This is a genomic window from Marinomonas maritima (genome assembly GCF_024435075.2).
GTDB classification, from domain to species: domain Bacteria; phylum Pseudomonadota; class Gammaproteobacteria; order Pseudomonadales; family Marinomonadaceae; genus Marinomonas; species Marinomonas maritima.
In genome coordinates, this window is record NZ_JAMZEG020000002.1 from 928,187 (window position 1) to 1,043,529 (window position 115,343).

Genomic DNA, 115,343 nt, shown 5'->3' on the forward strand with positions numbered 1-115,343 from the left:
GAGCATGATCATTTAATAGCAACGTTTGGTTCTCAAGAGCCCAATTCACCCACGCTTTAGGGGATTCACACGGAAGAAATTCAACAAGCTCTGGATACGCTGATAACATTACTCTACCTTTTTATGTTAAAAAACGTGATTATACCCTCTATTGCTCTCTTAGGCAGCAACGTCTTGATTTGGATATCAAATTCGTAATGAATGATTTTTATGACCCCAAAAAACTAAAAATTGGTCAAAATGTAGGGATCGAGCTCGATCCTTACATTTTAAACTACCCAATGGATAACCATAAAACCACTTGGGTTGCAGACCAAGGTGGAAGACCTTTTGTGCTGCGTTTTTTCCAATCCAGCAAAGGTAAAGTTGAAGACTTCTTACAAAATGCCAGAAAATATGCGGGGGTAAAACACTCTGCAATCACACCAAACTACCCGCCCTTTTACTCAAAACTGTGGGTGTTTTCATGCTCTGCTGTGTGTGGTGGAGAAAATCTCTACAGCTTTTTAGGCAAATACCCAGATGGCGCTCCGTTAAATGTAGTGATTGGTCTATTCGATAATATTGCCAAAGCACTAGACCAAGTGCATAAAAATGATCTGCTCCATGGGCATTTAGACTTAAATTCAATTCATGTTGTTAATGGGCTTGGCCTTATGACAGGGTTCGGCGCTCACAATTGGATGAGTCAAATTGATGACAGCGTTATGGATGCCCGCTTTTTCCCACCAGAATATTTAAAAAAAGATCAAAAGCGCACTCCAGCATCAGATCGTTTTGCCTTTATGAAACTCCTCATGGCCGCCTTACTTGGAGAATCGATTCTCGATAAAGACTTTACTACGAGCCTACCAGACACGCACCCAAGTTTAAGTGACGCCACATGGGGCCGTTTACTGAAATGGAGTAGAGAAAATGAACGCCATAGGCCAAAATCCTTGGTTGAAGTCATTCGAATCATTCGCGCAAACCTTTATAAACCTGAAGTAAGTAACAGTTCGGTGGCTAAGCGAGCGGTTAAACGCTATGTACGCAACACCAAACCAAAAATCATCATTATCTGCGCTTTTGTTGCCATAAGTACTTTGGGGGCCATCATTTTATGGCCTACCCCCCCCTCTGAAAAAATTACTCCCACCCCAAAAAATGTACCTAAGGTGAAAGCAATAACGCCGTTTGAGGCCTTACCGCAAACATTAGAAGAGCCACTTATTTCTGGCGGAACAGCACCCAAGATAGAAAAAATCCCTCCTGCCACCTTTATTATGGGAGATCAAAACAGAATGGGAGATGATAATGAAAAACCACCCCATGAAGTCGATATCCCCAATGGCTTTTATATTAGTAAATACGAAGTTACTTTTGACCAATATGATAAATTTGCCAATGCAACTGGTCGAGAGCTACCTCCAGACAATGGCTGGGGCCGTGGGCAACGCCCTGCAATCAACATCAGCTGGTATGACGCAAAAGCCTATACTACGTGGATATCTAGCCAAACAAATCAAGAGTATCGCCTCCCAACAGAAATCGAATGGGAGTATTCAGCAAGAGCAGACTCAAGCACCTCATTTTGGTATGGAAACACGGTAAAGCCCGGCTACAGCGTCTGTGATAGCTGCGGAAGCCAATGGGACGGTGTCTCTTCCGCCCCAGTTGGCAGTCAAGCCAGTAACCCACTTGGTTTGTTTGACATGCATGGCAATGTAGCGGAATGGGTAGAAGATTGTTACCACGACAACTATGACGGCGCGCCGACTAAAAATGAAGTTTGGCTGGCCAATCAATGCGAAAACCGAGTACTGAGAGGTGGATCTTGGTTCGATATTCCAAGAGTTGGCCGAAGTTCAACAAGATACCGCGCAGAACCTGTATTAAAAGCCAGCAATTGGGGCTTTAGAGTGGTGAGGATTATTCAGCAATCTAATGGTTTATCTAAATCAGAATAATTCCGCTAAATGTCACCTATTCGAAATTGTTATGGCGCATCATCACTTTTGGGTGCGTTTTTTCTATAATATGTACAAATCAAAGATTAAATACGGTGACCTGATGTCAGGTTCCTTTTTTAGTACATAATATTATTATCATAAATTATTATTTAGAGGTGACAATGAGCCTATATTCAGAGTACTTACAAGAAATCGAGAATCGAAAAGGTCAAGGGTTACATCCTAAGCCAATTGATGGTGATGCATTATTATCAGAAATCATTGCACAAATTAAAGAGACTGGTCACGAACACCGCACAGATTCTCTTAATTTTTTCATCTATAACACATTACCAGGCACAACAAGCGCGGCCGTAGTGAAAGCTAAATTTCTGAAAGAAATTATTCTAGGTGAATCTGTCGTTGCTGAAATCACGCCGACATTTGCTTTTGAATTGTTATCTCACATGAAAGGCGGCCCTTCTGTTGAAGTGCTTCTTGATTTGGCATTGTCTGACAACGCTTCTGTTGCTAAACCAGCTGCTGAGGTTCTAAAGACTCAAGTATTCTTATACGAAGCGGACACAGATCGCCTTAAAGCTTCCTACAAAGCAGGCAATCCTATAGCAAAAGAAATTCTTGTAAGCTACTCACAGGCTGAGTTTTTCACAAAGCTTCCTGAAATCGATGAAACCATTGATGTAGTGACATTCATTGCTGGTGAAGGTGATATTTCAACTGATTTATTATCGCCAGGCCACCAATCTCACTCTCGTGCAGATCGTGAATTACATGGCCAATGTATGAGCACGCCTGAAGCTCAAGCAGAAATAAAAGCGCTACAAGTAAAGCACCCTGAAATGCAGGTAATGCTTATTGCTGAAAAAGGCACTATGGGTGTTGGTTCATCTCGTATGTCTGGTGTTAACAACGTTGCACTCTTAGCAGGTAAAAAAGCAAGTCCGTATGTACCTTTTATTAACATTGCACCTATTGTTGCTGGTACCAATGGTATCGCGCCAATCTTCCTAACAACCGTTGATGTAACCGGTGGTATTGGTCTTGATCTTAAAAACTGGGTTAAGAAAGTAGACGCAAACGGTAACACGGTTGTTGACGCAAATGGTGATGCGGTATTAGAAGAGAAATACTCAGTAGCTACTGGCACTGTGTTAACTATCGATACAAAAGCGAAGAAATTATACAACGGCAATAAAGAGCTTGCTGATATATCATCCGCCTTTACACCACAAAAAGTGGAATTCATGAGAGCTGGCGGCTCATACGCTGTAACATTCGGTAAGAAACTACAAACATTTGCAGCAGAAACCTTAGGTGTGGAACCTGCAAGCGTATATGCAGCCTCAAAAGAAATTTCACATGAAGGTCAGGGCTTAACGGCTGTTGAAAAAATATTTAACCGTAATGCCGTTGGCGTATTATCTGACGCACCATTACACGCAGGGTCAAACGTTCGTGTAAAAATAAATATTGTCGGCTCACAAGACACCACTGGCCCTATGACATGTCAGGAATTAGAAGCGATGGCAGCTTCTACTATTTCGCCAATTGTTGATGGTGCATTCCAATCAGGTTGTCACACAGCCTCTGTTTGGGATAGTAAAGCAAAAGCAAATACTCCCAAGTTAATGAGTTTTATGAACACATTTGGATTAATCACCGCGCGTGATCCTAAAGGTGTTTATCCTGCAATGACAGATGTTATTCACAAAGTATTGAATGACATTACCGTTGATGACCGCGCTATCATCATCGGTGGTGACTCTCATACTCGTATGTCTAAAGGCGTCGCTTTCGGCGCTGACTCAGGTACGGTAGCAATTGCACTGGCAACGGGTGAATCTGCAATGCCAATCCCTGAGTCTGTAAAAGTAACCTTTAAAGGTTACATGAAAAAACACATGGATTTCCGTGATGTGGTACACGCTACGCAAGCTCAAATGCTTAAGCAATTTGGCGGTGAAAACGTTTTCCAAGGCCGAGTTATTGAGGTACACATTGGTACGTTACTGGCCGACCAAGCGTTTACGTTTACAGACTGGACGGCCGAAATGAAGGCAAAAGCGTCTATTTGTATCTCTCAAGACGATACCTTGGTTGCATCACTTGAATTGGCGAAAAAACGTATCCAAATCATGATTGATAAAGGTATGGAAAACAGTGCAAAAACGCTTACCGGTTTAATCGCTTTGGCTGATAAACGTATTGACGAGGTTAAATCAGGAACTACACCTGCCCTAACGCCCGATGCAAATGCTAAATACTTCGCAGAAGTGGTAGTGGATTTGGATCAGATTGATGAGCCAATGATTGCGGATCCAGATGTAAATAACGATGACGTGTCTAAGCGTTATACTCATGACGTTATTCGTCCTATTTCATACTACAAAGATAAGCCTGTTGATTTAGGCTTTGTTGGTTCTTGTATGGTTCATAAGGGTGATATGCAAATCATTGCTCAAATGTTTCGTAATATGGAAGCACAAGGCAAAGAGATCAAGTTCAACGCTCCTCTAGTCATCGCTCCACCAACGTACAACATTGTTGATGAGTTGAAAGAGGAAGGCGATTGGGCACTTCTAGAGAAGTATGCTGGATTTCAGTTTAACGATAAGAATCCCAAAGCAGCTGCGCGCACGAAGTATGAAAACATCATGTACTTAGAACGCCCTGGATGTAACTTATGCATGGGTAACCAAGAAAAAGCGGAACCTGGAGATACAGTTATAGCAACATCAACACGCTTATTCCAAGGTCGTGTGGTGGCGGATACTACAGAGAAGAAAGGTGAATCACTACTAGGCTCAACGCCAGTGGTTGTTCTTTCAACCATTTTAGGTCGCTTCCCTACTATTGAAGAGTATATGGCTGCAGTAAAGGGAATTAAGCTAACGGATTTTGCGCCACCACTTGACGCAATGACGACAGCCCCCGTTGAGTTCATTCCTGTTAGTAACATCTAACATGAATTAACAGCGCATTAAACTGCGTAAAAAAGCCTACCGATAATTTTTATTTGTAGGCTTTTTTATTGCCTTTTTTTACCCTCAAATATATTTAACCATTAACTTTGGTATTTTTTCGCGCAAATTTTAGGTACAAAAAAGCCCCGCTGTGCGAGGCTTCTCCTAGAATTGTGAATAAATTAAATAACTTCTCGCTCAACAAGCTCGTCAAATTCAGCTTGTAGCTGACGCTCTATAGGGCTCTCTACATCCTGAGCATTAATATGGTGCTGTCGACCAGCATGTTTTGCTTTGTGTTTGATTAGCTGCTTCTCTAACTTGCCAACTAAAAGATCAAGAGCCGGCTTAATCTGTTTATCCGTTTTAACCGTTGCAAAAAGATCATGACCAGGAATATGAACACTGGCTTCGACAATTAATTCATGAATCTCATGTTTCTCTGTATTTAAAATCACATTAATACTGGTTATCTGGCTGTTAATACGAGATAAGTGATCCATTTTTTCTTTAACAAGTTCTTGAACTTCTTCACCAGATTGGACATGGTGACCGCTAATATTCAATGTATACATAGAGAATTTCCTTCTGTTTGTGTCAGGTTTTTTATTAACTTCAGTTTTGTACCTCCTCTGTTGCCCTTATATATAATCTATGGACGGTTCGATGTAATTTCAATGCTGGCAATGTAAATACTTTAACAATATAGTGAATGAACATTGCACTTTCCAATGGATACAAACAATAGCCCTTAAACACTTTACTAATCAATACCATACCCATTTAAATCTAGCAAACTTTTGAGTATATTGCACAAGAAAATCATATGTTTTTTTGTAGCAATGAGTGCTATCTAGCTCAATGAAAATACGTTACCGACCTTCTAGCACCTTTCCCTGAAAGGCCCCTTCTAACATAATGCCTAAATCTGTATATACCCGTTAGATGGGTTATTCGTACAACAACGCCACGGATAAGTGGTAGCAAGTGTGTTTTGCCCCCCGCACGTAACTGACACTCCTGACAGCATAAAGCCGGAAATAGCCGATCCCATAACAAAGCTGAGTAATATTCCAATTAGGTGAAGAAGTACTCCTGAGTCTGGGTTTAACATTGCACTTCCTATGAGTGTAGCAGTCTCTGACAAATGCGACACCGCTTGGTGCTGAAACCCCAACAATACGACCGAGTTGATACTTCCAGCCACCAGAGCCAGCATAAATGCACGGTATTCAACCCACTTTGGCAATCGAGATAACACAGCCTCTCCTTTACATCATGACATTGATTAGTTATTAGATTGGTTCAGCCTACGTCGAGTAATCTTGAAAGCAAAAAAAAGCGCCTGTCACTATGACAGGCGCTTTTCAAAAAATACGCTAGTAGCTCTAGTCATTCAGTAATATGCGCAACATACGACGAAGTGGCTCAGCCGCTCCCCATAACAATTGATCACCAACCGAGAATGCACTGATGTATTCAGGCCCCATATTCAACTTACGAATACGACCTACTGGAATATTCAGTGTCCCCGTTGCCGCTGTTGGTGTTAAACGTTCCATTGTCGCTTGCTTATCGTTAGGTACAACGCTAACCCAATCATTATGCTGAGCAAGCATGCCTTCGATGTCAGCAACAGGAATGTCTTTGTTTAGCTTGATGGTATAAGCCTGACTATGACAACGCATTGCACCGATACGAACACATAAACCGTCAACTGGAATTGGTTTGCCATCGATGCCTAAGATCTTGTTACACTCAGCTTGCGCTTTCCACTCTTCGCGGCTTTGACCGTTATCAAGCTGGCTGTCGATGTAAGGGATCAAAGAACCCGCTAATGGCACACCAAATTGATCGGTAGGCAATGTACCGGAGCGCATTTTTTCTGCTACTTTACGATCGATTTCCAAAATAGCGCTTGCAGGGTCAGCAAGCTCTGTCGCAACAGCACCTTGCAACATACCCATTTGATTGATCAATTCGCGCATATGGCGTGCACCGCCACCAGAAGCAGCTTGGTAAGTCATAGAGGTCATCCATTCAATATGGCCTTTCTCAAACAACCCACCTAATGCCAATAGCATCAAGCTAACCGTACAGTTACCTCCAACAAAGGTTTTGACACCATCGCTCAAACCTTGCTTGATAACATTTAAGTTAACAGGATCAAGCACAATAATGGCGTCTTTATCCATACGCAATGAAGACGCGGCATCAATCCAGTAACCTTTCCAACCCGCCTTACGCAACTGTGGGTAAATAGCCTTGGTGTAATCCCCGCCTTGACAGGTAATAATAATATCCATCTTTCTCAATGCATCAATGTCGCTTGCATCTTGAAGTAATGGAATATCTTTACCAATTTCTGGACCTTTCTGCCCCGTTTGAGATGTAGTAAAGAAAACTGGATCAATATGATCAAAGTCATTTTCTTCCTTCATACGTTGCATCAACACGGAACCGACCATTCCGCGCCATCCGACTAAACCTACAGTGTGTTTTGACATGGTTAACGTTACCTTTTTTTGTGGGGCCACTCATACCAAGAGCAGTATCCCTAGTGAATACCAAACGATCTTATGACGTTTAGCTTTTAATGCTGTGTTTTCAATGCTTTCAGTACGGCATCGCCCATGGCTTGCGTACTAATCGTTTCGCACCCTTTGGATGCAATATCCGCTGTTCTTAGACCAAGATCCAGAACATTACTCACGGCCGCTTCAATAGCGTCTGCCGCACTTTCTGAGTCTAAAGAATAACGTAACATCATAGCAACTGACAAAATTGTCGCTAGTGGGTTAGCGATTCCTTTACCTGCAATATCTGGCGCAGAACCGTGACACGGCTCATACATTCCGCGACCTTCTGCATTTAAAGAAGCAGAAGGTAACATACCAATGGAGCCTGTCAACATGGCAGCTGCGTCTGAAAGGATATCACCAAACATATTGCCAGTAACCATTACATCAAACTGTTTTGGGGCACGAACAAGCTGCATTGCAGCATTATCAACTAGCATGTGAGTTAATTCGACATCAGGATACTCTTTCGCTACTTCTTCCATCACTTCTTTCCAAAGGACGGTCACTTCCAGCACATTGGACTTATCAATAGAACAAACTCGCTTATCACGTAAACGCGCCGCTTCAAAAGCAGAGCGCCCTATACGTCGAATCTCAGATTCACTGTAAACGTAAGTGTTGTAGCCTTCACGCTCGCCGTTTTCTAACGTTCGAATACCACGAGGCTGACCAAAATAAATACCGCCAGTTAACTCACGTACAATTAGAATATCAAGACCCGCAACGATTTCAGGCTTCAAGCTGGATGCATCGGCCAATTGCGGATAAAGAATCGCCGGACGAAGGTTAGAAAACAACTCAAGATTCGAGCGCAAGCCAAGCAAGCCCTTTTCTGGGCGAACCGACATGTCCAATTTATCCCATTTAGGACCGCCCACCGCACCGAGTAAGATAGCATCAGCAGCTTTGGCTTTAGCCAAAGTAGCTTCTGGTAATGGAGAACCTGTTTCGTCATAAGCAGACCCACCAACCAGCGCACTTTCGTGAACGATGTTCAAAGAGAACTGTGCGTTCACTGCATCCAAGACACGAACCGCTTGTGCCACAATTTCTGGGCCAATGCCGTCACCCGGTAATATCAATACATTTTTAGTCATGTTAAATCCTTAAAAAACTGTTGTTATGTTATTGCCTAAAAGACATTACTGTTCACGTGACAAGAAAAGCCATGGAGCATCATTCATACGTTTTTCTTCGTAACGACGAATAGAAGGCTCTTGCTCAAGTGTCAAAGCAATGTCATCCAAACCATTTAACAAACAATGCTTACGAAAGTTGTCGACAATGAATTCGAATGTTGCACCAGAAGGCGATGTTACCGTTTGATTCTCGAGGTCAATGATAATCTGAGCCCCTTTTCTCAGCGCAACTTCAGCAAATAATTGATCCACTTCTTCTGCTTCCAGAACAATTGGCAACAAGCCATTTTTAAAACAATTATTGTAAAAAATATCCGCAAAGCTTGGCGCAATAATAGAACGAAAGCCATAATCATCTAACGCCCAAGGCGCATGTTCACGACTAGAACCACAACCAAAATTCTGACGAGCCAGCAATACGCTAGCGCCTTTATAACGATCTTGATTTAAAACAAACGTTTCACGGATCGGACGGCCATCGCACTCTTGGTCTGGCTGACCTTCGTCTTCGTAACGAAGCTCATCAAATAAATTTTTACCAAAGCCAGTTCGTTTGATAGATTTCAAAAACTGTTTTGGAATGATCATATCAGTATCAACGTTTGCCAAATCCAAAGGAGCGGCTAACCCTGTGTGCTTAGTAAAGGGACGCATTAAAACTCTCCTTTTATTTAGTGTTTAACAAATTCGTTAACATCAACAAAATGACCCGCAATTGCTGCTGCTGCGGCCATCGCAGGGCTAACCAAATGCGTACGACCACCAAAACCTTGGCGACCTTCAAAATTGCGGTTAGACGTAGAAGCGCAATGCTCACCATTGCCCAATTTATCCGCATTCATCGCCAAACACATGGAACAACCAGGCTCACGCCACTCCAACCCAGCCGCTTCAAAGATTGCATCTAGGCCTTCTTTTTCCGCTTGTGCTTTTACCAAGCCAGAACCCGGAACCACAATCGCTTGTTTCAGCGTAGAAGCGACTTTACGACCTTTAACCACTTGGGCCGCAATGCGCAAATCTTCAATACGTGAGTTGGTACAAGATCCAATAAAAACACGATCTAGCACTATATCGGCTAACATGGTTTTGCCTTCTAAGCCCATGTATTTCCAAGCACGTGCATAGCCTTCTTTTTTCACTGGGTCTTTTTGATCTTCAGCGCGCGGAATTGGCTCATCGATAGCAATCACCATTTCGGGGGACGTTCCCCACGTGACTTGTGGTTTGATATCTTCTGATTTCAGCACAACCACTTCGTCAAATTGCGCGTCTTTATCAGAAACAAGGTCTTTCCATGCTTCAACAGCCATATCCCAATGTTCGCCTTTAGGCGCATAGGGACGACCTTCAACATAATTAATGGTTGTTTCATCTACAGCAATCAAACCCACGCGAGCGCCCGCTTCAATTGCCATATTACAAACTGTCATACGGCCTTCCATGGACAAAGACTGAATGCCCGTGCCGCCAAACTCAATCGCGTAACCTGTTCCGCCCGCAGTACCAATGGCACCGATAATCGCCAAGACAACGTCTTTCGCGGATACCCAAGCTGACAATTCACCATCAACCCGAACCAGCATATTGCGACTTTTCTTTTGCACAAGACATTGAGTGGCTAATACATGCTCCACTTCTGATGTGCCAATACCGTGCGCTAACGCGCCGAAAGCTCCGTGTGTGGACGTGTGAGAGTCACCACAAACTACCGTCATACCTGGAAGCGTCGCGCCTTGCTCTGGCCCAACAACGTGTACGATTCCTTGGCGTATATCCTTCATGTTGAATTCGGTAATACCAAATTCATTGCAGTTATCATCTAACGTTGTGACTTGAATTTTTGACACAGGATCTTTAATACCATCAACACCAGAAATACGCTCTTTCTTCGTTGTCGGCACATTATGGTCTGGTGTTGCTAAGCTTGAAGAGACTCGCCAAGGCTTACGTCCAGCCAATCTAAGTCCTTCAAAAGCTTGCGGTGACGTTACTTCGTGAAGCAACTGCAAATCGATATAAATCAATGCACTGCCGTCATTCCGTTGTTGAACAAGGTGACTGTCCCACAACTTGTCATAAAGGGTTTTACCTGACATAAATTCTCTCCTAAAAATCTTATTGCGCTATCCTAAAACTTTGGCTTAAATAACTCAAATTCATATTTTTCATATTTTGGATAATTTTTTGGAATGATAGACATTGCTGAACTACTTACCTTCATTAAAGTCGCTGAAACCAGTTCATTTTCAGAAGCGGCCTCTCGACTTTTTTTAACGCAACCAGCGATAAGTAAACGCATTGCCGCACTTGAAAGTAACCTAGGAGTACGACTTTTTGATCGTATTGGACGACAAGTACAATTAACCGAAGCTGGAATACGTTTATTACCCAAGGCAAGAAAAATGGCGGAAGATTTACAAGATATAAAGCGCAGCATGACACTACAAATGCAAGATGTGAGCGGCGAACTACGCCTTTCGACCAGCCATCATGTTGGTTTGCGACGTTTGCCAAAATCCCTCAAACGCTTTCAAGAGAACTTTCCAAGCGCACACTTAGAGATTGAATTTACCCAATCAGAAGAGGCTTACCAAGATGTTTTAAAAGGACGAGCTGAACTGGGTATTATCACGCTTTCTAATAAAGAAAACCCGTTGATTGAGTCTTTGCCAATTTGGTCTGATCCGCTGACTTGCGTCGTCAGCAAAGATCATCCTCTGGCCTTATCTAACAAGCTAAGCTTAATAGAATTAGCACAGTACGCTTGCGTTCTACCCAATAAAAATACGTTTACTAGGCAAATCGCAGAACAAGTTTTTGGCAAACAAGGGCTAAAACCTAAAGTTCGGATGAATACCAATAATTTAGAGACACTTGCTATGCTCGTCAGTATTGGCTGGGGGTGGTCACTCCTTCCCTCAACTTTGGTCGATGAAAAACTGGTGGTATTGAACATTGCAGACTTGAACGTAGAGAGAAAGCTTGGTGTCATTCATCATAAACAAAGAACGCTAAGTCGAGCTGCCATCGCTTTTATTGAACTATTAAAAAGCGATAGCACCAATTTATAAGCTGTCTTTTTAACGACGCTGACTAACAATAAGAATGAGAAGCGCCAAAACGCTGGTCATAGACGCTGCCGTAAATGCCCACGCCCCACCAGCCCATTCCCATAAATAACCAGTGATAACCATGCCAACCCCACCGCCTAAACCGATGGCAAAAGCACTGTACATGGCTTGCCCTTGACTGGCATAACGCTCAGGGAAAAGACGTCTAATTTGCTCAATGGACACCATATGAAAAAGTGCAAACGTTATGCTGTGAAGCAGCTGCGTGAAAATGAGCACCCACACGATAGACGCAAACCACCCCACCAAGAACCAACGAACGACACCACAGACAAAACACAGCGTAATAATATGAACAACATGAAATTGTTTAATCGTATTACCAAAAAACAGGAACAGTACAATTTCAATGATTACACCCAGCGCCATTAAAAGACCAATATGCTCACCACTGTAACCAAGATTAGATAAATGAACGGCAAAAAATACATTGAAAGGCGCATGAGACATAAAAGCCAAAAAAGCCAATGCAAAAAACAGCATAGACTCCGGCGTTTTCACTAAGGAAAGAAAAGACGTTGATTCTTTATGAGTGTTAATTTCATACGCTTGCTCCTTTAAGAAATACGATGTGACCACCGCCAATGCCAAGCAAACGCACATAGTTGGAATAACAACACCAATGCCAAATTGGCCTATCAGAAAGCCACCACCCGCCACGGCGACAACATAACCTATAGAACCCCCTACTCTTAATCGAGTATAAGGTACATCCAAATGGCGAATACTTCTCACTGCCAACGAGTCCGTCATAGGAATTAATGCAGAATAAAACAATGCCATTGTGCAGGTTAAGAACCACAGCGTTTCAAACTGATTACTCCAATTAAAAGGAATGACGGCAATAAAACAACCTAAAATCCCCAACTGAAGAATACGTTTAGGCAAGCCTATTTTGGCCGTTAGCCAGCCCCAAAAATGCGGAATTAAAATACCAGACAAAGTAAACGTCGACATCAAGCGGCCAATCTCGGATGCGGTTAAACCAATCGACTTATAGTACAGCGAAATATAAGGCATCATCACGCCGATAAACGCACAGAAAAAAAAGTAGAAGAAGAATAAAGGCCAAGCCACAGGGCGAGCTTTTTCTGAAAACATTATGGCTCCAAGACAGTTTTAAATTTGCGACTAAATTAAGTCAACAAAGATCATGCATTCACTATAATGATTGAGTATGCTGGAAACAGTAAAAAAAAGCACGACAGATAACGAAGCATGTTCCTATAAACCACCTCCTCTCTGTCTACAATCCATCCTAATAAAGCGTTTATTTTAAGTGGGAGAAAACCATGGTTAACAATCAAGAATGGTGGCGTGGCGCAGTCATTTATCAAGTGTATCCCCGCAGTTTTTTCGACTCTAATAACGATGGTATTGGAGACCTTCCGGGTGTCACTGAGAAAATGAATTACATCGCATCACTGGGTGTCGACGCTATTTGGTTATCCCCTTTTTTTACCTCTCCGATGAAAGACTTCGGCTATGATGTGTCAGATTATTGTGATGTAGACCCTATTTTTGGCAGCCTTGTCGACTTCGACCAACTGATTGAAGCGGCTCATCGTCATGGTCTTAAAGTGATGATAGACCAAGTACTGAACCACAGTTCAGATCAGCACCCTTGGTTTGCGGAATCACGTAAGAGCCACGACAATGCCAAAGCAGATTGGTATGTATGGTCAGACGCCAATCCCGACGGCACCGTTCCTAATAATTGGCTTTCCGTTTTTGGTGGTCCAGCGTGGCACTGGGACAGTCGACGAAGACAATATTATCTTCACAACTTCTTAGACAGCCAGCCAGATTTGAACTTCCATAACCAGGACGTTGTTAGCGCGTTACTTGACACGGTTGAGTTTTGGTTAAAGAGAGGCGTTGATGGTTTCCGCTTAGATACAGCAAACTACTATTATCATGACCTAGAACTGAGAGATAACCCACCAAAAGAACACGTCGTTGAAGGCAGCATTGGTGTGCGATTAGACAACCCTTACGCCTATCAATTGCATATTTACGACAAATCCAGACCTGAAAACATTGCCTTTTTAAAGAAACTTAGACATTTACTGGATCAATACCCAGACACCACAACCGTAGGTGAAGTCGGTTGTGATTTCGCACTCGACACCATGGCGGCTTACACCCAAGGTAGCGACAAGCTACATATGTGTTACTCATTTGATTTATTAACACATGATTCGTCTATGGACCATATTCGTAAAACGATGGAAACCATTGAAGCCAGCTTGGGTGATGGTTGGCCATGCTGGTCGACAGGAAACCACGATGTAGAGCGTGTCGCAACTCGTTGGGGAAAAAATCATAATTCAGTCGCTAAAAGTAAAATTTACATGGCTATGTTATTAACATTACGTGGCAGTGTTTGTTTGTATCAAGGTGAAGAGCTCGGACTGCCTGAAGCAGAATTGTCCTTTGATCAGCTGGTAGATCCTTTTGGCATTGCTTTTTGGCCGGAATTCAAAGGCAGAGATGGCTGCCGAACACCTATTCCTTGGAAAAACGAATTGTTAGGCGGTTTTACTCAGTCCCATCAACCTTGGCTGCCCATTGCAAAAGAACAACAACCGCTTGCAATCAGTGTACAGGAAGGAAATCGGCATTCTGTTTTGCACGCTTATCGTGATTTTTTGCATGTAAGGCGTAATCACCCAGAACTGCGTTATGGTGAGATTGAATTTTTGTACCACAATGATACAACGCTGACCTTTCTTAGAAGCTATCAAAACAAGCGTCTCTATGTGGCAATTAACACATCACATCAAGATAGAATTTTGCCTGTCGAACTGACTCTCTCGGCCTTAACACTGCCAGAAGCCATTCAAAGTGGTTATGTTGACGGTCGTACCGTAGTGCTACCTCCATTTAGTATTTTACTCGCTGCTGTTTTGGGCTAATAAAATTACCCCCGAAGTTGGTTGTCCAACTATTGGGGGTAATTTCAGTAGCGGATTTTACTAGTCACTGTCTCGCGCCAAGTAAGAAAACCAAACAAAAATCAGAAGAGTCTATAACGCCAGTTGTTCTTGATTTGGCCAAGCGTTAATAATGGCTTTCACCAACGTCGCCAATGGAATGGCAAAAAAGATCCCCCAAAAGCCCCATATACCACCAAAGAACAAGACAGCAATAATGATAGCCAATGGATGTAAATTGACCGCCTCAGAAAACAGCAAAGGCACCAACACATTGCCATCTAATGCCTGGACGATTAAATAAGCGACCACAACATATATGAACTCGCTCTGAGTGCCGTATTGATAAAAAGCCACCAAGACAACGGGAATCGTCACTGCGGCCGCACCAATGTAAGGAATCAAAACGGAAAGCCCTACTAACAGCGCCAACAATTCCGCGTACTTCAAACCAAACACTAGAAAAACAATATAAGTCACCACACCGACGACAAGCATTTCAATGAATTTGCCACGAATATAATTCGCAATTTGATCGTTCATTTCATGCGCTATGTTTCGCATCATTTTACGTTCTTTTGGTAACCAAGAGGTTAAATAGCCCAGAATTCTTTCCTGATCTTTCAATAAGAAAAACATCACTAAAGGCACTAAGACCAAGTAAATCACGAGAGAAAATAAAGAAGGAATACTCGACAAAGAAAATGATACGAGCCATTGCCCAAGATTCGTAGACTCATTTGCTAATGAATTCGTTAGTTCATCAATAGCAGTCTGACTCACAAACTCACTGTGCCCTTCTGCAAACTTTTGCACCTCCGTTCGAATCACAGTAAACATTCTTGGAACATCTTGGACTAGCCGAACGGCCTGACGCCAAATAATAGGCACCATCACTCCAATGAATACTCCGCACGCGGTTAGAAAAGTAAAAAAAACAACGAATACAGATACAACATGACCGAGCCCAAGCCGTTGCAACCGATCAACCAGCCCTTGCAGAAGAAAAGCCAATACAATCGCAATCAAGATAGGGGCTAAGATCCCTCCCCAGAATACTAAAATACAGAGTGTTGCAATTAAAAAGAGCAGAAATACAACCAACTCTTCATTTGAAAAATAGCGTTTAATCAGCGTATCAACAATTTTAAACATATCGAATCCGTTTCAGCTTTTTTTAATCACGAAAGTATAAACATCACTGTCTTCACACGTTGACAGTAAAGAAAGCCCAACCAAGGCAACGTATTGAGGGATATCCTTTAACGAGCCAACATCACACGTTTTAACACACAAACACTCGCCTTCCGTCATTTTGCTTAATGCCATCTTGGTCTTTAACAATGGCATTGGGCAACGATCTTCTCTTGCATCCAAGATTACGTCATACTGATCACCTAGATTGATCGTCATTTTATAATTTACCTAATGAATGTTTGCCATATTATGAGACTATTTTCAAACGTTACAACAGGCTTAAGCATCTTAGCCTTTGTTTTTACAACTACTTTCCCTATTTTGGGTCACAGTAGCATTCCGGATTTAGAAGCCAATAAAGACGAAAGAGCGCTGTCGAACCCATCGTACATACTTGGACAATATTGGTTTAGAAAACTAAATGGAAGCCGAGCGTTAATCGACTTTCCCCCCGCGTACGATTATCTGAAAGATGCCTTGTCGCAGATTCTTCCGCAAACAGATCTTTATAATACAACAGTAGAAATGACGTTTTTAAACAGCACGCAAAGTAATGCGTTTGTTATTCCAGGGAACCACCTCTTTATTTACTCTGATATCATGGAAATGATTAACAGCGAAGACATGCTACTAGGGCTACTTGCCCATGAGGTTGCACACTTAGATCTTCGCCATTATGAGCGTCAAACAAAACATTCGGGTGAAGAACTACAAAAGACACTAGTGATGCTTGGAGCAGGAATAGCAGCGGCATTGGCTGGCGCAGGCTCGGATGCCACAACCGCGCTTTGGTTGGGAGGCATCGCGAATCAAGCTGAAAATACCCTAACCTACAGCCGTAACCAAGAATTAGAAGCCGATCGACGTGGCCGTGAATATCTTAGTAATGCAGGAATTGCTCCAGAAGGCATGACAAAGCTGTTTCAGGCTTTTTTCAAACAAGCCCTAGGAAGACCAAAACTGGAATTTTTATCCACTCACCCATTACCAAACTCGCGGCTGTCGGATTCATTCTCTACAGACACCAAAGACACCATACTGAGCAATACAACGGTCAGTGACTTTGAGTACTTTAGGGCCACCCTATTAGCCTATCGAGCGGGACTGGATGATAGGCCGTACACCTATCTAGACCAAAAAATTCAAGACAACGACGTAAAAAACTTTGCCAAAGGACTTTTTTCTTACCTTATTCAGTCTCCCGAGCGCGCTATTGTCTTTTTAAGTAAGCTAGAAAAGCACAATCAATTTACGGACTACTTGCAAGCATTGAGCTATACAGCCTCAGGTCAAGCTGATGAAGGGTTACGTGTTATTAAAAAACGACTTGATCTTGCACCAAAAAACATCCTTTTCTCAATGCTCTATGCCCAGCTCACCCAATCAAAACCCATTAGCGTTTCATCGAATTACCTTTATGAACAGCGGTTAATTTGGCGGGCTAATATTCAATACTTCCAATCTAAAGACAACATCCCTATGGCATTAAACTATCGAGCATTACTTGATTTTAGCCAAGGAAAAGACAAAACCGCACAGTATCTAATTAAGCGCGCAGAAAGTGATGCACTAGAGAATGAAAAAAGTACTATTAAAAACACAGCCTCTTTCTTTAAAATAATTAAAGAAGCGGAAAAACAAGAAGATTTAGACGAAGAAAAAAACAATTAAAAGAGAACATTTAAAAACAAAAAAAAAGCCAAACTTAACGTTTGGCTTTTTTATCTACAGTAAACCAGCATTATTCAGCTGATTGTGCGTGCAACGTATCAAATTGACTTTGAAGCTCTGCATGCTTTGCATTGTATAGAGATACTTTCTGGTCTGCTGTGTAAGCGCCGTTCAAGTTAACACTAGAATCTACTTCTGCACCCATATTTTCAAGAGTAGCAGTCAGTGCTTCTACACTGCCTCTAGCACTTTGAATGCGATCATCAGCGCCATCACCAGTACCAGCAAATACACTGGTTGTCATAACAGAAGCAGCCAGTAGAACCAAAACAGTTTTATTTAGAGTTTTCATCATTCAATCCTTAATTTTAAATAGTTATAAGCTAATTAGTTAAATATATTATTCAGCTGATTGAGCGTGCAAAGCGTTAAATTGATTTTGTAATTCAGCATGTTTAGCAGAATAAATCGCTTCTTTTTGGTCAAAAGTATAAGCACCATTTAAGTTAACGCTGGTATCTACTGAAGCACCCATATTCTCAAGTGTTATACCTAACGCTTCTACGCCGCCTTTTGCGCTCTGAACACGTTCAGTTCCAGTTTCAGCAAAAGCAGCCGTCGTCATTACTGATGCAGTTAATAGAGTAAGAGCAGTTTTAGTGAGATTTTTCATACGTATCCCCTTTAGAGATTTAAGTTTTGATAAGTTGCGATGCTTAAAATTTAATAAGTCTGTTTCGCTTTGGTGAATACATAATAGCCTTATACTGAGAATAAAAAAGAGCCTATCCCTTGCTTTCACCTTCTTTCCAAATACGACTAAATAAACGTAAATTTGAATAGATATCACCTAAAACAGGTAGAAAACTTAATAAATAAGGAAGAAATAGACAAAAACAGCGAGGCTAATGAAAAACACGTAATGAAATCGGTGGGGGGGCACGCAAAAATTTGCTAATCTACTCATTCTGTTTAGATATGAAGAATTATGACGCCCCTTGCTTTAATTGATAACTTAGAACATTTACCAAATCCGTTTACTCAATTCGACGGGATTGCCACTCACCTTGCAAAAAACACGCTTCAGCTAAAAAAGCCCGAGTATCAACGCGACCTTCAGCTCGCGTTGTGTTTCATCTACAGTTACAACGGCTCGCAGGCAACTTTTAACTCATATCGACGAGAAGTAGAACGGTTATTACTTTGGTCATGGAACATAGCGAATTGCCCTTCAACTCAGTTACGACGTGATCAAATCGAAGAATTTATACACTTCTGTGTCGCGCCACCAGAAAACTGGATTGGAACAAAAAATGTGGCTCGCTTTAAGTTACACATGGGGGAAAGAGTGGCGAATAAGGAGTGGCGACCTTTTGTTGCGCATGTCAGTAAATTAGAGTTTAAAAATGGCAGTACCCCTCAAACCAAACAACACTCTCTATCACAAGCCGCGATTCGCGCCACTTTTTCAATACTGTCATCTTATTATGGATTTCTTCTGCAAGAAGACGCCGTGCAACAAAATCCTGTGGCGCTTATTCGACAAAAAAGTAAATTTGTAAAAAAAGAAATCACACGAAAACAAGTCAGACGGATCTCTAACTTGCAATGGGATTATGTCATTGAAACCGCTGAAATACTGGCAGAAGAAGACCCCGTTCATCACGAGCGCACCTTGTTTATCATGAACGCTCTACTGGGTATGTATTTACGGATTTCAGAATTGGTTGCAGATGAACGATCTGCTCCCGTCATGGGCGACTTCATTAAAGACGCGGATGGTCATTGGTGGTTTAAGGTTCTTTCAAAAGGCAATAAGGAGCGATTAATCGCTGTATCCGACGACATGCTAAATGCTTTGATTCGATATCGTCGGTTCCGCGATCTTCCAATGCTGCCCACCATTGCAGAAAACACCCCTCTTGTACCAAAAAACAGAGGACAAGGCGCTATGACCAGTTCAAGACAAATAAGAAACATTGTTCAACTCTGCTTTGATAACGCCCATCAACGCATGTGTGAAGATGGTATGAGCGCCGATGCAGACGATTTACGTGTTGCGACGGTTCACTGGTTACGTCACACAGGAATATCGGAAGACGTAAAAACCCGTCCCAAAGAACATGTTCGAGAAGATGCGGGGCATTCCAGTATGGCAACAACGGATAAGTATATAGACACGGAATATCGAGAACGCCACGCTAGCGGACGAAAAAAGACACTGCGTCCACAATAATTAACGACTCGTGAAGGTAATGAGATAGACAAGGTTATTTTGACCAGCGTTCTAGACTCTTTTCATCATCAACCTTGGCGTTTACCCAATGGCTCTCTGAACCTTGAGTTTCCTTTTTCCAAAATGCTGCACGGCTTTTTAAATAATCCATAATAAAGTCGCAAGCTTGAAATGCTTCAGCTCGATGTGCAGCACTTACTCCTACAAAAACAATCTGATCGTCAACCGCCAAACACCCTACACGGTGAACGACGCAAACATCTAATAACGACCAGCGCGCATTAGCCTCATCCACAATGACTTGTAAATTACGCTCCGTCATACCAGGGTAATGTTCAAGTTCAAAGCGGCAATTTTCTTTTGGCAAGTTCGAAAAATGTCGTACTAACCCAACAAACATTGCAACGGCACCCGTTTGATTTGCTTTGAGCAAACCTCTATATAAGTCATCAACCTGAAAGTCTTCGTGCTGCACCTTTATCATTCAGCCTCCCGTTACCGGTGGAAAGAAAGCCACTTCCGTCACCGTATTTGTCACCATATCGGCGTCACGCGCAAATTCAAAATCAACAGATGACTGTATGCCAATGTCGAGTAGCGCTTTTCCGTTTTCTAATTCTCCCGCTAACTGCTGCTTTAACTCACCAATACTTAAGGGCAAGTTAAGTTCCACCTGATAGGACGCTACGCCAATAACTTCTTTCAGTGACGCAAAAAAAACCACGTTAACTTTAGGCATTCTCTTTACTCCAATCACCACTTTTGCCACCCTTCTTTTCAAGCAATGACACATGCTGAATCACAATGCCTTTGTCAACCGCTTTACACATATCATAAAGTGTTAGTGCCGCAATACTCGCGCCCGTTAATGCCTCCATCTCTACACCAGTTTTACCGGCCAAAGAACAAGTACATAACACTTCGATTTCACAGTCGCTAATGGTGTTAATGTCGACACTAACCTTGGTTAACATCAGCGGGTGACATAAAGGGATCAAGTCAGACGTTTTTTTTGCCGCTTGAATGCCTGCAATACGAGCCGTAGCAAGAACGTCTCCTTTAGGTAACCCACCTTCCACTATCTTAACCAAAGTCGATGCTTGCATTAACAGCACAGCTCGTGCAGTGGCTGTTCGTTTAGTCATTTCTTTATCAGAGACATCCACCATATGCGCATGACCCTGATGGTCTAGATGGGTAAGTTTATCATTCATATAATTTCCAATTATTGTACATATATTACAAATGTCGCCTATATTTTAAGAAAGCCCACACGATTGCAAGCGAAGTCGTTTTAATAACAATAAAAATTAAGTCTCTTAATGTGGTAATTGTAATTGCATCATCAATAAGGACAATCAGGAATGGTGTTTCGATGTGTTTTTCTTTTTTTTCTGATCACCTCACTACCATGGTCACAATATGCTTTTTCTGTAAAACCGACAAAAGTCACACTTGGTGAGCTTCCAACCTTAAAAGAAACATCGCTCAGCTCACCACAGGACATACTATTAAGCGATCGATTCGAAGAAAATATATATGGCGAATCCCAAAGCTTTTCAGATTACGCTTATTGGCATAAATTAGTCTTTCCAAAAACGACTAAACAACAAAAAAATGAAAACTTCGTTCTTGGGTTAAATTATTATGTTATTGAGAACCTTGATTTCTATCTCTTTCATGGAAATCAGCTACAGAAGCATTGGACTAGAGGTGCCTTACAAGATTGGCAGGGCGATACCGAACACTATAGTGGAATCTGGATTCCTATCACCTTATCCAGCGAGAAAAGTACAACGTTGTTAATCCGTAAACAAGGCAATAGCCCCCTTCTCACGCCATTCAAACTATTTAGTACACAAGAAGCGACAACGCAAAAAGAAAACAAACTGCTTTTTTGGGTTTTTATCATTAGCAGTTTGCTCATCTTACTCGCTCATAACATATTTGTTTTTATCTTACTAAGACAACCCGGATTTGTTTACTACCTTGGGCTAAATGTCATCATCCTTATTGCCCTGTCTGTTATAACGGGCTTTAGCCGTTGGATTTTTTCTGAAGAGACAAGCCAGTGGTTGATCCAAAATTTATTTACGGTGTTTGGCATAGGCACGTGGATACTCTATCGATTCAGTGTACAGTTTCTTAAAGAGGTACAAATCCCCTCAGCACATTCGTTTATTCGCAAATACGGTGATGCTGTCTTTATTATTTTCTTATTATTAATTCATGCTGTCTCTGTAAAAACCTCGGCGTCTCTTTTCGCAGCGATAGAAGCTTTTCTTTTAATAACCTGTACCTACTGGGGAGTAAAAGCTTATATAAAAGGCTTCATAGCCGTTCGATTTTATTTATTTTCTTGGCTGATTTTAATGAGTGGTAGCATCCTCAATACCATGATTTTCTGGAAAATTTTGCCACTTAATATGCTCACAGAAGCTATTTTCCCAATATCCTGCTTACTGCAACTGCTCGGCTTTTCTTTTGCCTTTGCGGATAAAGCCAATCATATCGAGCAAAAACGACAGCTTCAAGCAATCACAGACGTTTCAACAGGCCTACCAAATCGCACCTATTATTTTGACACTTTGCCATTGCAGCTCAATGAAATGAATAAAAATCAGCCCCAACTTGCCTTAATCATGATAGAGATAACCAGTCACCTAAAGCTAAGCCAAGCATTTGGCCCTGCCAAAGCAGACTCGGCTTTATGTGAAGTCATTCTACGTACTCATCAAAAAATCATCGAAATGGATGGCATATTATCGCTACCATTACCAAATAAAAGCACTAAAAAACTAATACGTTTAACCTATAAAAATATTGTTTTGTTAAGCACAACGCCTGAGGAGATCAAAGAACAAGTCCAACAAATTCAGCAAATCCTAGACCATCCAACCATCGTCGATAAGGTGCTTTTTCAACATCAATACAAGATCGGCAGCGCCCTTTATCCATCTCAAGGGTCTAACTTAGACAAACTTTACCAAAACGCTCTCATCGCCAGTAACTCGGTGACTTATTCATCTGGAAACTGGGCACCATTTACTCACAAACTTAAAAGTAATCACGCCCATCAACTTCGCTTGATCACTTTACTTACCGATGATATTAGAAAAGAGAAGCTCTATTTTGATATTCAGCCACAAGTTAACCTAGCGGATAACCGTATTGTCGGCGGTGAAGTACTGATTCGTTGGAACAATGAACATTTAGGACAAGTATCTCCTGCTGAATTTATCCCTCTAGCAGAGCATACTGGTTTGATTTATAAGCTTACCGATATGCTACTTGAAAAAGTGTTTCAATGGGCATCATCAAACCCAATCGCACTTTTAGCACAACGCCTATCGATTAATATTTCAGCCCTTGACCTTCTTCAAGAAAATTTTGCAGAACGAGTAAACACCTTGCTTCTACAGTACCGATTATCGGCTGAAAAATTCACCATAGAAATTACTGAAACCAGCATTTTTCAAAACAGTGAGATTGTGAGTCACAACGTTAAAAAGCTTCATGACGCTGGATTTGAACTGTCTATCGATGACTTTGGTGTGGGTTATAGTTCAATGCAAAATCTTGTTGCACTAGAAATTAACGAACTAAAAATAGATCAATTTTTTGTAATGAATTTAATGACCGACACCCAAAGCCAAACGTTATGCCGAAGTATGATCAATTTGAGCAAAGATCTAAACATCATTAGTGTCGCAGAAGGCATTGAATCAGAAGGCATTTTGAACATGCTACGCCAGTGGCATTGCCAAGTTGGTCAGGGTTTTCACCTTTATCGCCCAATGTCGACGCTTCAATACCTCACTCTTTTAGAAGAAAAGGATCAACCTTTGTCACCATCAATAAATCGTGCATAATGCAGTAAGTCATTCATTCATCTTGTAAAACATGGTTAAGATCTATCATCACATGAGCCTAATAGACGATTATCAGTTGCTGGAAATTCCAACCAATGCCAGCGAGCAGGAAGCAAAAACCGCATTTAGGCGTTTAGCAAGACGTTATCATCCAGATAAAAACCCCGATACAGACACCACAGAACTCTTCCAGAGTCTTCAGGCTGCTTACGAAAACGTTATCAATGCGATACGCCAAGGTGCGCAAGTAAACGATTGGAAACCCTTTAGTTTCACAAAAGAAAATACACAAAGTACTAAAGCAAACAATCGCTATACACATTCCTCAACGGCCACAGATAAAGAACAAGAAGCCTTTGTAAAGGAACGACAGCGCGCATACGAAGAAATGAAACGTAATAATGCCCATCAGGAAAAAACACGTAACGATGCCATCAAAGCAGCTCGAAATACTCTTAACGAAAAACGTGTCAAAGCCCTTTATGAAGAAGCGTATAAAGCCTCAAAAAACTTTACGTCTCAAGGCTATCACTACACCGACACCCCAAATGAAGGCCAGCCTGATATTCCACCTTATCAGTCCTTTGTTGACGATGATGAAGAATACACACAAAGACACTACGAGAAGCCCTACGAACAAGAGCCGATTAGCCAACCAATCCGTCTTGATGCTGCGAAAGCGGCCTTTCGTGCAGCCACTTATATCGCTTTCTTTGCGGCCGGTATTTACAGCACGCTTTATTGGCAATCATTCCAACAAGAGCCTGTCGTGAACACGCAGAAAAGTGACTATATCAGCGGTTTATACCCACAGTTTCGAAGTGGCCTTAGCTACACATTAGCCAAGACAACGCTCTACGCAGAACCCGACTTATCAAGTGCCATTTTACAAAGCATCCCAATTAAATCCGACCTACAAAGTATTAAAGTGCAAGGTGATTGGCTAACGGTTCGATATCAAGGAAAAAACGGTTGGGTGCAAGCAAAGAACGTTGGCTATGGCGGTGCGCAAGAAGCCGTACAAACAGGCTGTTTTGGTCAACCAGGAGCAGCACCTCGGCACGGTGAACTGATTGGTCAAGCCGACGGAAATAGTCGACTTAGAATTCTAAACCAACTGGCAGAACACAGCATGATCACCTTTGAATCCTATGATGGACAAGCACCCTTCTCTATATATTTATATGCAAAGCAAGCCTACGCCGCTAACTTCATCCCCAGAGGGCGCTATCGGTTGGTGTTAGAGACTGGATCCCTGTATCATCACGCCTGTAATAAATTCCTCTTTAATGACACAACAAAAGTCATCTTAGACAACGTCGATTTTGCCAGCACCGAACAATCACTCGCGCTGAAGCCATAATCACACTATTTATGATACTAAAAGACAATCAACCCTGAGTATTCCACGAGCCATGCTAAGTAACATCCGAATTGTATTAATCAACACTTTCCACCCCGGTAACGTCGGCGCAATTGCCCGAGCAATGAAGAACATGGGATTAACAAATCTCTATCTGGTTGACCCAAATGACTACCCTTCAGAGGAGGCTACCAGTCGAGCCGCTGGCGCGATAGATCTTCTCGAAAACGCCACGATAGTACCAACACTAGAACAAGCCATTGCTGATTGCAGCCTTGTTATCGGCACCAGCGCTCGTCACCGTACTTTCCAGTTGCCTATTATGAACGCCCGTGAATGTGCGCAAAGTGTTATTCCCGAAGCCGCTGACCACAATGTAGCAATTGTTTTTGGACGTGAAACAACAGGGCTTTTGAACGAAGAAATTGCTCAATGCCATCGCCAAGTCTACATTGATGCCAATGACGAATACCCTGTGTTAAATATTTCGCAAGCAGTACAAATTGTGGCGTATGAGATTTGGATGGCAAACCAAAACAAAGAATTTAATCAAAAAGACACACCAGAATACCCACGCAAGAAAGACATGGACCTTTTCTACGAACATTTAGAAGAAACCCTATACGGTATTAACTTCATTGTTCGCAGCCATCCGGGCAAAGTATTAGATAAGCTGCACCGTTTCTTCAACCGCTCTCGTCCTGAAAAACAAGAGCTTGGAATACTTCGTGGCGTTCTCGCTGCAGTACAGCGAGAAGCAGGACTAACAGAAGCCAACAATCATCCAGAGAAAAAAGCTAAAGATGCGCTAAAAGACAGTCTTAAGAAAGAGTAAGTAATTATTCCCTAGAGCTAACATTAAAAACGCAGCCGATTGGCTGCGTTTTTTATACGTTAAGAGAACACTCAATAGAAAAGCTTTATTTTTCTGCTCTTCCAGCAAACTTGCGTTCTTCAACATTCACTTTAATACGATCGCCAGTAGAAATATGCTCAGGTACCTGAATAACCGCACCAGTAGACAATGTCGCAGGCTTATTACGAGAGGTTGCAGAAGCACCTTTAATCGAAGGGTCTGTTTCAACGACTTCAAGCTCAACGTTCGTTGGCAATTCAACCGCAACGGGAGCATCATTGACCAAAACAACTTGAATACCCGTAATCTCTTCGTTGATGAATAAAATTTCATCTTCAATAGCCGATTTATTCAAGGTATAAGGCGTGTAGTCTTCGCTGTCCATGAACACGTATTCATCACCATCTGAATAGGAAAACATAGCAGGACGACGAATAAGGTCTGCTAGATTTATCATGTCTGAATCTTTAAACGATTCGTCTAATTTTCGCCCTGACACTACATCGTACATACGCATACGATAAATGCTACCACCAGCACGACCCTGTGGGACAGAGCGATCTATGCCTCTCACAATGTATGTTTTGCCGTCGTAATCGACTGCCATGTTTCTTTTAATTTCACTAGCCTTAGGCATTTTTTCTCGTCCTAAAAATAACGTGTTATAAAATCGGAACTTTTAAATTCGTCCGTGATCCTAATCGACTTCATAAAAAACCGCCAGAACAAAACACGTTACAAGGAGTCAAAAAACATAATTATTTGTGTTTTATACACAAAATCACTCCTACTAATACGCTGTGTATTTTTTGGCACTGCCTTTTACTTTTTCAACTGGATAGCGTTGTGCATTTTTGGCCATTTTTTGCTGCGCTGCACCAAACAAATCTACGTTCAATTTATCCGCCAATCGAACGGTAAATAGCAACACATCCGCCAATTCGTCTTTAACGGCCAACATCTGCTCATCGTTTAGTTGATAAGAAGCTTCTTCTGACAACCAGCGAAAACAATCCAATAACTCCGCGGTTTCACCGGCCAAAGCCATCGTCAAATTTTTAGGAGAATGGAACTGCTCCCATTCTCGTTCCTCAGCAAACTGACGCATGGCCAGTGTGAGCGTTTCTAAAGAATCATTGTTTGACGATGCCATTGATCAGTCATCTACTTTCATGTGTGGGCTCATAATGACTTGATAAATCGGATATAAAATATCCGCACCAAGAATTTTAGCGCGCTCTGGAGACCAACCCACAACCTCATCTGGTAGGTTTTGATTGTCTTTGAACGGCATTTCTAACGTAAAAGACAGGCAATTGTAAGTTTCGCCGACCCACTTAGTAGCCACCGTCAGATTCGCCTCGCCAAACTGATCTGGCGTGTAACCGATTTTTGTTTGAAAATCAGGACTGACCGCAACAAACATATCTTTGAACAAGGTTTCCATAGTTTCCATACGAGCGTCAAAAGACGGTACGCCTTGGCATCCATCCACGAAATTGACAGGCAACGCTTCATCACCATGAATATCTAGAAACATATCCACGCCTGTTTCGGCCATTTTCTTTTGTACCGCCAACACTTCTGGGCTAAATTCCTGCGTAGGATTTTTCCACTCACGATTCAAGTTCACGCCTTTAGAGTTCACTCGTAAATTACCATGTACCGCACCGTCTGGGTTCATGTTCGGCACAATATAAAAGCGACACTGCTTCAAAAGTGAACGGGCAACTGGGTGAGATTCATCAAACAGACGCTCTAACAAGCCTTCCACAAACCATTCCGCCATGGTTTCACCTGGGTGTTGACGAGCGATGATCCAAATATTTTTCGCTAGACCTTGAGTTTGACTGACTTCCAGTAAAGTAATATCACGACCTTCGGCGGTTTCACCTAAATGGTCCGTAATACAATCGTCGTGGCTTGCTGCCCAAGAAATCATATCTAAATGTCGTTCGTAGCTGTAAGGGGCAAAATACGCGTAGTACACACTGTCCTGCTCTGGTTGGTGAGAAATCACCAACTTACCATCAACGTATTCCGTTGGTACGCGAAACCAATATTCACGATCGTAAGACGCTACAGCTTGATAATCCACCCAACCATCTGGGTAAGCGGCATCACTGGCGTTTTCAAATTGGATGACGCATTGCTCACCCATTCCGCCTTGTAATCGAAAATAAAACCACTGAAGGAATTTAGAGTTTGTATCATTAGGGATCTTTACTCTAATATTGTCTGGCTCAGAGGCTTCAATTACGGAGATATTACCGCCATCAAACGCACTACTGATCTTGATTCGGCTGGTCATTTTATTCTTCCTTAACAATCAAACATTGGTTCTAAATTATGGCAAGTTTACCTATTTTCATGACGGCTGTCGCCAATTCTTCCGACGAGCCAGCTTTCCCTCTACTTTTTACTTGGTCTACTCACGAAGCTCAAGTCAAAGAAGTACTGGTTATTCCTGATGATGAGTGGCTAGAAAACCACCGCATTGAGCCCAATCCTCATGATCTAGACGTACAACAGCTCCATGAATTTGGCTTTGAAGCCAGCGATATATTGGCGGAATGGATCAACGAATTTGATACCGATATTATTTATGGATTAGAGCCTGAACTCCTCAACCAATTAGTCGAAGCCACCTACGACATAAAAGGATTGGAGCCTAGTTTTGAAGTCCAAAGTATTCACTCTTGGTTCGAAGAGCGCGACGTAAATCTTGATGATGCCGTTGCAGAACAAGGTCAAACTACTCCATTGCACCTACTTCCGCCCGATGAGTTGATTATTCAACTACTGCAAATTGCAGCAGAACACGGTTTGATTGACCCTAGCGAAATTCCGATGATTGAACAATAACAACCCATCATAGACCGCCTATCAAACTGTGAAATACTGAACATCCTCGATAAAAATTGGCTTTTCATAACTCGCCTAAGTAGAGTCGTAACACAATCTACGATTCTACTTAGGCGACAACATGAAAGATTTACTTCCAGACCTATGCGATTTGTACCCAGAACAGCTTCAAATCGCTGAACCTATTTTCACCTCGTACGGAAAACGCAGTCACTTTTATGGAGAAGTCGTCACCGTTTCCTGCTTTGAAGACAACAGCCGAGTGCGCGAACTCGTTAACGAAAACGGCAAAGGAAAAGTCATGGTCGTTGATGGCGGTGGAAGTAAAAGACGCGCATTACTTGGCGACATGCTGGCAGAAAAAGCCGCGAATAATGGCTGGGAAGGCTTTGTTATTTACGGCGCAATACGAGATGTTGCTGCACAAGCCACTTTAAATGTTGGCATTCACGCATTGTGCGCGCACCCAATGCCAACAGAAAAGCGTGGCCTTGGTGATTTAGGTAAAACCTTACATATTGCGGGCATCGTCATTACTCAAGGTGATTTTATTTATTGCGACTTAAATGGCATCGCTGTGTCTAAGCAACGGCTTACCCTCCCTTAAAAAAGGGCTCACTCAAGTTAAACTATAAGGTCACTAACGTATGAGTAAATAAGCTACGTATACCGTTTACTAACATCTGCACTGACATCATCAATAACAACATTCCCATCAAACGCTCTAACGCCGCCAAGCCTTTCTCTTTCAACACGCGATTCAACAAAGGCGCCATCGCCAAAATAACAACTGAAATACCCCATGCGGCACCAATCGAAATTAGCAAGTCTTGTTGATCATGTGGGTAGCTCTTAACCATCACCAATAAGGTCGCCAATGTTGATGGTCCTGCCAACATAGGAATTGAGATTGGCACAATAAAGGGTTCCATTACAGGGCCTGCTTCCTTGGTGTAAGGTGAAGGGAAAATCATCTTCAAGGCAATAACAAACAACACCACGCCACCAGCAATGGAAATAGACTCTGTTTCTAAATGCAACAGCGCTAAAAATTCCGCCCCAAAAAACAGAAAACACACTAGGATAATTAACCCAATTAAACCGTCACGCACCACAATTTGATACTGACGCTTCTGTGGAACCCCCTTCATCACAGACAATAAAATGGGAATATTACCGAATGGGTCAATAACGAACAAAAATAGCAAGGTGGCAGATAGAATGGAAAACTCGGTGCTCATCAGATACTCAGATTAAAATTTAAGGGAAAATGATGGGATCTAGTTTAATGCATAACGATTAATGTCGATAGCCAAGACATTTTCTTCTAAAGGTCTTTTTTACCTAACCTTTCATTATCATCGCCATCGGTAGAAACAAACTGAGTCATTGCCCTACCGCGACATAAAAATCTATTCGAAAAAGCCTTTTTTTAGTACTCTTTGCACCTTCCCATTCTTTTGTTGTTAATACATCTCCTATGCTGAAATTCACCCGTGTTGTTTTATCTATTCTTTTAGTGAGCTCATTTCAGTTAGTGTTTGCAGCACCAGACTTTTCGATGATTAAAGCACAAGCTAAATTATCGGACGATACTTATCTTACTGCAGATACCATGGCGGCACTTCTACAAGAGCAAGGACAAACCTTGGTTCATCAAGCGACCTTTATTAACTCTCAAGTGAGTTATTTATTGAGCGAAAAGAATGATGTTCAGACCATTGCCATTCGCGGCACGGCGAATCTAGAAAACGTCATGCTGAATCTAAATGTTTCTTTGCTGCCAGACGCCAAACTGGACATTATGTTACACCAAGGTTTTGCCTCTGCCGCGAGAGCGGTTTACAAGGATGTGAAGCCTTATCTTGCAACAGGAAAGCCGATTCAAATCACCGGACACAGTTTAGGAGGGGCGATTGCTGTCATTCTAGCCATGTATCTAAAAGTAGACGATTACCCATTAACCAGCGTGGTGACGTTTGGACAACCCAAGGTGACTAACGTATCAGGCGCAGAAAGGTTCGCGGGCTTGCCTCTGACTAGAGTCGTCACACTACAAGACATCGTGCCTTTGGTTCCACCGTTGAGCCCATTACAGATTCAAGAGCTGGACATCTATTGGCACATGGGGGAAGAAGTGATTCTGATGGGTAACCATCAATTTTCGATTACAAGCGGGCTCAAAAGCATGCTAAGAGCCACCAAATTTACTTCGGCCATTCCAAACGAAAAAAACCTGACAGCGCATAAAATGACAACCTACCTTGAGTTGGCCAATACACTGGATAAAAAGGCAACCGAAGTACCTTATAAAATGCAAATTAGCTTGTTCGGTTTTTCGTTGGAATAACGTGTTAACTCAACGACAACCGTAGACCAATCGGTAAACTCTCGCCTACCAATGCATTTAGCTCGTCATTGTTTATTTCGATTTGACTCTCAAGACGCTCAACCCATTGTTCGGGGCATTTGTCTTTTTTGAGTTTATTAGCCACTTTTTTACGCAAAGCGCTGAGCTTATCGGATTCACCTACACTGACTTGGCTCATTAAAACGGCCGCCAGCCCTGCTTGCTTGCGCTTTTTCCAATCTTCTTTTAAAACAACCTCTAAAATCGGAAACAGTTTGTCTTCTGCAATTCGTTGCTCTTGTTTAGCAGACAATAGATGGCGAGAGGCAATTCGCCCTATCGTCCACCAAGCAGTGTCCGGCTCAGAGCTTTTTTGCAAACGCTTCAGCAGCCAACCAATCGTGGTTGCTTTGTCTTCACTCGGCAACCCCTCCAGCGCACCAACAAGGCGAATCAGATCGTCACTGGACTTGGTCGTCAGCGCCTTCATTTTATCACGGGAGCGTTGTCCGGTTGGCGAGTAATATTGACTGAATTGCTTAAACAATACGTGCTGCTGATCAATCGACATACCGCCTGCAATACGGCGATACAAGGTCCAATATTGCCCCCAAACTGGTGCACTATCAAACTGGGTGCCTGCTTTGGTAGCGTTAATCACTTGCTGTACACGCAACAAATCGTCCGCTGCGCCATAGCCTGGGCGTAAACAATAGCCAATCAACTGCAACCATTGACGTTCATGCTGAGCACTTTTTAGGCGGCCAGACTTTAAGCTCAACAATTTATCAACCAAGCGACGAGATGTCGCCAGGTTCCAGTCATCGCGTTTGCCTAATAATTGATCAAGGTCTTGTTTGAGCGCCTTCACCAAGTCAGGATTCTGTTTTTGTCCCGCAGCAGAAAAACAGTGCGTCAGATGCTCTTCTGCTTGACCCATATTGGAATGTAACAATGTATCAGTGTCGGAGTCGTTATTTGGCTCTTGCTTAGATGTGGAAAAATCCAAGCGCCACTGATCGCGCGTGTCATTGCTATTCAAAAGAACTTGAAGCACACCCACTTCGGTCATTTGCACCGACATTGAAACAGACAACTCTGTATTCTCTTCTGTACTGTCTAATTCTGTTGCTAAATTAGAGATGTAATGTAGGCCATTTTCTTTTCGCACTTCCCCCACGACACATTCAAGATGATCATCGGAACGATACAAAGGAAATTGAACTTGTTGACCCAATGTGACAAAAAAATCTTGCTCTAAAAGCAGCGTTTCACCTTTTAACGTGTCTTTGGGTAAAATACTAACAAATTGATCATCCCCAAGTTTCAAATACAAGCTGTGTGCCACGCCACTTTCAACTCGTGTACTTTCTCCCGCCAAGGCGTTTAAATACATCGCCGCACCTTTTGCAACCGCCTCGTTTGGTTCGTCGGCAGAGCAGGCTAATATCGGAGTATTTGACCAAGCATTTAATTGCGCTAGCAAACGGGCTTTTAACACTGGGCTATTAAACAACCCACCGTTAAACAACACGGCATCTGGCATAGTCGAGCCAGTGGCGATTTCAATGACGGCTTTGTGTTGTTGCAAAAATGCCGCTAAATGACGCGTGAACGCAGGATCAGATTCGTACGGCAAACCTAACGTATGCATGGCGTAAGCGTTTTTTTGTACCGGATCATTCGCTTCCACAAGAGGAAAGAAACCCGTACTCATTTGCGCTAATAATGCGTTTCTTGAAACATCAAATTTCTGTGAGCCGCCAATCAGACGACTGCCTCCGCCCAATACCGTAATACTCAAGGATTCTGGCGCGTTAACGCCCAATAGATTTTCTTTAGCTTGGCGCGTTTGCTGAACCAGCGCGGCGAGACGAGACACGGATAACGCTGAAATTTGTTTGGGGTCAAGCTGAAACGCTAAGGCTTGATCAAGATTATCGCCACCAAGCAACAAGTGTTCACCGACTGCGACGCGCTTTAATGAAATCGCCGCACCTTGTTTATTGGTTTTCGCGGAAGATCGTATGGCAACCAAACTAAAATCACTTGTGCCCCCACCAATATCAACCACTAACAGCATTTTCTTATCAGCCAAAGACGCCAGTTTTTCATCATCACTGATGTAGTGATAGCAAGCTGCTTGCGGTTCTTCTAATAGATAAAGATCTTCTAAACCAGCCAATTTAGCGGCTTCTAACGTCAACGCACGTGCTTCTTCGTCAAACGATGCTGGCAAGGTTAACGCGACGGTTTGTAACTCTAAAAGCGCGTCAGGAAACCGATGATTCCAGCTTTGTTTGATGTGTAAAAGAAGTAACTTACTGGCTTGTAATGGACTGAGTTTTTTTACTGAATCACTGCCCCAGGGAAGAATTGCTGAGCGCCGATCGACTTGTCGATGACTCAACCAGCTTTTTGCACTCTGTACTAATTGCCCTGCTCGACGTTGGCCTAAGGCTAATGCCCCCATGCCAACGACACACTCTTTCTCATGATGACGCCAAGGTAAAACAGGAACCATTTTTCCTATCTCATCGTTGGCCAGCAGGTAAATTGCACTCGGCAAGTAATCAAACTCCTGCACAGAGCCATCGCTCATTACTTGAGGAATGGGCAATAGTGTCGGTGCAGCTCGATCAGAATCCAGACTCGTCGATGAAAGGTAAGAAACGACACAGTTAGTCGTCCCTAGATCAATTCCCACTCGATAAGAAGAGCCAAAAGCTGGTTGCGCCATAATTTAGGTCTCTCTAACTTGAAACTCAATAGTCCAGTTTAAATCAGACTGTGTGTCGTGCGCTTGTAATAACAATAAGCCCAACTCAGTAACTCGAGCAGTTAGATAAACCCGCACCATCTCACCCGCCTGATAATGTCCAGCGTCCAAACGAACCGACAAAGGACTCAATTCATTTAACTGCCCCAATGAGAAAGCAGACACGACTTTACCAACAGCATCCACTTCATTGTGCTTGGATTGGAAAAAACGAAATATAACGTTTTCACCGACCACAAGAGAGAATTCATTGGGTAGCATCTGCTCCTCTGAACCCTCTTCTAAACCAAATGGTGCGACGCAAATAGCATCAACCGGCGGTGCCATGCCAGGAATTGCTGGCATTGGGCTGGCAACACCAATGTAGTAATTTGACGCTAATCCGCTTTTGACCTTAACACCGCCTTCCGCTTGAACTTGGGCGTAATAGGTTGCGCCTTTGGCTACTGCATAATCTAAGTGTGAAGGCGTCAACATCGTTAACGTTATGCCACCCAATAGACTCTGTAAACGAGCCTCTAGCGTAGTGCGTATCACCGTCGCGTTGAACACTCCACCGTTTAATAATATTTTACTCGGCGTCACATCGTGCAGAGATAAAAATTCACTGATGTGCCGAGTGATGGCTGGATCGCCTTCATAATCTAAATTGATGGTGCTAAAACCACTACGAGCAACTTTATGAGCCTGCTCACCTAACTGAACTTGAGGAAAGAAACCATCAATCAACAGTTGCTGAACATCGGCTTGAGTTAACATGGCTTTGACACTGTTATTAAACAAGCTACGACCGCGACTCGGTACGACGACACTGGTTTCAGCAACATCTGGATTAGATAACAAACGCTCTTTGGCTTCACGACAGACTTGGGTTAAGCCGGTGATCTGCCAAGGCTCAAGGTGAGTGCCACTTTGCGCAAGTTGAGCCGCCAAATGATAGGTTAAGGCCATGTCCATATTGTCGCCACCTAATAGTATGTGACGACCAACCGCTACGCGCTCTAGACCTAATGCGCCATTTTTCTCAACGGCTTGGATCAAAGACAAATCTGTGGTTCCACCCCCCACATCGACCACTAAAATATGTTCGTTAACGGTTAAATTATCCGTCCAATTTTTTTGATCACTCAGCCACGCATAAAACGCGGCCAGCGGTTCTTCTATCAAGCGCGCTCGTAAGCCGACTCGTTCTGCTGATTGCTCGGTAATCGCACGAGCCGCAGGGTCAAATGACGCCGGCACGGTAATGACTACGTTTTGCTCTGTGATAGGCGCATCTGGAAAAGAAACTTTCCAAGCATTTACAAGATGCGTTAACAAAACTTCAGTCACCGCAGCAGGAGAGATTTTTTCAACTTCTTCAAGCGCATCAACAGGAAGCACATTTTCATCCGCGCCAACACGAGAATGACACAACCAACTTTTTGCACTTTGTACTAAACGACCAGACGACTTAGCACCCAACTCACGTGCTAATTGGCCTACAATCGAATGAGCTTTCCCCCACGGCAACAGTAAGTCACTTTCTAAGAATTCAGTGCTATGAGGAAAGTAAACAAAAGAAGGTAATAAAGGCCGAGAATCGACTTGGCCAGGCGCGATAAATTGCGGGATAGGCAGTTGTTGAATACGTCCTACTTGGGATTGACTCGATTGGGAATAATAGACAGCAGAATGCGTGGTACCTAAATCGATACCAATAAAATAGTCGCTCATGGGTTATACCTCGACTTCGGCTGGCGCCAAAATAGTTAGGCTTTCGGTATTCGTCACTTTCGGTAAACGCGTGTCTGTGACTTTCCAACCAGGATGAATCAAAGTACCGGTATAAGGACCAGCGCCCTCCACTCGGCCTTCCAATTTGATCTGCTTAGCATCGTAATCGGCTGGTATCTCAATTCGACTATTTTCCACCGCGGAATTCACCACTTCGATGGTAAAGTGCTGCGTCAATACTTTAGAGCAACCCGCATGAATTTGGCGTGCTGCTGCGCCAACATCGACATCCGTATAATCATCAATGCTCTCTTGAAGAAAATCGATGAAACGCGCTTCTTGCTGTAAAAGCAGCAGCAATTGGTGTGCACCGTCTTCGTTAACCGTGTCCAAAGCGGGTGCCATCACTTCAATTTCACGAATCACTTCAACTGTTTCAGTAATGACCGTCGGCTCAGTTTCAAAAGCGAAGAGCTCGCCTTTATTCACTTGCTGACAGCGAGCGGCATAATCGCCGCTCCCCATGTATTTGAAAAACTGACCGAAAGCACCAAAGAAACGTGGCACAAAAGAAACTACTTTTATTTTTTGCGTCATAAATTACCCGTTTTTCATTTCTTCAAGCTCAAGCCAACGCTCCATCGTTGTTTCAAGCTCATGTTCTTTGTGTGACACTTTCGCCAAGATTTTTTGCACTTGTTCTGCATCACCTGCATAGAAATCCGCTGCGCTTGTTGTAACATGAAGAGACGCTATGTCTCGTTCCAACGTAGCAATGGCTTCTGGCATATTTTCAAATTCACGCTGCAGTTTGTAGCTTAGCTTTGCTTTCGGCTTAACCGCTGACGCAGCTTCTTTCTTTGCCTCTAGTTTGGCTTTTTCTTTTTTGGTTGGCTCATCATTCGTCTGAGACGTCGATTCCGTTGGGAACTTACCACCTTGACGAATCCAGTCTTGATAACCGCCGACGTATTCTTTGACTTTGCCTTCGCCTTCAAACGCGATCACGCTTGTAACAACGTTATCAAGGAAAGCACGATCATGACTTACCAATAACAAGGTGCCATCGTAGTTCATTAACAGCTCTTCGAGCAGTTCCAATGTTTCTACATCTAGGTCGTTGGTCGGCTCATCCATTATCAAAAGATTGGCTGGACGAGTAAATAATTTCGCCAACAACACGCGATTTCGTTCACCACCAGACAAAGCTTTTACTGGCGTACGCGCTCGTTCTGGAGGGAAAAGGAAGTCACCAAGATAACCAATAACGTGTTTGTTTTGACCATTAATCTCAATAACGTCTTTGCCTTCACCAACGTTTTCCGCCACGGTTTGCTCTGGGTCTAACTGTTCGCGCAATTGGTCAAAGTAAGCGATGTTTAGTTTGGTACCTTGGTGAACCTTGCCAGAAGAAGGCTCTAAGTTTCCTAAGAGAATCTTCAGAAAAGTACTCTTACCACAACCATTTGGTCCAATCAGACCTATGCGATCACCACGAGAAACAACCAGATCCATAGGCTGTAAAATGACTTTGTCATCAAAGGAGTGGCTCACTTGAGTAAATTCGGCGACTAGCTTGCCGGATTTATCTTTGGTCTCAATCGCCATTTTCGCATTACCTTGACGACCTATACGCTCAGAACGTTCATCTCGCAACGCCTCCAAAGCACGAACTCGACCCTCGTTACGAGTACGACGAGCTTTGATACCTTGACGAATCCACACTTCCTCTTCTGCTAAGCGCTTGTCAAACAATGCATTTGCACGCTCTTCTTCTTCCAACATTTTTTCTTTGAAAGCCAAAAACGCATGAATGCTGCCGCTAAATGAAATTAAGTTACCGCGATCTAACTCAATAATACGATTGGCCAGTTTTTCAAGAAAGCGACGATCATGGGTAATAAAGAGAATCAAGCCACGAAATTGTTGAAGCTGTTGCTCCATCCACTCAATCGTTGGTACGTCCAAATGGTTTGTTGGTTCGTCTAGCAGTAGTACATCAGGATTAGAAATTAACGCTTGCGCCAAAATAACACGACGACGCCAACCACCTGACAACTCCGACATCAACTTATCAGCAGGAAGAGCCAAACGTTGAATCATGTGATTCACTCGTTGCTCAAGATCCCAGCCTTGAATTTTGTCTAGCTCGGTTTGAATGTCACCTAATTCATTTGAGTGGTCATTCTCGAAATCTTCTAATAATTTAAAATAACGCGCCATCAAAGTATGAGCTTGGCCTGCGCCTTCACTTACGACTTCACGAACCGTTTTTTCATTGGCCGCTGGCAGCTCTTGTGGAAGCTGCGCAACTTTCATTCCCCCTTCAATGCGAACCATGCCTTCGTCGGCAACTTGTTCACCAGAGATGACTTTCAATAAAGTGGATTTACCTGCGCCATTACGGCCGATAATAGCAACACGCTCGCCAGCGTCCGCTGAAAAACTAATTTTTGACAGCAGTGGATTATGCCCAAAAGCAACACTAATCTGTTCTAACGACAATAGACTCATATCTACCCATATAATGTAAAAATTTTGTGGCAATATAGTATCATCCTTCTAAGTGAAGGTTCAGTAAATACAGGTCGTCAAATGCTAAAAAAGAAAGAGGGTTTTGTTGTTAGAAAATAAAATTAGCAATTTTTGTCATAAAATGACGTATTAAAGTTGTTATGATCTTTACAAAGATTAAATAAAACATATTCCTTCATCATTTTTTACGAATATACTGTCTTTAATACAACAAAAACATTCTATTTCATGGAGCCATAAATGGAGTTAAAAAGTAAAGTAGGACCGATAGCAGCCGTTGTTATCGCCGCAGCAACCGTCGGTTGGATGTATTTTGGTGGCAATGGCATTACGGTTAGTCCAACTGAATCGACGCCCAAAGAAAATACCATTTCATCACAAACGGCTGAGGCTAAACTTGCTTATTCAGTTCAGGCCAAAACACTAATTGCGAAATCCATTGAAATGCACTTACCTTTAAGCGGGAAAACACTAGCGGATGAGACCTTGCTGTTAACAAACAGCTTTCAAGGCCGAATCATCAAGTTACCAGTCGAAAAAGGTGATTTTGTAAAAAAGGGCAGTCCTATTGTCCAGATAGATACTCGTACTCTAAAGGTTCAAATTGAACAAGCTCGCCTTTTAGTAAAGCAAAGAACACTTGAGTTAGATGGCATGAAAAAACTTGCGGCCAATAATCTTTCATCCAAGGTTAATGTTGCACAAGCTGAAACCGACCTTGCCTCAGCCAAATCGGTTGAACGTGCTTTGTCGGTGGATTTAGAAAATGCGAACCTGACCGCTCCTTTTTCCGGTGTACTAAATACGCTGGATGTTCAAGAAGGACAAGTGCTATCGGTCGGCGCATCAGTTGGTACATTAGTGTCTTTGAACCCTATCAGAGTCAGCGTCAATATTCCGCAAAATAAGATTCAACAAGTTAAACTAGGTACACAAGGAAATATTCGCCTTGAGTCTGGTTATGAAGCGGAAGGTTTTGTTTCTTACATCAGTACCACGGCCAATGAATCTAGCCGAACGATTAGTGTCGAAATGCAAGTAGATAACCCAGAGAACGTTATTCCAGCGGGACTAACTGCTGCGGTTGATTTCATTTTAGACGAGCAAAAAGCACACGCCTTCTCCCCTGCCTTATTAACACTCGACAACACAGGCAGAACCGCCATTAAGACAATCGACATTGATAATAAAGTTGTTATCTCACCTGTCGAGATAGTCAAATCTGAACGAAATCAAGTTTGGGTTAGCGGCCTACCCGATAACGTCAATATTATTACTGTCGGACAAGGGTTTGTGTCTGCTGGCGATAAAGTCGATGCACACTATCAAAACTAAGGGAGGCTCAACATGCAAACATTGATTGAGGCGGCCTTAGCTCGCTCACGCACCGTAATGATGTTTTTTGTCCTGATACTCATCATGGGCACGGTTTCTTATATTGAAATAGCCAAAGAAAGTGATCCAGACATCACCATCCCAATGGCGTATGTTTCTGTTTCCTTAGAAGGTATTTCGCCAGAAGATGCAGACAGTTTATTAGTACACCCTTTAGAAAAAGAGCTCAAAGGCTTAGAAGGATTAAAAGAGCTTAAATCGACCGCCTCTGAAGGCCACGCGTCTATTATTCTTGAATTCGAGTCTGGCGTAGACATCGATCAAGCGATTAGCGATGCAAAAGACAAAGTTGATCGAGCTAAAAGTGAACTACCGGATGATGCAGATGAACCAACTGTCTCCGAAATAAACCTCTCAACCTTCCCTGTATTGCGCGTTAATTTATCCGGCAACGTCAGTTTTGCTACCCTTAGCCGTACGGCGAAAAACCTACGAGACTCAATTGAAGCCGTGGACGGTGTATTAGAAGCCAGCATAAGCGGTGACAGAGATCAGCAAGCACAAATAATTATTCGTCCTGAACAACTAGAATCCTACAATCTTTCTCTTGCCGATGTAGCGAACTTTGTTTCAGGTAACAATCGCTTGGTTGCCGCCGGCAACTTAGATACTGGCGCAGGGCGATTTTCTCTTAAGGTTCCAGGTTTACTAAAAACCAAAGAAGACATTCTTAATCTACCAATAAAAGCCGATGGCGACCAAGTGGTGCTTTTAGGTGACATTGCCACTGGCGAACTAACCTTTGAAGACCCAAGCAGCTATGCTCGTGTAGAAGGTAAGCGCAGCATTACTTTAGCGGTTTCAAAACGCGTTGGCGTTAACATCATTGAGACCATTGAAGCCGTTAAAGCCGTAGTAAAAAACGAAAGCGAACAATGGCCTGATGGCGTTGAATACAACCTAACCGGTGATAAATCAACAGACATCGAGACATCACTCAACGATTTATTCAACAACGTCTTAGCTGCCACTCTACTAGTCATGATTGTCATCGTTTGGGCACTTGGTATTCGTAGCGCTTTATTAGTCGGTTTAGCCATTCCTGGTGCGTTTTTATCTGGCATCTTGATTTTGGATTTACAAGGCTACACCATCAACATGGTTGTGCTATTTGCCTTAATACTCAGTGTCGGCATGCTGGTTGACGGTGCCATTGTTGTAACAGAATACGCTGACCGAAAGCTGGCAGAAGGCGCCTCAAAACGTCAGGCTTATAGCGAAGCCGCCAAACGTATGGCGTGGCCAATTACAGCGTCCACTGCAACCACTCTCGCTGTTTTCATGCCACTATTATTTTGGCCTGACATCGTTGGCGAATTTATGCGTTACATGCCAATTACTATTATAGCGACGCTGTCATCATCTCTTGTTATGGCGCTCATTGTATTGCCTACCATTGGATCTATCATTGGTAAAAAAGGTGCTTACAGTGAAAAGACCATGCACACGTTACGTATTACTGAAACAGGTGACCTGAGCCAGCTTACAGGCCCAACCGGCTTATACGGCCGAGTACTTACCCGTCTAGTAGAGCGCCCTATTTGGGTTCTCTTGTTCACTATCACCCTGCTTATTAGCGTTTTTGCCAGTTATGGGCAATTCGGAAAGGGCGTGGAATTTTTCCCAAATATTGAGCCAGAATCTGCGAATTTAGACATTCGCGCCCGTGGCGACCTTTCTCTTGACGAAAAAGATGCGCTGGTAAAGCAAGTTGAGCGACAGGTAATTGGGACGCCAGAACTTAAAAGTGTCGTGACAACGTCGTATGCTACGCCAGGCAACAGCGCGGCTCCTGACAGCATTGGCTCAATCAGTATGGAGTTTATTGATTGGTACAAACGAGATTCTGCCAGCGTTATTTTGGATCGTATTCGAGAGAGAACCAAACAAATTCCAGGTATCGAAGTCAGTGCCGAAAAAGAGCAAGGCGGTCCACAATCTGGTGCAGATATTCAACTACAACTTAGCTCAAATTATTCAGTCGCCCTAAATCTTGCAGCCGACGCAATCACTAAAAAATTGCTCGAGAGAGAAGAGATTATCACCGTAAGCGATGATAGGTCTCTACCGGGAATCGAATGGCGTATTGATATAAATCGCGCTGAAGCTAGTCGATACGGCGTTGATGTGAACAGCTTAGGGAATGTGATTAAGCTAGTTACCACAGGCATTACATTAAGTGATTTCTTACCGGATGGCGCCGACGACAAAATTGATATTGTGCTGCGCTATCCTGTAAATCAACGTAGTTTAGATCAGTTAGACCAGTTACAAATCCCGACGAATCAAGGAAGCATACCTGCGAGCAACTTTATTCAGCGCTATGCAGCACCAAAACAAGGAATAATAAACAGAACAGACGGAAAGAAAACCATTAAAATTGATGCCGATGTCAAAGATGGCCTAGTGGTTGATGAAGTTATCAAGGCCATTAAAATCAAGCTTGATGCCGCCAATATCGATAAAACTGTCAGCTATGAATTTCGTGGCAATACAGAAGATCAGCAAAAATCCATGATGTTTTTAATGAAAGCTTTTGGTGTTGCTTTCTTTATTATGGCTATAATTCTGGTCACTCAGTTCAATAACTTCTTCCAATGCTTGTTAATCCTAAGCGCCGTTATTTTTTCGACGATGGGCGTACTTATCGGACTCATGATGAAAGGCCAACCCTTCGGTATTGTTATGAGCGGCGTTGGTGTTATTGCGTTGGCGGGGATCGTGGTAAATAACAATATCGTTTTAATTGACACCTTCAACGGATTACGCAAACAAGGAATGATGGTTCGTGAAGCCGCTATCCGTACTGGCGTACAGCGTTTAAGGCCAGTAATGCTGACTACAATTACCACTATTCTTGGTTTAATTCCTATGGTGTTCCAATTAAACATTGATTTAATTCATCAATCATTAAGTGTGGGTGCGCCCTCTGCGCAATGGTGGACACAACTATCAACCGCGATTGCTGGTGGACTGACTTTTGCGACGCCGCTAACACTCATACTGACACCTTGTTTGCTCGTATTAGGTTATCGCAAAAAAGAAAGAAAGCAGTTGGAAGCCTTACAAGAAGCGACCATTGAACAAGAGAAAATTGAGCCAGAAGAAAACAGCACAGACAAAGGCAACTAAAAAGATAGGGTAATTCGTATAAAAAATGGCTTTAGAGATTATTCTAAAGCCATTTTTTGCCTATATTATTAAACTATGTGCATTTAAGACAATTGCGCTAGGGCAAAGTCTATGTCTGCAATAATATCGTCAATATCTTCTAACCCAACCGATACACGAATCAAACCTTCGGTAATCCCCGCTTTGGCTTTTTCTTCGTCCGTTAATCGACCATGAGTCGTTGTTGCAGGATGAGTAACCAAAGTTTTCGTATCGCCTAAATTACCGGTAATCGACATCAATTTTGTGCCGTTAATGACGCGCCATGCGGCTTCACGACCACCTTCGACTTCAAACGATAACAAGCCACCAAAATCTTTTTGCTGCTGCTTAGCCAATTCATGATATTTATGACTTGGTAATCCACCATAATTCACTTTAAGCACTTTAGAATGCGCCTCTAAATACTCAGCCAATTTTAAGGCATTTAATGAGTGCGCCGTCATACGCAAAGACAATGTCTCTAAACCATTCAATAACACCCAGGCATTAAATGGACTCATACAGGGGCCCGCACTACGCATAAACGCAGTAAAAACATCGACAATCTCTTGGCTAGCAATCAAGGCACCGCCCAAACAGCGCCCTTGCCCATCAATAAACTTGGTCGCAGACTGCATAACGATGTCCGCACCTTGCGTCAACGGATTTTGCAATGCTGGAGTCGCCAACACGGTGTCCACGCAAAGCAACGCACCTTTGGCATGAGCTAACGCCGACACACGTGCGACGTCAACGACCTCATAAAGAGGGTTGGAGGGCGTTTCAAAATAACAAAACCGTGTCTTCTCGTTAATCGCTGCTTCCCATGCGGCGTAGTCTGTTGCATCAACGTATATGACTTCAACACCGAACTTTGTTGTATAGGTATTAAAAAACTTAACGGTTGAACCAAAAATGTTACGCGAGCAAACCACGCGATCACCGGCGCTTAATAAACTATAAGCTAGCGTCATTAACGCGGCCATACCTGAACTTGTCGCGATGGAAGCTTCGCCTTTTTCGAGCGCCGCTAAACGTTTTTCGAACAGCGCAACCGTAGGGTTTGTAAAACGAGAATAAATATTTCCGTCTTCCTCTCCTGAAAACTTTCCTGCCGCCTCTTCTGCACTACTATAAGCAAAGCTCGAGGTCATAAAAATGGCTTCGCTGTTTTCTTGCTCTTGTGTTTGGCGAATGCCCACATGAATCGCATTCGTTGTGTCTTTATAGTCAGACATTTTTTTACTCCAAAGCCATTCTTAAAATTTTCCCCAAATGCAACTAAGCCAGGCGTGACCTGGCTTAGTTAAATCCGTCACGAGATACTGCAAATATTACATAGGATGCATCATATCGCTACTCTGCATATCTTCGATAGCAGACTTATTCAAATCATTGCGCGCCCCTTCAATACTGGCCAAATACGCACTATCAATATTGCCAGTTATATAAGTTGCATCAAATACAGATGTATCGAACTCTCGAACGTCAGAGTGTTTTTCATCAATACATGCTTCGATCAAATCACCTAAGTCTTGAAAGATCAACTTATCTGCGCCAATTAACGTGCAAATCTCATCAACATTACGGTTATGGGCAATCAGTTCATGCGCTGCTGGCATGTCAATGCCATATACATTTGGATAACGAACTTCCGGTGCCGCTGAAGCGATATATACTTTTTTCGCACCCGCTTCTCTTGCCATTTCGATGATCTCTTTACTCGTTGTACCGCGAACAATGGAATCATCAACCAACAAGACTGTTTTGTCTTTAAACTCATAAGGCACTGGATTTAATTTTTGACGAACCGATTTTTTGCGAATTTCTTGGCCCGGCATAATAAAGGTACGACCAATGTAGCGGTTTTTTACCAAGCCTTCACGGAACGGAATATTCAATGCTTGTGCGATTTGCAGAGCAGCCGTACGGCTGGTATCAGGAATGGGGATAACTACATCGATATCAATGCCTTTCCACTCACGCTGGATTTTCGCGGCAAGGCGATCGCCCATATTAATTCGCGCTTTATAAACCGAAATATTATCAATAACAGTGTCCGGTCGAGCAAAGTAAACGTATTCAAACAAACAAGGACGAGCAACTTTTTTAGGCGTACATTGACGCACATGAACCTTATGATTTACATCAAAAAAGATTGCTTCTCCTGGTTGAATATCACGTTCGACTTTAAAGCCTGCCGCGTCAAGCGCAACACTTTCAGAAGCCACCATGTATTCAAGACCAGACTCGGTTTGCTTAGAACCGTAAATCAATGGCCGAATACCATCAGGATCACGGAACGCCAAAATACCATAACCAGTAATCAGAGTAACAACCGCATAACCACCTTCAATACGTTTATAAACACGCTCAAGCGCATTAAAAATATCTTCTGGCGTAGGAATTAATTTTCCTTCTTGATGGAGCTCATGGGCCAATACGTTTACGAGCACTTCAGAGTCAGAAGTAGTATTGATGTGACGCAAGTCAGACTCAAACACCTCACGCTTCAGTTTAGTCGTATTTGTTAAGTTGCCATTGTGTGCAAGGGAAATACCGTAAGGAGAGTTAACATAGAAAGGTTGAGCTTCTGCTGAACTGGATGTTCCAGCCGTTGGATAGCGAACATGACCTATCCCTATATTTCCTTGGAGTTTTTTCATATGGCGAGTGCGAAACACTTCACTCACCGGACCATTGTCTTTGCGCAAGCATAATCGTCCGTTATGGCTGGTTACCATACCTGCAGCATCTTGCCCACGATGCTGAAGAACGGTTAACGCATCAAAAATTGCTTGGTTAACCACAGACGTGCCTACGACACCAACGATACCACACATGCTCTAGATCCTCGTGTTGGGGGATTGCGACAAATGCCGCAAGGTTCTTTCTTTATTTGGCTGCGATGTTCAGCAGCTAATTGCCAAGGGCGCGGTCAATGAGAGTTGAATCCATAAGATCCGAACTCTTGCCTAACATATCACGCGTCCAGTCATTCAACTGCCCCAATTGAGGGATCAATTGTGATGTTTTCCAAAACTCTGTTTTCTCTATAGCAGGACTTAGACTCAACAAAGAGACAAAAGCCACAACAATCAAGCTGCCTCGCGCGAAACCAAAGAGCATGCCTAATACTCTATCGGTGCTCGACAAGCCTGTTACTTGAATCAGGGAGCCTAGTAAAAAGCTGACTAACGCCCCTACTACCAAGGTTGCTATAAACAGAGAAACAAAAGAAACAATATAACGAATCTGATCATTTTGAACTTGATCAAGTAACAGAGTTTGCATTTGGTCAGAGAATTTTATCGATACGATAAAGGCAATAACCCAAGTAAGAAGCGATAGTACTTCTTTTACAAACCCTCTTTTCAAACTTAGCAGTGTGGAAAGAATCACTACGGCAATAATCAACCAGTCAATCGTCGACATTGAATTTACTTGCTCCATGAACACCTCTAAAAATCGCTGCGCAGTTTAACAGATGACTGACATTTTCCAAATACTGAGGACAAAAACCTCGTACTAATTCACTGAATACTTAACAACAATGCCAGTTAAGCTAAATTTTTTCTTAATTTCTTCACGCATTTTTTCAGAGGTTTCCCTTTTGAATTCAGGACCAACGTATACCTTATAGAGCGAATTTGTCGTTAAACTATAAGCATCGTAATCTGAGTCTTTAAGCTTTTCGACCAGACGAATTGCGTTGTCTTTGCTTTTAAACGTTGCAATTTGAAGCACCCAACGTTCTGCAACCTTTTCAGGTGATACTTTCTTAGCTGACGCAGTTACTACAGGATTATTATCAGCTTGAGGTGTCTTAGATTCAGCGTTACGGATGCTTTCAATATCTTTTGCTGACTGTGGAACAGGAATAAGGCGAATTTCGCCTACTGCTTTATTGTCTGCGCTATTCGATTCAATCGGTAAACTGTCTGCAGGCTTGACTGGGGCAATGTCTAAAATAGGGAAAGCCGGCGGTGACGTTACCTGAACTTGAACATCCAGCTCAGCTGGACGCTCACCATCTAAAACTAATGGCAGTATTACCGCAGCGGACAGCACCATGATACCGGCACCAATAAGTCTGTATGTTATGGTTCTATCTATCATAAATCACTCTTCAATTGACTAAGCGCCAAATAATTCGAGACGGTGACAAAAGAGCCAAAAACAATAACTGAACGTTGCTCCTCTTTCGCCTTAGTCAAAGCGGCATCAAACGCGTCATGCACAGAACCAAAAGCCTTCACTGTAGGAAGCAGACTGGGTGAGCATTGCATAATATGCTCAACCAATTCATCGGCTCTTGCCCCTCTTGCCCCTGCTAAGTCAGCGCAGAACCAATCAGAAAAGCTCTCCGCAAGATGGGTCATCACACCGTCTATGTCTTTGTCTTTTAACATGCCGCACACTGCAACAGGTTGACGTGGGAAATGGCTCACGCGGTGAGCAAGCTCCACCGCGGCTTCTGGGTTATGCGCCACATCAATGTATATATCAGGAGAAGAAGCAACTTGCTGAAAGCGCCCCGTTAATTGCGCAGTGCGGAACAATGTGACCAAATCCTCTTGAGCAGGGGCAAGCCCCATAAAAACCAACACCGCAATTACGGTTGCAGCATTCTGTAGCGGCAAGGATGGTATCGGCAAATTATTGAATTGAACGCCATTGCCAGTCCATGCCCACTCACTTTGATTTGAAGTAAAACTAAAATCAATCCCCTTTTGACGCAAGTGTGCACCCACGTCCAATGCCGTCGTCGCGATGGAGCCTGGTGGATTAACCACACCACTGATCAACAACTTATCCTTTCTCGCTATGCCTGCTTTTTCGCGAGCAATAACATCAATGTTATCCCCTAGCCAATCGATATGATCCAAGGAAATTGATGTCACCACTGCCACATCAGTGTCAATCATATTGACTGAATCTAAACGCCCACCCAATCCAACCTCTAGCACCCAGTAGTCCAGCTTGGATTGATCAAAAATCCATAGAGCCGCGAGAGTACTGAACTCAAAATACGTTAATGAGATGTTTTCTCGTGCCGCTTCAATCGCTTCAAATGCACGACAAATAAGATCATCATCACAAGAGCGATTGTTTAAAGCGATGCGCTCATTAAAATCAAGAAAATGCGGGGATGTATAAGTACCGACAGAATAGTTTTGTGTACAGAGGTATTGAGTCAACATAGCGCAGGTGGAACCTTTGCCATTGGTGCCTGCCACTGTTATGACGTTAATTTTTGGCCTAGATAAATTTAATCTAGTTAATACCTTACTCCCTCTTTCTAGACCCAGTTCTATTTCAGAAGGATGTTGGCTTTCAATATATGAAAGCCAACTCGATAATGACGTGTGCGTCATTTAATTAAGCAACCTTATGAGTGAGCAAAGATAGAATGTTGTACAAACGATCACGAATTTCATCACGTTTGATGATCATATCTAACGCGCCTTTATCTAATAAAAATTCGCTACGTTGGAACCCTTCTGGCAGCTTTTCACGTACGGTTTGCTCAATAACTCGAGGCCCAGCAAAACCAATCAAAGCATTCGGCTCTGCAACGTTCAAATCACCCAACATCGCCAAAGAGGCAGAAACACCACCAAAAACAGGATCTGTCATAACAGAAATGTATGGGATGCCTTCTTGCTTCATACGCTCTAAGCCCGCACTGGTTTTTGCCATTTGCATCAAAGAGATAAGCGCCTCTTGCATACGAGCGCCACCAGAAGCTGAGAAACAAATAAGTGGAATACGCTTTTCAAGACAAACATTGACTGCTTGAATAAAACGCTCTCCAACAATCGCCCCCATCGAACCGCCCAAAAAACTAAACTCAAACGCAACAGCAACCACTGGCATACCATTTAGCACGCCTTGCATTGCGACTAGAGCGTCTTTTTCACCCGTCTTTTTTTGAGCATCAACAATGCGGTCTTTATAACGCTTTGTATCTTTGAATTTTAATTTGTCTTCTGGTTCGAGATGCGCACCAATTTCATGGCGTCCTTCTTTGTCCAAGAAAATATCCAAACGTCGGCGAGCACCAACACGGAGATGATGATTACATTTTGGACAAACATCTAAGTTTTTTTCTAGCTCCGGACGGTATAGAACATTTTCACACTTTGGACACTTTTTCCAAAGACCTTCAGGCACGGTGCCTGTTGTAGCGCGCTTTGATTCACTGCGCACGATGGAAGGTACAAATTTATCTAACCAGCTACTCATTTAATTCTCCACATTTCTGATTTGCTGCCGCTTACGCGTCCATTTCACTACGCATTGGCGCTAAAATAGACCCTAAAGCGTCAGCTATATATTCTTTTTGACGATCTTTATTTTCAGCAATAGCGTTTACTAATACACTGCCGACAATTACACCATCAGCACATTTACTTACAGCTGCTGCGGTTTTTGCATCACGAATACCAAAACCAACACCAATTGGCAACGTAGTTATAGTTCGTAAAGAATCCACATGTTCTTTAACGCTATCGACATCTAATTCAGCAGATCCCGTCACCCCTTTCACCGAAACGTAATAAACGTAGCCTGATGCTAACTTACAAATTTTCTTTGCACGTTCCGATGTCGTCGTTGGTGACAACAAATAAATAAGGTCAATCTCATTATCTCGGAAGCATTCTACTACATCTATCGCCTCTTCTGGAGTCAGATCGACTAATAAAATACCATCAACACCTGCTTCTTTTGCCGCATCCGAAAAAGCCTGATAACCAAAGAACTCAATTGGATTCAAATACCCCATCAAAACAATCGGCGTTTGCTTATCGGTACGCCTAAACTCAGTAATAATTTGCAATACTTTTTTAACACTGGTACCCGCCGCCAAGCTACGTTCACAAGCCAACTGAATGACTGGACCATCCGCCATCGGGTCTGAAAAAGGCATGCCAATTTCAATAATGTCAGCCCCTGCAGCAACCAAAGCATTCATCATAGTAACCGTATAATCAGGCGCCGGATCACCTCCGGTAATATAAGGAATAAGCGCCTTTTTACCAGATTTTGCTAAATTTTCAAAACATTGTTTGATGCGACTCATACTTCAATCCCGTCTATTTCTGCAACAGTAAGAATGTCTTTATCACCACGACCTGAAAGATTGATAACAACAATCTTATCTTTCTCCATCGTTGCCGCTAATTTCATACCGTAAGCCACCGCGTGACTGGACTCTAATGCAGGCATAATACCTTCTAACCGAGTTAAATCACGAAAACCGTCCATTGCCTCATCATCATTGATAGCAACATAATTAGCGCGGCCAATGTCTTTAAGCCAAGCATGTTCAGGGCCAACACCGGGGTAATCCAAGCCAGCTGAAATAGAATGAGTGCCGATAATTTGACCGTCATCATCCGCCATTACGTAAGTACGGTTGCCATGTAATACGCCAGGACGACCCGCAGATAAAGGCGCGGCGTGACGACCCGTTTCGATTCCATCCCCGCCAGCTTCTACGCCATACATAGCAACGCTTTCATCTTTTATGAAAGGATGAAACATACCAATGGCATTTGAACCACCACCGACGCAAGCAACAAGCGCATCGGGTAAACGCCCTTCTTGAGCTAAGCATTGAGCTTTGGTTTCACGACCAATAACGGCCTGGAAATCTCGCACTAATTTAGGATATGGATGAGGACCTGCGGCAGTGCCAATAATATAAAAAGTATCATCCACATTACCGACCCAATAACGCATCGCTTCATTAAGCGCATCTTTCAATGTCTTAGTGCCCGATTCAACAGAAATAACTTCTGCACCGAGTAGCTTCATGCGATAAACGTTCAGTGATTGGCGACGAATATCCTCCGCTCCCATAAACACCTTGCACTTTAACCCTAAACGAGCCGCTACAGTGGCAGATGCTACGCCATGCTGACCAGCGCCCGTTTCAGCAATAATATTTGGTTTGCCCATATGCTTAGCAAGCAATGCTTGGCCAATCGTATTGTTTATTTTGTGCGCACCCGTATGATTTAAATCTTCACGTTTTAGGTAAATCTTTGCCCCTCCGGCTTTTTCTGTTAGGCGCTGAGCAAAATAAAGCGGTGATGGGCGACCTACATAATGTGCCAAGTCATAATCGAATGCGTCTTGGAAAGCACTGTCTTTTGATAACGTCTCATACATTTTGGTCAGATCGTCCAGCGCTGACATCAATGTTTCTGAAACAAACACGCCGCCATAGGGACCAAAACGACCATGGGAATCAGGTAAATCTAGATTAATATCGTTGCTATCCACATTTTGCTCCATTAATAAATTCTCGAACCTTAGACTCACTCTTTATGCCTTTAGACAATTCAACCCCCCCACTTACATCAACAGCGTAAGGAGCAACTTGTTTTATCGCCTGTTCAACGTTATTTGGCGTCAAACCTCCAGCCAGTACAATTGGCTTAGATAATACCTTCGGTATCAACGACCAATCAAACACTTCACCTGTACCGCCAGGAATACCTGCTTTATAAGCATCCAATAGCATTGCACTGGCGCTTGGGTATTCATCCACTAACGTCGACACATCATCCCCTTTCTTTATTCTCAACGCCTTCATATAAGGTCGCTGATAAGAAAGACACTCGGCCTCTGATTCTGCACCATGAAACTGAATCATCCAGCGCGAACTACCGTCAATAACAGAAGCTATTACAGAAGCATCCGCATCAACAAACAAAGCTACGGGCGTAATAAAAGGCGGAAGCTTCGCAACTATAGAATTGGCGATGTCTGGCGTTACATATCTAGGGCTTTTTTCATAAAAGACAAAACCCAATGCGTTTGCACCAAGGCGACACGCCATTAACGCGTCGTCGATATTGGTTATCCCACAAATTTTAACTTGGCACGTCATAATTTGACTCTTCAATATAAGGCAAAAAATGTGGCCCTAACTTACAAATAGGCACATTAAAATGCTCCGGATATTCAACATCTACAAAATACAAACCAGTTGGTGGTGCTGTTATTCCACCCTTAGTACGGTCTTTAGCATCTAAGGTTTTTTTCGCCCAAGCGATAGGTTTTTCACCCGCACCGATCGACATTAAGACCCCAGCAAAATTCCTAATCATGTGATGCAAAAATGCATTCGCCCTAACATCAAGAATAATATATTGACCTACCTGCTGGACATCAAAGTTTAAAATCGTTCGGATTGGCGTATTGGCCTGACAGCCAATTGCACGAAAAGAAGAGAAATCATGAGTACCTAAAAATACGCTAGCGGCCTCTTTCATTGCCTGCGCATCAAGTGCTCTATAAGACCATGTCACCCCATTAGCCAATATGGCCGGGCAAATAGAAGATTGGTAAATCACGTATCGATAACGACGACTTAACGCACTAAAGCGCGCATGAAAATCATCAGCGACATAACGTGCTGCCACCACTCGAATATCAGAAGGTAGGTAAGTATTAACACCTAAAGTCCACGCCCGTTCATTTCGTTCAGCATCGGTTTCAAAATGAACCACTTGAGCACTGGCATGGACACCGGAGTCTGTTCGGCCAGCACAAACCACCCGAACAGGATGATTTGCCACCACGGCCAATGCTTTTTCTAAACTTTCCTGAACACTTGGAATACCACGTTTTTGTGCCTGCCAGCCCTTATACTTAGAGCCATCATATTCAACAACTAGTACAACTTTTTTAGTCACTTGGGAACATTCGCTCCATCATATTCTGCGCTTCAGCAATTTGTTTCTCATTTCCTGACTCGATGACATCATCAAGGATCACTTTTGCACCCTCTTCATCCCCCATATCCATATAGGCCCTTGCTAAATCTAATTTTGTTGCCGCTTCGTCACCACTCGCATCAAAAAAATCAAACTCTTCTTCTTCGTCGCTAACCTCTTCATCTTCTGCGGCTTCGGCTTCTCCAAATGCAGGGACTTCAATTTCGTCGTCTTCCTGCTGAGCTTCAGCCAATGTTTCTTCTATCGAATTGGCTAAAGAGTCGTTTGGCGTTCCGCTAAAAATAGAAGCTTCATCTGTATCTTCCTGATCGACATCATTCAATAAGCTAGAAACGAAAGACTCTTCTTCACTTTCAATTTCGGCCTCTGAATCAATATCAGCTTCAATCACATCCGGCGTCATTGTAGGAATATCTTCCTCAATAAATGCGTCCAACTCATCTAAGCCATCTTCAGCATCAATGTCCAACTCGGGTTCAGACAAATCATCGGCCTCATCAAATGACGCAAATACATCATCAGAATCATCAACATCCTCATCTAAAGCGCTTTCAAATTCACTCTCAGGATCTTCTGACAAATCAACTTCTTCATCTGCTGTTCGGTCAGGCAAATCAACAGAAGCAATATCCTCGTCAAAAGAACCAAAATCATCAAGGCCATCATCTGCGTCTGGTGTACCAAAATCAAATGCAAATGGATCTTCTTCTTGCACATCATTTTTTTCTTCAACTTCATCATCGGCAACGTATTGGGCAGCAGCAGCTACAGCAGCAACTGGCGCAATAGCAGCTGCTGATGAGAGGTCGAATTCATCCTTTTTTAACGATTCTTGCTCCTCTTGTTTTTTTCCAGCCCGACGCATAACCAGACCGATTAAGAAACCAAGCAACAAAAGAACGACAGCACCAATAGAAACAACAATTGGATTTCCGAAAATTTTATTAGCAAGAGAATCTGCTTCAGCTTGCTCTTTTTCTCTACGAATCTGATCCGCCTCTAAAAGCTGGTCTACTGTATTTTTCTGCTCTTGAAGAGTTTGTTGAGCACTAGTAAATTGCTGCTGCAAATCCGCCATTTGCTTATCTTTCAAGCTTATAAGCTTTTCTAATGTTTCTAACTGCTGATTCAAATCACTTAACTTACCTGAAAGCTCACCTTTTTCTCGCTTCTCTTTATCTAGCATTTCTTGTGAAGCGGACAGTTCACCTTGCAAGGCATTTAATGCCAAGTTTTTGTCATCACCGGTATTAGAGCTAGCCACATTTTCAGGCAAAATACTTTGCCCAGAAGCCAAAGTGAGTTTGTCACCACCGGCTTCAACACCATTAGAGGCTGCTTTTGCTTTTGCCTGTGTATTTAACTGGGCTTGTTCAATAGAAGACTGACCTTTAGATCTTTTTAGAGCCATCCAAGCATCATGCTGACGCTGAAACTCTTCTTTCGAAATAGACTTATTGAAAAGAGCAATTTGTTCCTGCGTTGGTAAACGCAAAATCGCCCCCTCTTTTAAAAGGTTAATATTATCAGAATAGAAAGCGTCTTTATTTAATGCCTGTATCGCCATCATTGTTTGATAAATAGTTAGCTGATTCGTAGGGCGATTTTGACCAGCTATAGACCAAAGTGTGTTGCCTTTAACGACATTCAACCGCCCTTTTGGAGACACTCGTTCTGCAGACAACGTAGCTTGACGAAAAACAGAATCTTTTGATGCTGAAGAAACAGCAGCAGATTGCACTACTTCATTTTGAGACTTTTTAACCAAGGCAGATTGGTTTAACGGAGTTTGATACTCTCTAACAACTTGGCCACTTGGCCAGCGAGCAGCTAAAACAAAGCGCAGTTCGTCAACTTGAAGAGGTTTATCAGAAGAGACAGCAACGATTAAATCACCATTTACACGAGTGACATCAAATTTAAGCTGAGACAAGACTCGAGTCGGAGCGAATCCTGCTTGACGAAACTCGCTTTCACTGCCTAAACGAATTAACACATCATCGTTTGTTAATGACCCTACATCGGAAAGTACAATTTTCCCGCGATAAGGCTCATCCAAGTTTGATTGAGAGGTTAACTCACCCAGCTCTAATGCGTAACTGCTGGACACATATAGTGCGCCTGACACAGCAATACTAACGAGGGTTTTCCTGAGCATAAGCTTCCCTTTATCTACAAAAAATGGACACAAATATCTAAACAAGTATCTTACACAGGTGAGCATTTATCAATAGCTTTAGAATCAATGGTTTGCACTTAACGTAAGAGAGGTTAAAAAAAATGAAATACAATGCCTTTTCTAAGTCTAAAGGTTTAAAAATAGATCTTAAAGCTCAAACCCTTGCAAAACATTCGCACCTATATTCCGTATAAAAGCCAAGTCAGCTTTCAGCTATACCTTTTCAAATATAACTTACCCACCTGCATTGATGATCGAAATCAATTATCTTAAAGACGAACACCACTAAATTAGCATTTAATATCTCTTCTAGCACATATTCATCTAGCTTAGTCCATCCTACCAGCTACAGGGTCATAACCGATAACATTATCCATTACGTTTTTCATTACTAACAAAACAGCAATACCCTTCTCAAACGGTATTCACAAAAAGCATTGCTCTAATAAGCTTTGAAGGTTAATCGGTTGAGAGTCAATGCTTAAAATCAACCACTATTAAAGGAGAACTTAGAGGGCAAGCAGTCAATTACAGATACGCACTCAGCTTCGTTCCTTTTTTCAGTTTTTTCAGTTTTTTCTCATGATGCGTTTTACAACAACGGGGATCAATCTTAACAGCACCCTAAGAAGTTTAACTTTGCCGATATAAGATTAGGAATGGCATTTTCAATTCCATACAAATTTTTTGAGCAGTGAGCTCTGGAGACATTTTTTTTGAGCCCAGCCCCGTCGTCATGGAAGTATCCTCTAATGGTAAAAATACTTGTTGAACGCAGAAGTTGGTCTGTTCCAATTGATAGCGGAGTATCTGAAAATAAATGTTAAGCCCCGCTGCTGTTGCGCAATAAACGGTGGACAGAGAACCAACCTACCCGATGTGTTCGCTATTGGCGATTGTGCAGAGATAAATGGACAACTATTGCCCTATTTGGCACCAATCAATGCTGGATCACCTGCACTAGCCGACTGTTTATTAGGTCGGCCAACGATGGTGAATTATCCATTGATGCCAGTCATCGTCAAAACGACAACCTACCCATTAACCTTATATCCACCTGCCCACGATTTAAATGGTCATTGGCAGATTGAAAATTCAAATCGTGGAACCCGTGCGCTGTTCATTGATGATAATCAACAACTGCAAGGCTTTGTTTTATCAGAAGAATTAGGCGATGAACGTCAGTACTGGCTTGATCGGATAAGAACAACACTATAAAAATCGATTTTTCCTAATGATATACACTTCATTTTAATCAGAGATGATAGTTACCAATAAACGACAGACAGACTGAACTTCTCAGAGCTTGCTACTAATATCAGTAAGAAACACCCATACAATGTGCAAATAATATGAAATCCAATTTGAAAAAGAGGAACACCATGTGAAAAAGCTTACAAAATTTCTTTCTGCTCTCGCCATTGCTCTACCAATTACAATTCAAGCTCAAACAGTTGAACTTACAACAATGAACTGGCCTCCATTCTACGGAGAGGGTCTAGAAAAAGGTGGATTCATAACGGCTATTGTTAATGAAGCCTTTACTCAATCTGGCTATGACAGCACAATTGAGTTTACGGCTTGGCAAACAGCACTCTCCACTGTTAAAAGCGGCGATAAAGATGCCATTGTAGGTGGTTACTACTCAGATGAGCGCGCTCAAGAATACCTATACTCTATTCCAATCTATACAGTGCTGGCTGGCCTGATCAAAAAGCCTGACTTCCCTCTCACTAACTACAGTTCATTTGAATCTATAGACCAATACAGCATAGCGAAACTTAAAGGTTCTGTAATCGGTGAGTCCTTTGATAATTTCACATTTTCTAATCTCAAAGAATACCAAGAAGTTTCTGATGCCATTAAAGCGTTAGATTCTGGTGAGGTGCAACTTTACGCAGACAGTTTGGCTGTTGCTAAAGAAGCAGCCAAAGCTCAAGGTATTGATGCATCCCAACTGCAAATACTCATTCCACCTCTTGAAGAAAATGATCTATACGTTTTAATCTCTAAATCAATTCCAAATGCAGAAATACTGCGTGATGCATTTAACAAAGGCTTGATGGAAATTCAAATGTCTGGTCGTTACAATGAAATCCTTACTGAGTTCAATCAGCAGTAATCTAAGGAATTTATGACTAAGCTGGCTTATAGCCAGTTTTTTAAAGTACCAAATGATTCTGTCACTACAACACTGCTTATCCGCTAAACAAGGACGTTTTGCAATTTAGAGCAGATTTACTATAAAGATCCGATAAGCAATACGTTTAAATTTCTTTCCAGTATCTACAACGTTTTTATTTTCTGGAAATCCCTCCGAAAAACAAGGCACTCAAAAGTAGAGTATTCTCGTTATCTAAACTTTAAGTTACAAAAAAATACAAATATAGATAGTATGTTGTCTCACTAAAACGTAACTATGATCTTGGTAACAAAGCAAAGCGATGAAAGATAATATAACCGTATCCGTTTCTTCAATTCATGGAACGAAGCATTTCAGCTTTGGGAAGAAAACTCGCCACACACTCAAGTTTATCAGTGGCATGATTTTTCTTGGCATCTTACTCGCCGCTGGAATCATTTATTATTTACTTAACGATGCGGAATTCTCAAAACTAAAACTGCGGGAGCTAGAAAATAAATCCTTTTCTCTAAGTAAAGAAATCACCTCACTAACCGCACTAAAAATAAGCTTAGAACAAGATTTATCAGAACGAGAAGAGCGAATGCAATTGGTCTCTGATCGACTGGGAGATTTAGAAAGCCTTTTGGGCATGGATAATAATGACGGTAAGCTGGAGTCTCGTTTAGACACGGCCACTATCAACTCCTCAATACGAGTAGCCATGTTGACTCAAATACCAAGCGGCCCACCAGTAAAAAATGCAAGAACGTCTTCAGGTTATGGTAAACGAATCCACCCTGTTACGGGCATCATGAAATATCACCGTGGACAAGATTTTGCAGTGAATACAGGAACCCCCATTTATGCACCGGCAGATGGCGCGATAGAAGCAATACGTCCGAGTAACAAAGGGTCTGGTAATTTTCTTCGCATACTGCATTCATATGGGTTTTCGAGTTCTTATTCTCATTTAAGTAAGTTCGTTGTCAAAAAAGGCGATTTTATTAAAAAAGGCGATTTGATTGCCTATTCAGGCAACAGTGGGTTAACGTCTGGCCCTCACCTTCACTATGAAGTGAGGTTTATTGGGCGACCATTAAATCCAAAACCATTTTTGGATTGGAACGTTGATAAATTTGATACAATTTTCAAAAATGTAAGAGGAATAAGATGGGAATCTTTGGTGGACAAAATAGAATTAAGAGTCAGTCATCAACTACAACTCTCATCGCAGAAGGCTGCACAGTCAACGGACACCTCAAAGTAGCAAACCAGCTACAAATTGATGGGCATGTTGAAGGGCAAATTGAGGCTGTAAATCAACTAAAAATTAGTGAATCTGGTAACGTGCTAGGAGAAATTACGACTGAGCACCTGATCATTAACGGCCACTTTGAAGGTATCTGTCATGCCACACGTATTGAAATATTAAGTTGTGGCCGTGTTAGTGGCACCGTTTATAGCGACAATTTGAGTATTGAACCCGGCGGTAAGTTCATGGGGGTAACCAACCCATTTGAAAAGACGACCTCGACACAAGAAATTCCTAATTTAACGGATAACCTTACTTTAATTAGTAATGATCCAGACCTGTAGTTTACCTTCAAACGAAAGAATCCGATTCCTTAAACGCCATTAAGAAATCGGACTCTTTTGTTGTTAATCTTTAAAGTCATTCGCAACTATCACGACTTAAAAACTAGGCGGGTGAAAAAGCCTTTAATAGTTCAGCATTCGTTGGGAACTCTTCCAATAAATCAACCAGCTTTCTAGTACCGTCTACTGGAGGAAGGTCCGTTAATGACCGTCGCAACGCCCTTACCTTTTCAATATCTTTAGAATCAATAAGAAGCTCCTCACGGCGTGTGCTGCTTTTCGCAATATCCAGCGCAGGGAAAATCCGATGACTCGCAACGTCTCGAGATAACACAATTTCCATATTACCCGTGCCTTTGAACTCCTCAAAAATCACCTGATCCATCCGGCTTCCAGTATCCACAAGTATCGTTGCTAGAATCGTAAGCGATCCACCATTCTCAATATTTCTGGCCGCACCAAACAGTTTTCGCGGTATTTCTAGTGCTCTAGTATCAAGTCCGCCCGACATGGTGCGACCGCTGCTTTTTTGCCCCGCATTATAAACACGTGACAGTCTTGTGAGTGAATCAATTACAATCATCACATCGTGCCCTTCACCCGCTTCTTTACGGGCCTTATCAAGCAATTTATCGGCCACACGTACATGTTGGGCATAACTTTCATCTGAAGAGGATGCGTGAACTTCTGCCGACACACTGCGTTTGAAATCGGTCACTTCTTCTGGTCGCTCGTCAATAAGCAATGCATACAGTTTTATCTCAGGGTACGCTTCGCCCACAGCCTGACAAATATGTTTTAACGTCGTCGTTTTACCAGAGCCTGGTGGCGCAACAATCAGCCCTCTCTGACCCATACCGATTGGAGAAATCAAATCCATTGCCCGCATCGAAAGCTGCTTAGATCCAGACTCCAAACGAATACACGGAGCCGGATGGATCACAACACCATTTAAAAAACGTTTTTGTGGGTCATTAGGAAATTGATCCTCGATCACGTCATTAGCAGATTCGGCGTCTGTGGATCGCTTTCCCTTCAAACTTAATATTTTTCTCGTCATGATATTGGTTTATAGCCTTGGATAATTAAGTATTTTAAAATCTTTTTCCGCCGTCAGGCGACAGTTAATTTGACTCACCAGGTCGCGGCACATCGTACTTACTAACGCCCTGTTCTTGCATTATGTCTTTTGACCATTCGTTGTCAGTGACATTGGGTGTTAGTCCTTGCTGATTCTTATCTTGAACCGGTGAAAACAAAACTCTAGTCAGCAAAGCGAAGTGATCTGAACCAATCGAGGGTAACCGTTGAATGGATCGTAGTGTAAAATGCTGACTGTGAAACAAATGGTCTAATGGCCACCGCAAAAAGAAATATGACACATGAAAGGTATTATACATGCCACGCCCCACTCGTGGATCTAACAAGCCACTAATTTTAAGAAAAAGGCGCGTTGTAGCCGACCAAGCGACATCATTAAGATCTCCGGTGACAATAACAGGTTGATCACTTTCAGCGACGCTTCTCGCCACAATCACTAATTCGGCATCTCGTTCCGCCGATTCGGGGTTTTCAGTCGGGCTGGGCGGTGCGGGGTGAATAAAATGTACACGGACTTTGTCGCCTGTTCGTAACACCAACGAGGCGTGTATCGACGGCACATCCTTTTCAACCAAATAGCAAATTTCATCTTCCTCGAGAGGCAACCTTGAAAATACATGCATACCATACAAGTTATCAAGAGGACATTTTACACTGTAGGGCATCTCAGCCTCTAATACACTGAGTTTGTCTTCCCACCACTGATCCGATTCCAATGTTACCAACACATCAGGTTTATACTTTCTTACTAACTGAATCAAAGCATCGGCATTTCGATTGGGCGTTAATACATTTGAAGTAAGAATGCTCAGTTGTCTGTCAGGGTGAATGTCACTGGCACTTTTCACCTCTTTTGGCCATAAAACGGTATAAGGCAATATCCACCACAACTGCCAAATCAAACATAAAAACGTTGCGCCCATAATGACCCAAGTATTTATCGATTGTATATCTAGAAGTACTGCATCGACGACCAATATCACCACAGCGACAATGGCAATTTGCAAGCGAGGAAAATCCATCCCTCGAATAACCCAATGAGGATGTCGAGATAATGGCAATAGAGTTGCCAGCATAATGATCGCTGTGCAGATAATAAGTACCGATAACATATTAAACCTATGTTTTTAGTTGCTATTAAAAAGACAAAAATGACGGGGCGGTTTGCATTTTTTTAATTGCGCTTTAGACACCGCCCTCTCGGCTCATCCCCTTCATGAAGTACAATATCGGAGTGCAAAAACTCTGCCGCTTCGGCTGACCCTTTTACTTTAGACGCACTGCGCTCTAACATTTCGGCTTCAAAGCTCGTTAACACACTACCTCTGATGCCTGTTTTTCTCCAACCTTCATGCCACTCAGACGGCGGCTGGCAACCTTTGGTAATGCTTCGTGCCAACGCCAACGCGTCTAATAATGCTTGGTTCGCGCCTTGCCCTTTGAATGGGCTCATCGGATGCGCAGCATCGCCTATTAACGTAATTTGTCTGGCTTGCTCTAATAATTCAGAAGTCATTAGCTCTCGATCGTACACGGGATAACCCGACACCTGCGCTTCCTGAGTTGCCGCCAAAATCTGAGGAATAGGATGGTGCCATTGTGTTCTTCTACAGGCTTCTTCTTTCAATGCCGTCATACCTTGAGCACTCAATGCTTTCGCCTCATCTTCGGGCATGGGAAAGCTAAGCTGCCACATCACAGAATCTGAAGCATAAGGCATCATATAGATCCGCTCATTACCATTGGCGGTTTGAAATACGGTAGCAGAGTCAAGTAGATCATGCTCAAGGCCGTTCAGATTCTTCAAAGGGCAAATACCTAAAATCACCATACAACCAAGGTAGCGTAAAGGCGCCACTTCCTCATCAATGAGCAATTTTCGCACGGTACTGCGAATACCATCGGCTCCGACGACTAAGTCCGACTTAACGACTTTAATAGCTTCGCTTTCCTGGCCCTTTGCTTGACTCTTAACATGGAACGTCAGCTCAACACCTTCGCCTATTGTTTCCTTGAAATCCACCAACTGGTGACTCCATTGCACAGGCACTTGAGCACCCAATTGACCAAGTAATGCTAAACGCAAAGACTGTCGTGCTATATGTACATTGGTGCGTTTCGACGAAGACAGTTTCTGTAACGATTGCTCATCGGACTGCATCCACTTGCGCATGCCCCATTCGCCGACCACACCACCGTCTGTTGTATGAACCAGATGGCGAGTAGACACCACGCCGTCTTTTAACGAGAACAAGCCTAATCCTTCAATCGCTTTACTCGCTTGTTGCAACGTCAATCCATAGCCCTGAGATCGAGCATCGAACCCACTATCACGCTCGTAAAGCGTAAATGGAATACCACGATGTAGACACGCCACCGCCAACGCCACACCACCAATACCGCCACCAATAATTGCAACATGAGGGTAATTTACGGTATCAGCAACGGGGAAATTCTCAACGGCAAGTAAGCCAGAACCTACACATTTCAAACAATCTTCGAGGTGGCCTTGAGGCCGAACAGGAGCAAGCCCTTCGCCATTCGTTTTTTCAAACGCATTCAATTCTTTTTGGTAACGCAGCTTCACTTTCTTGCGCAGCTTTCGGCTTTTTTTACCGAGTCCCAAACACTCTGGACAAACTGCCCAACTACCCGCTTCACTTTCCACTTGATTTACTTTCCACTTGATTTGCCTTGTAGGCTGACAATGATTTTTCTATTTAGAAGAAATAGTAACTGATACTAGGAGCAAGAACCTAAAATAAAAATTGAGGCAACTCTCTTTAACGCTGATAAATTTAAAGCCTGTTTATGTAAAAAACGACAGCAGTGGCATGAGGGTAACGGGCATATAACTCTACTTATACTATGGCGATGAACTCGCCAGAGTACAGCTACTCATCAGAGTGTTTGTTTATCTGCCCAAAGTATTATTAGAAATATTAGCTAGGCTGAGTACTAAACTCTTTTAATGCCGCTAATGCCGCCTCCGCTTTTTCAGTTTGTACAAAAATATGATCATGATAATAAGCGGCAACGACATTGGCACTAATGCCTTTTTCTGTCAGCTTATTTGATACCGCAGCGGTTAGACCGACCGCATCCAAACTGGAACGTACCGTCAAGGTAATTTGGCTAAATGCACTTTCAAACGCTAAACCCGCCTCTAAAGCCGTTTGCTTAGCTAGAATCAGAGTTAATCCTTCAGATTCAATAAACATCATTATAGGGTCCAATGCTAAATAGTCTTGAGCCGTACCTTGAACCGTACAAAAAACAAATTCTCCACTAACTAATTCTGGACTCATTGAGCAAAGTAATTTATCCAGTTCTGTTATCGCAGTCATAAACCCCTCCTCCATACTATTTTTGTAATTTCATTCTAATGCCAAATCTAAAACACCCATACACGAGCCAGCCCGCTAACCAATATTCTTAACCATATTAAGACTCACCGTTTTAAAACCCATTTCTGTATAAAGCGCTTGCGCGGCTTCGTTGTTAGAAAAAACATGCAGACCAACATTGACAATGTTGTGTGTGGCGGCAAAGTCTTCGATCTCCTTCAGGGCAAGCTTGGCATAACCCTTTCGACGATATTCTGGTTTGATTTCTAAATCATAAATGAAAACCGTGCCCGTGGTAGCACTGTTTTCGAGCGACAACCATATACTGCCAACCGATTCATTCACATCTGGAGCTTTCAATTCAAAGAAATGGTTATTTTCCGTCTCGATACCACGAGGCAATAACCGTTCCGTATCACGACGGGAGCGCGTTAAAGAACCCGATTTCTGCCATCGACCTGATTCGACGTTTTCTTTTGCGTATTGCACGACTAACTCTTCAATATAAGACGCAAAGAAGAGTTTTGACATAGGTACTAACATAGACATTAAAGCTCCATTTTACTTAAGGCAGAGGAAATCCTGCTCTGGTGAGATAATTATTAACGAGAACCGTACTGGCATGAAGCTTTCTTTATAATAAAAAACGCTTTTTAAAATAATTAACCACTTAATCCCCATCAAGCTGTTATAAAATACCCCAATTAACATCGAGCATGACGGGTTTGAAAAGCAGTTTTCTGTTAAGCCTTCAATGAATCAAACATTCATTAGTGTACCAAACGCTATGCTTTTTCAATCATTAATATCGTATTTTAGGAACGCCCAACCATGCCGCTATTGTTCGAAGAGATCGACAGTCAAGAATCCTCATTAGGAGAAATTTCCCTGCGCAGACGTCGTATTCCCGCCTTTGGCGACAGAGACATCTACGAAGTAAAATTGGGTGAAGAGTTTCTTATGTCGAGTATGTTTGTCGATGCAGAAGAAGCCTTGTCTACGCTTGGTTTAGCACAAGTGCAAGGTGAGAACTTGAGTGTGGTTGTGGGTGGATTGGGCTTAGGTTACACCGCCGTAGCCGCGCTAGAAGACGAACGGATTTCAGAGTTACTTGTGGTCGATGCGTTAGAAACCGTCATCAGCTGGCACCAAAAAGAACTCGTGCCACTAGGAAAAATACTCAACGCAGACAAACGTAACCGTTATGTGCTTGGCAGCTTTTTCGACCTAGCCACAGACCCAAGTACTGGATTTGACCCAAGCAGCGCTGGAAAAAAATTCGATGCTATCTTGCTCGACATCGACCATTCCCCTACCGAATACCTAAACCCAAGCAACGCCGGTTTCTACACCACAGAAAACCTAGCTCGCATGGCAGAGCAACTGAAACCAAACGGCGTATTCGCCATGTGGTCCCAGAATCCGCCAGAAGATAACTTCATAGAATTGCTCAAAACCGTATTCGAAAGCGTTGATTCACACCTAGTGTCATTTGATAATCCGTTTCAAGGCGGACAATCGACGAACTCAGTGTATGTTTGTGTGAAGCGATAATCTCCTCGTTAAAAGACAAATGATAGTCAATTAAAAGAAGCGACGAAGGATCAAAAAACGGTTCTTCGTCCTGCTTGAATAACAAGTTAATAGCGCAGTAAAAATACCCTTTATAGTTCTTTTACCATAAAATATTTGCACCCAGTCTTAGGATAACCCTGCTGAACCCACTCGGTTTTATAGCCGTATTTTTCATAAAAAGGCATGGCTTGAAAATTTAGCGTATTTAAAAGGCATTTAATGCACCCACGTTTTTTACCTGACGCTTCAATTTCTTTTAGAATGTCACTACCAATATTTTGACCACGCAGTTCATCTGAAACCCATAAGGTATCTAATAATAACCAATCACCAAACGTACGAGCGGCTGCGCCAGCTATAACCTCACCTTGCTCGCTTTTTATTTGGACCGCTAAAGGAACTCGTTCATTTACTTCCCAATTAGCCCAATTGAAATCATCAATTTTTTTATTAAGATAATCGATTAGTGCTTGATCTGGGTTTTCTAACACCTCAATGTTCATTCATACTCCTATTTATCTGGTACTTATTTATCTGGTACTACGACACTCTCAACATCTTATTGGCTCTTCCTAAGTAGGTCAAAGCCCAATACCAAAAACCACTTATCTAGCACTAGAAAAGCCTTCCAGCAAATTCAATAACGCGCTCAGGAAATTTCGTAATTGAAGCAAACGCTTAAAAAGTCAATCATTCATAGGGACAAAAATAACAACAGTCAGGAGTTCTGATATGAGCGATTTTTTTAAGACGGTGCCGTTTGTAAAATACGAAGGCGCAAATTCAAACAATCCTTTTGCTTTCAAACATTACGATGCGAACAAGGTGCTAATGGGTAAAACCATGGCAGAACATTTAAGAATGGCCGCTTGCTACTGGCATAATTTCTGCTGGCAAGGAAGCGATGTTTTCGGGGCAAATACCTTTGATCGCCCTTGGTACAACGCAGCATCCGAAATGGATGCGGCGAAGTTGAAAGCCGATGCGGCGTTTGAGTTCTTCACAAAATTGGGCATTTCTTATTACAGCTTCCACGATATCGATGTCAGCCCAGAAGGCCGTTCACTAAAAGAATACATTAACAACTTCGCAGAAATGGTGGATGTTCTTCAAGCCAAGCAAGAAGCCACTGGCATTAAGCTTTTATGGGGAACGGCCAATGCGTTTTCCAACCCAAGGTACATGTCTGGTGCGGCGTCCAATCCAAACCCAGAGATCTTCGCTTACGCGGCGACTCAGGTGTTTCATGCCATGAATGCGACCAAAGCATTGGGTGGACAAAACTATGTCTTGTGGGGCGGCCGTGAAGGTTATGAAACTCTACTGAATACCGATCTGAAACGTGAGCGCGCTCAGCTTGGCCGTTTCATGCAGATGGTGGTTGAGCATAAATACAAAATCGGTTTCAAAGGCACATTGTTGATCGAGCCAAAACCGGCTGAGCCAACCAAGCATCAATATGATTACGATACCGCGACAGTGTACGGCTTCTTAAAAGAGTTTGGTCTTGAAAAAGAGATCAAGGTCAACATCGAAGCCAACCACGCCACATTGGCAGGCCACAGCTTCCATCATGAAATCGCGACAGCATGCTCTTTGGGTCTTCTCGGTTCGGTCGATGCCAACCAAGGCGACGCGCAATTAGGCTGGGACACAGACCAGTTCCCTACTAGCGTAGAAGAATACACGCTGGTTACTTATGAAATTCTGAAAAACGGTGGTTTCCAAAATGGCGGCTACATGTTCGACACCAAACTTCGCCGTCAGTCGATGGATCTAGAAGATTTATTCCACGGTCACATTGGTGCAATGGATACCTTGGCGCTGTCACTAGAACGCGCAGTGAAAATGATCGAAAGTGAAAGTTTGTCAAAATTGGTCGATCAACGCTATGCCAAATGGAACGAGCCTCTAGGTGCGGACATTCTTGCTGGTAAGCATTCTCTGCAAGACCTTGCGGCTTACGCAGAGAAAAACAACATTGACCCTAAAGCCGTTTCTGGCCGTCAAGAAATGCTAGAAAACATGGTGAATGGCTACATTTTCAAGTAAATTATTTTTTATCACTGCATGCCAAAGAGTCTCTCATCTGACTTTTTGGCATACATTTATTTCTTCAATTCAACATTTTTTGTCTCAGACTCATTTTTTCTCGATCCAACATTTAGCGCATACCCAAGAGCAGAGAAAATAACCATCCCCATTCCAAAATAAAACGACCCATGAAGTACAGTATTCAATAATTTTACCGAAGCTGAGGTGACACTTTCTTTATATTTAGCAAGATTACACTCTTTATATAGACTATAAATCTCTTCGCAATTAGCATCCTCGATTTTAATATTACTCTTATATTCAAATTCAAATTTAAGTTCCATCGCTTTATACTCATGATCTAAAAGTAATGGCATAGTCTGAGATAGTCCGACTAAACACATTCCAACAAGAACAATTCCCCCTCTAAATATTTGCTTATAATCATTCTCACATACTTTAAAAAACCACTCGGAAATATCTTCCAACACCCTAAAAAAACTAACCACAACGCCTTTCATTAATTCCGCATCCTAATTTAAAATTCATATTTATTAATACTTCATTATAAAAAATGAAATTGCTTTCAATATAGCTAAAAAACACAGGCCAGTGACACTGACCTGTGTTTTTTTAGGATTGAATGTCACTAAACAATATTAAGAAAAGATCACGCCTTTCTTCAATAAAAAGCAACCGTAGCCTCTCGACTCTCCTGTCACAACGACGGCAAACGCTTGTTTCGCTGTTTCATAAAAAGCGAAGCGTTCTAACGAGCCCATTTCAGCATTATCACTGTCGGCCGCTAGTAACACGGCTGCAAATTCTTGCTGCACTTCCGGCATCACAGATTCGTCTTCACCAACCACTTGCATGCGTGTGACGGGCTGATCAACAAACGTGTCCAATGGCAATACCGATAAAATCGCGGCGGCCGCTTGTGTCACATTCACGCCGTCTAAACGAATAACCGGTTTCCCAGCGGCAACAGAAGCCGCAGGAAAGTTACGATCAACCAGAACGATGTCGTCACCGTGGCCCATTGTGCGTAGCACGTTCAGCAATTCACCACTTAGCAACGGATCTATATTTTTAAGCATGTTTTTTCCCTAATCACCGACAGGCGTAAAGCAAATATCTAACAAGGACGTGTCTATTTTTGTTGCACAATGGCGGCTTTATGCTGCAAGCGACTTTGCTTTTGGTCGATGATGACCGCAAGAATAATTACCACGCCTTTGATCACCATTTGCCAAAACTCACTGACGCCCATCATCACTAAGCCGTCTGCCAAAATACCAATCACAAATGCACCAATCAGCGTCCCCATAATGGTGCCTCGGCCACCAGCCAAAGAGGTTCCGCCCAATACCACAGCAGCAATGGCGTTCATCTCAAAGGCAACCCCCGTGGCAGGGTGGCTCGCAACCAATTGCGAAGACACCACAATGCCAGCAATGGCAGCACAAAGGCCCGAAATAGTGTAAACCCAGACTTTAACGCTACGTACTTTTACACCGGACAGTTCAGCCGAGTGTTCATTGTCACCAATGGCAAAGACATGACGTCCGAATTGGGTTTTCTTTGCTATGTAAGCAATCACACCAGCAAGGATAAACATCATCCAAATCGCGTAAGGCAAGCCCAACAGTTTTGCGGTACCAATCAATTCAAAACCCGTATTACCTAGCTGTTCATTGCCCGCCAAGCCTGTGAACGTTTCACCGCCTGACAACAACATGGCCGCGCCACGAACGATATACATGGTGCCTAAGGTACAAATGAATGGCGCGACGTTATAGCGCGTTATCAAGACGCCATTAATTGCACCAATCAAACCACCGATAACCAAGACGATAGGCACAACCAGCCAAACGCTAGGAAAAATAGCGATGCCAAACATTGGCAACACAATGCCTTTGGTAATCAACCAGCCAGCGGCCATGCCACAAAAGCCCAAAATAGCACCAATGGAAAGGTCAATTCCTGCGGTGATAATGACGAACGTAATACCCAGTGCCAAAAAGGCATTGATAGCAATGTGCTTAACCATGATAACCAAGCTGCTAGTCGCCAAAAAACTCGGCACCATAAACGAAAAGAACGCCACAATTAAAATCAATGCGATAAAAGTACGCATTTTTAACGCCAGTAATAACAAGCCTTCGCCAGAAAAAACGGACGATTGTTGAGCTGCAATATTTTGAGAAATTTTCATATTAAAGTCCTTGCGCGCTTGCTGAGACAAGTGCAGATTCTGTTGCTTCAGAGCGAGTAATATTGGCGGTTAGTTTGCCTCCGGACATGACTAAAATGCGGTCGGAAACAGCCATAATTTCTTTCAGATCAGATGTCGAAAATAAAACCCCAATCCCCTGTTCTGAAAGCGTCACCATCATTTCAAATACATCGCCTTTGGCACCGATATCAATGCCGCGTGTCGGTTCATCTAACAACAAGACTTTAGGGCTGGTTAACAAGGTACGACCAATCACCACTTTTTGTTGGTTACCACCACTTAATGCGCGTATTTCAATATCGGGAGAAGACACCTTGATAGACAAATCACCAATGGCAGACGCCACGGCTTGCGTCTCCGCTTCTTCATCGATAGAAAAACGATGCTTTAGCCGACGCCAAAGGCTCGAGATCGTCATATTGTTGCTCACCGACGAAATGGGAAAAATACCGTTCTTTTTACGATCTTCAGGAACAAGACAAATGCCCAAACGAATACGATCACTGGTGTCCATTTTGGCTGGCACTTTATGCCCCGCGATCATGACCTCACCGGAATATTCCTGAAGGCCAAGTAGACATTCCATTAGTTCGGTTCGACCTGCACCCATGAGTCCGTAAACACCAACGATCTCGCCGGATTTCACATCCATCGACACATCATCAACCAAGATGTGACCCATTTCGTTGATCAGCTTGATGCTTTTAACATCCAACACGGGCTCACCGAATTGGCGACCCGGTTTCAAGAAATTAGAAACAGGATCGCTGCCCAGCATTTCTCTTACAATCCACGGCACATCGATGTCTTTGACTTCCGCTTCGACTTGAAAGTTACCGTCGCGTAAAATGGTAATGTGGTCGCCTATCGCCATTAGTTCTTCCAAGCGATGCGAGATATAAATAATAGAAACACCTTGAGCGGTTAAGTCACGAATGACTTTAAAAAGCAGTTCGACTTCGGTTTTACTTAAGGCCGACGTGGGTTCGTCCAAAATCAACACATCCGCTTCGTCCGCTAAGGCTTTGGCGATTTCAATCAGCTGCTGTTGGCCAACTTTTAAATTAGAAAGTAGTTCTGATGGCGCAATGTCTTGATCAAGACGCGCCATTAATTCGGCGGTCACTCTGTGTTGCTCTGCCGTATCAAGCGGCATCAGACCATGCTGTTTTTCACGTCCCAGAAAAATATTTTCAGCCACGGTAAGGTTACCAAACAAATTCAGCTCTTGATGAACCATACCAATGCCTTTGGCGGCGGCATCACGAGTATGCTGAAAAGACACGGCTTCATCGTTTAGATAAATAGTGCCTTTACTTGGCTGCTGAACACCCGCCAGAATTTTCATCAAGGTGGATTTACCCGCCCCATTTTCACCTATGATGACATTAACCTTGCCGCGATGAACTCGGTAATCCACTTCGTTTAACGCGATCGTACCAGGGTAAATCATGGAGATTTTTTCGGCACGAATAACGATGTCTGCATTAGCGTCGCTCATTATTGACCTCCACGAGTAATTTGTATCGGCACCGCATCACGAATGGTATTTTGGTCGATTGTGATCGCCGCAATTACGCTAACCTCTTCACTCACCCAGCTTGAATCGGGTTTACCGACTGACAACATAGCGCGGCTATTAAACTCACGTGAAATTTGTGCAAAACGAATCTGATTTTTGAAATCATCAAACAACACGTATTTAGACGCATCACGAATAGAATTGCCTTTGATGATACGGCCCACTTGTAAATCGATACGGGTATCACCCACTTTCAATTTGATGATGCCTTTTATTCTGCCTAAATCCACACTTTCGACAGTTCCATTGAGGCGAACAAAATAACTTTGCTTCGTTATGATTTGTTGTGCCTCTAATTGGGACTTAATACTGTCCCAAGAGACAAAATCTTGTGTCGCTTCAGGGAATACTTTTGGCTGCCAAAGCTGATCGGCCACTTCTGACAAGGTAAAGTCTTGAAAGCTCACAATCGCATTAGGGTCTTTCGGAATAATAGGGTTACCGTCAGCGTCTAGCTCGGTCACCGTGCAGGCTGCCAAAAAATTCAGACATAAAATCAGTCCGATACATTGGAAATGTTTTTTATAAGACATAAGAGTACCCAAGGAGTCGGAGTGCTCTAAACAGCAATCCGACTCTGGTTATTATTGTTTTAGGGCGAAGTTACTTAGGTGTTTCGCATTTGAACCGTCGATCAACACACAATCCATTAATTGCTTTTCTGGCAACCCTGTTGTGCCTGTACGAATGTACAAATCGGCTTGTTCTGCAACACGCTGTGCTTGGGCATAAGCTGGCTGCATGATCGTTGCTTTAATATTGGATCCTTTCAAAATGGAATCACGCGCATAATCCAAACCGTCAAAACCAACGATGAAAACGTCTTTACGACCCGCCGCTTGCAGTGCCGCTTCAGCACCCAGTGCCATAGAGTCATTACCCGTAATCACACCTTTGATATTTGGATTTGCTTGAAGAATCGACTCCATACGGCTGAACGCTTCTGTTTGGCTCCAGTTTGCAGACTGACGAGCAACCATTTTGAACTCTGGGAAGTTGTCTAAAATGTCGTGAAAACCTTCGCTGCGTACTTGTGCATTGGTATCAGACTCTGGCCCAACAAGCTCAACGTATTCTCCTCCATCCCCCATTAACTCTGCGAATTTTTCACCACCTAGTTGGGCTCCCTGAAAGTTGTTCGATACTATTTGCGAGATCGCAATACCCGTTTTATTGATTTCACGATCGTATAGGAACGCAGGAATACCGGCTTTTTTCAGACGCTCTAATGAACCAATACTGGCATCCGCGTCAGCGTTATCCAAAATCACCGCTTTCGCTTGGCGTGCAATGGCGGTTTCGATTAATTGGTTTTGCTTGTTTACATCGCCGTCATGAGAAGCAACTAAGGTGTCATAACCTAGCTCTTTCGCTTTGGCGTTGGCGCCTTCTGCACCCGCTTTAAAAAACGGATTATCATGAGACGGGGTGATTATGGCGATCAAACCGTTACTGGCAAAAACGCTGGTGCTCGCTAGTGTTAGCAATGTTGCCGTAATGCAGGATTTCAAGAAGGTTTTCTTTTTCATTATATTTCTCCAGAATTTTATTTTTATTAAAATAGAGCGAATAGCAAACGATTGCGTAATCGTTTGCTATTTTTATATTAAGCACAGGGAAGTTGTCAATGAATACTTAATCTAAAAGAGAATTTCTATATTTTTCAATCAGTTAGTAAAATAAGATTAATCGAAGTGATGTAATCTAACAACATCAATTCAAATGCATGAATTTAAAGACATTTTCTTTTAAAAATTATGTTTAAAACGACTAAAGCATCAAATTAAAGACAGAGAACACTGGGACAAATCATGCCCAGTGCATAGAATTTTTATCCGTTGGGGAAAGAGTTAATCTGCAGAAACGGTGGCCACCGAAGAACGTATTACTAAGTTGGGTTCTAGCATGATCATCCTGCCGTCTTGGCGCGGGTTCTCAATGCGCTCTATCATGGTACTGATCGCCAGTTCAGCCAGTTTCGCTTTAGGTTGATTAATGGTGGTCAAAGGCGGACTAAAATACGCGGAGTACATACAGTTGTCGTAACCAATAATGGATAATTGCTGCGGAATCTTAATACCAGATAATTGAGCTTCGCTCATGGCGCCCATTGCCATGGCGTCGTTACCCACAAACACAGCACTAGGCAATGACTGGCAAGCCAATAGCTGGCGCATTCCCAGCTTGCCGCCTTCAAACTCGAAATCGGATTCAATCACCCAATCAGGCTGCACTATTAAGTTGGCTTGATCCATTGCTTCAATAAAACCTTCTAAACGCTGTTTTGCGGGCAATTTTTCTAATGGACCACCGATATAAGCAATACGTTGATGACCTTGTTCAACTAAGTGCTGAATCGCCAAATGCGCCCCTTTCACTGAGTTGTCTTGAATGCGATCAACATAATCATCCGATGGGCCCCAATCCATCACCACCATGGGCAAATTACGCTGCCCAATTAATGAGCTAAACAACGAATCATCGTATTCTGAACACATCACCAAAATGCCATCAACACGCTTTTGCGTCAGCATTCTTAAGTAAGAGTTGGTTTTTTCCAGTTCACCATCGGTATTGCATAACACCAGATTATAGCCTTCGCGGTAACAACACTTTTCCACTTCATTTACCACTTCGGCAAAAAAAGGATTCAAGGTTGTGGTCACTAACATTCCCAAACTTTTGGTGTTTTTTACTTTTAAACTACGGGCAACCGCACTGGGAGCATAGTTTAACTCATCAGCCGCCTGCAAGACTCGTTCTTGCGTTGTTTTTGCTACAAAGCGCGTTTTGTTCAACACATGAGATACAGTCGTTGTTGACACATTGGCTAGCAAAGCAACGTCTTTGATTGTCGCTGACAAACTTACACTCCCTCTTTGTTGAAAATCTAAATTAGATTAATGCAGAATTTTTTTCTAAACAAAGACAACGATATCAAGCATTTTCCGCTCACCTTTGTTTAAAAGCTATCCGTTAGAAATCCAATACAACGACAAGAAGTATACTGAACGACACCATTAAAATGCATCATTAGTTTTTTTAATGCTTGAGATGCTCGCCATATTTATTTTTAGTCGAGTCAAGCGTCTTTACCAAGACGCGACGACACTCGATATTCTCCTGGCGTCATGCCTACGTTTTTACGTGCGACTGTATACATGTATTGCACCGAAGGATAGCCGCAGGTTCGGGCGATTTCGTCAAACGGGAGATTGGTCGAGGTGATCAATTCACAGGCGCGATAAAACTTGGTCATGTGCAATTGCTCGTGCATGGAGCAGCCAATTTCGTCGATAAAGCGGGTTTCTAAGTTGGTTCTGGAGATACCGATATGATCAACCACTTGCGCGACTTTCACGCCTCGACAGGCGTTATGACGAATAAAGTGCATGGCTTGAATCACATAAGGATCACGCAACGCTCGGTAATCAGACGACTGCCTTTCTTCAACCCCAATGGGATCGACCACCACCAGCGAGTTTTCAACCGGATAACCGAGCAACATACGATGCAGCATTTTTGCGGCTTCATAGCCCATTTGCTTGCTGCCTTGTTCGACAGAAGATAGCGCTGTCCGGTTTAAATATCGCGCCATGTTTTCATTGTCTATGCCGACAATCGCAACTTGTTCTGGCACCATGATGTTTAAATGGTCACAAGCTTGCAGTAAATGACGAGCTCGGGAATCCGTTACTGCGACAATACCAATAGGCTTGGGTAAGTTTTTCAACCAACTTTCTAAATTTTGCTGAGCGGTTTCCCAAAGCTCAGCAGTGGTAAACAGACCTTGGTGTAGGTGAGGCTCATAACCATCTGAACGAACTTGCTCAATAAAAGCATTCTCGCGTTCACTCGCCCAACGGCTATATTCAGTGCTTGGCACACCATAAAAGGCGAACTGAGGCAGTCCTTTACGCTTCAAATGTTGATACGCACACTTTACTAACGCCGCGTTGTCTGTGGCAACATAGGGCAAACGAGGGTAATCTTTTTTATGATGATAAGACCCTCCCACTGCGACCGTAGGAATGTCCGTATTTCTTAATATAGCTTCGACTTCAGGATCATCAAAATCCGCAATAATTCCATCGCCTTTCCAATGTGCTAATCCATCCAATCGATAACGAAAGTCGTCTTCAAAGTACACATCCCAGTCACACTGGGCGGCTTGAAGATACTCGCCAATGCCTTCAATAACTTGTCGGTCATAGACCTTATTGGCATTGAATACTAAATTGAGTCGGTAGCGTTTTTCAAACATACAAAAGCATCTCTCATTATTATTGTCGCTGGTAGCGATCATAACCTTGGAATGCGGGTAAGTTCTAGAAAATGACAAAAAACAAAATGAGGCTTGAAAAAATCGTAACCGGTAAGAGTAAATACGAGGGAGCACCAAGAAATACAAGGGAATGAGCGACATGCTTTCACGCCGCTCATTGTTATCAAAAACCTTTTAGCCGTTGATATAAACCTTGAAAACGCTCTCGTTTCTCTGCATATCGAGCCGCTCTATCACTGTTTGGCAAATAGCGTTTAATCAGTTTAGGTTTAACGCAGACCTCTCTCAACGCGGCGTTGCCCCGAACCCCTATCGCAGCCAATCGTGCCGCGCCTAGCGCAGGCCCTACTTCTCCACCTTCACGGTAATCCATAGGAACAGCAAATACGTCAGCGAGTAATTGTAACCAATAGGTGCTTTTCGCACCGCCGCCAATCACATCAATACTTTCACTGATACTTTGCGCTGAACGCACTGCATCTAAACCATCGAGCAAAGCAAAGGTCACGCCTTCCAGCACCGCCTGAACAAGATCCGCTGGTGTGGTTTCATGAGTCATTCCCCAAAAGACACCCTTCGCATTGGCATCGTTATGAGGCGTTCTTTCACCACTTAAATAAGGTAAAAACGTCACGTTACACACGCGATCAACTCGGTTTTCAACGGCCAATAACGCCGCTTCCACGCTACCAAATTGCGCCAACCTAGTCACCCAATCAATACAGCTCGCGGCACTCAGCATCACCGACATGGTGTGCCAAGTATCAGGGATCGCGTGACCAAAGCTGTGCAACGCCACCGCAGGGTTCGCGGTAAAACCATCGCTGACCGAAAAAATTACGCCAGAAGTACCAAGCGACAACATGGTTTCTTCCGGTTTAATAATGCCCATGCCGACGGCGCCTGCAGCGTTATCACCGCCACCCGCTACCACCGGAACAACAGACATAGACCAACGTTTCGCCAAGTCGTCGTTGATCGTACCGGTGATTTCTGAGCCTTCGTACACCGTTGGCATCTGCTGTTCATTTAAGCCCGTTGCTTGCAGCATAGTATCGCTCCAAGCGCGCTGCTCCATGTTAAGCCAAAGAGTGCCCGATGCGTCAGAAACGTCCGTCTCGAACTCACCCGTCATTCGAAAACGCAGATAATCTTTAGGCAGCAGTACTTTATCAATGTGCGCAAAGACATCTGGCTCGTGCTCTTTCACCCACAATAGTTTCGGAGCGGTAAAACCTGGCATGACCAAGTTACCAGTAATCGCCTGCACTTCTGGGCATCGTCTTTGCAGCAACAAACATTCTTCATGGGAGCGGCCATCGTTCCAAAGAATCGCAGGACGCAATACTGCCCCTTTTTTACCTAGTAAAGTAGCTCCGTGCATTTGTCCTGATAAGCCAATAGCTTTCACGTCTTGCAGGCTGTTTTCAGAGGCCAATTGCTGCATTGCCAAATCGGTTGCTTGCCACCAGTCTTCTGGGTTTTGTTCTGACCAAAGGTCAAACGGACGCGATACCGACAAAGGCGATGAACAGCTCGCTAACACTTGCCCATTTTCTGCCATAAGAATAACTTTTACACCGGACGTACCAAGATCAATACCGATATACATAAAAATACCTTTTACAAAATGCTTCAAACAACACTTTAGAAAGAAAAGAGAATGATAAATCGCGCTTTATTGTGCTTTTTTGGTTTTGACATCCAACCAAACTGCGAGCAACAAAATCATCCCTTTGACGATCAATTGCCAAAAAGTCGGTACATCTAACATACTCATACCATTGTCCAGACTCGCCATGATCAGTGCGCCCATGATGGCACCAAATACAACACCTACGCCGCCAGCCAAACTGGCTCCGCCAATAACACAAGCCGCAATGGCGTCCAATTCCGCCATATTACCAGCCGCAGGAGAACCCGCACCCAATCGAGAAGTAAGAATCAATGCCGCGACCGCGACCATCATGCCATTGAAACCAAATACCAACATTTTGGTACGCTCAACATTCACGCCAGACATTCGAGTGGCTTCGATATTGCCACCAATGGCATACACACGACGCCCAAATGAGGTTCGTTTCGCCACGTACGTCGCAATTAAAATTAACCCACCCATAATAAGAATTGGCGTTGGAATGCCACGATAGCTTTCCAAAATAAACAACAAACCCAATAAAACAGACACTGCAATGGTCGCTTTGCCGTATTCAAATTTTGCCGCTTGATTGACCACACCGTGTTTGTGTCTTGCTTGACGACGAGTATAAACACGAGCCACTACCCCTAAACACAACAAAGCAATGACACTGATCCCCCAGCCGGAAGGAATGTAACTTTGCCCAATAATAGCCAATGAACTGGACGTTGGTGCCACGGTGGCGCCGTCTGTTAAACCGACTAAAATGCCACGAAACGCCAACATCCCTGCCAAGGTCACAATAAACGAAGGTACTTTTTGGTACGCCACCCACCAGCCGTTAAACAAACCAAGCACCAAGCCCGCAACGACAGTGACTAAGACCGTTAACAAAATAGGAAAGTGAAACCAAACATCCAAAATCGCCGCAATGCCGCCCAATAATCCCATCATGGAACCAACGGACAGATCAATTTCGGCACTGATAATGACAAACACCATACCAATCGCCAACACACCGACGATGGCGGTTTGACGAATCAAGTTAGAAATATTTCTCGGTGACACAAACGCACCGTCGGTTGCAAAAGAAAAGAAAACGACGATCAGCAACATGGCCGCCAACATAGCAAGCAGTTGTAATTGACTGGTTTTTATTGTTTTAAACATTTGCTGTATCCTCTTTGATCGCGCAATTCATAATCATTTCCTGGGTCAAACCCTGATGGTCAAATTGACCTTTTAAACGGCCTTCGTGCATCACCAATACTCGGTCACTGATGCCAATGACTTCTGATAATTCAGACGACACCATGATGATCGACATGCCTTTTTTGACGAGCGCAAACATCAGCTTATAAATTTCGTATTTGGCGCCCACGTCAATGCCGCGAGTCGGTTCATCTAATATTAAAATTTTGGGGTGTGTTAATAGACATTTGGCGATAATGGCTTTTTGTTGATTACCACCACTTAAGTTTTTAATCGCCAGTTCCGAAGACGCTGTTTTGACTTTCAGCTGTGCAATATAATCATCAATGTCTTGGCTTTCTTGATCTTCATTGATCTCACCAAACCAAGACGTATATTGATCTAAAACGGACAGGGTGATGTTTCGCCCAACACTCATAATTGGCACTATGCCATGACGTTTACGGTCTTCGGGCACCATCGCAATGCCAGCTTCTAGCGCCACACGCTGGGATCGAATCGCTAATGACTGGCCGTGCAGCTCAATTTCTGCGTCATATCGCCCATCGTAGGAACCATAAAGACACTGCATCAATTCGGTTCGACCCGAACCGATCAACCCCGCGACGCCCAGAATCTCGCCCTGACGCAATTCGAAACTAACGTCTTCTACTTGCGCACGTGTTGCGCCGGCTTGCATCGCGGTGGCGTGTTTTACTTTTAGCACTACGTCGCCAATATCATGTTCTTCTCGCGGAAACAGTTCGTCTAATTCACGCCCAACCATCATGCTGATGATGTCATTTTGAGTCAGCTGCTCTACAGATCGAGTATCAATATGGTCACCATCACGAATAACCGTAACCCAATTAGATAAGGCTAAAACCTCTTCCAATTTATGAGAAATATAAATACAAGCGATGCCCTGCTGCTTCAATTCGCTAACAATATTTAAAAGGATTTCAATTTCTGTGGTGGTCAAAGAAGACGTCGGTTCATCCAGTATTAACAGCTTGACGTTTTTATTCAGTGCTTTGGCAATTTCGACTAATTGCTGTTGACCCACACCAAGGTCTCGGATGGGTGTGTCTGGTAACACATCCAATTTTACTTGTGCCAACAATTCCGATGTACGACGGTGCATTTCTTCGTCATTGAGCCTTGCGAAAGAACCAAGTTCATTGCCAAGAAAAATATTCTCTAAGACGGACATCTCTTTAACGAGCGCCAATTCTTGATGAATAATAACGATACCAAGCGCTTCGGTGTCTCGAATACTTGATGCTTTAACCAAGTTGCCTTCAAAGTAAATTTCGCCTTCATAAGAACCAAATGGCCAAACACCACTGAGCACTTTCATCAAGGTGGATTTACCAGAACCGTTCTCGCCGCATATGGACAAGGCTTCACCCGCACCAAGCTGAATACTCACACCATTCAATGCGCGGACACCGGAGAAACTTTTTACAATCCCACGCATGTCCAATAAGGGTTGCTTCATGTTTGCACCTCTTTTTTAAATCTCTTTTTTGGTATCTCTTTTTTAATAAGAGACAAAACAAATGGGAGAAGAAGCAAATGGCGCTCTATTGAGCGCCATATAGTAGGAAGATTAAGGATTATAAACAGCGTCACGAGAGTGGTAACCGTCAGCAATAACGGTGGAATCTAGATTGCGTTTAGACACAGAGATCGGCGTAAGCAATACTGCATCAACGTCTTTTTTGCCATTATTAACATGACCGTTGACTGTGATTTTTTCACCACGCGCCAGCTTAACCGCCATTTCTGCACTGGTTGTTGCCAGCTTAGCAATAGGTTTATACACCGTCATGGTTTGCGTACCGGAGACAATACGACGCATGGCCGCTAAATCGGCATCTTGACCCGATATCACCACTTTGCCACTCAAGCCTTGTGCCGCCAGTGCTTGAATGGCACCGCCCGCGGTTGAATCATTTGACGCGACGACCGCATCGATTTTGTTGGCGTTGGCCGTTAAACCATTTTCCATGATGTTCAATGCGGCTTCAGCAGACCAACCCATTGCCCATTGATCGCCCACGATGTGTATTTTCTTCGCATCAATCGCGGGTTGAAGTACGTTCATTTGACCTTGACGGAACATTTTTGCGTTGTTATCGGTCGGTGAACCACCCATCAAGAAATAATTACCTTTGGGTTTTAAGTCAAGTAAGGCTTCTGCTTGCATCTCGCCCACTCGAATGTTGTCAAAAGACACATACAAGTCGATGTCAGCAAATTTGATCAACCGATCATAGGCCAATACCTTAATGCCTTCCGCTTTCGCTTCCGCCAACACATTGCCTAGCACTTCGCCGTTTTCTGGTACGATAACTAACACATCGACGCCGCGAGAGATCATGTTTTCGATTTGAGAGATTTGAGTAGTGACATCGCCATTTGCAGATTGAGTATAGACTTTTGCACCCATGGCTTCTGCCGCTGAGGTAAATAAGTCTCGGTCTTTCTGCCAGCGCTCTAGACGCAAATCAGACATCAACAACCCAATTTTTTCACCGTCTGCTAAAGCAGGAAGAGAAGTCGCCGCGCAAAGAGTCGCGAGTACCGTCATAGATACGATTTTTTTCATCTTTTTTCATCCCTTGTTATTTTTATAAAGTGAACGATCTCCTGATGGAGTAAGACGAATGTAAATTGATGAGCTTAGAAGCGGTATTATCTTTTTTTGTTTGTGTGTGGCGTTTTTTATAAATGCACAATGAAAGACAAAGACTTAAAAACAAATTGCCGATCAATACTATCGGTATCAGATCCCCACTAAGGTCATTGTCATCAACAGTATTTATTATGCTATTTTTATGTGGCTACTCTGCTCATTGGTGAACGGATTTTTCTTATAGAAATGGATTGTTCTATTGAGACTAAAGCCCTGACGACGTTAATATTTTTTCAAAAAAAGACTCACAGTAGAAGCATTATAATTGCTTCTACTGTAACAATTCTTCATCTTGTTACATTTCTTTGGATGATAAACTTTTCTCATTTTATCGCGTAAATCCATTTACTTGGTGCGTAAAATAACTATACTCAAGAAAAATCATTAGAAAGACTTTACAAAAAACATTGGAAAAGTCTTTTTTTATGACAATAAATGTAATCGATTACAAAAAATAAAAACCACTCAAATAAAAATAAATATGGGGGTAATATTATGCAGGCTTTACAAGGTCCCGCGCTGTTTCTTGCTCAATTCGCCGGCGATAACGCACCGTTCAATACGTTTGAAAACATCGTTGAATGGGCGGCGAGCATTGGTTTTAAAGGCGTTCAAATTCCAACATGGGATCAAAGACTGTTTGACCTAGACCGAGCAGCAAGTGATCTTGAATACTGTAAATACATTCAGGACACACTCGCCAAACACGGCATGGTAGTGACAGAACTGTCTACACACCTACAAGGCCAATTAGTGGCCGTTCATTCTGCTTACGACGACATGTTTGACGGTTTCGCACCAGATCATGTAAAAGGCAACCCTGATGCCCGCCAAAAATGGGCCGTCGACCAATTATTCAAATCCGCACAAGCGTCTAAAAACTTAGGTCTCACTAATCACGCCACGTTCTCTGGCGCCCTACTCTGGCCCTTTTTATACCCTTGGCCACAAAGACCAGCAGGGCTGGTTGAAGCGGGTTTTAAAGAACTAGCCAATCGCTGGATACCAATTCTGAATGAGTTTGATCGTTGCGGCGTCAACGTTTGCTACGAAATCCACCCAGGTGAAGATTTGCACGATGGCGTTACCTTCGATCTTTTTTTAGAAGCGACTAATCATCATCCACGAGCCAATATCCTTTTTGATCCTTCTCACTTTTTATTACAACAACTCGATTATTTGCAGTTTATCGACATCTATCATGAACGCATCAAGATGTTCCACGTAAAAGACGCCGAATTTAATTCAACTGGTAGACAAGGCGTGTATGGCGGTTATCAAAACTGGATTGATCGTGCGGGTCGCTTCCGTTCTTTGGGCGATGGCCAAGTCGACTTTAAAGGCATTTTCTCAAAACTCACCCAATATGATTTTGGCGGATGGGCGGTTATTGAATGGGAATGTTGTATGAAACACCCGGAAGCCGGCGCCGAAGAAGGCGTTAAATTTGTTAACGAGCATTTAATTCGAGTAACCGAACGCGCGTTTGATGATTTTGCCAGCAGCGGTGTTGATAACGAAATGAACCGCCGACTTCTTGGCTTGAGTTAACGGGAGAATAGCATGACACACAAACGTATTCGCATCGGTATGGTCGGCGGTGGAGATGGCGCTTTTATTGGGGCCGTTCATCGCATTGCGACTCGCATAGATGATGGTTATGAATTGGTTGCTGGCGCGTTATCCTCTAATCCTGACAGAGCACTTAATTCTGCTCGCCGTCTTGGGATTAATGACGAGCGCTCTTATCCCTCTTTCTCGGTCATGGCCAAACAAGAAAAAAAGCGTAAAGACGGCATTCAAGCGGTGATTATTGTCACCCCTAACCACATGCACTACCCCGTTGCCAAAGCATTCTTAGAGCAAGGCATTCACGTCATCTGTGATAAGCCCGTGACAAAGGATTTAAACGAAGCATTGGAATTAAAAGCCTTAGTAGAAAAATCCGGTGCTTTTTTTGCTCTTACACACAATTACACAGGCTACCCACTTGTTAGACACGCCAAGCATTTGGTTGATAGCGACGTGCTAGGCAAACTACGCGTCATCCAAGTGGAATACGCCCAAGATTGGTTGACAGAGCAAGCCGAAAGTACGGACAACAAACAGGCGCAATGGCGTACCGATCCAGAAAAATCGGGCATGGCGGGTTGCTTGGGCGACATAGGCACACATGCCTTTAATCTGGCTTGTTTTATTTCTGGGCAAAAAGTACAGCACGTCTCAGCGGATTTAACCGCCTTTGTCAGCGGTCGACGCTTAGACGACAACGTCCACACCATGCTGCGTTTTGATGGTGGTGCAAAAGGCATGCTGTGGTCTAGCCAAGTCGCGCCGGGCAATGAAAATGGCCTCAGAATTCGTCTTTACGGTGAGAAAGCCGGCATTGAATGGTCCCAAGAATCTCCTAATGAGCTATGGCTATCCATACTCGGTGAACCAACACAGAAAATTACTCGAGCGGGACACGGCGCAGGTGAAGAAGCCAACCGTCTTTCTCGTGTGCCTGCCGGACACCCAGAAGGATATTTGGAAGGGTTTGCTAATTTGTATGTAGACATTGCCCTCGCGATTCATGCCATTGAAGACGGTGCTGATGTTCGCTCAGTGCAGGGGTTAATTCCTAGTATTGATGATGGTGTTGAAGGCATGAAATTCATTACTGCCGTGCTAGCCTCATCGGCTCACGACAGTGCGTGGCATCCGCTTAACGCTCACCAGTTAAATGCACAGTCACCAAGAGGCAACGCAAATGAATGACCCCATTATGCAAATACGTGGCATCGTTAAAGAGTTTTCTGGTGTACGCGTGTTGCACAAAATCACTTTGGATATTTTTGCTGGCGAAGTACTCGGTGTATTAGGTGAAAACGGTGCAGGCAAATCCACCCTACTCAAGATCATCAGCGGCATTTATACCAAAACAACAGGCAGCATTAAGATTGATGGCGTTGAGGTGTCTATTCAGTCTGCGTCTGATGCAAAACGCTTAGGCATTGCGATGATCCCGCAAGAGTTCAATTTAATCAGCAGCCTAAATGTGTTTGAAAATATTTTTCTTGGCAACGAAATTAAAAAAGGGTTTTTGCTCAATAAATCCGTTATGCGAGACAGAGCAAACGTATTACTAAAAGAATTAGAAACCAGCTTGAACCCAGACTCATTGATTGAAAACCTCAGTGTGGCCGAGAAACAAATGGTGGAAATTGCAAAAGCACTGGTCAATGACTCGCGTATTCTCATTATGGATGAGCCCACTACGGTTCTAACCGATCACGAAGTTGATATCTTTTTTACCTTAGTAGAAAAGCTCAAACAACGTGGAGTCACCATTATTTTCATCTCTCACAAGCTTAAAGAAGTAAAGCTGTTATGTGATCGTTTGGCCATTCTTAGGGACGGTCATTTAGTGAGTGTGGACGACGTATCAGAGATCAATGAAGAAGACATGGCTCGTAAAATGGTTGGCCGTGAGTTAAATCAAATTTACCCACAACGCACGATACCCAATGACGATGTCGTACTCAAAGTAAGTAATTTATCCATTAAAGGTGTGCTGAAGGACATTAATTTCGACCTTAAAAAAGGCGAAGTTCTTGGCTTTGCTGGTTTAATCGGCGCAGGACGCACCGAGACAGCAGAAGCTGTGATGGGATTGCGCAAAAAAGACAGTGGCGACATCGAAATAAATGGTCAGAAAATCATGATCCATTCAATAGCCGATGCCGTGGCGTTCAACTTGGCCTATTTGTCGGAAGACAGACAAGGCAAGGGCTTGATTATGAATTTTGATATTCCAAAGAATATCACCCTGATTTCATTGTCCGCTTATGTCAAAGGGCTACTTATTCAGCACAAAAAAGAAAATGGTATCGCCCGTGACTATGTCAAACGCTTTGACATTAAAGCCGCTTCTTTGCATTCCAACTTAGCCAACCTAAGCGGCGGTAATCAGCAAAAAGTGTACTTATCAAAATGGATGGACACTCAACCGAGCATTCTCATTCTTGATGAGCCCACTCGCGGTATCGACGTGAACACAAAAAAGGAAATCTATCATTTTATTCATTCGCTGACCGAACAAGGTGTTTCCATCATTGTGATTTCGTCTGAACTTGAAGAGGTTATGGGCCTATCCAATCGAGTCATGGTAATGAGGTCAGGGCAAATTATGGGGGAATTAACCGGTGATGCCATCAATGAAAAAGAGATTATGTATTACGCCGCTGGTTTAAAAACCATGGCTCAGGCTTAGATCGACGAGCGGTTCGTCATCTACAACCAAAACACAATTATAAATAACAATAAGAACACTCGAGGATTTACTTATGGCCATGCTCCCGTTGTCGCCCATGATTACACGCTTAAAGCGGCTTGATATAGCGACTTATGCTCCTTTTATCGCACTCGTTCTACTGGTTATATTTTCATCCATTGCCAGTGAACATTTCTTAATACCACGCAATATCACCAATGTATTAAGACAAGTTTCTTATACTGGCATTATTGCCCTTGGTATGACCTTTGTCATCATCGCGGGTGGCATCGATTTGTCTGTTGGTTCAATGGTGGCGTTGGTTGGCGTGCTGTCTATTATGATCATCAATGGCGCGGGTGATGGCTGGTGGGCTGTTGCCATGGCGGTATCCTCTGCTATTGCATTAGGTGGCGTATTTGGGGCCATTAATGGTCTCGTTATCACTCGAGGCAAAGTCGCATCCTTTATCGCTACGCTAGCGACCATGTCTATCTTCCGCTCTATGACTCTGTATATCAGTGACGCGGGGGAAATGGTGTCTGAAAACAACCATTTCGCAGACATTGGCGGTGGCTATTTATGGGCTATCCCCTACCCTGTTTGGATCTTTCTATTATTGGCGATTGCGTACCATATCTTATTAAAACACAGCGCTTTTGGCCGCCATGTTTGTGCCGTGGGTTCAAACTCAAAAGTCGCGTCGTATTCCGCTATTAAAGTTCGCTGGGTGTATTTCTTAACCTTTGTTATTGCCGGTGTGTCGGTTGGTATATCTGCCGTGCTATTAGCCTCTCGATTAAATTCCGTGAGTCCTGGCGATGCTGGTTTATTTTATGAACTAGACGCCATTGCGGCCGTTGTCATCGGTGGTACCGCGTTATCCGGTGGTAAAGGCACTATTTGGGGCACGGTTATTGGTGCCATCATCTTAGGTATTATTAATAACATGCTGAATTTAATGGGCATTTCACCTTACCTACAAGGCATGGTGAAGGGGCTCGTCATTTTGACTGCGGTGCTGGTTCAATTCAAAGGTGACCGCTGACGACTTCGTCTTTCTTACTGTGTAATGCACAAGCAGAAAGACAAGAATCTGAGTAAAACAACTGTTTTTCTCACTATTAAAATAATGTAGAACGGAGAGTATCCATGAAATATAAAAATAACATCATGAGAGTCATCGCAGTGTTTACGATGCTTTTTGCCTTTGTTGGCTCAAGCTATGCAGCCAAATACAAAGTTGGCGTGAGTGTGCCATCTGCCGACCACGGTTGGACTGCTGGGTTACTTTGGTGGGCGAATAAAGCCGCAGCAGACTTAAAAGACAAAGAAAAAGACATTGAATTTTACGTCGTTGCGTCAAGCTCAGGTTCGAAACAAGTAGGCGACGTGGAAGATTTGATGATAAAAGGCATCGACGCGTTGGTTATTCTTCCTCATAACCCAGCGACATTGCAAAAAGTCATTGAAGAGGCCTACGACGATGGAATTTACACTGTTGTTGTGGATCGTGAACTTGCTCACCCAGCTCAGAATGTCTTTATTGCTGGAGACAACACAGGTTTAGGTCGTGTGGGTGGTCAATGGCTTGCCAAAGAAATGTCTGGTAAAGGCAACATTGTGGTTATTGAAGGCCTACAAATCCCCATCAACAAGCAACGTGTAGACGCTTTTAATGACGTCATGGCGAACTATCCGAACATCAACATTCTTGATTCGCAACCTGGCGATTGGTCAACTCAAAAAGCCCTAGCCGTGATGGAAAACTTTCTACAAAAACACCCTAAAATTGACGCTGTATGGTGTCAAGATGACGATATGCTAAAAGGTGTTTTAAAAGCAATTGAAGAGTCTGGCCGTACGGACATCAAAACCGTATTGGGTGGTGCAGGTTCGAAAGACATCATAGAGATGGTTCAGCATGGCAATAAAATGGTGCGTGCAACCGTAACCTATAGCCCATCAATGATTGCGTCAGGCATCGCGTTGGCCGTTCATGGTGTGAAAAAAGAAAAACTCGGTTACTTATACCACGAGCCATCTCGCGTGATTTTAGGCGCGGATTTGGTGACAAAAGAAAACGCCGCAGAGTATTACTTTGAAGACGCGGCTTATTAATACGATACCGTAACCCTAAGTCATCGGGGCTAAAGTTCCGATGACTTTATCTTCTCATCACTATTTACCTATGGATTAGTCACTGTGTTTAGAGAAGGATTTTGGTAATATGACGTTTTTTATCGAATCATCATTAAAAGGCTATGCACTTGAGCGCCATTCCCCTTTTTTACTGCTTGCTATTGGATTCTTATGGCCACTGTTAAAGATGTAGCGAAGTTAGCTGGAGTATCGACTGCGACCGTTTCTAGAGCATTAGCCAACCCAGAGATGGTGTCACCCATCACTCGCCTTAAAGTGGAAAAAGCAGCCTCCGAAGCAGGTTATTCTCCAAACGGGCTAGCCCGAAGCTTACGCAAAAGTGAGTCTAAAACCATTGTGGTTGTGCTTCCCAATATAGACAGTACTTTTTTTTCAGATGTTGTACACGGCATCGAAGCGCTCGCTCATAAAAATGGCTACAAACTGCTCATTGGTGATGCTGGTAATGAGTCGTCTCGGTTACGTAGTTACTTTAAACTGTACGACAGCAAACAAGTAGACGGCGTTTTATCACTTTCTTCTGATGTGCCTGAATCAATGATTATTAACAGTGCCGGCGAAGTGAAATTACCCATTGTCATTGCAGGTGAATATTTTTCGGATATTCCGGTACCCACCGTGCATATCGACAATCATTACAGCGCAAAAAAAGGCGTTGAGTATTTAATTATGATGGGGCATTACAAAATAGCCTGCATTACAGGCAGAAGAAGCAATCCCATTTATAATGCCCGCGTTAATGGTCACACCGAAACCATGACAAAGTGGAAACTCCCCTCTACAGAAGGTTACATTTTAGAATGCGATTTGTCTTACATCGCAGGCTACAACCTTGGCAAGCAACTATTGTCCTTAGGTAATAAGCCGTCCGCCATTGTTTGCCATAGTGATGAGGCTGCAATTGGTGTGCTAAAAATAGCGCGAGAAATGGGTATTCCAGTCCCCAGTGAGTTATCGGTTATTGGTTTTGATAACCTTGCGCTCAGTGAATATTGCGTGCCTGAATTAACCACGATTCACCAACCGCGACAGCTCATTGGAGAAACCTCAATGAAACTGTTACTCGACATTTTATCAGGCAAAAAACCCAACCCAGAAATGACTCTACCTACCCAATTAATTGTGCGAGAAAGTTCCTGTCCACCACCGATAGATCAGCGCTTACAAGTAGATTTATAAGACCATAGCAATCTTTTATTTTACCTTACTAAATAAATAACGCAGACATCGTTAATACTCTAACTCATTATCATTGAGTTAATTTTTCTAACCGTAAAAATGGTATAGTCCGGCACCATATCTGGATACGGCATGAAAATGTCCGCTCACAGAAACACACAAAATCACACCATACAAAACAACTTAACCTTTGATTTTTATTAAACTTTAGATCTAAATACGTATTTTAAACGTATCTACTTCTTGAATCGTTAGAAAGAAAATCTACTTTTTCTACTTATATACATAGAATCACTAAAACCAAATGGAAAATCAACAATGAAGACACCAATAGAAACCACTCTAAAAAATGATTTATTTATTTATCGTTTCTTACTGTTACAGACCCCTGTTTTATTGATTAGTGGTCTGGTTGGAGCAGAGTTGTTTTCATTCGCATTAATAAGCTCAATTATCCTCTTTGTACTTACTCAGTTCGCCTATACTTTTTTTAAAGGCAGTACAGCATTTTCCATATGCGCGGGTATCTTGATGATGCTGACGTCATCTGCTTTGATTCAGAGCCAACTTGGCATGATCGAGATGCACTTCCATATCTTCGCCACTATGGTCGTATTTTTAATCTATCAAAGTTGGAAGCCAATCATAGCGGCATTGTTAACCACTGCCATCTATCATATTAGTTTTATGTTTGTTCAAATGGCGGGGACTCACCTAGGTGACATGCCTATTATGATTTTTGCTGGGCCTCATACTATGTGGGTGATGGTTGTGCATTGTGTTTTTGCCATTAGTGAAGCAATTATATTGATTTACATGGCATTGCTAATGAAAAAAGAATCTACCTCAAATGTGAAGATTGCCCATGCAATAGAAACCATTTCAAATAACAATGATTTATCGATTAGATTAACCAATCCTGCCTCAAATGCCGAAATTGCCTTTAACTCACTACTTGATAAGCTGGGAAATTTGTTTACGGATTATAAAGGCATCGCGAACGAGTTAGTGGCTAGCAGTAGTCAAATTAAGAAAATCAGTGAAGAAGTAACAGATCATGTTGTTGCAAGTAATCAACGCGCTCAACTGGTTGCGACATCAACGGAAGATGTTTCTCACACAATGCGATCTATTACTGTGAGCAGCACTCAATCAGCCGATCTTATTAGAGAATTAGAACAAGGCATTTTAGGTGACAGTAATAAAACCCTAGAAATCATGGAAGATATGCAGCTGCTATCCAAAAATACATCCACGGTTTCAGACTCACTCAATTCGTTAACATCCGATGTGGAATCCATTACAAAGCTTCTTAATGCTATCAGAAGCATTTCAGAACAAACAAACCTACTCGCTCTAAACGCCGCCATCGAAGCGGCAAGAGCGGGGGAAACTGGCCGAGGCTTTGCTGTTGTTGCTGACGAAGTGAGAACGCTAGCTCAAAGATCCAGTGAATCCACAGATGATATAGAAAAAGTCCTCGCGAACTTGAATACAAGCGTTAACAATACCGTTCGTTCAATGGCGTCAGGTAAGGAAAGAACATCAATCAGTGTCGATCATGCAGAGAAAATTTCAAAAGCATTATTAGAAAGGGCGCACTCTGTCAGTAATGTCGTGCTGTCTAGTAAAAAAATTGCCCAAGAATCTGTTGAACAAGAGAAAGTAATTTCCTTAATCAATGATCAGATTGGAGAGAATGCTAAATCTATTAAATCTTTATCCGATTTGATGATCAGCCTTCAGCAAAGTAGCAAAGACATCACCTTGGTTACAAACACCTATGAAACTAAGGCAAACGCATTTAAAACAAAATAATCGTTAATTCTAGTACCAAAAAAGGCCTTATTGGTTTAATCCAACAAAGCCTTTTTGTTGTTTCTGTGAACCTATTCATTTGTAACTAGACCCTAATCGTATCGACCTATCAGAGCCAACTTCGTCTGATGCCCTTGTACTTAAACGCAATTCATCATGCAGTAAACTCAAAAGGGGGAACGGTAGCTCTTCGGATTGAAAGTGCACATTTGAAAAGCGTCTTAGCCCTAAAGAGTAAACAAGACTTTACGAGCCTAAAAGCCAATCTACAGCAGAGAATGAAAATGTTGTTTTCAGTAGTAGATTACGCTTCGCTTATCATGCTCTCCCTCGCTCTCCCCTTGAAGAAAAAGGAAGAAATAAAAAAGACGCACTGCTGCGCCTTTTAAAAAATCACTCTAGGACTGGGTTCTAGGCTATTTTCGCTCTTTTAAAGAACCCGCTGAGAAGGTGACAAACTCTTCTGCACTGGTTGGGTGAACACCCACCGTGTCATCAAAGTCCGCTTTGGTTGCACCAGCTTTAATGGCGATACCCAAACCTTGAATGATTTCACCAGAGTAGTCGCCGACCATGTGCGCACCAATGACTTTGTCATCTGTATTGTTAACCAATAACTTCATCAATGAACGAGCCGTGCCGCCACTTAATGTGTGTTTCATTGGGCGGAAGTCTGTTTGATAAACACGGAAGTCGATGCCGCGCGCTTCGGCTTCTTGTTCTGATAATCCAACAGTGCCAATGGCTGGTTGGCTGAATACGGCGGTTGGGATATTGTCGTAATCAAAATCGACTTCTTTTCCGTCGAACCAATAAGCAATGAGTGCCATCGCTTCTTTGATCGCCACTGGCGTTAATTGAATGCGATCTGTCACGTCGCCTAACGCAAACACGCTGTCTGCAGACGTGGTGAAGTTATTATCAATGATTACCGCGCCATTTTTACCGGTTTTAACACCCGCTTTATCTAGCGCTAACGAACTAACGTTTGGCACTCGACCTGTTGCATAAAGGATCAAGCCGAATTCTTCTGTGTGTCCATCTTTAAAGTGAACAATACGCGCGCCATTTTTGTTTGTCGCATCGGCTAATTCTATACGCTCAACATCGGTGTTTAAACGTACATCAATACCAGACTTTTTGTATTCTTCGCTGGCGAACGCTCGAACATCTTCGTCGAAGCCTCGTAGTAATTGGTCACCGCGATAAGCCAATGCGGTATCAACACCGAGTCCGTTCAAAATACCAGCGAATTCAACCGCGATATAACCACCGCCGACGACAAGGGCTTTTTTAGGCAGTTCATCTAAGAAAAACATTTCATTGGAACTAACAACCAAATCGCTACCATTAAATTCTGGAATATACGGTTTGGCACCAACGGCAATAAGAATCCGTTCTGCTGTGTAGGTTTTGCCATCCACCATGACAGTATGAGCATCAACAAAGCTGGCATAACCAGAGATCAGTTCTACACCGGCATTGCTCAACAAGTTGCCATAAATGCCATTTAATCGTTCAATTTCTTTGGTTTTATTGTCACGTAAAACAGACCAGTAAAATTGAGTACCTTGATGCTTCCAACCAAACCCTGCGGCCTCATCAAAGCCATGGCCGTATTCTGAAGCGTAAACAAAGAGTTTCTTAGGCACACAACCAATATTAACGCACGTACCGCCTAAGGCGCTGCCTTCTGCTACGGCCACTTTATAGCCTTTAGACGCAGCAACTCGACTCGCTCTCACACCGCCGGAACCGGCACCAATCACAAATAAATCGTACTGATAAGCCATTCTGAGTCTCCAAAATAATTCATAATGTAGTATTCAATAAGTTTAACAGCCCCAACCGCCTAGACATAGCGTCGATGAATTTCTTCTCTTTTATAGCTATATTCCTTTTAAAATAAATAAATGCAGAACATCAATATCGCCGTATATGCTTTAGCTATTTTGCCTCACTTTTGTGGTTCATTCCTTTATGGTGTGGCGTTGAGTTTAGCCATATTGCCAATACTTTTTTTGCTAGCCTTAGTACGAAAATAAAGCCCGAACAACGCTTTATATTCGCTTATACGGCGTTAGGCATGCTACCAACAAGCTTTTTGATAAAGGGCATCACGGTTGCTTTTTTTAAGCCATTGTCACAAAAAATAGAGTATGCAACCTGATCAATCAAAGGGAGTGAGAGCTAATCTATGGCAATGTATGCGTAAATTCCTTTATGCCTCTAACCCAACTGGGTATCATTAATAAAATTTGCTATGGAATGATTCTTATGAAATTTGTCTCTTTTAATATCAACGGTTTGCGCGCTCGACCACATCAAATAGAAGCATTAGTTGAAAAACACGCGCCAGACGTCATTGGCTTACAAGAAATTAAGGTTCACGATGACGCCTTTCCCCACGAGATTCCGGCATCAGTTGGCTATCATGCGTATTATTATGGACAAAAATCTCACTACGGTGTGGCGATTTTTAGCAAGCAAGAAGCCATAAAAGTAGAATACGGTTTTCCTGGTGATGAAGAAGACGCACAGCGTCGTATGATTATCGCCACTTTTGATACGCCACAAGGCCCCATCAAAGTATTGAACGGTTATTTCCCACAAGGCGAAAGCCGCGACCATGAAACCAAGTTTCCAGCAAAGCGTAAGTTCTATGCGGATTTAATGGATTACCTTGCATCTCATTCACCAGATGAAAAAATCATTGTGATGGGCGATATCAATATCTCGCCAACGGATTTAGACATTGGTATCGGTGAACCTAATGCAAAACGCTGGTTAAAAATGGGAAAATGCAGCTTCTTACCAGAAGAAAGAGAATGGCTAAACACGCTAACAAATTGGGGGTTAACAGATACTTATCGCCAATTAAACCCAACTAAAAATGATCGCTTTAGCTGGTTTGACTATCGCTCGAAAGGGTTTGATGACACACCAAAGCGCGGTTTAAGAATCGACGTTATTATGTCTTCAAATGGCTTAACGCCATACCTAAATGAAGCAGATGTTGACTACGATTTGCGTGCACTGGAGAAACCCTCCGACCACGCCCCGATCTGGACAAGCTTCAATCTAAGTTAACAAAGAGTCATTAAGGCGGTCGCTGTGCAAATAACGTACAAAGCAATATAATGACCGCCCTGTATGATAAGAACAGCTATCAAACACGACTACTACCACATTTATCCACAAACAATGTGGATGGTTTTATTTTTGTCATAGAGCTTAGCGCAACAATACCCTATTAGAAACGAGAAAAGATCATGGAAAACGAAACACTTACAATGGAAGAGATGCTGCGCCAATCATCGCAAGCCGCTGTGTTTTTGAAGGCTCTAAGCAATGAAAATCGTCTGATGATTTTATGTCACTTACTGGATAAAGAGTTGTCTGTTACAGCGTTGAATGAGAAGCTTCCTTTAAGCCAATCTGCTCTTTCGCAACACCTTGCGGTATTAAGAAAAGATGGACTCGTCAGCACTCGACGAGTATCTCAAACCATTTTTTACAGTCTAGGTGACAGCAGAGTAAAAGAGCTGATCCAAACACTGCACCGCCTTTTCTGCCCTACACTGTAAAATAAATATTAGTTTTCTTTAAAAAAACGCTCGATCAATTCAGCCAACCATGTCGGCTGTTCCATAGGCAACATATGCCCACATTCATCGACGACGTGAGTATTGAAACACTCTGAGTCTTTCATTTTATTCAACACAGCAGTCGACAATAACCCGTCATCACGCCCAATAGCAAAACACAGCGGGAAGGTTGTTTTTTCAAGTCTCGGCAATAAATTTGGCCGAACTAAGCTGCTCTTTAATTGCTGAATAAAAACAGCGCCACCCAAACGTTTATCCATCAACTGAATACACTCAACCAGTTCCTCACGTGCTTTATTGACCTGACCTAGCATCATGATGGCTTTTTTCTTTGGAATGCCACCGTAACCCTGCTTAGCAACCCAATTCAATGCGATTTCTCGTTGCTGACGTTCAGAGTCTAATAAACTCGTTGCTGTATTAGACACAACGATTAAACCATTCACGCGCTCAGGGTATTTCATTGCAAAAGCACACGCCAAATACCCTCCCATAGAAAAACCAAGTAAATTAATAGGGTGCTCTGGCAAGACCATTGCTAGGGCATCCACTATGGTTTCTATTGTCTCCTCCATAGGAATAGAGACATGCTTCAAGATTATCGACTCACCCAAAGCCTGTTGCGTATAGCCCCAAAGGCGTTCATCACACATAGTACCGGGTAGACAATAAACGTTTGTTAACACAATTTTCACTCTTAAATGTTAAAAATGTGTATCACGGACTCGTAGAAAGCTTGCAAACCTTGGGATGCCTCGCTCGGTGAAACCATGATATTTGTAAGTAACGTAGTCGCCTAATTTAGGAGGAGTACGTCGTTCCTCGTCAGAAAAGCCGCTGCCAATTTTGAAGCGAATGCCAGATGGCATCTCAACAAGAATAGAGCCCATCATGCCATCGTATTTTCCGGACCCGTTTAAGATTCTTATCACTTTCGCTTCTGCGTCCATGTGTGGTTTTAATTTAAGTAGATTATCGGTTCTACCACTTTCAAAACGAGCCAACTTACGATGTAGCATCAACCCTTCCGCACCTTTTTTTACATAGTCATCCAACACTCGATGAAGCTCTTGATTACTGAACACGGTAAATTGCTTAATAGGAATAACATGGGGAAGGTTTAGGTCAAGAATGATCTGTGTATAACGCTGAGATCGAGCTTCAAAGGTCATGGTTTTTTCTGCGTCTGGCGCATCGAATACCATATAGTGAATGTGTTTCCACTCGCTATCGACGGGGGTATTTTTTCTCACTGTCGACATGACAAATTCAAAATCATTGCGTTTAGACCAAAGCTCACCATCGAGCCAGACATTAGGCAATTTATCCGTAAACCAGTCAGGGGCATGGATTGGATTTCCCTGACGCGTCATCAGCGCCTCTCCTGTCCAAATTGCACGAACGCCATCGTACTTTTCACTCACCAGATAATCCTCTGCATGAGTGCTTTCTGAAAAACGTGTTGCTAATTGCACTTGAGGTAACGCAAACAGAAACACAGGAAATACCAATAGGCATACAGCCAAACACTTTTTAAACAACATTGTTCACTCCTTTGATATTAATAAAATGCTATCCATAGCACAGAGTTACGCTAAACGATTTTATTTAAGGAATCAAATTTTAACCGACCTGATTCATCAACCAGCATAAAAAAAGCCCATATTTGTCGCCAAATATGGGCTTTGATTCTATAAGAAAGACACTATGTCGTGAGTGGCTTATTTACTCAGCTGAACGATCAGCTTGTTCATACGGCTCACAAACGTCGCTGGGTCTTCTAGCTGACCACCTTCAGACAAGGTAGCCTGTTCAAACAACAACCAAGCCATATCTGCAAAGCGCTCTTCATCAGACTCTTCATTCATCTTCGCCACAATCGGGTGATCTGGATTCACCTCAAGGGTCGGTTTAGATTCAGGAAGCTTCTGACCCGCTTGCTCAAGCAAACGACGCATCTGCATGCCCATGTCGTTCTCACCAACCACCAAACACGCTGGTGAGTTAGTCAAACGAGCGGTTGAGTTTACGCTAGCTACTTTTTCAGCCAATACCGCTTTCATACGGTCAAGAAGTGGCTTCATTTGTTCCGCTTTCTCTTCTTTTTCTTTTTTCTCTTCTTCGTTATCTTGATCTGTTAAATCTAACTTGCCTTTGGTCACGTCTTGGAAAGATTTGCCTTCAAATTCTTGCAAAGAAGACATCATCCATTCGTCAATACGATCGCTTAGCAGTAGTACTTCAAAACCTTTCTTACGAAGAATTTCTAAATGCGGGCTGTTTTTCGCCGTATTGTGACTTTCCGCATAGATGTAATAAACCTTATCTTGACCTTCACTCATACGCTCGATGTATTGAGCCAAAGACACAGTCTGTTCTGGTGCGTCGTTATTAGTTGAACTAAAGCGCAATAGACCGGCAATTTTGTCTTTATTACCCATGTCATCGGCTGGACCTTCTTTGATGACATTACCAAACTCGTCCCAGAATTTTTGATAATCTTCTGGTTCGTTTTTCGCCATCTTAGTTAGCATGTCCAATACGCGCTTCGTCAACGCAGAACGCATAGAGTCAACCGCATGGTCATTTTGCAAAATTTCACGAGAGACGTTCAAAGACAAATCATTTGAATCCACCACACCCTTCACGAAACGCATGTAAGGCGGAAGGAAGGCTTCCGCTTCATCCATGATGAACACACGCTGAACATACAGTTTCAGGCCGCGTTGCATGTCGCGATTCCATAGATCGTAAGGCGCTTTTGATGGAATATAAAGCAAGCTTGCGTATTCCAACTTACCTTCCACTTTGTTGTGTGACCACTTCAAAGGCTCTTGGTAATCATGAGAAATGTGCTTATAAAATTCTTGGTATTCTTCTTCTGTTACTTCATTACGAGGGCGCGTCCAAAGAGCTTTTGCAGAGTTAACCGCTTCAAACTCAGGCGCTTTACTTTCATCTACTGGTTTAGGGTTGCCCTCTTCATCCATTTCTGGGTAAACAGGCTTTTCCATCTCAACAGGAATAGAAATATGATCAGAATACTTAGTGACTAGATGACGAAGGCGGAAGTTGTCAGCAAAGTCTTTTTCGTCGGTCTTAAGATGAAGCGTGATACGCGTACCACGAGTTTCTTTGTCGATGTTCTCGATCGTAAATTCACCAGAACCATCAGACACCCAACGTACTGCTTCACTTTCAGAAACGCCCGCTCGACGAGTTTCAACCGTTACTTTATCCGCTACGATGAATGACGAATAAAAACCCACACCAAACTGACCAATTAATTGACTGTCTTTTTTCTGATCGCCGCTCAGTTTCTCTAGAAAAGAAGAGGTACCTGACTTGGCGATTGTTCCAAGATTGGTAATGGCTTCTTCACGAGACATACCAACACCGTTGTCATCGATAACAACGGTGTTTGTTTCTTTATCGAATTCGATACGAACACGTAGATTAGGGTCTTCGGCGAGAAGGTCTGCGTTAGCGACAGACTCAAAGCGAAGCTTATCGACCGCATCCGATGCGTTTGAAATCAGCTCTCGTAGAAAAATTTCTTTGTTGGAGTACAAAGAGTGGATCATCAAATGCAGTAGTTGTTTTACTTCGGTTTGAAATCCTAACGTTTCTTTTTGAGTATCAGTTGCCATGTTGTAGCTTGCTCCTATTTGAATGAACCTTCGGTAAAAACCAAAAGTGTATTTCTTTTCACTTGTGCATCATAAATAAAGCCTATTACGGCGATTTCAAGAGGCGAATGAATCAAAAGAAGGAAAAAGTCACAATATTTTTAGGGATAAAAGGCCGTAAGGCGTATTCAGGGAGAATCCAGCAGTACGATGGATTATTTTATGATCAGATATTATGCTTTTTTACGAACTAGCGTTAGTCCGTCACCAATCGGAATAAGCGATAAATCCACCGTCATGTCTTGATGAATGGTTTTATTAAGTTCACGCACTATCTTTGTGTCTTTATCCGTAAAAGCGTCATCCGCCACATTGCCCCACCAAAGCGTGTTGTCGATCAACAAACAACCACCAGGACGAAGCAGCTGTTTTCCGAGTTGATAATACGCCAATAGGTTTTTCTTATCCGCATCGATAAAGATAAAGTCGAAAGACTCTGATTCGCTTTCTAGAAACTCGGTCATAACCGGAAGCGCTTGATCACAATAGGTCGTTACTCGATCCATCACACCGGCTTGTTCCAAATAACGAGTCGCGATGTCCAACCACATCTGTTTTTTTTCAATGGCCACCAAGGTCGCATTTTTGGGCATTGCCATGGCCATCGATAAGGTGCTGTATCCGGTAAAAACACCTACTTCAAGAACTTTCATCGGCGTTTGTAATTTAATAAGCAAAGCCAAAAACTGCCCAACTTCTGGCGACAGTTGCATACGCGCCATATGGTATTGCGCCGTTTCTCGGCGCAAGGCTTTTAATAAATCAGACTCACGAACAGACACGTTCACCAAATATTGATAAAGCCGATCATCTACATTAACCGTTCGATTTACTGGCTTATCATCGTCTGGCAAAGGTTTGGGGAAATTAGGAAGCATGAGATTTCATCACGAGTCCACGGCTCAATGTTTTGAATGTTTTAGAACGAAACTCTCGACGATAAAGCACAGCAACCACCATCACACTGGCGGCCATACAAAAATAAGGCCCCAGAAACCAGCCACAAAATGCCATCGCAAAATAGTATGCGCGCAAACCGTAGTTGAATTGATTGGCTGCCAAGCTGCAAATTTGCGCCATGTGCATCGCGTATAACTCTCGCTCACTGTCTTCAATGCCGCGCTCTGTCGCAAGTGGCGCACTTCCAACCAATACAGAGCAAAAATTATATTGTCGAACCGACCATGTAAAGGTAAAAAAAGCGTAGGCAAAGATGATTACCAACACAATGATTTTCAACTCCCATTCTTGCTGGCTCATAGGAGACAGAAGATAAAAGTCTGAAAGAATACCTAATGCTTTTTCTGAATAATTAAAAGCGGTAAAAAGACCCGCAATAATAAGCAAACTGCTTGATGCAAAAAATAAGCTGCTGCGCTCTAAGTTGGCCATCACAGACGCATCAGCAATTCGGTTATCTCGACGTAATAAGCGAGACATCCATGCCAATCTAAACTGATGCAATACACTTACTAGACAAGCACGACGCCGAGAGTTGTATTGAGCGTATACAGCGTAGCCCCACCAACAGGCAAAAAAAACAAAAAGCGTCGCAATATCAAGGGTATTTAACTGTAAATAAACTGAACGACTTTCCATAATTACACTCTGCTTCAATAACAGTTTATATTGCCAATATTAGATCATTTTTCACATCGTATGTCCCTGTTTACTCTTATAAAATCCAGCAAAACAAGTAAGAAAATAAATCTAGATATTGCTTAAAAAAACTTGTATCAATCACAGATATCGGTATTATCCAGCTCGTCAACACGACATGCGGATGTGGTGGAATTGGTAGACACGCTGGATTTAGGTTCCAGTGCTTCACGGCGTGAGAGTTCGAGTCTCTCCATCCGCACCACTTACTCTCCTTATCTATCTCCCTTGGTTATTTCTACAAAAAAACCGAACCCATTACTGAATTCGGTTTATATAGTTATTTGTTATTCCTGTCTCTTAAGTATTATTTCAACTTCCAAGCCACTTGCTTACCAGCAAAGAAAGGCACGATTGGGTCGCCATTTGGCAATACAATACTGGCTGGCACTTCCCATGTCTCACGAACTAAGGTTACGGTTTCTGTGTTGCGAGGTAATCCGTAAAAATCTGCACCATAGAGACTCGCAAAGCCTTCTAGTTTATCTAACGCGCCAAGCTCATCAAACACTTGCGCATACAACTCCAAAGCAGACCAAGCACTGTAGCAACCAGCACAACCGCAATCAGACTCTTTACGATGTTTAGTGTGCGGTGCAGAATCTGTCCCTAGAAAGAACTTAGGCGAACCAGACTTAACAACGTCACGTAACGCTTCTTGATGAGTGCTACGCTTGAGCACAGGCAAACAATAATTGTGAGGACGCATACCGCCATCCAACATATCATTGCGATTTAGCAATAAATGCTGAGGCGTAATGGTTGCTGCAACACCGTCACGCGCAGACACAACAAAGTCAGCGGCGTCTTTCGTTGTAATGTGTTCAAAGACCACTTTTAGATTGGGTACTCGACTAACAATTTTGACCATATGCTGATCAATAAATTCTTTTTCACGATCAAAAATATCAATATGTTTCTGAGTCACCTCTCCATGAATTAACAACAACATACCGTTATCTGCTAACGCTTCAAACACTGGATAAAGCGATTCAAGAGAGTTTACGCCTGAATCTGAATTTGTTGTGGCCCCCGCTGGGTACATTTTTGCCGCTAGCACCCCTGCTTTCTTAGCGTCTTTAATATCTTGAACCGTGGTTTTATCAGTGAGATAAATCGTCATAATCGGCGTAAAAGAGCTACCTGCAGGTCGCGCCGCTAAGATCCGCTCTTTATAGCTTAATGCTAACTCAGCCGTGGTGACTGGCGGTACCAAATTTGGCATCACTACAGCACGCTCAAAACAACGCGCTGTCGCAGGAACCGTTTCAAGCAACATGTCTTGATCACGAAAATGCAAATGCCAATCGTCTGGCTTAATTATAGTAATTTCGTTCATAGTAAACCTATTCTGTTTTTTCAGATGAAAAGCGGTATAAAGAATTATCAATCAGTCCATTCGTATAAATTTGCACATACGCTTTTAATCGACGTGTTAGTTTCTCAAGGTCAACAGGGACCTCCGATTCTAAGCTCTTGGTAAAAGTATCAGGTAAATCCCCTGTCTCGATAGCAGCGTTCTTGTCCATGGGAAGTTTTACATATTTACCTTGCGATAATAACCAAAAAGCATCTTCTTCTTTGAATATTGCATCAGCATGACTATTTTCAGTGAGCAATGAGCGGCCAAACGGTAATATTTTATCTTTTTCTGGGAGGCTTAGATAATCAACTATTGTTGCTGGAATATCGATTTGCTGTGCAACCTCAGTGATAACACCCTTCTTAATGTCTTGATTTGGTTGGTACAAAATAATTGGGATCTGATGACGCCCTAGTGTAGAAGCAAAGCGAGGGTCAAAATTATCTGAGGTATGATCCGCAGTAATCACGAATAAAGTATCTTTATACCAATCTTTTGTCGCTGCCGTTTCAAAAAAACGCCTCAATGCCATATCTGAGTATTGAACAACTCTATGCATTGGGATATCACCTTCTTGAATTGTATCTTCATACTGCTCAGGCAATGTATATGGAGGGTGAGAGCTGATAGTGAAAATCCCAGACATAAATGGCTTGGACATTTTATCTAACTCATCAAGCGTAAATTGAAGAAACGGTTCATCAAATATACCCCATTGACCATCAAACTGAGAAGAGTCTGGATATTCATCCCGACCATAATACTCACTGAAACCAAAACGGTATGTTGTATCATCAAAATACATGCTGCCATTTTTTGCACCATGAAAAAATGCCGTACTGTATCCATAAGGCTTCACGATTTCTCCCAGCCCATACAAGGTATTGGACTGGTATGGTGAACGCATATAAGCTTCGGACATTAACGATGGAATACCGGCAAGTATCGATGGAACCGCCTCAATCGAACGACGACCATTTGCTATTCCATTCGGAAAAAAACGCCCCTTCTCTGCCAATCCTTGTAAGAAAGGAGCGTAAGATCGGAGCCCATAAGGTGGGCCAAAATACTCAAGCCCAAAGCTTTCTAGTATCAAAATAACCACATTATGATTTTTATGTTCAACGGCTTTTATTTTGCTACCAGCAATATCAAGCACCGCTTTAATATCCTCGTCGGAGGAAAAATAGTTGACCCTTTTTAAGTCATCAGGATCTTCTCTTAGTAATGAAAAAGGAGTATTCAAAACCAAGCTGCCCAAACCACTAGACGGATAGCTATAGGCATTCAGAGCTCGAATTGGCTTTGATTGAAGCCCACCTCGACCAGCGACAATAAATAACAATATTAATGCGAAGCAAAGCAGTAACATCAAAAGCTTATTTATAAATACAGGTTTAAGCTTTTTTCTGAATCTAGAAAGCAATAAGACATACGATACAAAGATAACAACGGTACCAATAACATACCCCCAATAAACAAAAATCAGTTCAGGGAGTTGTGTCACAACATCGTTGGCCATTGAGAAGATTTCTGGTCCACTTCGTCGACCTGTGTATGGAAAATAAACCGTATCAATGAAGTTAATTATAATGGCAGGCACATCAACAAGCAGTAGATAACAAAGTATAAAAATCATACTGATATTAACGAATCGACGGAACCAAATCGTTACACATAGCGCAAGTATTAATGGTGTATTCAATAACGCTATCGCAACAAAATCAAATCTCAATCCATGTAAAAACGCCAGCAATACATCATTTGATGTTTCTGTCGAAAAATAGCTAAAATTTGCCCAAAAGAAATAAGCTCTCGTTAAAATATATCCGAGAAGTATGAAAAACAGTCCAAGGGCAAGGAATATAAATGGTGCTATATCTCTTTTTTTTCTATTAAAAAAACTATTTTCAAACATACTTAGCCTTTTTCAACCAGCGTTAACAAATAACTTAACATGATACAAAAAAAAACCGCATTTAAGCGGTTTTTTTTAAAATCATTTTTTAACAAACAAAACTAGCTGTCTTTACGTGGAGCTCTTGGACGACGTTCACCACGATTATTATCACGATCACGACCGCCAGCAGGACGCTTGCGCTCACCAGCATTTGATGGACGACGATCACCACCGCCACCAGCAGGACGCTTGCGAGTTGAAGGCGATGCTGCACGCTTATTCAATTCGTCGGCATTCTCTAGCTTAGCAATGTCAGTACGCTGTCCACAAATACGAGTTTTGCTTAACTTGCCCAATACATCGGAATCCAAGTTAGTCGGTAAATCAACCGTTGCAAAATCTTCATAAATTTCGATGTGCCCAATGTAACGGCTTTCAATTTCCGCTTCATTTGCAATCGCGCCAACAATGTTTCCAGGTTTAACACCTGCACTGTACCCTACTTGAACAACATAGCGCGTCATAGACGTGCTTGGGTCGTCTTTTAAAGGCATAGCTTCAGCGGTTACTGGGCGAACTTTACGCTCACGTGGTGCACGATCTGGACGGTCACCTCGATCTCCACGAGAGTTTTCGCGATCATCACGACGCTCTTTGCGTTCATGACGAACTTCCATTTCAGACAACAATAATGGCGTTTTACCTTGGGCCATATGAGCCAAAGCCGCCGCCATTTTCAATGGATCAACTTCGTTTTCTTTCTGGTAGCTTTGTACAAGGTCTAGGAAGAAATCAAGATTTTCGTTATCCATTGTGTCTGTAATGCTTTGTTTAAAGCGATTAACACGATGTTCATTAATGTCAGAAGCAGTTGGTAACGTCATGCTTTCAATTGGCTGACGAGTTGCACGCTCAATGGCTTGCAACATGCGACGTTCGCGGTGAGCAACAAACAAAATTGCTGTACCAGCACGACCAGCACGGCCAGTACGACCAATACGGTGAACATAAGACTCTGTATCGTATGGAATATCGTAGTTTACAACGTGGCTTACACGCTCTACATCCAAACCACGCGCCACAACGTCAGTCGCTACAAGAATATCAATTTGACCTTTCTTAATACGATCAACTGTACGTTCACGTAAATTCTGACTAATATCGCCATTCAATGCTTCACAAGCATGGCCACGGGCACATAGCTTCTCAGCCAATTCAACCGTTGCCGCTTTTGTACGAACAAAGACAATCATGCCATCGTGTTCGTTCATTTCAAGGATACGAGTCAAAGCGTCAAGCTTATGCAAACCACTTACTGGCCAGTATTTTTGTGTAATTGTCATCGCTGTCGATGTTTTTGTAACGATTTTCACTTCTTTTGGATTCGTTAAATGGCGGTTAGCCACCTGGCGAATAACAGCAGGCATCGTTGCAGAGAACAAAGCAATTTGGCGAGTCGGTGGTGTTTGCTCTAGAACCCATTCGACATCATCGATGAATCCCATGCGCAACATTTCATCCGCCTCATCAAGAACTAGTGCTTTAAGGCCATCTAGCTTTAATGTTTTACGGCGAATGTGATCCATAACACGACCAGGTGTACCAACAACAACTTGAACGCCACGCTTAAGCTGACGAAGTTGGGTGTCGTATGACATGCCGCCGTAAATTGGCAAAACATGGAAATCTGGAAGGTGACGAGCATAAGATTGAAATGCTTCAGCAACCTGAATAGCAAGTTCGCGAGTTGGAGCCAATACAAGTAATTGTGTCGTTTTATCTGCGATGTCAAGTCGAGATAACAAAGGAAGCGCGAACGCTCCTGTCTTACCAGTACCTGTTTGCGCTTGCCCTAGAAGATCACGACCTTCTAATAAATATGGAATACTTTCCGCTTGAATAGCAGATGGTTGTTCATAACCTAAGTCGGCAACAGCCTTAAGAACAGGGGCAATTAAGCCCAACGAAGCAAATGTAGGCTGAGTTTCAGCATCAGACATGTAAATTAGTACCTTTTTTTGATGAGTATAAGGCCTGTAATCATTTACATGCCTTAATAAAATTCCCTAGAATCCTTCGGACGAAAATCCGATGGCGAAGTATATGCGAAAAAAGAAAAAAAAGCCAGTAGACTTCGAAATAAGATCCTACTGACTTCGTGCGTTCTAAATTCAATTAGCGCTTTGAATCATCTGTTTCAGAGTCAATCATAATTGCCAACCAATGCATTTTAGGATTTGCTTCAAACGCCAACTTCATAATGATAGTAAGCGGAATAGAAAGCAGCATACCAACAGGACCAAACACCCAACCCCAAAGCAGCAAAGAAAGAAAAACCACCAAGGTAGAAAGCCCTAACCCTTTGCCCATATAACGAGGTTCAATCATGTTACCAACAATTAAATTAACCACTAAGAAGCCTGCACCAGTTAACCCAGCTGACAAACTACCAAGCTGAACAAACGCCAATAACATCGCTGGTACAGCCGCAATGATTGAGCCAATGTTTGGCACAAAATTCAAAAGAAAAGCACAAACACCCCATAAAATTGGAAAGTCGACCCCCAACACCCATAACCAAATAGTTATTAGCACACCGGTTAAAATGCTAACCAATGTCTTGATCACCAAATAGCGATTCACAGAGTTAATAAAAGATTCAAACCACTCTATAGAGTTGGACGCGTCGGTCACTGCCAAAGACAATTTTTTAGGCAATTCAACCGCTTCAAAAAGAATGAAAATTACGATCATCACCACCAAAATAAAATTGGTCAACGCACTACCCAACCCCCTTAAAGCGTTAGCAACCATCTGCATCAATGCCGAAGGGTCAATATACCCCTTCACCTGATCATACGAAATATTCAAGCCTAGGTTATTAATCATGGCGATTATATTGGACATCTCTTCAGCAAAGCGTTTTTTATAATTTGGTAGCTGGTTGGAAAATTCATCCAAAGAAGCGCCAACCAGTAACGCCAATGAACTAATGCCAATCAATATGACAAAAACCACTAATAAGATAGATAGCCAAGTAGGTAAACCGCGGCGGCGCAAGCTCGACATAGCAGGTGCACACACAATGGCAATGAACACAGACAACATTAGTGGGATAACTATCTGCGAAGCCGCCTTTAATCCAGCGATGATAATCATGAACGCGGCAAGACCAACAAGCCAATGGGTTCCTTTATGCTGTTCACTCATCTTAATTCCTTACAATGCAATCGGGTAAATGCTTTGAGCGTAGTCGGCCAGATCTTGCAGCATAATCTTTTTAGCTGCAGGTAGATCGGGGGTTTGAGCAATGCGGTTAAGTTGGTCAAAATATTGCTCCATGTTAATAGATCCACCGCCGTCTTTTTCAAGCAAACGAATTTGGCGATATTCTTCCCACTCAACTCGTTGAGACTCACTTAGTTGATCTGGATAATTACGACCAATATAGCGCATTAACATTTCAGGCAATCGACGATCATCAAACGACATTGCCAATTCTGCCAAATCACTAACCGGCGTCGAGCGAATAGCCTCCATTCTCGTCTTGTCTTCACGCGAGAAAAAACCGCCTGCGTACAACATTAAATCGGGGTCTTTTAAAATTGGACGCTCTGACTGAACAAAAACATCGCTTAACTTTGCAGCCAAGCCGGTCTGCCCCTTAATGATGGCAAGATTATGACGGCACACTTCTCCATCCAGCGCTAAACGCTTTACCACCTCAGTATCTTTCAGAAAAGTCGCTGGTGCTACCGCTGGCGACTTATTGTAATGAATGACTTTTAACGGCAACCTTTCTAGATCCCCCAATTCGTCTTTACGGGTAAATACTCGATGACGTATTTCTTCAACATTTAAATCAATCAATGGTTGAGCATCGGCCATTAAGTCATACACAATCACACCATTTTTATTGGTGGGGTGTGGTGCAACAGGAACAACAAAAGCAGAATAATGCTTTGCTTGACCAAACATCCCCGATATATGCAGAAAAGGCTTCATTCGAGCAACATCAATAAATTGCTGCAACTCGTGTTTTTGGCGCATTTTCAAATAATAATCAAACAACCTAGGCTGCTTGGCACGAATCAATTTCGCTATTTCAATCGTACCGTACACGTCAGACAACGCATCATGGGCTTGTTCGTGGGCTATTTCATTGGCTTTTGTTAAGAGCTCAAGCTTCATAGAAACCTGACCATCATCGCCTTTTGGCCAGATAATACCTTTTGGTCGCATGGCATAGGTCATTCGAACTAAGTCGATCATGTCCCAACGCGAACAACCGTTTTGCCATTCACGCGCATAAGGATCAATAAAGTTACGATAAAAACCATGACGCACCACTTCGTCATCAAACCGAATCGTATTGTAACCAAGCGCACAAGTACCCGGTAACGACAACTCTGCTTCTACCGCTTGCATAAATTCAGCTTCACACAAGCCTTCTCTATTCGCGTCTTGTGGGCTAATACCCGTTAATAAACATGCCTCTGGCTGGGGAAGAACATCCTCAGCCAGTCGGCAATAAAACATAATCGGCTCACCGATAGGATTAAAATCAAGATCCGTCCTAATGCCTGCAAATTGCATTGGACGATCTCGTGCAGGGTCCGTTCCGGTCGTTTCAAAATCAAACCAAAAAAATGAAGTGGGGCCCGATGAAGTCACAAATAATTCCTGTTAGCCGTTAAATAAGACAGGTATTATACGCACCTTAAAGTGTATTTGGCGATGAGAGGAGTTGATCAATGCCAGTCCCAGTTAATTGCCCTTGTGGAACAGGAAGTCCTTATGAGATGTGTTGTGGCATGTACCACAATAATCCAGGCACAGCACCAACAGCAGAAATACTAATGCGTTCACGCTACACCGCTTTTGCCATCGGTGATTTCGACTATATTGCTGTTACACAGAAAATAAAAGAAACACCAGATCAATCCTCTGCTGATATAAAAGACAGCAACGAAAACACCCAATGGATTAAACTGGAAATCAATGAGACAGAAGAAGGTCTAGAAAAAGACAAAGCAGGCGTTGTTGCTTTCTCGGCGCACTTTAAAGAAGGCAAGCACATTGGCCGCCTCAGTGAACGCTCTATTTTTAAGAAAGTTAAAGGACAATGGTTCTACATTTCTGGTGAACACGAAGTACAAAAAAACACGCCTCTAATAAATTCAGATGCAATGAAAACAGGACGAAATGATCCTTGTTTGTGTGGGTCTGGTAAAAAATTCAAAAAATGTTGCGCGATTAATTAATCGCGTAACCTTTATTCTAATAATTCCTTTCATTACGCCACGGAATGCCCTTGAGACGCTGTCCAAATACGAAACCAATCGTCGTCATTTAATGCAATGGTCATAGCGTCCACTGCCGCGGCCAAACGAGCTACTTTCCCAGAACCCATCACAGGACAAATTTCTGCAGGATGGCGTAACAACCATGCCACAACAACCTGATCAACCGTACAATTCATTTCTTCTGCGACTGTTTTTAATACCACCTGAACACGCTTGGCTTTTTCATTCGTGCCTGAAAAAATGTCGCCACCCGCAAAAGGCGACCAAGCCATTGGTGTCACGGCATGTCGCTGTGCATGATTCAGTGTACCATCATCAAAATGCTGTAACGCCAAAGGAGACAGCTCCACTTGATTAATAATCAGTGGCGCATCAAGGCGAGACTGTAATAAATCAAATTGGTGCGTAGTAAAATTCGACACACCAAAATGCTTTACTTTGCCCAAGGTAAATAACAAATCAAGCGTCTGTGCAATCTCATCCGCATCCATTAACGGACTTGGACGATGCAGCAACAAAGTATCAATGTATTCACACTGTAGGTTTGCCAACGATCGATCCACACTCGCTAAAATGTGCTCAGCACGATAATTATAGCGATGCACGTTAATATCAGGACGACGATTAGAAGGTAGCAAAATCCCACATTTTGTGATGATTTGCATTTTATCGCGCAATGCTGGTTTGTGCTTTAACGCATTACCAAACAAGGTTTCGCACTGATAATCACCGTAAATATCGGCATGGTCAAATGTGGTTACACCAAGGTCTAAACAGGCTTCGATAAAGCCCAACGATTCTTGAGAAGTCATGCTCCACTCTTCCATTCGCCAAAAGCCCTGCGCTAGGCGCGAACCTTCGAAACCCAAGGGGTGATATTGATGTCTCATGCTTTCTCTCCTTTCCTACCATCATTTTAATGCTCAATATTCTAAGTTATGACGCACACAACACAAACCAAAAAAAACCAGCATTCTCACAATCCATTGCCTTAGGGCAACTGACACAACTCATCATCGAAGGTATACTAGTTCACATTCAAGACAGACCTCTTTCAATTAGAGCGATGCGACCACATACAAACGGACACTTTTTGGGCAATACCGAACACTTATAATTTACTCGCAGCGACACACTACTAAACACAAGAGCTAAACAACAAACAAAACACCACTGTGATGGACTTAATAATGAATTCAATTACGCTAGGCCCCCTTTCCAAAGCCAATGGAGAGATCCAAATCCCAGGTTCCAAAAGCCTTTCTAACCGCATTTTACTTTTAGCAACCTTAGCGAAGGGCACCACAAAGATTACCAACTTACTAGACAGCGACGACATTCGTCACATGCTAGAAAGTCTCACCAAATTAGGTGTTAACTACTCCCTAGAAGACAAGGGTACGACTTGTATTTTAGAGGGCCTTGGCGGTCCTATTCAGGCCGATTTTGGCGATTTATTCCTCGGTAATGCCGGCACAGCAATGCGCCCTCTTACTGCCGCACTCTGTCTTGGCAAAGGCGAGTTCCATCTTCACGGCGAACCTCGCATGCACGAACGTCCGATTGGCGATCTTGTCGATACACTACAAGCATTAGGTGTAGACATTGCTTATGAAGGCGAGACAAACTACCCTCCGCTGCGAATTAAAGCCAATGGTTTGTCTGGCGGCGAAGTCTCTATTAAAGGCAATATTTCTAGCCAATTTTTAACGGCTATTTTGATGAGTGCGCCTTTGGCGAAGAACGACTTAACCATCAAAGTCGATGGTGAATTAGTGTCTAAGCCGTACATCGATATTACATTGCATGTGATGAAGCAATTCGGTGTTGAAGTAGAAAATCAAAATTACCAAGCTTTTGTCGTGAAAGGTCAACAGACCTACCAAAGCCCAGGTGAAATCATGGTGGAAGGCGACGCGTCTTCAGCATCTTATTTCCTAGCTGCGGCGGCCATTGCCGGCGGAAAAATTAAAGTTCACGGAGTAGGAACAGACAGCGTGCAAGGCGATGTCAAGTTTGCAGAAGTACTCGAGAAAATGGGCGCTAAAATCACCTACGGCCCAACGTGGATAGAAGCAGAACACAAGGAACTTAACGGCGTCGATTTAGACATGAACCACATTCCAGATGCGGCCATGACCATTGCCACGACGGCCCTTTTTGCCAAAGGCCCAACCACTATCCGAAACATCTATAACTGGCGCGTAAAAGAAACAGATCGTTTGTACGCTATGGCAACCGAATTGAAAAAGCTCGGTGCCGATGTCATCGAAGGTGAAGACTTCATTACCGTAACGCCCGTTACAAAACTAAAGCATGCAGAAATCGATACGTATAACGATCACCGAATCGCCATGTGCTTTTCACTCGTGGCCTTCTCGGATACACCAGTGACGATCAACGACCCGGGTTGCACCTCAAAAACTTTCCCAACGTACTTCGAGTTATTCAATACAATCGCTAGCTAAAAAATGTACTTGGGCTTTTCCAAACAAAAAAAGCCCCAGCATTTCGGCTGGGGCAAAGCTCTCAATATAAAGGGAAGTGAGTTAGCTAAATATTACGACTGTGGTTGCACTGGTGCTTCGAGCTTTTCAACCTGTTGCGGAGTAAGCAATTCATATAAACCTGCGCGATTCTTTGCGAAAGCAATAGTAAGACTTTCCGTCAATTCACCGCTGTCTTCAGCAAGATCATCCACTTTGTCCATGTAGTTTTTTGAGCTTGGCGACAAGCTGCTTAGCTCTACTTGAGTACTATGAAGCTGCTCTTGTATTTTACGAATGGCCTTGCCATCCTTTTCAAAAAGGTCAGACACTTTCGATTGTGTTTCTTTATCTAGACCAAGCTGCTGTGCCATACGGCTTGCCAGTTGCTCATGGCTTGGCGCGGCATTGATTTGAGCCTCTGGTACGGTTTGACCTCGAACCGTTGTCGATTGAGGTGCTTTCGTCTCTGCATAAGCGCTGACGGCCACGCCGGTTATAATCGCGGCACTCAAACCGATAACGCCTATCATTCCTGCTTTTTTACGATTAAACATTGTTGGCTCCTTAAGCTCTGTTTCTGTTTGGATGAAATCTATTATGTCCATTTATTTGTCAAACAGTGTCAAAGAGAAAGAATCCACCTGCAAAGCTTGTCATGATTGCGTAAGGGAAAATGCGCATTCTCATGCTTTCCCTACTAACCGAGCAAGCATGAACATATTCTTAGGAATGACGATGAACGCCTTTACTCTCTGTGCATTCTTTAGAAATGAGACAGCGCAGGATCCCAATCCTTCCATACCACTTCACGCCCTTGCGATCGAATCATCGCGGAAATGTCTGCTACAGAACGCTCATCGCTTATTTCGAATTGTTCCAATGCCTCTTGAGAATCATCCGCGTACCCGCCGGGTTGCGTTTTAGACTCGGCACTCATAGTAGTAAACCCCATTCGTACAGCGTGATTTCGAAACTCAGCCGATTCCCGTGTCGACAAGCTCATTTCTAAATCTCTATCAAATAAACGCCACGCGGCAATCAGTTGAACCAACTGTCGATCTGAAATCACCGATTTAGGCACGATGCCACCTTCACACGGTCGAATACGCGGAAACGCCACGCTAAAGCGGCTTCGCCAATAGCGTTTTTGCAAATGCCGCAGATGATGCGCCATCATCACAGAGTCTGTGCGCCAGTCCTCCAAACCCAGCAAAACACCCAACCCTACTTTATGAATTCCGGCTTGCCCAATACGATCCGGTGCGTCTAAGCGGTAATTGAAATTGGATTTATTACCGCGTAAATGATGCTCAAGATACGTCTTGCGTCGATAGGTTTCTTGATAAACCAAGACACCATCTAAGCCAATGGTTTGCAGTGTTTTGTATTCAGCCGCATCCAAGGGCTGTACTTCCATCGATAACTGACTGAAATACGGTTTAATGTGCGGAATCATGCGCTCAAAATACGGCATGGACACTTTATTAGTTTCACCTGTTACCAACAACAGATGATCAAAGCCTTTACTTTTAATCGCCATCACTTCTTTTTGAACCTGAGATTCATCCAGTGTGAGACGCTTAATCGCGTTGCTCATCGAAAAACCACAATAGGTACATTCATTCGCACAGGTGTTAGACAAATACAAAGGAGCAAATAGGCTCAGTGTGTTACCAAAACGCTGTAAGGTCAGCTTTTCGCTTTTATCCACCATTTTAAGTAAATAAGGTTCCGCCGCGGGTGAAATCAGCGCCGTAAAGTCATCCACATTTAATTTGTTTTTCCCAAGCGCACGCAGCACATCTTGCTCAGTTTTCTCTTCATGTGAACGAGTAACCGACTGCCAATCTGCATTCTCTACAAACTCACTAAATTGACCGGCAATGGTTGGAGCTTGCTCTAGCAATCTAACCTTGCTTATATTTGTGCTTGAATCAGGTATCAAACTCATGACAAAGCACCTAGGAATTCAGTCAGTGGACTGGTCGCCTGCGCCTGCACGCGCTTTTCTCCTAAACCTGATTCATAGGCGATTCGCCCCGCCTCAACAGCAAGACGAAAGGCTTTGCCCATTTGCGCGGGTTGTTTTGCAACCGCCATGGCGGTATTGACCAACACCGCATCCGCACCAATTTCTAACGCCAAAGCTGCATCCGATGGTGCGCCAATGCCAGCATCGACAATCACTGGCACTGCACTTTGTTCAATAATGATTTCCAAAAATGGACGGCTAGCCAACCCCATATTAGAACCAATTGGTGAACCTAACGGCATCACACATTGACACCCCACCTCTTCTAACCGCTTACAAAGCACAGGATCAGCATGGACATAAGGCATGACCACAAAGCCTTTTTTGATTAATTCTTCGGCTGCTAATAACGTTTCCACGCCATCTGGCATTAAGTAGCGAGGATCAGGATGAATTTCTAATTTGACCCAATTTGTCTCCAATGCTTCTCTAGCCAGTTCAGCGGCAAACACCGCTTCTTTCGCGGTGCGCGCGCCAGACGTATTCGGTAATAACTTAATACCATGCTGCTGCAAGGGTTGTAGAATATTATCGGTTTGATGTTTCAAATCCATACGACGTAAAGACAAAGTGACCAACTCACTTTCACTAGCGGCCAAAGATGCCATCATGGCATCCGCGCTGGCGTATTTTCCGGTACCCGTAAAAAGTCGAGAATGAAATTCATGCCCTGCAATAAAAAAAGACGACATATTAGCCTCCAGCAATGGATTCAAAAATAAAAACCTGACTCTGTTCATTCAACTCAGTGTTGCTCCATAAACTCTTCGGCACCACCCGCTGATCAATTGCTACTGCAATGCCTTTCGTCTCTTTCCCCAAGCTATCCAGTAAATCCTTTAACGTTTCACCAGAAAAATCAAAAGGAGCGTCATTCAGCATAATATTCATTAAACACTTCCTTCTTCGTGTTGAAGTAATGATGCCATGAGTGACCGTGTCGCCACTTCTGGATTATCCGCTTTTGTAATCGCCGTCACTAAAGCCACACTAGTCACACCGGTTTTCGCGACTAAAGGCAGTCTTTCAGCGTCAATGCCACCGATGGCAACCGTCGGATAATGACCTTTAAGTAAACGAGCATAATGGGCAAGACGCTTTACCCCTTGTGGCTGAGATGGCATATCTTTGGTTTGCGTTGGGAAAATATGCCCTAAGGCGATGTAACTCGGTTTAATCAATTGGGCACGTGCAATTTCGTAATACCCGTGAGTGCTGATACCTAATCGAAGCCCAGCCTCCTGAATAGCAGACAGGTCTGCCACATCTAAATCTTCCTGACCCAGATGCACACCATAAGCACCAAAGGTGATCGCCTGCTGCCAATAATCATTAATAAAGACCTGTGCGTTGTACTTTTTACCTAAGGCGATTGCCTGTTGAATTTTCCCTTCTAACTCAGGGTCGTTTGGATTTTTGATCCGAAGTTGAGCCAATTTGATGCCTTGCTTGAGCACCAAGGTCAACCAAGCAATCGTATCCACCACCGGATATAAACCCATTTTATTCAGATCCATCTTGGCAAATGACAAATGGGGCGCATTCGAACATTTATGAGGCGTCATTATTATAGGTAAATTTTCGATCTGCAAAGGCCAACCCGGTAGCCCAAATTGGGTGGTTTTTTCATCAATCTTCAACGTCGATTTAAATGCCGCATTTAGATAGGCTTTCGCCATGGTCATCGCATCGAATACATCGTAACCATGAGCAATGAAGCTCGCCAACGCCATCGACAAAGTCCCACCTTTGCCATCGGCATTCTGTCTGATTAACTTGTCACTTGAAAAACCGACAATACTGGTTTGGCTCACTAACCAATCCGTCATTTTTCCTGCTTCAGTGCGATCTCCTTTTATTAACCAGCGACACGGTGACGCGTAAAAATACGCAGCCAGTTGCGCTTGTAAATCCGTTATAGATTGCTTACCAGACAGCCCCGTTAGTCTTTCAAATTCTCGTCGGGTCGGCGTAATTACATCGACATAAGGCAACAAAGGGGCGAGTAAATCTGCCCCAAAGTCTGCTTTTGCTAGATCATTCCTATTACTTCCGCTTACCATGACAGGATCAAATACCACTAGCACATTAGGATAGTCCGCTTTCAAACGTTCTAGCCAAGTAGAACAGGCTTTCACTATTTCTGCCGATGGCAAGAAACCAATTTTAATCGCATCTGGCGGCAGATCATCTAGCAAAGTTTGCCATTGCTCGTTAAATCTAGACAGCGAGATCGGCTCTAACAAATAGCCGTTTTGAGAATTTTTCTCACTGGTGGCAGCCATAATACTTTCAACATGGCAGTCTAAATCTTGGCCTGTGCAAATATCTGATGGCAACCCTGTGTGGGCGGACGAATCCGACCCGCCCACACACCAGACAACAGGAGGTTTAATAGACATAATTCCTCCTTGCGCTTACAGCGACTTTTCTTTTGATTTTTCGGTTGCTCGCGTCTCTTTCGTCAATGTATCTGTCGTTAATTTATCGGTTGTTAAGTAAACATCACTACCCAACTCACGGAATTGCGCCGACATTTTTTGCATGCCATTCTTAGCTTCGTTTGCGCTCAAAGTACCTGCATCCAAAGCACTAACATCTATCTTTTGAGCTTCCAATTCCAATCCCTTGGCGTATTCTCGTACTTCTTGAGTGATTTTCATTGAGCAAAATTTCGGCCCACACATAGAACAAAAGTGTGCCACTTTTCCTGAAGCCTGCGGTAAAGTTTCGTCGTGATAAGAACGCGCTGTTTCTGGGTCAAGCGATAAGTTAAACTGATCTTCCCAGCGAAACTCAAAACGTGCCTTAGACAAGGCGTTGTCACGAATTTGTGCTCCCGGATGGCCTTTCGCCAAATCCGCTGCATGAGCAGCGATTTTGTAGGTAATCAAACCTTCTTTTACATCTTCTTTATTCGGCAAACCAAGATGCTCTTTTGGCGTCACGTAGCACAACATAGCACAGCCATACCAGCCAATTTGCGCCGCACCAATCCCAGAAGTAATATGATCATAGCCTGGCGCAATGTCTTGTGTCAGCGGGCCTAATGTATAAAAAGGTGCCTCATGACAAAGCTCAAGCTGCTCAGTCATGTTTTCTTTGATCAACTGCATGGGCACATGCCCAGGCCCTTCAATCATGACTTGTACGTCGTATTCCCACGCTACTTTGGTGAGTTCACCCAAGGTACGAAGTTCCGACATTTGCGCTTCGTCATTAGCGTCCATAATCGAGCCCGGACGCAACCCGTCACCTAAAGACAGCGCCACATCGTAAGCAGCACAGAGCTCACAAATATCACGAAACCGTTCGTATAAGAAACTTTCTGTGTGATGCGCCAAACACCATTTTGCCATGATGGAACCACCACGAGAAACGATGCCGGTTAGACGCTTGGCCGTCATTGGCACATAGCGCAATAAGACACCGGCGTGAATGGTAAAGTAGTCAACGCCCTGCTCGGCTTGCTCTATTAATGTATCGCGGAACACATCCCAATTAAGATCTTCGGCGACACCATCGACTTTCTCTAATGCTTGGTAAATAGGTACCGTACCGATTGGCACAGGCGAGTTACGCAAAATCCATTCACGCGTTTCATGTATATTTTTGCCCGTTGATAAATCCATGACGGTGTCTGCCCCCCAGCGGGTCGACCAAACTAGCTTTTCGACCTCTTCTTCAATCGAAGATGTTACCGCTGAGTTACCAATATTGGCGTTCACTTTCACTAAGAAATTACGACCAATTATCATCGGCTCGGATTCTGGATGATTAATATTATTCGGAATAATCGCACGACCTCTGGCGACTTCATCGCGTACAAACTCGGGCGT

Annotated in this window: 101 protein-coding genes and 1 tRNA gene (2 of these 102 running past the window's edge); 32 read left to right on the forward strand and 70 right to left on the reverse strand. The window is 43.0% G+C overall.

Going from position 1 to position 115,343, the window contains the following annotated elements; genetic code table 11:
• Positions 1-109 carry the 5' portion of a tRNA-(ms[2]io[6]A)-hydroxylase gene (gene miaE / locus M3I01_RS10440; protein WP_255895817.1) on the reverse strand. The gene continues 497 nt to the left of window position 1, outside the view, so only the first 109 of its 606 coding nucleotides appear in the window; it begins with the start codon at positions 107-109; the stop codon falls past the left edge of the window.
• Between the two features lie 88 nt (positions 110-197).
• Between miaE and M3I01_RS10445 the strand changes: the two genes are divergently transcribed.
• Together M3I01_RS10445 and M3I01_RS10450 are read left to right on the forward strand one after the other, a co-directional pair.
• Positions 198-1,949 carry an SUMF1/EgtB/PvdO family nonheme iron enzyme gene (locus M3I01_RS10445; RefSeq protein WP_275565063.1) on the forward strand — a complete coding sequence of 584 codons (1,752 nt, stop codon included), beginning with the start codon at positions 198-200 and terminating at the stop codon, positions 1,947-1,949.
• Between the two features lie 164 nt (positions 1,950-2,113).
• Positions 2,114-4,915: a bifunctional aconitate hydratase 2/2-methylisocitrate dehydratase gene (locus tag M3I01_RS10450; protein ID WP_255895820.1), complete on the forward strand. Its 2,802-nt coding sequence runs from the start codon at positions 2,114-2,116 to the stop codon at positions 4,913-4,915.
• A gap of 182 nt (positions 4,916-5,097) precedes the next feature.
• On the opposite strand, the gene hpf is transcribed toward M3I01_RS10450, so the two are convergent.
• From hpf to leuC, 6 genes are all read right to left on the reverse strand, one after another.
• Positions 5,098-5,490 carry a ribosome hibernation-promoting factor, HPF/YfiA family gene (hpf, locus tag M3I01_RS10455; RefSeq protein WP_255895821.1) on the reverse strand — a complete coding sequence of 131 codons (393 nt, stop codon included), beginning with the start codon at positions 5,488-5,490 and terminating at the stop codon, positions 5,098-5,100.
• Positions 5,491-5,837: 347 nt separating this feature from the next.
• The gene (locus M3I01_RS10460; RefSeq protein WP_255895822.1) at positions 5,838-6,176 is read right to left on the reverse strand and encodes a DUF1275 domain-containing protein; all 339 of its coding nucleotides are present in this window, start codon (positions 6,174-6,176) and stop codon (positions 5,838-5,840) included.
• A 127-nt stretch (positions 6,177-6,303) separates the two neighbouring features.
• Positions 6,304-7,422 carry an aspartate-semialdehyde dehydrogenase gene (asd, locus tag M3I01_RS10465; RefSeq protein ID WP_255895823.1) on the reverse strand — a complete coding sequence of 373 codons (1,119 nt, stop codon included), beginning with the start codon at positions 7,420-7,422 and terminating at the stop codon, positions 6,304-6,306.
• An 86-nt stretch (positions 7,423-7,508) separates the two neighbouring features.
• Positions 7,509-8,594, reverse strand: a complete 1,086-nt coding sequence (leuB, locus tag M3I01_RS10470; protein WP_255895824.1) for a 3-isopropylmalate dehydrogenase — start codon at positions 8,592-8,594, stop codon at positions 7,509-7,511.
• A 45-nt stretch (positions 8,595-8,639) separates the two neighbouring features.
• Positions 8,640-9,290, reverse strand: coding sequence for a 3-isopropylmalate dehydratase small subunit (gene leuD, locus M3I01_RS10475; protein ID WP_255895825.1), 651 nt, complete (start codon positions 9,288-9,290; stop codon positions 8,640-8,642).
• Between the two features lie 17 nt (positions 9,291-9,307).
• Entirely contained in the window at positions 9,308-10,735 is a 1,428-nt protein-coding gene (gene leuC, locus M3I01_RS10480) for a 3-isopropylmalate dehydratase large subunit (protein ID WP_275565064.1), read from the reverse strand.
• A gap of 93 nt (positions 10,736-10,828) precedes the next feature.
• Between leuC and M3I01_RS10485 the strand changes: the two genes are divergently transcribed.
• The gene (locus M3I01_RS10485; RefSeq protein ID WP_255895826.1) at positions 10,829-11,710 is read left to right on the forward strand and encodes a LysR family transcriptional regulator; all 882 of its coding nucleotides are present in this window, start codon (positions 10,829-10,831) and stop codon (positions 11,708-11,710) included.
• 9 nt (positions 11,711-11,719) lie between these two features.
• On the opposite strand, the gene M3I01_RS10490 is transcribed toward M3I01_RS10485, so the two are convergent.
• A complete protein-coding gene (locus tag M3I01_RS10490) occupies positions 11,720-12,871 on the reverse strand; it encodes an MFS transporter (protein ID WP_255895827.1) in 1,152 nt (383 codons plus the stop codon).
• 191 nt (positions 12,872-13,062) lie between these two features.
• On the opposite strand from M3I01_RS10490, the gene M3I01_RS10495 reads away from it, so the two are divergent.
• A complete protein-coding gene (locus M3I01_RS10495) occupies positions 13,063-14,688 on the forward strand; it encodes an alpha-glucosidase (RefSeq protein WP_255895828.1) in 1,626 nt (541 codons plus the stop codon).
• A gap of 111 nt (positions 14,689-14,799) precedes the next feature.
• Here the strand turns inward: M3I01_RS10495 and M3I01_RS10500 are convergent, their stop codons facing one another.
• Complete coding sequence (locus M3I01_RS10500; RefSeq protein ID WP_255895829.1) at positions 14,800-15,861, reverse strand: AI-2E family transporter; 1,062 nt, start codon at positions 15,859-15,861, stop codon at positions 14,800-14,802.
• A gap of 12 nt (positions 15,862-15,873) precedes the next feature.
• Positions 15,874-16,119 (reverse strand): sulfurtransferase TusA family protein, encoded by a 246-nt coding sequence (locus tag M3I01_RS10505; RefSeq protein ID WP_255895830.1) that lies wholly within the window; start codon positions 16,117-16,119, stop codon positions 15,874-15,876.
• Positions 16,120-16,152: 33 nt separating this feature from the next.
• Here M3I01_RS10505 and M3I01_RS10510 point away from each other — a divergent pair, with 33 nt between their 5' ends.
• A complete protein-coding gene (locus M3I01_RS10510) occupies positions 16,153-17,574 on the forward strand; it encodes a M48 family metallopeptidase (protein ID WP_255895831.1) in 1,422 nt (473 codons plus the stop codon).
• Between the two features lie 70 nt (positions 17,575-17,644).
• Here M3I01_RS10510 and M3I01_RS10515 read toward each other — a convergent pair whose 3' ends face one another.
• Positions 17,645-17,926 (reverse strand): hypothetical protein, encoded by a 282-nt coding sequence (locus tag M3I01_RS10515; RefSeq protein ID WP_255895832.1) that lies wholly within the window; start codon positions 17,924-17,926, stop codon positions 17,645-17,647.
• 48 nt (positions 17,927-17,974) lie between these two features.
• Positions 17,975-18,247: a hypothetical protein gene (locus M3I01_RS10520; RefSeq protein WP_255895833.1), complete on the reverse strand. Its 273-nt coding sequence runs from the start codon at positions 18,245-18,247 to the stop codon at positions 17,975-17,977.
• 315 nt (positions 18,248-18,562) lie between these two features.
• On the opposite strand from M3I01_RS10520, the gene M3I01_RS10525 reads away from it, so the two are divergent.
• The gene (locus tag M3I01_RS10525; RefSeq protein WP_255895834.1) at positions 18,563-19,810 is read left to right on the forward strand and encodes a tyrosine-type recombinase/integrase; all 1,248 of its coding nucleotides are present in this window, start codon (positions 18,563-18,565) and stop codon (positions 19,808-19,810) included.
• A 34-nt stretch (positions 19,811-19,844) separates the two neighbouring features.
• Here the strand turns inward: M3I01_RS10525 and M3I01_RS10530 are convergent, their stop codons facing one another.
• Genes M3I01_RS10530 through moaC form a run of 3 tightly spaced genes read right to left on the reverse strand, consistent with a single transcriptional unit; the run spans position 19,845 to position 21,024 of the window.
• Positions 19,845-20,294, reverse strand: coding sequence for a molybdenum cofactor biosynthesis protein MoaE (locus M3I01_RS10530; RefSeq protein WP_255895835.1), 450 nt, complete (start codon positions 20,292-20,294; stop codon positions 19,845-19,847).
• A complete protein-coding gene (locus M3I01_RS10535; RefSeq protein WP_255895836.1) occupies positions 20,295-20,549 on the reverse strand; it encodes a MoaD/ThiS family protein in 255 nt (84 codons plus the stop codon).
• Positions 20,542-21,024 (reverse strand): cyclic pyranopterin monophosphate synthase MoaC, encoded by a 483-nt coding sequence (gene moaC, locus M3I01_RS10540; protein WP_255895837.1) that lies wholly within the window; start codon positions 21,022-21,024, stop codon positions 20,542-20,544. The genes M3I01_RS10535 and moaC overlap by 8 nt, the downstream gene beginning before the upstream one ends.
• Positions 21,025-21,174: 150 nt before the next feature.
• Between moaC and M3I01_RS10545 the strand changes: the two genes are divergently transcribed.
• From M3I01_RS10545 to trmJ, 3 genes are read left to right on the forward strand one after another with little or no spacing between them, the layout of a single operon-like run.
• Complete coding sequence (locus tag M3I01_RS10545) at positions 21,175-23,682, forward strand: EAL domain-containing protein (RefSeq protein ID WP_275565065.1); 2,508 nt, start codon at positions 21,175-21,177, stop codon at positions 23,680-23,682.
• Positions 23,683-23,734: 52 nt separating this feature from the next.
• Positions 23,735-25,045, forward strand: a complete 1,311-nt coding sequence (locus M3I01_RS10550; protein ID WP_275565066.1) for a J domain-containing protein — start codon at positions 23,735-23,737, stop codon at positions 25,043-25,045.
• A gap of 52 nt (positions 25,046-25,097) precedes the next feature.
• On the forward strand, positions 25,098-25,880 hold the full coding sequence (gene trmJ, locus M3I01_RS10555; protein WP_255895841.1) for a tRNA (cytosine(32)/uridine(32)-2'-O)-methyltransferase TrmJ: 783 nt from the start codon (positions 25,098-25,100) through the stop codon (positions 25,878-25,880).
• Between the two features lie 85 nt (positions 25,881-25,965).
• Here the strand turns inward: trmJ and efpL are convergent, their stop codons facing one another.
• From efpL to M3I01_RS10570, 3 genes are all read right to left on the reverse strand, one after another.
• The gene (gene efpL, locus M3I01_RS10560) at positions 25,966-26,538 is read right to left on the reverse strand and encodes an elongation factor P-like protein EfpL (protein ID WP_112138935.1); all 573 of its coding nucleotides are present in this window, start codon (positions 26,536-26,538) and stop codon (positions 25,966-25,968) included.
• Positions 26,539-26,691: 153 nt separating this feature from the next.
• On the reverse strand, positions 26,692-27,054 hold the full coding sequence (locus tag M3I01_RS10565; protein ID WP_275565067.1) for a nucleotide pyrophosphohydrolase: 363 nt from the start codon (positions 27,052-27,054) through the stop codon (positions 26,692-26,694).
• Positions 27,055-27,057: 3 nt separating this feature from the next.
• Positions 27,058-28,212, reverse strand: coding sequence for a M14 family metallopeptidase (locus tag M3I01_RS10570; protein ID WP_255895842.1), 1,155 nt, complete (start codon positions 28,210-28,212; stop codon positions 27,058-27,060).
• Positions 28,213-28,250: 38 nt separating this feature from the next.
• Between M3I01_RS10570 and M3I01_RS10575 the strand changes: the two genes are divergently transcribed.
• Both M3I01_RS10575 and M3I01_RS10580 read left to right on the forward strand, forming a co-directional pair.
• Entirely contained in the window at positions 28,251-28,766 is a 516-nt protein-coding gene (locus M3I01_RS10575) for a hypothetical protein (protein ID WP_255895843.1), read from the forward strand.
• Positions 28,767-28,887: 121 nt separating this feature from the next.
• Positions 28,888-29,373 carry a putative 4-hydroxy-4-methyl-2-oxoglutarate aldolase gene (locus M3I01_RS10580; RefSeq protein ID WP_255895844.1) on the forward strand — a complete coding sequence of 162 codons (486 nt, stop codon included), beginning with the start codon at positions 28,888-28,890 and terminating at the stop codon, positions 29,371-29,373.
• 22 nt (positions 29,374-29,395) lie between these two features.
• Here M3I01_RS10580 and M3I01_RS10585 read toward each other — a convergent pair whose 3' ends face one another.
• Positions 29,396-30,007 carry a MarC family protein gene (locus M3I01_RS10585; protein ID WP_255895845.1) on the reverse strand — a complete coding sequence of 204 codons (612 nt, stop codon included), beginning with the start codon at positions 30,005-30,007 and terminating at the stop codon, positions 29,396-29,398.
• A 239-nt stretch (positions 30,008-30,246) separates the two neighbouring features.
• Here M3I01_RS10585 and M3I01_RS10590 point away from each other — a divergent pair, with 239 nt between their 5' ends.
• On the forward strand, positions 30,247-31,116 hold the full coding sequence (locus M3I01_RS10590) for a lipase family protein (RefSeq protein ID WP_255895846.1): 870 nt from the start codon (positions 30,247-30,249) through the stop codon (positions 31,114-31,116).
• 4 nt (positions 31,117-31,120) lie between these two features.
• Here M3I01_RS10590 and M3I01_RS10595 read toward each other — a convergent pair whose 3' ends face one another.
• From M3I01_RS10595 to M3I01_RS10610, 4 genes are read right to left on the reverse strand one after another with little or no spacing between them, the layout of a single operon-like run.
• Positions 31,121-33,856, reverse strand: coding sequence for a hsp70 family protein (locus tag M3I01_RS10595; protein ID WP_255895847.1), 2,736 nt, complete (start codon positions 33,854-33,856; stop codon positions 31,121-31,123).
• Between the two features lie 3 nt (positions 33,857-33,859).
• Entirely contained in the window at positions 33,860-35,611 is a 1,752-nt protein-coding gene (locus M3I01_RS10600) for an Hsp70 family protein (RefSeq protein ID WP_255895848.1), read from the reverse strand.
• Positions 35,612-35,614: 3 nt separating this feature from the next.
• The gene (locus M3I01_RS10605) at positions 35,615-36,208 is read right to left on the reverse strand and encodes a DUF2760 domain-containing protein (RefSeq protein WP_255895849.1); all 594 of its coding nucleotides are present in this window, start codon (positions 36,206-36,208) and stop codon (positions 35,615-35,617) included.
• Positions 36,209-36,211: 3 nt separating this feature from the next.
• Positions 36,212-38,125, reverse strand: coding sequence for an ATP-binding cassette domain-containing protein (locus tag M3I01_RS10610; protein ID WP_255895850.1), 1,914 nt, complete (start codon positions 38,123-38,125; stop codon positions 36,212-36,214).
• 261 nt (positions 38,126-38,386) lie between these two features.
• On the opposite strand from M3I01_RS10610, the gene M3I01_RS10615 reads away from it, so the two are divergent.
• The gene (locus M3I01_RS10615; protein ID WP_255895851.1) at positions 38,387-39,481 is read left to right on the forward strand and encodes an efflux RND transporter periplasmic adaptor subunit; all 1,095 of its coding nucleotides are present in this window, start codon (positions 38,387-38,389) and stop codon (positions 39,479-39,481) included.
• 12 nt (positions 39,482-39,493) lie between these two features.
• The gene (locus M3I01_RS10620; RefSeq protein WP_255895852.1) at positions 39,494-42,673 is read left to right on the forward strand and encodes an efflux RND transporter permease subunit; all 3,180 of its coding nucleotides are present in this window, start codon (positions 39,494-39,496) and stop codon (positions 42,671-42,673) included.
• A gap of 83 nt (positions 42,674-42,756) precedes the next feature.
• Here M3I01_RS10620 and M3I01_RS10625 read toward each other — a convergent pair whose 3' ends face one another.
• The 11 genes from M3I01_RS10625 to M3I01_RS10675 form a co-directional block, all read right to left on the reverse strand.
• Positions 42,757-43,932 (reverse strand): O-succinylhomoserine sulfhydrylase, encoded by a 1,176-nt coding sequence (locus tag M3I01_RS10625; RefSeq protein WP_255895853.1) that lies wholly within the window; start codon positions 43,930-43,932, stop codon positions 42,757-42,759.
• Between the two features lie 96 nt (positions 43,933-44,028).
• Positions 44,029-45,537 carry an amidophosphoribosyltransferase gene (gene purF / locus M3I01_RS10630; protein WP_255895854.1) on the reverse strand — a complete coding sequence of 503 codons (1,509 nt, stop codon included), beginning with the start codon at positions 45,535-45,537 and terminating at the stop codon, positions 44,029-44,031.
• Between the two features lie 76 nt (positions 45,538-45,613).
• Positions 45,614-46,147 carry a CvpA family protein gene (locus tag M3I01_RS10635; protein WP_112138959.1) on the reverse strand — a complete coding sequence of 178 codons (534 nt, stop codon included), beginning with the start codon at positions 46,145-46,147 and terminating at the stop codon, positions 45,614-45,616.
• 75 nt (positions 46,148-46,222) lie between these two features.
• Positions 46,223-46,813, reverse strand: a complete 591-nt coding sequence (locus M3I01_RS10640; protein ID WP_255895855.1) for an SPOR domain-containing protein — start codon at positions 46,811-46,813, stop codon at positions 46,223-46,225.
• Positions 46,810-48,072: a bifunctional tetrahydrofolate synthase/dihydrofolate synthase gene (gene folC / locus M3I01_RS10645; protein WP_255895856.1), complete on the reverse strand. Its 1,263-nt coding sequence runs from the start codon at positions 48,070-48,072 to the stop codon at positions 46,810-46,812. Before folC ends, M3I01_RS10640 begins: the two co-directional genes overlap by 4 nt.
• Positions 48,073-48,076: 4 nt before the next feature.
• Positions 48,077-48,943, reverse strand: coding sequence for an acetyl-CoA carboxylase, carboxyltransferase subunit beta (gene accD, locus M3I01_RS10650; RefSeq protein WP_112138963.1), 867 nt, complete (start codon positions 48,941-48,943; stop codon positions 48,077-48,079).
• Positions 48,944-48,974: 31 nt separating this feature from the next.
• Positions 48,975-49,781 carry a tryptophan synthase subunit alpha gene (gene trpA, locus M3I01_RS10655; protein WP_255895857.1) on the reverse strand — a complete coding sequence of 269 codons (807 nt, stop codon included), beginning with the start codon at positions 49,779-49,781 and terminating at the stop codon, positions 48,975-48,977.
• Positions 49,778-51,001, reverse strand: a complete 1,224-nt coding sequence (gene trpB / locus M3I01_RS10660) for a tryptophan synthase subunit beta (RefSeq protein WP_255895858.1) — start codon at positions 50,999-51,001, stop codon at positions 49,778-49,780. The genes trpA and trpB overlap by 4 nt, the downstream gene beginning before the upstream one ends.
• A complete protein-coding gene (locus M3I01_RS10665) occupies positions 50,982-51,599 on the reverse strand; it encodes a phosphoribosylanthranilate isomerase (protein ID WP_255895859.1) in 618 nt (205 codons plus the stop codon). Before M3I01_RS10665 ends, trpB begins: the two co-directional genes overlap by 20 nt.
• Positions 51,583-52,407: a tRNA pseudouridine(38-40) synthase TruA gene (gene truA / locus M3I01_RS10670; protein ID WP_255895860.1), complete on the reverse strand. Its 825-nt coding sequence runs from the start codon at positions 52,405-52,407 to the stop codon at positions 51,583-51,585. Before truA ends, M3I01_RS10665 begins: the two co-directional genes overlap by 17 nt.
• Positions 52,400-54,607, reverse strand: a complete 2,208-nt coding sequence (locus tag M3I01_RS10675; RefSeq protein WP_255895861.1) for a FimV/HubP family polar landmark protein — start codon at positions 54,605-54,607, stop codon at positions 52,400-52,402. Before M3I01_RS10675 ends, truA begins: the two co-directional genes overlap by 8 nt.
• Before the next feature lie 786 nt (positions 54,608-55,393).
• Here M3I01_RS10675 and M3I01_RS10680 point away from each other — a divergent pair.
• From M3I01_RS10680 to M3I01_RS10695, 4 genes are all read left to right on the forward strand, one after another.
• Positions 55,394-55,846, forward strand: a complete 453-nt coding sequence (locus tag M3I01_RS10680) for a hypothetical protein (RefSeq protein ID WP_255895862.1) — start codon at positions 55,394-55,396, stop codon at positions 55,844-55,846.
• 166 nt (positions 55,847-56,012) lie between these two features.
• Positions 56,013-56,750, forward strand: a complete 738-nt coding sequence (locus tag M3I01_RS10685; RefSeq protein WP_255895863.1) for a substrate-binding periplasmic protein — start codon at positions 56,013-56,015, stop codon at positions 56,748-56,750.
• Positions 56,751-57,072: 322 nt separating this feature from the next.
• A complete protein-coding gene (locus M3I01_RS10690; RefSeq protein ID WP_255895864.1) occupies positions 57,073-58,020 on the forward strand; it encodes a M23 family metallopeptidase in 948 nt (315 codons plus the stop codon).
• Complete coding sequence (locus tag M3I01_RS10695; protein WP_255895865.1) at positions 57,924-58,349, forward strand: bactofilin family protein; 426 nt, start codon at positions 57,924-57,926, stop codon at positions 58,347-58,349. The genes M3I01_RS10690 and M3I01_RS10695 overlap by 97 nt, the downstream gene beginning before the upstream one ends.
• A gap of 103 nt (positions 58,350-58,452) precedes the next feature.
• Here the strand turns inward: M3I01_RS10695 and rho are convergent, their stop codons facing one another.
• The 5 genes from rho to M3I01_RS10720 form a co-directional block, all read right to left on the reverse strand.
• Positions 58,453-59,409, reverse strand: a complete 957-nt coding sequence (rho, locus tag M3I01_RS10700; protein ID WP_255895866.1) for a transcription termination factor Rho — start codon at positions 59,407-59,409, stop codon at positions 58,453-58,455.
• Between the two features lie 64 nt (positions 59,410-59,473).
• Complete coding sequence (locus M3I01_RS10705; protein WP_255895867.1) at positions 59,474-60,562, reverse strand: endonuclease/exonuclease/phosphatase family protein; 1,089 nt, start codon at positions 60,560-60,562, stop codon at positions 59,474-59,476.
• Between the two features lie 62 nt (positions 60,563-60,624).
• On the reverse strand, positions 60,625-62,118 hold the full coding sequence (locus M3I01_RS10710) for an FAD-dependent oxidoreductase (protein ID WP_255895868.1): 1,494 nt from the start codon (positions 62,116-62,118) through the stop codon (positions 60,625-60,627).
• A gap of 274 nt (positions 62,119-62,392) precedes the next feature.
• Positions 62,393-62,797, reverse strand: coding sequence for an ACT domain-containing protein (locus tag M3I01_RS10715; protein WP_255895869.1), 405 nt, complete (start codon positions 62,795-62,797; stop codon positions 62,393-62,395).
• 75 nt (positions 62,798-62,872) lie between these two features.
• Positions 62,873-63,346 carry a GNAT family N-acetyltransferase gene (locus M3I01_RS10720; RefSeq protein WP_255895870.1) on the reverse strand — a complete coding sequence of 158 codons (474 nt, stop codon included), beginning with the start codon at positions 63,344-63,346 and terminating at the stop codon, positions 62,873-62,875.
• Positions 63,347-63,628: 282 nt separating this feature from the next.
• On the opposite strand from M3I01_RS10720, the gene M3I01_RS10725 reads away from it, so the two are divergent.
• Positions 63,629-64,351: a polyamine aminopropyltransferase gene (locus M3I01_RS10725; protein ID WP_255895871.1), complete on the forward strand. Its 723-nt coding sequence runs from the start codon at positions 63,629-63,631 to the stop codon at positions 64,349-64,351.
• A 110-nt stretch (positions 64,352-64,461) separates the two neighbouring features.
• On the opposite strand, the gene M3I01_RS10730 is transcribed toward M3I01_RS10725, so the two are convergent.
• Positions 64,462-64,875 carry a GNAT family N-acetyltransferase gene (locus M3I01_RS10730; protein ID WP_255895872.1) on the reverse strand — a complete coding sequence of 138 codons (414 nt, stop codon included), beginning with the start codon at positions 64,873-64,875 and terminating at the stop codon, positions 64,462-64,464.
• A gap of 229 nt (positions 64,876-65,104) precedes the next feature.
• Between M3I01_RS10730 and xylA the strand changes: the two genes are divergently transcribed.
• Positions 65,105-66,424, forward strand: a complete 1,320-nt coding sequence (gene xylA / locus M3I01_RS10735) for a xylose isomerase (RefSeq protein ID WP_255895873.1) — start codon at positions 65,105-65,107, stop codon at positions 66,422-66,424.
• 56 nt (positions 66,425-66,480) lie between these two features.
• Here xylA and M3I01_RS10740 read toward each other — a convergent pair whose 3' ends face one another.
• The 12 genes from M3I01_RS10740 to xylF all read right to left on the reverse strand — a co-directional run bounded on the left by M3I01_RS10740 (position 66,481) and on the right by xylF (position 79,956).
• Positions 66,481-66,927, reverse strand: coding sequence for a hypothetical protein (locus M3I01_RS10740; protein WP_255895874.1), 447 nt, complete (start codon positions 66,925-66,927; stop codon positions 66,481-66,483).
• 138 nt (positions 66,928-67,065) lie between these two features.
• Positions 67,066-67,506, reverse strand: a complete 441-nt coding sequence (locus M3I01_RS10745) for an RbsD/FucU family protein (RefSeq protein WP_112138996.1) — start codon at positions 67,504-67,506, stop codon at positions 67,066-67,068.
• Positions 67,507-67,559: 53 nt separating this feature from the next.
• Positions 67,560-68,624 (reverse strand): ABC transporter permease, encoded by a 1,065-nt coding sequence (locus M3I01_RS10750; protein WP_255895875.1) that lies wholly within the window; start codon positions 68,622-68,624, stop codon positions 67,560-67,562.
• Between the two features lies 1 nt (position 68,625).
• On the reverse strand, positions 68,626-70,146 hold the full coding sequence (locus M3I01_RS10755) for a sugar ABC transporter ATP-binding protein (protein WP_275565068.1): 1,521 nt from the start codon (positions 70,144-70,146) through the stop codon (positions 68,626-68,628).
• Entirely contained in the window at positions 70,146-70,760 is a 615-nt protein-coding gene (locus tag M3I01_RS10760; protein WP_255895878.1) for a DUF2291 family protein, read from the reverse strand. Before M3I01_RS10760 ends, M3I01_RS10755 begins: the two co-directional genes overlap by 1 nt.
• A gap of 51 nt (positions 70,761-70,811) precedes the next feature.
• Complete coding sequence (locus M3I01_RS10765; RefSeq protein WP_255895879.1) at positions 70,812-71,756, reverse strand: D-ribose ABC transporter substrate-binding protein; 945 nt, start codon at positions 71,754-71,756, stop codon at positions 70,812-70,814.
• A gap of 321 nt (positions 71,757-72,077) precedes the next feature.
• Positions 72,078-73,091, reverse strand: coding sequence for a substrate-binding domain-containing protein (locus M3I01_RS10770; protein WP_255895880.1), 1,014 nt, complete (start codon positions 73,089-73,091; stop codon positions 72,078-72,080).
• 218 nt (positions 73,092-73,309) lie between these two features.
• Entirely contained in the window at positions 73,310-74,491 is a 1,182-nt protein-coding gene (locus tag M3I01_RS10775; protein ID WP_255895881.1) for a XylR family transcriptional regulator, read from the reverse strand.
• Between the two features lie 184 nt (positions 74,492-74,675).
• The gene (xylB, locus tag M3I01_RS10780) at positions 74,676-76,124 is read right to left on the reverse strand and encodes a xylulokinase (protein WP_255895882.1); all 1,449 of its coding nucleotides are present in this window, start codon (positions 76,122-76,124) and stop codon (positions 74,676-74,678) included.
• A 66-nt stretch (positions 76,125-76,190) separates the two neighbouring features.
• The gene (locus M3I01_RS10785) at positions 76,191-77,321 is read right to left on the reverse strand and encodes a sugar ABC transporter permease (protein ID WP_112139016.1); all 1,131 of its coding nucleotides are present in this window, start codon (positions 77,319-77,321) and stop codon (positions 76,191-76,193) included.
• On the reverse strand, positions 77,314-78,843 hold the full coding sequence (locus tag M3I01_RS10790; RefSeq protein WP_255895883.1) for a xylose ABC transporter ATP-binding protein: 1,530 nt from the start codon (positions 78,841-78,843) through the stop codon (positions 77,314-77,316). Before M3I01_RS10790 ends, M3I01_RS10785 begins: the two co-directional genes overlap by 8 nt.
• 111 nt (positions 78,844-78,954) lie before the next feature.
• Entirely contained in the window at positions 78,955-79,956 is a 1,002-nt protein-coding gene (gene xylF, locus M3I01_RS10795; RefSeq protein WP_255895884.1) for a D-xylose ABC transporter substrate-binding protein, read from the reverse strand.
• A gap of 582 nt (positions 79,957-80,538) precedes the next feature.
• Here xylF and M3I01_RS10800 point away from each other — a divergent pair.
• The 7 genes from M3I01_RS10800 to M3I01_RS10830 all read left to right on the forward strand — a co-directional run bounded on the left by M3I01_RS10800 (position 80,539) and on the right by M3I01_RS10830 (position 89,458).
• Positions 80,539-81,594 (forward strand): sugar phosphate isomerase/epimerase family protein, encoded by a 1,056-nt coding sequence (locus tag M3I01_RS10800; protein ID WP_255895885.1) that lies wholly within the window; start codon positions 80,539-80,541, stop codon positions 81,592-81,594.
• 12 nt (positions 81,595-81,606) lie between these two features.
• Positions 81,607-82,803 carry a Gfo/Idh/MocA family protein gene (locus tag M3I01_RS10805; protein WP_255895886.1) on the forward strand — a complete coding sequence of 399 codons (1,197 nt, stop codon included), beginning with the start codon at positions 81,607-81,609 and terminating at the stop codon, positions 82,801-82,803.
• The gene (locus tag M3I01_RS10810) at positions 82,796-84,298 is read left to right on the forward strand and encodes a sugar ABC transporter ATP-binding protein (protein WP_255895887.1); all 1,503 of its coding nucleotides are present in this window, start codon (positions 82,796-82,798) and stop codon (positions 84,296-84,298) included. The genes M3I01_RS10805 and M3I01_RS10810 overlap by 8 nt, the downstream gene beginning before the upstream one ends.
• Before the next feature lie 73 nt (positions 84,299-84,371).
• Positions 84,372-85,346 carry an ABC transporter permease gene (locus M3I01_RS10815; RefSeq protein ID WP_255895888.1) on the forward strand — a complete coding sequence of 325 codons (975 nt, stop codon included), beginning with the start codon at positions 84,372-84,374 and terminating at the stop codon, positions 85,344-85,346.
• A gap of 104 nt (positions 85,347-85,450) precedes the next feature.
• Positions 85,451-86,419 (forward strand): substrate-binding domain-containing protein, encoded by a 969-nt coding sequence (locus M3I01_RS10820; protein WP_255895889.1) that lies wholly within the window; start codon positions 85,451-85,453, stop codon positions 86,417-86,419.
• Positions 86,420-86,611: 192 nt separating this feature from the next.
• Positions 86,612-87,640 carry a LacI family DNA-binding transcriptional regulator gene (locus M3I01_RS10825; RefSeq protein WP_255895890.1) on the forward strand — a complete coding sequence of 343 codons (1,029 nt, stop codon included), beginning with the start codon at positions 86,612-86,614 and terminating at the stop codon, positions 87,638-87,640.
• 318 nt (positions 87,641-87,958) lie between these two features.
• Positions 87,959-89,458 (forward strand): methyl-accepting chemotaxis protein, encoded by a 1,500-nt coding sequence (locus M3I01_RS10830; protein WP_255895891.1) that lies wholly within the window; start codon positions 87,959-87,961, stop codon positions 89,456-89,458.
• Between the two features lie 416 nt (positions 89,459-89,874).
• Here the strand turns inward: M3I01_RS10830 and gorA are convergent, their stop codons facing one another.
• Positions 89,875-91,251, reverse strand: coding sequence for a glutathione-disulfide reductase (gene gorA / locus M3I01_RS10835; RefSeq protein ID WP_255895892.1), 1,377 nt, complete (start codon positions 91,249-91,251; stop codon positions 89,875-89,877).
• A 484-nt stretch (positions 91,252-91,735) separates the two neighbouring features.
• Here gorA and xthA point away from each other — a divergent pair, with 484 nt between their 5' ends.
• Both xthA and M3I01_RS10845 read left to right on the forward strand, forming a co-directional pair.
• Entirely contained in the window at positions 91,736-92,548 is an 813-nt protein-coding gene (gene xthA, locus M3I01_RS10840; protein ID WP_255895893.1) for an exodeoxyribonuclease III, read from the forward strand.
• Positions 92,549-92,730: 182 nt separating this feature from the next.
• A complete protein-coding gene (locus tag M3I01_RS10845) occupies positions 92,731-93,045 on the forward strand; it encodes an ArsR/SmtB family transcription factor (RefSeq protein WP_255895894.1) in 315 nt (104 codons plus the stop codon).
• Between the two features lie 8 nt (positions 93,046-93,053).
• Here M3I01_RS10845 and M3I01_RS10850 read toward each other — a convergent pair whose 3' ends face one another.
• From M3I01_RS10850 to M3I01_RS10870, 5 genes are all read right to left on the reverse strand, one after another.
• Positions 93,054-93,752: an alpha/beta fold hydrolase gene (locus M3I01_RS10850; protein WP_255895895.1), complete on the reverse strand. Its 699-nt coding sequence runs from the start codon at positions 93,750-93,752 to the stop codon at positions 93,054-93,056.
• 18 nt (positions 93,753-93,770) lie between these two features.
• The gene (locus tag M3I01_RS10855; protein WP_255895896.1) at positions 93,771-94,610 is read right to left on the reverse strand and encodes a DNA ligase; all 840 of its coding nucleotides are present in this window, start codon (positions 94,608-94,610) and stop codon (positions 93,771-93,773) included.
• 177 nt (positions 94,611-94,787) lie between these two features.
• A complete protein-coding gene (gene htpG, locus M3I01_RS10860) occupies positions 94,788-96,716 on the reverse strand; it encodes a molecular chaperone HtpG (RefSeq protein ID WP_255895897.1) in 1,929 nt (642 codons plus the stop codon).
• Between the two features lie 212 nt (positions 96,717-96,928).
• Positions 96,929-97,633 (reverse strand): O-methyltransferase, encoded by a 705-nt coding sequence (locus M3I01_RS10865; protein ID WP_255895898.1) that lies wholly within the window; start codon positions 97,631-97,633, stop codon positions 96,929-96,931.
• Positions 97,623-98,354 carry a DUF599 domain-containing protein gene (locus M3I01_RS10870; protein ID WP_255895899.1) on the reverse strand — a complete coding sequence of 244 codons (732 nt, stop codon included), beginning with the start codon at positions 98,352-98,354 and terminating at the stop codon, positions 97,623-97,625. The genes M3I01_RS10865 and M3I01_RS10870 overlap by 11 nt, the downstream gene beginning before the upstream one ends.
• A gap of 180 nt (positions 98,355-98,534) precedes the next feature.
• Here M3I01_RS10870 and M3I01_RS10875 point away from each other — a divergent pair.
• A tRNA-Leu gene (locus M3I01_RS10875) sits at positions 98,535-98,619 on the forward strand.
• 102 nt (positions 98,620-98,721) lie between these two features.
• Here the strand turns inward: M3I01_RS10875 and pyrC are convergent.
• The 5 genes from pyrC to sbcB form a co-directional block, all read right to left on the reverse strand.
• Positions 98,722-99,753: a dihydroorotase gene (gene pyrC / locus M3I01_RS10880; protein ID WP_255895900.1), complete on the reverse strand. Its 1,032-nt coding sequence runs from the start codon at positions 99,751-99,753 to the stop codon at positions 98,722-98,724.
• 7 nt (positions 99,754-99,760) lie between these two features.
• Positions 99,761-101,695: an LTA synthase family protein gene (locus M3I01_RS10885; RefSeq protein ID WP_255895901.1), complete on the reverse strand. Its 1,935-nt coding sequence runs from the start codon at positions 101,693-101,695 to the stop codon at positions 99,761-99,763.
• A 101-nt stretch (positions 101,696-101,796) separates the two neighbouring features.
• Positions 101,797-103,677 (reverse strand): DEAD/DEAH box helicase, encoded by a 1,881-nt coding sequence (locus tag M3I01_RS10890; protein WP_255895902.1) that lies wholly within the window; start codon positions 103,675-103,677, stop codon positions 101,797-101,799.
• Positions 103,678-103,852: 175 nt separating this feature from the next.
• Positions 103,853-104,887 carry an AI-2E family transporter gene (locus tag M3I01_RS10895; RefSeq protein WP_255895903.1) on the reverse strand — a complete coding sequence of 345 codons (1,035 nt, stop codon included), beginning with the start codon at positions 104,885-104,887 and terminating at the stop codon, positions 103,853-103,855.
• A 9-nt stretch (positions 104,888-104,896) separates the two neighbouring features.
• Positions 104,897-106,351: an exodeoxyribonuclease I gene (sbcB, locus tag M3I01_RS10900; RefSeq protein ID WP_255895904.1), complete on the reverse strand. Its 1,455-nt coding sequence runs from the start codon at positions 106,349-106,351 to the stop codon at positions 104,897-104,899.
• A gap of 80 nt (positions 106,352-106,431) precedes the next feature.
• Between sbcB and M3I01_RS10905 the strand changes: the two genes are divergently transcribed.
• Positions 106,432-106,941, forward strand: coding sequence for a YchJ family protein (locus tag M3I01_RS10905; RefSeq protein ID WP_255895905.1), 510 nt, complete (start codon positions 106,432-106,434; stop codon positions 106,939-106,941).
• A gap of 32 nt (positions 106,942-106,973) precedes the next feature.
• On the opposite strand, the gene M3I01_RS10910 is transcribed toward M3I01_RS10905, so the two are convergent.
• Positions 106,974-107,873, reverse strand: a complete 900-nt coding sequence (locus tag M3I01_RS10910; protein ID WP_255895906.1) for an aldo/keto reductase — start codon at positions 107,871-107,873, stop codon at positions 106,974-106,976.
• 300 nt (positions 107,874-108,173) lie between these two features.
• On the opposite strand from M3I01_RS10910, the gene aroA reads away from it, so the two are divergent.
• Complete coding sequence (gene aroA, locus M3I01_RS10915) at positions 108,174-109,451, forward strand: 3-phosphoshikimate 1-carboxyvinyltransferase (protein WP_255895907.1); 1,278 nt, start codon at positions 108,174-108,176, stop codon at positions 109,449-109,451.
• 92 nt (positions 109,452-109,543) lie between these two features.
• Here the strand turns inward: aroA and M3I01_RS10920 are convergent, their stop codons facing one another.
• The 6 genes from M3I01_RS10920 to thiC form a co-directional block, all read right to left on the reverse strand.
• Positions 109,544-110,026, reverse strand: a complete 483-nt coding sequence (locus tag M3I01_RS10920; RefSeq protein WP_255895908.1) for a Spy/CpxP family protein refolding chaperone — start codon at positions 110,024-110,026, stop codon at positions 109,544-109,546.
• A 209-nt stretch (positions 110,027-110,235) separates the two neighbouring features.
• Entirely contained in the window at positions 110,236-111,423 is a 1,188-nt protein-coding gene (thiH, locus tag M3I01_RS10925; RefSeq protein WP_255895909.1) for a 2-iminoacetate synthase ThiH, read from the reverse strand.
• Positions 111,420-112,196, reverse strand: a complete 777-nt coding sequence (locus tag M3I01_RS10930) for a thiazole synthase (RefSeq protein WP_255895910.1) — start codon at positions 112,194-112,196, stop codon at positions 111,420-111,422. Before M3I01_RS10930 ends, thiH begins: the two co-directional genes overlap by 4 nt.
• A 1-nt stretch (position 112,197) precedes the next feature.
• Complete coding sequence (gene thiS, locus M3I01_RS10935) at positions 112,198-112,395, reverse strand: sulfur carrier protein ThiS (RefSeq protein ID WP_255895911.1); 198 nt, start codon at positions 112,393-112,395, stop codon at positions 112,198-112,200.
• Positions 112,395-113,906, reverse strand: a complete 1,512-nt coding sequence (thiE, locus tag M3I01_RS10940) for a thiamine phosphate synthase (RefSeq protein WP_275565069.1) — start codon at positions 113,904-113,906, stop codon at positions 112,395-112,397. The genes thiS and thiE overlap by 1 nt, the downstream gene beginning before the upstream one ends.
• 15 nt (positions 113,907-113,921) lie before the next feature.
• A protein-coding gene (thiC, locus tag M3I01_RS10945; protein WP_255895914.1) for a phosphomethylpyrimidine synthase ThiC crosses the window boundary here: on the reverse strand, positions 113,922-115,343 show its 3' portion. 636 nt of this gene lie beyond the right edge of the window; the window shows 1,422 of its 2,058 coding nt (coding positions 637-2,058); its start codon lies beyond the right edge, outside the window; it ends in the stop codon at positions 113,922-113,924.

Coding starts and splice junctions, on each gene's coding strand:
- M3I01_RS10445 (WP_275565063.1), top strand. CDS start 198: ATGAATGATTTTTATGACCCCAAAAAACTAAAAATTGGTCAAAATGTA.
- M3I01_RS10450 (WP_255895820.1), top strand. CDS start 2,114: ATGAGCCTATATTCAGAGTACTTACAAGAAATCGAGAATCGAAAAGGT.
- hpf (WP_255895821.1), bottom strand. CDS start 5,490: ATGTATACATTGAATATTAGCGGTCACCATGTCCAATCTGGTGAAGAA.
- asd (WP_255895823.1), bottom strand. CDS start 7,422: ATGTCAAAACACACTGTAGGTTTAGTCGGATGGCGCGGAATGGTCGGT.
- leuB (WP_255895824.1), bottom strand. CDS start 8,594: ATGACTAAAAATGTATTGATATTACCGGGTGACGGCATTGGCCCAGAA.
- leuD (WP_255895825.1), bottom strand. CDS start 9,290: ATGCGTCCCTTTACTAAGCACACAGGGTTAGCCGCTCCTTTGGATTTG.
- leuC (WP_275565064.1), bottom strand. CDS start 10,735: ATGTCAGGTAAAACCCTTTATGACAAGTTGTGGGACAGTCACCTTGTT.
- M3I01_RS10485 (WP_255895826.1), top strand. CDS start 10,829: ATGATAGACATTGCTGAACTACTTACCTTCATTAAAGTCGCTGAAACC.
- M3I01_RS10490 (WP_255895827.1), bottom strand. CDS start 12,871: ATGTTTTCAGAAAAAGCTCGCCCTGTGGCTTGGCCTTTATTCTTCTTC.
- M3I01_RS10495 (WP_255895828.1), top strand. CDS start 13,063: ATGGTTAACAATCAAGAATGGTGGCGTGGCGCAGTCATTTATCAAGTG.
- M3I01_RS10500 (WP_255895829.1), bottom strand. CDS start 15,861: ATGTTTAAAATTGTTGATACGCTGATTAAACGCTATTTTTCAAATGAA.
- M3I01_RS10505 (WP_255895830.1), bottom strand. CDS start 16,119: ATGACGATCAATCTAGGTGATCAGTATGACGTAATCTTGGATGCAAGA.
- M3I01_RS10510 (WP_255895831.1), top strand. CDS start 16,153: ATGAGACTATTTTCAAACGTTACAACAGGCTTAAGCATCTTAGCCTTT.
- M3I01_RS10515 (WP_255895832.1), bottom strand. CDS start 17,926: ATGAAAACTCTAAATAAAACTGTTTTGGTTCTACTGGCTGCTTCTGTT.
- M3I01_RS10520 (WP_255895833.1), bottom strand. CDS start 18,247: ATGAAAAATCTCACTAAAACTGCTCTTACTCTATTAACTGCATCAGTA.
- M3I01_RS10525 (WP_255895834.1), top strand. CDS start 18,563: ATGACGCCCCTTGCTTTAATTGATAACTTAGAACATTTACCAAATCCG.
- M3I01_RS10530 (WP_255895835.1), bottom strand. CDS start 20,294: ATGATAAAGGTGCAGCACGAAGACTTTCAGGTTGATGACTTATATAGA.
- M3I01_RS10535 (WP_255895836.1), bottom strand. CDS start 20,549: ATGCCTAAAGTTAACGTGGTTTTTTTTGCGTCACTGAAAGAAGTTATT.
- moaC (WP_255895837.1), bottom strand. CDS start 21,024: ATGAATGATAAACTTACCCATCTAGACCATCAGGGTCATGCGCATATG.
- M3I01_RS10545 (WP_275565065.1), top strand. CDS start 21,175: ATGGTGTTTCGATGTGTTTTTCTTTTTTTTCTGATCACCTCACTACCA.
- M3I01_RS10550 (WP_275565066.1), top strand. CDS start 23,735: ATGAGCCTAATAGACGATTATCAGTTGCTGGAAATTCCAACCAATGCC.
- trmJ (WP_255895841.1), top strand. CDS start 25,098: ATGCTAAGTAACATCCGAATTGTATTAATCAACACTTTCCACCCCGGT.
- efpL (WP_112138935.1), bottom strand. CDS start 26,538: ATGCCTAAGGCTAGTGAAATTAAAAGAAACATGGCAGTCGATTACGAC.
- M3I01_RS10565 (WP_275565067.1), bottom strand. CDS start 27,054: ATGGCATCGTCAAACAATGATTCTTTAGAAACGCTCACACTGGCCATG.
- M3I01_RS10570 (WP_255895842.1), bottom strand. CDS start 28,212: ATGACCAGCCGAATCAAGATCAGTAGTGCGTTTGATGGCGGTAATATC.
- M3I01_RS10575 (WP_255895843.1), top strand. CDS start 28,251: ATGGCAAGTTTACCTATTTTCATGACGGCTGTCGCCAATTCTTCCGAC.
- M3I01_RS10580 (WP_255895844.1), top strand. CDS start 28,888: ATGAAAGATTTACTTCCAGACCTATGCGATTTGTACCCAGAACAGCTT.
- M3I01_RS10585 (WP_255895845.1), bottom strand. CDS start 30,007: ATGAGCACCGAGTTTTCCATTCTATCTGCCACCTTGCTATTTTTGTTC.
- M3I01_RS10590 (WP_255895846.1), top strand. CDS start 30,247: ATGCTGAAATTCACCCGTGTTGTTTTATCTATTCTTTTAGTGAGCTCA.
- M3I01_RS10595 (WP_255895847.1), bottom strand. CDS start 33,856: ATGGCGCAACCAGCTTTTGGCTCTTCTTATCGAGTGGGAATTGATCTA.
- M3I01_RS10600 (WP_255895848.1), bottom strand. CDS start 35,611: ATGAGCGACTATTTTATTGGTATCGATTTAGGTACCACGCATTCTGCT.
- M3I01_RS10605 (WP_255895849.1), bottom strand. CDS start 36,208: ATGACGCAAAAAATAAAAGTAGTTTCTTTTGTGCCACGTTTCTTTGGT.
- M3I01_RS10610 (WP_255895850.1), bottom strand. CDS start 38,125: ATGAGTCTATTGTCGTTAGAACAGATTAGTGTTGCTTTTGGGCATAAT.
- M3I01_RS10615 (WP_255895851.1), top strand. CDS start 38,387: ATGGAGTTAAAAAGTAAAGTAGGACCGATAGCAGCCGTTGTTATCGCC.
- M3I01_RS10620 (WP_255895852.1), top strand. CDS start 39,494: ATGCAAACATTGATTGAGGCGGCCTTAGCTCGCTCACGCACCGTAATG.
- M3I01_RS10625 (WP_255895853.1), bottom strand. CDS start 43,932: ATGTCTGACTATAAAGACACAACGAATGCGATTCATGTGGGCATTCGC.
- purF (WP_255895854.1), bottom strand. CDS start 45,537: ATGTGTGGTATCGTTGGTGTCGTAGGCACGTCTGTGGTTAACCAAGCA.
- M3I01_RS10635 (WP_112138959.1), bottom strand. CDS start 46,147: ATGGAGCAAGTAAATTCAATGTCGACGATTGACTGGTTGATTATTGCC.
- M3I01_RS10640 (WP_255895855.1), bottom strand. CDS start 46,813: ATGATAGATAGAACCATAACATACAGACTTATTGGTGCCGGTATCATG.
- folC (WP_255895856.1), bottom strand. CDS start 48,072: ATGACGCACACGTCATTATCGAGTTGGCTTTCATATATTGAAAGCCAA.
- accD (WP_112138963.1), bottom strand. CDS start 48,943: ATGAGTAGCTGGTTAGATAAATTTGTACCTTCCATCGTGCGCAGTGAA.
- trpA (WP_255895857.1), bottom strand. CDS start 49,781: ATGAGTCGCATCAAACAATGTTTTGAAAATTTAGCAAAATCTGGTAAA.
- trpB (WP_255895858.1), bottom strand. CDS start 51,001: ATGGAGCAAAATGTGGATAGCAACGATATTAATCTAGATTTACCTGAT.
- M3I01_RS10665 (WP_255895859.1), bottom strand. CDS start 51,599: ATGACGTGCCAAGTTAAAATTTGTGGGATAACCAATATCGACGACGCG.
- M3I01_RS10675 (WP_255895861.1), bottom strand. CDS start 54,607: ATGCTCAGGAAAACCCTCGTTAGTATTGCTGTGTCAGGCGCACTATAT.
- M3I01_RS10690 (WP_255895864.1), top strand. CDS start 57,073: ATGAAAGATAATATAACCGTATCCGTTTCTTCAATTCATGGAACGAAG.
- M3I01_RS10695 (WP_255895865.1), top strand. CDS start 57,924: ATGGGAATCTTTGGTGGACAAAATAGAATTAAGAGTCAGTCATCAACT.
- rho (WP_255895866.1), bottom strand. CDS start 59,409: ATGACGAGAAAAATATTAAGTTTGAAGGGAAAGCGATCCACAGACGCC.
- M3I01_RS10705 (WP_255895867.1), bottom strand. CDS start 60,562: ATGTTATCGGTACTTATTATCTGCACAGCGATCATTATGCTGGCAACT.
- M3I01_RS10715 (WP_255895869.1), bottom strand. CDS start 62,797: ATGACTGCGATAACAGAACTGGATAAATTACTTTGCTCAATGAGTCCA.
- M3I01_RS10720 (WP_255895870.1), bottom strand. CDS start 63,346: ATGTCTATGTTAGTACCTATGTCAAAACTCTTCTTTGCGTCTTATATT.
- M3I01_RS10725 (WP_255895871.1), top strand. CDS start 63,629: ATGCCGCTATTGTTCGAAGAGATCGACAGTCAAGAATCCTCATTAGGA.
- M3I01_RS10730 (WP_255895872.1), bottom strand. CDS start 64,875: ATGAACATTGAGGTGTTAGAAAACCCAGATCAAGCACTAATCGATTAT.
- xylA (WP_255895873.1), top strand. CDS start 65,105: ATGAGCGATTTTTTTAAGACGGTGCCGTTTGTAAAATACGAAGGCGCA.
- M3I01_RS10740 (WP_255895874.1), bottom strand. CDS start 66,927: ATGAAAGGCGTTGTGGTTAGTTTTTTTAGGGTGTTGGAAGATATTTCC.
- M3I01_RS10745 (WP_112138996.1), bottom strand. CDS start 67,506: ATGCTTAAAAATATAGATCCGTTGCTAAGTGGTGAATTGCTGAACGTG.
- M3I01_RS10750 (WP_255895875.1), bottom strand. CDS start 68,624: ATGAAAATTTCTCAAAATATTGCAGCTCAACAATCGTCCGTTTTTTCT.
- M3I01_RS10755 (WP_275565068.1), bottom strand. CDS start 70,146: ATGAGCGACGCTAATGCAGACATCGTTATTCGTGCCGAAAAAATCTCC.
- M3I01_RS10760 (WP_255895878.1), bottom strand. CDS start 70,760: ATGTCTTATAAAAAACATTTCCAATGTATCGGACTGATTTTATGTCTG.
- M3I01_RS10765 (WP_255895879.1), bottom strand. CDS start 71,756: ATGAAAAAGAAAACCTTCTTGAAATCCTGCATTACGGCAACATTGCTA.
- M3I01_RS10775 (WP_255895881.1), bottom strand. CDS start 74,491: ATGTTTGAAAAACGCTACCGACTCAATTTAGTATTCAATGCCAATAAG.
- xylB (WP_255895882.1), bottom strand. CDS start 76,124: ATGTATATCGGTATTGATCTTGGTACGTCCGGTGTAAAAGTTATTCTT.
- M3I01_RS10785 (WP_112139016.1), bottom strand. CDS start 77,321: ATGTTTAAAACAATAAAAACCAGTCAATTACAACTGCTTGCTATGTTG.
- M3I01_RS10790 (WP_255895883.1), bottom strand. CDS start 78,843: ATGAAGCAACCCTTATTGGACATGCGTGGGATTGTAAAAAGTTTCTCC.
- xylF (WP_255895884.1), bottom strand. CDS start 79,956: ATGAAAAAAATCGTATCTATGACGGTACTCGCGACTCTTTGCGCGGCG.
- M3I01_RS10800 (WP_255895885.1), top strand. CDS start 80,539: ATGCAGGCTTTACAAGGTCCCGCGCTGTTTCTTGCTCAATTCGCCGGC.
- M3I01_RS10805 (WP_255895886.1), top strand. CDS start 81,607: ATGACACACAAACGTATTCGCATCGGTATGGTCGGCGGTGGAGATGGC.
- M3I01_RS10810 (WP_255895887.1), top strand. CDS start 82,796: ATGAATGACCCCATTATGCAAATACGTGGCATCGTTAAAGAGTTTTCT.
- M3I01_RS10815 (WP_255895888.1), top strand. CDS start 84,372: ATGGCCATGCTCCCGTTGTCGCCCATGATTACACGCTTAAAGCGGCTT.
- M3I01_RS10820 (WP_255895889.1), top strand. CDS start 85,451: ATGAAATATAAAAATAACATCATGAGAGTCATCGCAGTGTTTACGATG.
- M3I01_RS10825 (WP_255895890.1), top strand. CDS start 86,612: ATGGCCACTGTTAAAGATGTAGCGAAGTTAGCTGGAGTATCGACTGCG.
- M3I01_RS10830 (WP_255895891.1), top strand. CDS start 87,959: ATGAAGACACCAATAGAAACCACTCTAAAAAATGATTTATTTATTTAT.
- gorA (WP_255895892.1), bottom strand. CDS start 91,251: ATGGCTTATCAGTACGATTTATTTGTGATTGGTGCCGGTTCCGGCGGT.
- xthA (WP_255895893.1), top strand. CDS start 91,736: ATGAAATTTGTCTCTTTTAATATCAACGGTTTGCGCGCTCGACCACAT.
- M3I01_RS10845 (WP_255895894.1), top strand. CDS start 92,731: ATGGAAAACGAAACACTTACAATGGAAGAGATGCTGCGCCAATCATCG.
- M3I01_RS10855 (WP_255895896.1), bottom strand. CDS start 94,610: ATGTTGTTTAAAAAGTGTTTGGCTGTATGCCTATTGGTATTTCCTGTG.
- htpG (WP_255895897.1), bottom strand. CDS start 96,716: ATGGCAACTGATACTCAAAAAGAAACGTTAGGATTTCAAACCGAAGTA.
- M3I01_RS10865 (WP_255895898.1), bottom strand. CDS start 97,633: ATGCTTCCTAATTTCCCCAAACCTTTGCCAGACGATGATAAGCCAGTA.
- M3I01_RS10870 (WP_255895899.1), bottom strand. CDS start 98,354: ATGGAAAGTCGTTCAGTTTATTTACAGTTAAATACCCTTGATATTGCG.
- pyrC (WP_255895900.1), bottom strand. CDS start 99,753: ATGAACGAAATTACTATAATTAAGCCAGACGATTGGCATTTGCATTTT.
- M3I01_RS10885 (WP_255895901.1), bottom strand. CDS start 101,695: ATGTTTGAAAATAGTTTTTTTAATAGAAAAAAAAGAGATATAGCACCA.
- M3I01_RS10890 (WP_255895902.1), bottom strand. CDS start 103,677: ATGTCTGATGCTGAAACTCAGCCTACATTTGCTTCGTTGGGCTTAATT.
- M3I01_RS10895 (WP_255895903.1), bottom strand. CDS start 104,887: ATGAGTGAACAGCATAAAGGAACCCATTGGCTTGTTGGTCTTGCCGCG.
- M3I01_RS10905 (WP_255895905.1), top strand. CDS start 106,432: ATGCCAGTCCCAGTTAATTGCCCTTGTGGAACAGGAAGTCCTTATGAG.
- M3I01_RS10910 (WP_255895906.1), bottom strand. CDS start 107,873: ATGAGACATCAATATCACCCCTTGGGTTTCGAAGGTTCGCGCCTAGCG.
- aroA (WP_255895907.1), top strand. CDS start 108,174: ATGAATTCAATTACGCTAGGCCCCCTTTCCAAAGCCAATGGAGAGATC.
- M3I01_RS10920 (WP_255895908.1), bottom strand. CDS start 110,026: ATGTTTAATCGTAAAAAAGCAGGAATGATAGGCGTTATCGGTTTGAGT.
- thiH (WP_255895909.1), bottom strand. CDS start 111,423: ATGAGTTTGATACCTGATTCAAGCACAAATATAAGCAAGGTTAGATTG.
- M3I01_RS10930 (WP_255895910.1), bottom strand. CDS start 112,196: ATGTCGTCTTTTTTTATTGCAGGGCATGAATTTCATTCTCGACTTTTT.
- thiS (WP_255895911.1), bottom strand. CDS start 112,395: ATGAATATTATGCTGAATGACGCTCCTTTTGATTTTTCTGGTGAAACG.
- thiE (WP_275565069.1), bottom strand. CDS start 113,906: ATGTCTATTAAACCTCCTGTTGTCTGGTGTGTGGGCGGGTCGGATTCG.